Annotated in this window: 95 protein-coding genes and 5 pseudogenes (2 of these 100 only partly in view); 45 read left to right on the top strand and 55 right to left on the bottom strand. The window is 71.4% G+C overall.

Annotated elements, in window-relative coordinates; all coding sequences use genetic code 11:
- Positions 1-741, bottom strand: partial view of a FecCD family ABC transporter permease gene (locus tag L3078_RS13245; RefSeq protein WP_420864055.1) — the 5' portion only. It extends 423 nt beyond the left edge of the window; 741 of the gene's 1,164 nt are visible here — the first part of the coding sequence; the start codon lies at positions 739-741; its stop codon lies beyond the left edge, outside the window.
- Positions 742-840: 99 nt separating this feature from the next.
- Between L3078_RS13245 and L3078_RS13240 the strand changes: the two genes are divergently transcribed.
- Positions 841-1,485 carry a PhzF family phenazine biosynthesis protein gene (locus tag L3078_RS13240; protein WP_239753732.1) on the top strand — a complete coding sequence of 215 codons (645 nt, stop codon included), beginning with the start codon at positions 841-843 and terminating at the stop codon, positions 1,483-1,485.
- Between the two features lie 155 nt (positions 1,486-1,640).
- Here the strand turns inward: L3078_RS13240 and L3078_RS13235 are convergent, their stop codons facing one another.
- Positions 1,641-2,309 carry a biliverdin-producing heme oxygenase gene (locus L3078_RS13235; RefSeq protein WP_239753728.1) on the bottom strand — a complete coding sequence of 223 codons (669 nt, stop codon included), beginning with the start codon at positions 2,307-2,309 and terminating at the stop codon, positions 1,641-1,643.
- Positions 2,310-2,692: 383 nt separating this feature from the next.
- Here L3078_RS13235 and L3078_RS13230 point away from each other — a divergent pair.
- Positions 2,693-2,986, top strand: a pseudogene (locus L3078_RS13230) (helix-turn-helix domain-containing protein); the annotation flags it as partial.
- Between the two features lie 5 nt (positions 2,987-2,991).
- On the opposite strand, the gene L3078_RS13225 reads toward L3078_RS13230, so the two are convergent.
- Positions 2,992-3,810, bottom strand: a complete 819-nt coding sequence (locus L3078_RS13225) for an IS5 family transposase (RefSeq protein ID WP_239753724.1) — start codon at positions 3,808-3,810, stop codon at positions 2,992-2,994.
- A 72-nt stretch (positions 3,811-3,882) separates the two neighbouring features.
- On the opposite strand from L3078_RS13225, the pseudogene L3078_RS13220 reads away from it, so the two are divergent.
- A pseudogene (locus L3078_RS13220) lies at positions 3,883-4,827 on the top strand (RNA-guided endonuclease InsQ/TnpB family protein); the annotation flags it as partial.
- Between the two features lie 56 nt (positions 4,828-4,883).
- Here L3078_RS13220 and map read toward each other — a convergent pair.
- Positions 4,884-5,741 (bottom strand): type I methionyl aminopeptidase, encoded by an 858-nt coding sequence (map, locus tag L3078_RS13215; RefSeq protein ID WP_239753721.1) that lies wholly within the window; start codon positions 5,739-5,741, stop codon positions 4,884-4,886.
- Positions 5,742-5,808: 67 nt separating this feature from the next.
- Between map and L3078_RS13210 the strand changes: the two genes are divergently transcribed.
- Entirely contained in the window at positions 5,809-6,036 is a 228-nt protein-coding gene (locus L3078_RS13210) for a hypothetical protein (RefSeq protein ID WP_239753719.1), read from the top strand.
- A 189-nt stretch (positions 6,037-6,225) separates the two neighbouring features.
- Here L3078_RS13210 and L3078_RS13205 read toward each other — a convergent pair whose 3' ends face one another.
- Complete coding sequence (locus tag L3078_RS13205; RefSeq protein WP_239760297.1) at positions 6,226-7,494, bottom strand: MFS transporter; 1,269 nt, start codon at positions 7,492-7,494, stop codon at positions 6,226-6,228.
- A 130-nt stretch (positions 7,495-7,624) separates the two neighbouring features.
- Positions 7,625-8,230, bottom strand: coding sequence for a hypothetical protein (locus L3078_RS13200; protein WP_239753715.1), 606 nt, complete (start codon positions 8,228-8,230; stop codon positions 7,625-7,627).
- Positions 8,231-8,375: 145 nt separating this feature from the next.
- Here L3078_RS13200 and L3078_RS13195 point away from each other — a divergent pair, with 145 nt between their 5' ends.
- From L3078_RS13195 to L3078_RS13185, 3 genes are all read left to right on the top strand, one after another.
- Positions 8,376-9,458 (top strand): sialidase family protein, encoded by a 1,083-nt coding sequence (locus L3078_RS13195; RefSeq protein WP_239753713.1) that lies wholly within the window; start codon positions 8,376-8,378, stop codon positions 9,456-9,458.
- 37 nt (positions 9,459-9,495) lie between these two features.
- Complete coding sequence (gene npdG / locus L3078_RS13190) at positions 9,496-10,224, top strand: NADPH-dependent F420 reductase (RefSeq protein WP_239753712.1); 729 nt, start codon at positions 9,496-9,498, stop codon at positions 10,222-10,224.
- A gap of 91 nt (positions 10,225-10,315) precedes the next feature.
- Positions 10,316-10,495 (top strand): hypothetical protein, encoded by a 180-nt coding sequence (locus tag L3078_RS13185; protein WP_239753711.1) that lies wholly within the window; start codon positions 10,316-10,318, stop codon positions 10,493-10,495.
- 11 nt (positions 10,496-10,506) lie between these two features.
- Here L3078_RS13185 and L3078_RS13180 read toward each other — a convergent pair whose 3' ends face one another.
- Both L3078_RS13180 and L3078_RS13175 read right to left on the bottom strand, forming a co-directional pair.
- Positions 10,507-11,304, bottom strand: a complete 798-nt coding sequence (locus L3078_RS13180) for a site-2 protease family protein (RefSeq protein WP_239753710.1) — start codon at positions 11,302-11,304, stop codon at positions 10,507-10,509.
- A gap of 159 nt (positions 11,305-11,463) precedes the next feature.
- Positions 11,464-12,900, bottom strand: coding sequence for a recombinase family protein (locus tag L3078_RS13175; RefSeq protein ID WP_239753709.1), 1,437 nt, complete (start codon positions 12,898-12,900; stop codon positions 11,464-11,466).
- Between the two features lie 88 nt (positions 12,901-12,988).
- On the opposite strand from L3078_RS13175, the gene L3078_RS13170 reads away from it, so the two are divergent.
- Positions 12,989-16,360: an AfsR/SARP family transcriptional regulator gene (locus L3078_RS13170; RefSeq protein ID WP_239753706.1), complete on the top strand. Its 3,372-nt coding sequence runs from the start codon at positions 12,989-12,991 to the stop codon at positions 16,358-16,360.
- A 2-nt stretch (positions 16,361-16,362) separates the two neighbouring features.
- Here L3078_RS13170 and L3078_RS13165 read toward each other — a convergent pair whose 3' ends face one another.
- The 3 genes from L3078_RS13165 to panB all read right to left on the bottom strand — a co-directional run bounded on the left by L3078_RS13165 (position 16,363) and on the right by panB (position 19,261).
- The gene (locus L3078_RS13165; protein ID WP_033527400.1) at positions 16,363-17,181 is read right to left on the bottom strand and encodes an ABC transporter permease; all 819 of its coding nucleotides are present in this window, start codon (positions 17,179-17,181) and stop codon (positions 16,363-16,365) included.
- Positions 17,178-18,203 carry an ATP-binding cassette domain-containing protein gene (locus tag L3078_RS13160; RefSeq protein WP_239753704.1) on the bottom strand — a complete coding sequence of 342 codons (1,026 nt, stop codon included), beginning with the start codon at positions 18,201-18,203 and terminating at the stop codon, positions 17,178-17,180. The genes L3078_RS13165 and L3078_RS13160 overlap by 4 nt, the downstream gene beginning before the upstream one ends.
- Before the next feature lie 191 nt (positions 18,204-18,394).
- Positions 18,395-19,261, bottom strand: coding sequence for a 3-methyl-2-oxobutanoate hydroxymethyltransferase (gene panB / locus L3078_RS13155; protein ID WP_045562832.1), 867 nt, complete (start codon positions 19,259-19,261; stop codon positions 18,395-18,397).
- A gap of 191 nt (positions 19,262-19,452) precedes the next feature.
- Here panB and L3078_RS13150 point away from each other — a divergent pair, with 191 nt between their 5' ends.
- The 5 genes from L3078_RS13150 to L3078_RS13130 all read left to right on the top strand — a co-directional run bounded on the left by L3078_RS13150 (position 19,453) and on the right by L3078_RS13130 (position 25,016).
- Complete coding sequence (locus L3078_RS13150; RefSeq protein WP_239753700.1) at positions 19,453-21,030, top strand: MFS transporter; 1,578 nt, start codon at positions 19,453-19,455, stop codon at positions 21,028-21,030.
- A gap of 79 nt (positions 21,031-21,109) precedes the next feature.
- Positions 21,110-21,742, top strand: coding sequence for a TetR/AcrR family transcriptional regulator (locus L3078_RS13145; RefSeq protein WP_239753698.1), 633 nt, complete (start codon positions 21,110-21,112; stop codon positions 21,740-21,742).
- A 208-nt stretch (positions 21,743-21,950) separates the two neighbouring features.
- Complete coding sequence (locus L3078_RS13140; protein ID WP_239753697.1) at positions 21,951-23,000, top strand: endonuclease/exonuclease/phosphatase family protein; 1,050 nt, start codon at positions 21,951-21,953, stop codon at positions 22,998-23,000.
- Positions 23,001-23,144: 144 nt separating this feature from the next.
- A complete protein-coding gene (locus tag L3078_RS13135) occupies positions 23,145-24,374 on the top strand; it encodes an MFS transporter (protein WP_239753688.1) in 1,230 nt (409 codons plus the stop codon).
- Positions 24,375-24,416: 42 nt separating this feature from the next.
- Positions 24,417-25,016 carry a GNAT family N-acetyltransferase gene (locus L3078_RS13130; protein ID WP_420864054.1) on the top strand — a complete coding sequence of 200 codons (600 nt, stop codon included), beginning with the start codon at positions 24,417-24,419 and terminating at the stop codon, positions 25,014-25,016.
- A 77-nt stretch (positions 25,017-25,093) separates the two neighbouring features.
- Here the strand turns inward: L3078_RS13130 and L3078_RS13125 are convergent, their stop codons facing one another.
- The 3 genes from L3078_RS13125 to L3078_RS13115 form a co-directional block, all read right to left on the bottom strand.
- Positions 25,094-26,848, bottom strand: a complete 1,755-nt coding sequence (locus L3078_RS13125; protein ID WP_239753681.1) for an NAD+ synthase — start codon at positions 26,846-26,848, stop codon at positions 25,094-25,096.
- Between the two features lie 88 nt (positions 26,849-26,936).
- Entirely contained in the window at positions 26,937-27,560 is a 624-nt protein-coding gene (locus tag L3078_RS13120; protein WP_239753666.1) for a DUF305 domain-containing protein, read from the bottom strand.
- Between the two features lie 60 nt (positions 27,561-27,620).
- Positions 27,621-28,283, bottom strand: coding sequence for a DUF3105 domain-containing protein (locus tag L3078_RS13115; RefSeq protein WP_239753665.1), 663 nt, complete (start codon positions 28,281-28,283; stop codon positions 27,621-27,623).
- Positions 28,284-28,470: 187 nt separating this feature from the next.
- Between L3078_RS13115 and L3078_RS13110 the strand changes: the two genes are divergently transcribed.
- Both L3078_RS13110 and glnA (L3078_RS13105) read left to right on the top strand, forming a co-directional pair.
- Positions 28,471-28,662: a hypothetical protein gene (locus L3078_RS13110; RefSeq protein ID WP_239753663.1), complete on the top strand. Its 192-nt coding sequence runs from the start codon at positions 28,471-28,473 to the stop codon at positions 28,660-28,662.
- 27 nt (positions 28,663-28,689) lie between these two features.
- Entirely contained in the window at positions 28,690-30,051 is a 1,362-nt protein-coding gene (glnA, locus tag L3078_RS13105) for a type I glutamate--ammonia ligase (protein WP_239753628.1), read from the top strand.
- A gap of 84 nt (positions 30,052-30,135) precedes the next feature.
- Here glnA (L3078_RS13105) and L3078_RS13100 read toward each other — a convergent pair whose 3' ends face one another.
- The 4 genes from L3078_RS13100 to L3078_RS13085 all read right to left on the bottom strand — a co-directional run bounded on the left by L3078_RS13100 (position 30,136) and on the right by L3078_RS13085 (position 35,087).
- Positions 30,136-30,699, bottom strand: coding sequence for a dihydrofolate reductase family protein (locus L3078_RS13100; protein ID WP_239753625.1), 564 nt, complete (start codon positions 30,697-30,699; stop codon positions 30,136-30,138).
- 124 nt (positions 30,700-30,823) lie between these two features.
- Positions 30,824-31,387 (bottom strand): DUF4291 domain-containing protein, encoded by a 564-nt coding sequence (locus tag L3078_RS13095; protein WP_239753619.1) that lies wholly within the window; start codon positions 31,385-31,387, stop codon positions 30,824-30,826.
- Positions 31,388-31,456: 69 nt separating this feature from the next.
- A complete protein-coding gene (locus tag L3078_RS13090; protein ID WP_239753618.1) occupies positions 31,457-31,903 on the bottom strand; it encodes a VOC family protein in 447 nt (148 codons plus the stop codon).
- A 172-nt stretch (positions 31,904-32,075) separates the two neighbouring features.
- Entirely contained in the window at positions 32,076-35,087 is a 3,012-nt protein-coding gene (locus L3078_RS13085) for a bifunctional [glutamine synthetase] adenylyltransferase/[glutamine synthetase]-adenylyl-L-tyrosine phosphorylase (protein WP_239753616.1), read from the bottom strand.
- A gap of 269 nt (positions 35,088-35,356) precedes the next feature.
- Here L3078_RS13085 and L3078_RS13080 point away from each other — a divergent pair, with 269 nt between their 5' ends.
- Positions 35,357-35,797: a hypothetical protein gene (locus tag L3078_RS13080; protein WP_239753615.1), complete on the top strand. Its 441-nt coding sequence runs from the start codon at positions 35,357-35,359 to the stop codon at positions 35,795-35,797.
- Between the two features lie 127 nt (positions 35,798-35,924).
- Here L3078_RS13080 and L3078_RS13075 read toward each other — a convergent pair whose 3' ends face one another.
- Positions 35,925-36,893 (bottom strand): DMT family transporter, encoded by a 969-nt coding sequence (locus L3078_RS13075; RefSeq protein WP_239753614.1) that lies wholly within the window; start codon positions 36,891-36,893, stop codon positions 35,925-35,927.
- 72 nt (positions 36,894-36,965) lie between these two features.
- Here L3078_RS13075 and L3078_RS13070 point away from each other — a divergent pair, with 72 nt between their 5' ends.
- Positions 36,966-37,901, top strand: coding sequence for a LysR family transcriptional regulator (locus L3078_RS13070; RefSeq protein WP_239753613.1), 936 nt, complete (start codon positions 36,966-36,968; stop codon positions 37,899-37,901).
- Between the two features lie 222 nt (positions 37,902-38,123).
- Here the strand turns inward: L3078_RS13070 and L3078_RS13065 are convergent, their stop codons facing one another.
- Positions 38,124-38,990 carry a phosphatase PAP2 family protein gene (locus L3078_RS13065; RefSeq protein WP_239753612.1) on the bottom strand — a complete coding sequence of 289 codons (867 nt, stop codon included), beginning with the start codon at positions 38,988-38,990 and terminating at the stop codon, positions 38,124-38,126.
- A 132-nt stretch (positions 38,991-39,122) separates the two neighbouring features.
- The gene (locus L3078_RS13060) at positions 39,123-40,157 is read right to left on the bottom strand and encodes a LacI family DNA-binding transcriptional regulator (RefSeq protein ID WP_275593138.1); all 1,035 of its coding nucleotides are present in this window, start codon (positions 40,155-40,157) and stop codon (positions 39,123-39,125) included.
- A 466-nt stretch (positions 40,158-40,623) separates the two neighbouring features.
- Between L3078_RS13060 and L3078_RS13055 the strand changes: the two genes are divergently transcribed.
- The 13 genes from L3078_RS13055 (at position 40,624) to L3078_RS12995 (ending at position 57,986) form a co-directional block, all read left to right on the top strand.
- On the top strand, positions 40,624-41,895 hold the full coding sequence (locus L3078_RS13055) for an extracellular solute-binding protein (RefSeq protein WP_239753610.1): 1,272 nt from the start codon (positions 40,624-40,626) through the stop codon (positions 41,893-41,895).
- An 87-nt stretch (positions 41,896-41,982) separates the two neighbouring features.
- Positions 41,983-42,987: a carbohydrate ABC transporter permease gene (locus L3078_RS13050; protein ID WP_239753609.1), complete on the top strand. Its 1,005-nt coding sequence runs from the start codon at positions 41,983-41,985 to the stop codon at positions 42,985-42,987.
- Between the two features lie 13 nt (positions 42,988-43,000).
- Positions 43,001-43,909 (top strand): sugar ABC transporter permease, encoded by a 909-nt coding sequence (locus L3078_RS13045; protein WP_239753608.1) that lies wholly within the window; start codon positions 43,001-43,003, stop codon positions 43,907-43,909.
- Between the two features lie 204 nt (positions 43,910-44,113).
- Entirely contained in the window at positions 44,114-45,796 is a 1,683-nt protein-coding gene (locus L3078_RS13040; protein WP_239753607.1) for a glycoside hydrolase family 13 protein, read from the top strand.
- A 202-nt stretch (positions 45,797-45,998) separates the two neighbouring features.
- Positions 45,999-46,217 (top strand): hypothetical protein, encoded by a 219-nt coding sequence (locus tag L3078_RS13035; RefSeq protein ID WP_239753606.1) that lies wholly within the window; start codon positions 45,999-46,001, stop codon positions 46,215-46,217.
- A 94-nt stretch (positions 46,218-46,311) separates the two neighbouring features.
- Positions 46,312-47,292 (top strand): cyanobactin maturation protease PatG family protein, encoded by a 981-nt coding sequence (locus L3078_RS13030; RefSeq protein ID WP_239753605.1) that lies wholly within the window; start codon positions 46,312-46,314, stop codon positions 47,290-47,292.
- 48 nt (positions 47,293-47,340) lie between these two features.
- Positions 47,341-47,535: a hypothetical protein gene (locus tag L3078_RS13025; protein WP_239753604.1), complete on the top strand. Its 195-nt coding sequence runs from the start codon at positions 47,341-47,343 to the stop codon at positions 47,533-47,535.
- 6 nt (positions 47,536-47,541) lie between these two features.
- A complete protein-coding gene (locus tag L3078_RS13020; RefSeq protein WP_239753603.1) occupies positions 47,542-47,733 on the top strand; it encodes a hypothetical protein in 192 nt (63 codons plus the stop codon).
- Between the two features lie 181 nt (positions 47,734-47,914).
- Entirely contained in the window at positions 47,915-48,790 is an 876-nt protein-coding gene (locus L3078_RS13015; protein WP_239753602.1) for a S8 family peptidase, read from the top strand.
- Positions 48,791-49,013: 223 nt separating this feature from the next.
- Entirely contained in the window at positions 49,014-50,396 is a 1,383-nt protein-coding gene (locus L3078_RS13010; RefSeq protein ID WP_239753601.1) for an alpha-amylase, read from the top strand.
- A 114-nt stretch (positions 50,397-50,510) separates the two neighbouring features.
- Positions 50,511-55,931 (top strand): pullulanase-type alpha-1,6-glucosidase, encoded by a 5,421-nt coding sequence (pulA, locus tag L3078_RS13005; protein WP_239753600.1) that lies wholly within the window; start codon positions 50,511-50,513, stop codon positions 55,929-55,931.
- Positions 55,932-56,017: 86 nt separating this feature from the next.
- On the top strand, positions 56,018-57,625 hold the full coding sequence (locus L3078_RS13000; RefSeq protein ID WP_239760295.1) for a fused response regulator/phosphatase: 1,608 nt from the start codon (positions 56,018-56,020) through the stop codon (positions 57,623-57,625).
- A 4-nt stretch (positions 57,626-57,629) separates the two neighbouring features.
- Positions 57,630-57,986, top strand: a complete 357-nt coding sequence (locus L3078_RS12995; RefSeq protein ID WP_239753599.1) for a 5-carboxymethyl-2-hydroxymuconate Delta-isomerase — start codon at positions 57,630-57,632, stop codon at positions 57,984-57,986.
- Positions 57,987-57,993: 7 nt separating this feature from the next.
- Here L3078_RS12995 and L3078_RS12990 read toward each other — a convergent pair whose 3' ends face one another.
- The 3 genes from L3078_RS12990 to L3078_RS12980 form a co-directional block, all read right to left on the bottom strand.
- Positions 57,994-58,686 (bottom strand): TetR/AcrR family transcriptional regulator, encoded by a 693-nt coding sequence (locus L3078_RS12990; RefSeq protein ID WP_239753598.1) that lies wholly within the window; start codon positions 58,684-58,686, stop codon positions 57,994-57,996.
- 142 nt (positions 58,687-58,828) lie between these two features.
- The gene (locus tag L3078_RS12985) at positions 58,829-60,781 is read right to left on the bottom strand and encodes a hypothetical protein (RefSeq protein ID WP_239753597.1); all 1,953 of its coding nucleotides are present in this window, start codon (positions 60,779-60,781) and stop codon (positions 58,829-58,831) included.
- A 306-nt stretch (positions 60,782-61,087) separates the two neighbouring features.
- The gene (locus L3078_RS12980) at positions 61,088-64,216 is read right to left on the bottom strand and encodes an alpha-N-acetylglucosaminidase (RefSeq protein WP_239753596.1); all 3,129 of its coding nucleotides are present in this window, start codon (positions 64,214-64,216) and stop codon (positions 61,088-61,090) included.
- A 115-nt stretch (positions 64,217-64,331) separates the two neighbouring features.
- Between L3078_RS12980 and L3078_RS12975 the strand changes: the two genes are divergently transcribed.
- Positions 64,332-64,784 (top strand): hypothetical protein, encoded by a 453-nt coding sequence (locus L3078_RS12975; RefSeq protein WP_239753595.1) that lies wholly within the window; start codon positions 64,332-64,334, stop codon positions 64,782-64,784.
- 109 nt (positions 64,785-64,893) lie between these two features.
- Here the strand turns inward: L3078_RS12975 and L3078_RS12970 are convergent, their stop codons facing one another.
- The 7 genes from L3078_RS12970 to L3078_RS12940 form a co-directional block, all read right to left on the bottom strand.
- On the bottom strand, positions 64,894-66,480 hold the full coding sequence (locus L3078_RS12970; protein ID WP_239753594.1) for a DUF1996 domain-containing protein: 1,587 nt from the start codon (positions 66,478-66,480) through the stop codon (positions 64,894-64,896).
- A gap of 303 nt (positions 66,481-66,783) precedes the next feature.
- Entirely contained in the window at positions 66,784-67,806 is a 1,023-nt protein-coding gene (locus L3078_RS12965) for an SDR family oxidoreductase (protein WP_239753593.1), read from the bottom strand.
- 63 nt (positions 67,807-67,869) lie between these two features.
- Entirely contained in the window at positions 67,870-68,508 is a 639-nt protein-coding gene (locus L3078_RS12960; protein ID WP_239753592.1) for a winged helix-turn-helix domain-containing protein, read from the bottom strand.
- A gap of 334 nt (positions 68,509-68,842) precedes the next feature.
- Positions 68,843-69,823 (bottom strand): DUF6891 domain-containing protein, encoded by a 981-nt coding sequence (locus L3078_RS12955; protein WP_239753591.1) that lies wholly within the window; start codon positions 69,821-69,823, stop codon positions 68,843-68,845.
- Positions 69,824-69,916: 93 nt separating this feature from the next.
- Entirely contained in the window at positions 69,917-70,948 is a 1,032-nt protein-coding gene (glnII, locus tag L3078_RS12950; RefSeq protein ID WP_239753590.1) for a glutamine synthetase, read from the bottom strand.
- Positions 70,949-71,247: 299 nt separating this feature from the next.
- A complete protein-coding gene (locus L3078_RS12945) occupies positions 71,248-71,964 on the bottom strand; it encodes a septal ring lytic transglycosylase RlpA family protein (protein WP_239753589.1) in 717 nt (238 codons plus the stop codon).
- A gap of 132 nt (positions 71,965-72,096) precedes the next feature.
- On the bottom strand, positions 72,097-72,456 hold the full coding sequence (locus L3078_RS12940; protein ID WP_239753588.1) for an arsenate reductase family protein: 360 nt from the start codon (positions 72,454-72,456) through the stop codon (positions 72,097-72,099).
- A 176-nt stretch (positions 72,457-72,632) separates the two neighbouring features.
- Here L3078_RS12940 and L3078_RS12935 point away from each other — a divergent pair, with 176 nt between their 5' ends.
- Together L3078_RS12935 and L3078_RS12930 are read left to right on the top strand one after the other, a co-directional pair.
- A complete protein-coding gene (locus L3078_RS12935) occupies positions 72,633-72,947 on the top strand; it encodes a hypothetical protein (RefSeq protein WP_239753587.1) in 315 nt (104 codons plus the stop codon).
- Between the two features lie 281 nt (positions 72,948-73,228).
- Positions 73,229-73,876 carry a DUF4360 domain-containing protein gene (locus tag L3078_RS12930; protein ID WP_239753586.1) on the top strand — a complete coding sequence of 216 codons (648 nt, stop codon included), beginning with the start codon at positions 73,229-73,231 and terminating at the stop codon, positions 73,874-73,876.
- Between the two features lie 584 nt (positions 73,877-74,460).
- Here the strand turns inward: L3078_RS12930 and L3078_RS12925 are convergent.
- Both L3078_RS12925 and L3078_RS44555 read right to left on the bottom strand, forming a co-directional pair.
- The gene (locus L3078_RS12925; protein WP_239753585.1) at positions 74,461-75,651 is read right to left on the bottom strand and encodes a winged helix DNA-binding domain-containing protein; all 1,191 of its coding nucleotides are present in this window, start codon (positions 75,649-75,651) and stop codon (positions 74,461-74,463) included.
- 147 nt (positions 75,652-75,798) lie between these two features.
- Positions 75,799-76,734 (bottom strand): phosphotransferase family protein, encoded by a 936-nt coding sequence (locus L3078_RS44555; protein ID WP_275593137.1) that lies wholly within the window; start codon positions 76,732-76,734, stop codon positions 75,799-75,801.
- Between the two features lie 215 nt (positions 76,735-76,949).
- Between L3078_RS44555 and L3078_RS12915 the strand changes: the two genes are divergently transcribed.
- Entirely contained in the window at positions 76,950-77,243 is a 294-nt protein-coding gene (locus tag L3078_RS12915) for a hypothetical protein (RefSeq protein WP_239753584.1), read from the top strand.
- A gap of 49 nt (positions 77,244-77,292) precedes the next feature.
- Here L3078_RS12915 and pspAB (L3078_RS12910) read toward each other — a convergent pair.
- The 7 genes and pseudogenes from pspAB (L3078_RS12910) to glnA (L3078_RS12880) form a co-directional block, all read right to left on the bottom strand.
- A pseudogene (gene pspAB, locus L3078_RS12910) lies at positions 77,293-77,733 on the bottom strand (PspA-associated protein PspAB); the annotation flags it as partial.
- A gap of 11 nt (positions 77,734-77,744) precedes the next feature.
- Entirely contained in the window at positions 77,745-78,968 is a 1,224-nt protein-coding gene (locus tag L3078_RS12905) for an RNA-guided endonuclease InsQ/TnpB family protein (RefSeq protein ID WP_239753583.1), read from the bottom strand.
- 212 nt (positions 78,969-79,180) lie between these two features.
- Positions 79,181-79,411: pseudogene (gene pspAB / locus L3078_RS12900) on the bottom strand (PspA-associated protein PspAB); the annotation flags it as partial.
- A gap of 118 nt (positions 79,412-79,529) precedes the next feature.
- A pseudogene (gene htpX, locus L3078_RS12895) lies at positions 79,530-80,435 on the bottom strand (zinc metalloprotease HtpX); the annotation flags it as partial.
- A gap of 169 nt (positions 80,436-80,604) precedes the next feature.
- Positions 80,605-82,035 (bottom strand): hypothetical protein, encoded by a 1,431-nt coding sequence (locus tag L3078_RS12890; RefSeq protein ID WP_239753582.1) that lies wholly within the window; start codon positions 82,033-82,035, stop codon positions 80,605-80,607.
- An 8-nt stretch (positions 82,036-82,043) separates the two neighbouring features.
- A complete protein-coding gene (locus L3078_RS12885) occupies positions 82,044-82,301 on the bottom strand; it encodes an SCO2583/SCO2584 N-terminal domain-containing protein (RefSeq protein WP_239753581.1) in 258 nt (85 codons plus the stop codon).
- A 117-nt stretch (positions 82,302-82,418) separates the two neighbouring features.
- Positions 82,419-83,828, bottom strand: coding sequence for a type I glutamate--ammonia ligase (gene glnA / locus L3078_RS12880; protein WP_239753580.1), 1,410 nt, complete (start codon positions 83,826-83,828; stop codon positions 82,419-82,421).
- A gap of 198 nt (positions 83,829-84,026) precedes the next feature.
- Between glnA (L3078_RS12880) and L3078_RS12875 the strand changes: the two genes are divergently transcribed.
- Positions 84,027-84,494, top strand: coding sequence for an RDD family protein (locus L3078_RS12875; protein WP_239753579.1), 468 nt, complete (start codon positions 84,027-84,029; stop codon positions 84,492-84,494).
- Positions 84,495-84,567: 73 nt separating this feature from the next.
- On the opposite strand, the gene L3078_RS12870 is transcribed toward L3078_RS12875, so the two are convergent.
- The 4 genes from L3078_RS12870 to lipB all read right to left on the bottom strand — a co-directional run bounded on the left by L3078_RS12870 (position 84,568) and on the right by lipB (position 87,945).
- Complete coding sequence (locus tag L3078_RS12870) at positions 84,568-85,269, bottom strand: DUF4191 domain-containing protein (protein ID WP_239753578.1); 702 nt, start codon at positions 85,267-85,269, stop codon at positions 84,568-84,570.
- A 127-nt stretch (positions 85,270-85,396) separates the two neighbouring features.
- Positions 85,397-85,600 carry an SCO2195 family GlnR-regulated protein gene (locus tag L3078_RS12865; protein ID WP_239753577.1) on the bottom strand — a complete coding sequence of 68 codons (204 nt, stop codon included), beginning with the start codon at positions 85,598-85,600 and terminating at the stop codon, positions 85,397-85,399.
- A 291-nt stretch (positions 85,601-85,891) separates the two neighbouring features.
- Positions 85,892-86,857 (bottom strand): lipoyl synthase, encoded by a 966-nt coding sequence (lipA, locus tag L3078_RS12860; RefSeq protein ID WP_239753576.1) that lies wholly within the window; start codon positions 86,855-86,857, stop codon positions 85,892-85,894.
- 296 nt (positions 86,858-87,153) lie between these two features.
- Positions 87,154-87,945: a lipoyl(octanoyl) transferase LipB gene (gene lipB, locus L3078_RS12855; RefSeq protein ID WP_239753575.1), complete on the bottom strand. Its 792-nt coding sequence runs from the start codon at positions 87,943-87,945 to the stop codon at positions 87,154-87,156.
- A 398-nt stretch (positions 87,946-88,343) separates the two neighbouring features.
- Between lipB and L3078_RS12850 the strand changes: the two genes are divergently transcribed.
- Positions 88,344-89,783, top strand: coding sequence for an NsdA family TPR-like regulatory protein (locus L3078_RS12850; protein ID WP_239753574.1), 1,440 nt, complete (start codon positions 88,344-88,346; stop codon positions 89,781-89,783).
- Between the two features lie 143 nt (positions 89,784-89,926).
- On the opposite strand, the gene L3078_RS12845 is transcribed toward L3078_RS12850, so the two are convergent.
- The gene (locus L3078_RS12845) at positions 89,927-91,324 is read right to left on the bottom strand and encodes an NAD(P)/FAD-dependent oxidoreductase (protein WP_239753573.1); all 1,398 of its coding nucleotides are present in this window, start codon (positions 91,322-91,324) and stop codon (positions 89,927-89,929) included.
- Between the two features lie 301 nt (positions 91,325-91,625).
- A complete protein-coding gene (locus L3078_RS12840) occupies positions 91,626-92,546 on the bottom strand; it encodes a TIGR01777 family oxidoreductase (protein ID WP_239753572.1) in 921 nt (306 codons plus the stop codon).
- 193 nt (positions 92,547-92,739) lie between these two features.
- On the opposite strand from L3078_RS12840, the gene L3078_RS12835 reads away from it, so the two are divergent.
- Complete coding sequence (locus tag L3078_RS12835) at positions 92,740-93,228, top strand: GNAT family N-acetyltransferase (RefSeq protein ID WP_239753571.1); 489 nt, start codon at positions 92,740-92,742, stop codon at positions 93,226-93,228.
- A gap of 47 nt (positions 93,229-93,275) precedes the next feature.
- Here L3078_RS12835 and L3078_RS12830 read toward each other — a convergent pair whose 3' ends face one another.
- Complete coding sequence (locus tag L3078_RS12830; RefSeq protein WP_239753570.1) at positions 93,276-94,460, bottom strand: MarP family serine protease; 1,185 nt, start codon at positions 94,458-94,460, stop codon at positions 93,276-93,278.
- Positions 94,461-94,895: 435 nt separating this feature from the next.
- Here L3078_RS12830 and L3078_RS12825 point away from each other — a divergent pair, with 435 nt between their 5' ends.
- Both L3078_RS12825 and L3078_RS12820 read left to right on the top strand, forming a co-directional pair.
- Positions 94,896-95,630, top strand: coding sequence for a peptidoglycan recognition protein family protein (locus L3078_RS12825; RefSeq protein ID WP_239760294.1), 735 nt, complete (start codon positions 94,896-94,898; stop codon positions 95,628-95,630).
- 110 nt (positions 95,631-95,740) lie between these two features.
- Positions 95,741-96,025, top strand: a complete 285-nt coding sequence (locus tag L3078_RS12820; RefSeq protein WP_239753569.1) for a hypothetical protein — start codon at positions 95,741-95,743, stop codon at positions 96,023-96,025.
- 65 nt (positions 96,026-96,090) lie between these two features.
- Here L3078_RS12820 and L3078_RS12815 read toward each other — a convergent pair whose 3' ends face one another.
- The 7 genes from L3078_RS12815 to L3078_RS12785 form a co-directional block, all read right to left on the bottom strand.
- Complete coding sequence (locus L3078_RS12815; RefSeq protein ID WP_239760293.1) at positions 96,091-96,609, bottom strand: DUF4240 domain-containing protein; 519 nt, start codon at positions 96,607-96,609, stop codon at positions 96,091-96,093.
- A 62-nt stretch (positions 96,610-96,671) separates the two neighbouring features.
- Positions 96,672-97,694, bottom strand: a complete 1,023-nt coding sequence (locus L3078_RS12810; protein WP_239753568.1) for a helix-turn-helix transcriptional regulator — start codon at positions 97,692-97,694, stop codon at positions 96,672-96,674.
- Between the two features lie 251 nt (positions 97,695-97,945).
- Positions 97,946-100,648, bottom strand: a complete 2,703-nt coding sequence (gene aceE, locus L3078_RS12805; protein WP_239753567.1) for a pyruvate dehydrogenase (acetyl-transferring), homodimeric type — start codon at positions 100,646-100,648, stop codon at positions 97,946-97,948.
- A 489-nt stretch (positions 100,649-101,137) separates the two neighbouring features.
- Entirely contained in the window at positions 101,138-101,788 is a 651-nt protein-coding gene (locus L3078_RS12800; RefSeq protein ID WP_239753566.1) for a GntR family transcriptional regulator, read from the bottom strand.
- 257 nt (positions 101,789-102,045) lie between these two features.
- Positions 102,046-103,839 (bottom strand): 2-oxoglutarate dehydrogenase, E2 component, dihydrolipoamide succinyltransferase, encoded by a 1,794-nt coding sequence (gene sucB, locus L3078_RS12795; protein ID WP_239753565.1) that lies wholly within the window; start codon positions 103,837-103,839, stop codon positions 102,046-102,048.
- Between the two features lie 61 nt (positions 103,840-103,900).
- Positions 103,901-105,289 (bottom strand): dihydrolipoyl dehydrogenase, encoded by a 1,389-nt coding sequence (gene lpdA, locus L3078_RS12790; RefSeq protein ID WP_239753564.1) that lies wholly within the window; start codon positions 105,287-105,289, stop codon positions 103,901-103,903.
- A gap of 281 nt (positions 105,290-105,570) precedes the next feature.
- A complete protein-coding gene (locus L3078_RS12785) occupies positions 105,571-107,109 on the bottom strand; it encodes a leucyl aminopeptidase (RefSeq protein ID WP_239753563.1) in 1,539 nt (512 codons plus the stop codon).
- Between the two features lie 486 nt (positions 107,110-107,595).
- Between L3078_RS12785 and L3078_RS12780 the strand changes: the two genes are divergently transcribed.
- The 5 genes from L3078_RS12780 to L3078_RS12760 all read left to right on the top strand — a co-directional run bounded on the left by L3078_RS12780 (position 107,596) and on the right by L3078_RS12760 (position 114,279).
- Positions 107,596-109,629, top strand: a complete 2,034-nt coding sequence (locus L3078_RS12780; protein WP_239753562.1) for a hypothetical protein — start codon at positions 107,596-107,598, stop codon at positions 109,627-109,629.
- A gap of 120 nt (positions 109,630-109,749) precedes the next feature.
- On the top strand, positions 109,750-111,273 hold the full coding sequence (gene pelF / locus L3078_RS12775) for a GT4 family glycosyltransferase PelF (protein ID WP_239753561.1): 1,524 nt from the start codon (positions 109,750-109,752) through the stop codon (positions 111,271-111,273).
- The gene (locus L3078_RS12770) at positions 111,270-112,775 is read left to right on the top strand and encodes a hypothetical protein (RefSeq protein ID WP_239753560.1); all 1,506 of its coding nucleotides are present in this window, start codon (positions 111,270-111,272) and stop codon (positions 112,773-112,775) included. The genes pelF and L3078_RS12770 overlap by 4 nt, the downstream gene beginning before the upstream one ends.
- On the top strand, positions 112,772-113,473 hold the full coding sequence (locus L3078_RS12765; protein ID WP_239753559.1) for a spherulation-specific family 4 protein: 702 nt from the start codon (positions 112,772-112,774) through the stop codon (positions 113,471-113,473). Before L3078_RS12770 ends, L3078_RS12765 begins: the two co-directional genes overlap by 4 nt.
- Positions 113,470-114,279 (top strand): endo alpha-1,4 polygalactosaminidase, encoded by an 810-nt coding sequence (locus tag L3078_RS12760; protein WP_239753558.1) that lies wholly within the window; start codon positions 113,470-113,472, stop codon positions 114,277-114,279. The genes L3078_RS12765 and L3078_RS12760 overlap by 4 nt, the downstream gene beginning before the upstream one ends.
- Positions 114,280-114,294: 15 nt before the next feature.
- Here the strand turns inward: L3078_RS12760 and L3078_RS12755 are convergent, their stop codons facing one another.
- Entirely contained in the window at positions 114,295-115,104 is an 810-nt protein-coding gene (locus L3078_RS12755; protein ID WP_239753557.1) for an adenosylcobinamide-GDP ribazoletransferase, read from the bottom strand.
- Between the two features lie 70 nt (positions 115,105-115,174).
- On the opposite strand from L3078_RS12755, the gene L3078_RS12750 reads away from it, so the two are divergent.
- Positions 115,175-115,343, top strand: partial view of a hypothetical protein gene (locus L3078_RS12750; RefSeq protein ID WP_239753556.1) — the 5' end (the start) only. It continues 599 nt past the right edge of the window; the window shows 169 of its 768 coding nt (coding positions 1-169); its start codon is at positions 115,175-115,177; its stop codon lies beyond the right edge, outside the window.

Genomic DNA, 115,343 nt, shown 5'->3' with positions numbered 1-115,343 from the left:
CGCCAGCACCTTCGGCCACGTCGACTGCGCGAGCGAGCCCAGCTGCCAGAACGCGATCTGGTTGACGGCCGCCGTGTCCTCCGCGAGGAAGATGAACAGCCCGATCGTGGCGCCCGCGAACGCGTTCACCGCGATGCCGGTGAGAATCAGCGTGACGACCTCGGTCCGGCCGCCCGACCGCGACATCGCGTACACCACGAACACGGTGATCAGCCCGGCGACGAACGCGAAGACGGACACCGTCCAGTTCCCGAGGAACGTGATCCCGAACGCGATCGTCGCGACGGCGCCCACCGCCGCGCCCAGCGAGACCCCGATGACACTCGGCTCCGCCAGCGGGTTCCCGAAGACGCCCTGCATCAGCGCCCCCGCACACCCGAGCGACGCGCCGATCAGCAACGCCAGCACGATCCTCGGGAACCGTACGTTCCACAGCACCGACTCGGGAACGCGTGCCAGCTCCGCCCCGCCCAGCCCGATCCGATGCGCGACCGAGGAGACCACGTCACCGGTGGGAATGGGATAGGCCCCGAGCCCCCCGGCGACCGGCACCAGCACGCACAGCGCGACGAGGAGACCGACGGTCAGCAGCAGCGGGGCACGCCGCCGCCCGGCACCGGAGGGCCGCGGGCCAGCCTTCCCCGGGCGCCCCGTCACACCCCCGCCCGCCTCGCCGGTCCCGTGCGCCCCGTCGGGCCCGTCGGCCCTCTCCGGCTCGACCGGCTTGTCCAGTACGGTCACTTGGTCCTCTCAAGGGTGGGGGGCGGCGCTGCCCGGTCGATCCCCGGCACTGCGGTGACCTGGTACGACCCGGGGCCTGGTTGATGTTTCAATGCGGGGGTGACCGACTTCGATGTGCTGCGGGTGTTCTGCGGACCCCGCGGCGGATACGGCAACGAACTGGGCGTCGTCCGCGAGGGCTCCGTCATGCCCGACCGCGCCGAGCGCCAGGAGTTCGCCGCCAAACTCGGCTTCAGCGAGACCGTGTTCGTGGACGACCCCGAGCGCGGTGTCATCGACATCTACACCCCCTCGGCCCGCCTGCCCTTCGCCGGACACCCCTGCGTCGGCGCGGCCTGGCTGCTCGACGTACCCGAACTGGTCACCCCGGCCGGACTGGTCGGGGCCCGGCTGGACGGTGAGTTCAGCTGGATCGAGGCCCTGCCGGAGTGGGCCCCGCCCCGCACGCTGCGCCAGTACGCCTCCGCCGCCGAGGTCGACGACCTGCGCGTCCCTCCGCCAGGCGACTGGCTCTACGCCTGGGCCTGGGAGGACGAGGCCGCCGGCCGTGTCCGCGCCCGTGCCTTCCCCGGCCGCGACGACGGCCTCGACGAGGACGAGGCCACCGGCGCGGCCGCCCTGCAACTGACCGCCCAACTGGGCCGAGCCCTGAACATCACCCAGGGCACCGGCTCCCAACTCCTGACAGCCCCGCAGCCGCACGGCTGGGTGGAGGTCGGGGGACGGGTGTTCCTGGAGCGCTAGGGGGCTCTCAAGGCGGGGGGCACCCCATGCTTTCAAGGGGCGCGGGGCTGTACCGATATGCGGCTCCGCCGCGTGGGCGCGCCCAGCCCCCACCCACCCGCACCGAACCCACAACCCCAGCGCCCCCGAACCCCCCGGCCCAGCGAGCGCAGCGCCTACGCACTCAGGGGAAACTCGTCCCCCAGAGCAAGAAAGACCGCGGTGTTGAGCGAGAACGCCCGCTTGCACTCACTCACGATCCGCTGCTTCTCCAGATCATCGGCCCGCACCTGGTCCAACAGCTCCCGGTACCCCCGCTTGAACGCGGCCGGGTTGGTGATCTGCTCGAACACATAGAACCGGACCCCGTCGCCCTTCTTGGCGAAGCCCCACGTCTTCTCGGCGCGGTCCCGGATGATCTGCCCGCCGGACAGGTCCCCGAGGTACCGCGTGTAGTGGTGGGCCACATACCCGCCGGGCCAGGTGCGCGCGCACTCGGCGACCCGCGCCGCGTACTCCTCGGTCGCCAGCAGCGCCGTGAGCGTCGCCCGCCAGTCGGGGCCGCGCAGATGCTCGAGGTCCCGCTCCAGCGCGCCCAGCCGCATCAGCTCGGGCTGGACGAACGGCCCCGCGACCGGGTCGTCGGCCAGGGCCGGAGCGGCGCTCTCCAGCGCCTCGTACACGAACCACAGCTGCTCGGTGTACCGCGTGTACGCCTCGACGCCGAGTTTGCCGCCCAGCATGTCGCCCATGAACGTCGTGGTCTCCGCCTCCGTGTGCTGCTCGTGCGACGCGGTGCGGATGAGCGTGGAGAACGCCGTGTCCGAGGTGACCGACGCGTTCATGGAGGCCTCCGGTGCCGATGAGGGATGGACGAGAACCTGCCGTCATTTTCTATACTTAGGCTTACCTAAGTCAACAGGTTCCCGACTCCCTGTCGGTAAAAACGGTACCCCGAATCCGCACCGACCCCACATCGAATCCACGCAGCAAAGAGCCCGCCGCCGACCAGGGGCCGACGGCGGGCTGCGGCAGGGCTGAGGCGGAGCTGCCGAGTTTCATTCGCAGTGCATCGGGCTTCAGCCTGGTGGTGAAGCGAATCTCGTGGCTGTGGGGCGGAGCGCCGCAGTGTCGTTCCGGCGGAGCCGGACGGTGCGGTCCGTGGGGGTGAGGCGGGGAACGGGAGTTCCCGGCGACAGGGGGTGCCGTGTGTTCGTACGATCGGCGAATGCAGCTTCGGTACGCCTTCCGGTTGTACCCGGAGCCCGGTCAACGCGCCGCGTTGGCACGGGCGTTCGGATGCGCTCGCGTCGTGTTCAACGACGCGGTGCGCGCCCGCGAGAATGCTTGCGCAGCCAAGGAGTCCTACCCTGGTGCCGCCGTCCTGTCTCGGCAGTTGATCACCCGGGCCAAGAACACTCCCGAACGGGCCTGGCTGGCCGAGGTGTCCTCGGTCGTCCTTCAGCAGGCGCTGCGGGACGTAGAGGCCGCGTACAAGAACTTCTTCGCCTCACTTAAGGGGTGCTTTCAGAAAGCCGGGTGCTTGCGGGCGAGGGTCATGCAGTGGGCGAGTTGGAGGAAGGCGTCGTGCATGTCGTCTCTGGTTTCCCAGCGGGTCCGTAGGCGGCGGGGTCCGTGGAGCCAGGCGATGGCTGACTCGGCGACCCACCGGACTTTGCCCAGGCCCGAGCCGTGTGGCCGGCCGCGTCGGGCGATCTTCGGTGTGATGCCGCGCTCGCGCAGACGGCGGCGGTAGATGTCGTAGTCATAGCCGCGGTCGGCATACAAGACGCGGGGCTTGCGCCGGGGCCGGCCCCGCTTGCCCCGTACCGGCCCAAGGCTGTCGACCAGCGGCAGAAGCTGGGTGACATCGTGACGGTGACCGCCGGTCAGCGACACCCGCAGCGGAGTGCCGCGGGCATCGGTCAGCACGTGATGCTTCGAGCCCGGCCGTGCGCGGTCAACCGGGCTCGGACCGACTTTTGGGCTGCTTCGCCCCCGCTTGGCCTGCACATGCGAGGCATCGGCAGTGGCGCGGGAGAAGTCCAGACGGTCCGCCGCCCGTAACCGGTCCAGAAGCACACGCTGGAGCTCCTCCCACACCCCGGCCTCCTGCCACTCGGCCAGCCGACGCCAGCAAGTGGGACCCGAACCGAACCCCAACTCCTGCGGCAGAAACTCCCACTGGACACCTGTGTAGAGGACGAAGAGCACACCTTGCAGCGTCCTGCGGTCATCGATCCGCTTGCGCCCCGGATACCGGAACCGCCGCTCATGCTTCGGCAACAGCGGCTCGATCACCGCCCACAACTCGTCACTGACCTCCCACGGCTTCCGCCGCGCCATGGTCACACCCCACAAAAGACGGGATCACATACCTCTCCACCGTGCCACAACACGATCTTTCTGCAAGGACTCCTTAAGGGGGAGCGTAAGGGGAAGCGGGTGGGTGCGCCGCGTTTCAGGTCGCGCAAGGATGCCCGGCAGGCGATCCGGTTCACCGCGAACGCCCGCTGGAAGATCACCGAGGGTGGGCGGCTGGCCCTGCCGAAGATCGGCGAGGTGAGGGTGAAGTGGTCGCGGGTCCTGCCCGCTGTGCCGTCGAGTGTGACGGTGATCGTGGATGCGGCGGGGCGGTACTTCGCCTCCTTCGTCGTCGACACCGACGACGACACTGACCGTGCCCGCTGGACGGAGCCGGACCCCGGGGCCGCGATCGGCATCGACCTGGGCCTCACACACTTCGCGGTCCTCTCGGACGGTATGAAGATAGACAGCCCGAGGTTTCTGCGCCGGGCGGAGAAGAAGTTGAAGAAGGCGCAGCGGGACCTGTGCCGGAAGGAGAAGGGGTCGAGGAACCGGGCCAAGGCCCGGCTGAAGGTTGCCCGCGCTCACGCGGCTGTGACTGATGCGCGCAAGGAGTTCCACCACCAGCTCTCCACCCAGTTGATCCGCGATAACCAAGCCATCGCGGTGGAGGACCTGGCGGTATCCGGACTCGCACGCACCCGGCTGGCCAAAAGCGTGCATGACGCGGGCTGGTCGCAGTTTGTGACCATGCTCGAATACAAGGCGAAACGCTACGGGCGGACGTTCGTGAAGATCGTCCGGTTCGAGCCCACCAGTCAGGTGTGCTCCACCTGCGGACACCGGGACGGGCCCAAACCCCTGCACGTACGGGAGTGGACCTGCCCCATGTGCGGCACCGTCCACGACCGGGACCACAACGCCGCGATCAACGTAAAACAGGCCGCCGGACTGGCGGTATCGGCCTGCGGAGCGCCGGTAAGACCGGGACTTGTCCCGGCACAGCGCGAAGAAACAGGAAGCCACGGAATCCCTGCCGAAAGCTGTGCCGCGTAGCGGCACAGCAACAGGTGGGGACGGCCAGAATCCTCGGGCTTCGCCCGAGGAGCATGTCAAGGCAGCGTGAGGATCTCCGCGCCGGTCTCCGTGACCACCAGCGTGTGCTCGAACTGCGCGGTCCGCTTGCGGTCCTTCGTCACGACCGTCCAGCCGTCGTCCCACATGTCGTAGTCGTACGACCCGAGCGTGAGCATCGGCTCGATCGTGAAGGTCATCCCGGTCTGGATGGTGGTGGTGGCGTGCGGGGAGTCGTAGTGCGGGACGATCAGCCCGGAGTGGAACGACGAGTTGATCCCGTGCCCGGTGAAGTCGCGCACCACCCCGTACCCGAACCGCTTCGCGTACGACTCGATGACGCGCCCGATGATGTTGATCTGCCGCCCCGGCTTGACGGCCTTGATCGCGCGGGCGAGCGACTCCCGGGTCCGCTCGACGAGCAGCCGCGACTCCTCGTCGACCTCGCCGACCAGGTAGGTGGCGTTGTTGTCGCCGTGGACACCGCCGATGTACGCCGTCACGTCCAGGTTGACGATGTCGCCGTCGTTCAGCACGGTCGAGTCGGGGATGCCGTGGCAGATGACCTCGTTGACCGAGGTGCACAGCGACTTGGGGAAGCCGCGGTAGCCGAGCGTCGAGGGGTAGGCCCCGTGGTCGCACATGTACTCGTGCGCGACCCGGTCCAGCTCGTCCGTGGTGACCCCGGGCGCGATGTGCTTGGCCGCCTCGGCCATCGCGCGGGCCGCGATCCGGCCGGCGATCCGCATCGCCTCGATCGTCTCCGGGGTCTGCACCTCCGGGCCGGTGTACGGAGTCGGGGCGGGCTTGCCCACGTACTCGGGACGGCGGATGTTCCCCGGTACGGGGCGGGCGGGGGAGAGCTTCCCCGGTGCGAGCAGCGACTGGCCAGACATGCCAGCGAGTTTAACCAGCGGTGGTGGGGGACCATGTCGGTGACGACTGGCGAAGGGAACTCAGGTCATGCCCCTGTTCAAACGGCGTACGGCCGGCAAGCCCGGTGAGTGGTTCTACTGCCTGGAGCACAAGAAGGTCGAAGAGGGCCCCGACTGCCCCGGCAAGGACCGCATGGGCCCCTACGCCTCCCGCCAGGACGCCGAGCGGGCGATGGAGACGGCCCAGGAACGCAACGCGGAATGGGAAACAGACCCGCGCTGGCACGACACCCCCCCGACCAACACCCCCGACTGACCACTCCACCACGCCGGACCCCGCCCCGCCCCTACGGCAACCGCCACCCGGGCAGGGGCGGCCCCCCGCCCGGCGCCGGCACAGCCACCCCCCAACATGCCGCCCTGCCCCGCAGCCGCCGACGGTGCCCGGCCCCACGGGAGCCCCGTACGTGTCGCCCTGGGGTCATGGAGGGGGGCGGGCGGAAAATCAGCCATTCCGCCGTTCACGCGAGCGCACCGCATGCTCATTGGTTCGCACGTCGTACGCCATCAGCTGAGGCAGGCACAGCGCCAGCAACCCCACCGCCCCCACGCACAACACCCCGCCGGCCCACGCGGACGCCCGTACGGAGGTCCACGCGGCCATGGTCCCCGCCCGAACCTGTCCGAGCTGTGGCCCGACGGCGTACGACAGCAGCTCGATCCCCGCGAGCCGCCCCCGCAGCTCGTCCGGAATGGTCTGGTTCCACATCGCGGCCCGGAAGATCCCGCTGACCATGTCGAAGGCGCCGCCCAGCACCAGGAACCCCAACACCAGCCACACGTCCCGCACCAGCCCGGCCGCCATCACCGACAGGCCCCACAACGCCGCCGCCAGCACCACCATCCGACCGTGCCGATGCACCCGGGAGGTCCACCCACTCGTCAGCGTCACCAGCAACGACCCCGCCGGCAGCGCCGCGTACATCAGTCCCAGCGACCACGGAGCGTCCAACTCGTCCGCCAGGAACGGCAGCAGAGCCAGCGGCATCGCCAGGAACATCGCGGCGAGGTCGACGGCGTAGGTGCCGAGCAGTTCTTTACGACTCCACGCGTACCGCGCGCCCTCCGCGACCGACCGCAGCGACGGCTTCGCGGCCTCGTGCGCGGCGGGGGAGGAGGCGAGGCCCACGGTCAGCGCGACCGACACCACGAAGGTCGCGAGGTCCGCCGCGTACGCCCAACCGAGTCCGGCGTAGGCCACGACGACACCAGCCAGGGCGGGCGCGGCGACCCCGCCCACCGTCCAGCGCAGGGAGTTGAGCGACGCGGCGGCCGGCAGATGCTCATGCGGAACGATCCGAGGGACGATCGAGTCCAGGGCGGGCCGCTGGACCGCCACCAGCGCGGACGACAGGGCGGCCACCAGGTACAACGGCCAGACCAGCGGGTCCGGCAGCAGCGCGTTCACCAGCAGCCCCGCACACAGCAGCCCCTGCCCGGCCTCGCTCCACAGGATCAGCGTCCGCTTGTCCAAGGCGTCGGCCAGAGCCCCGCCGTACAGCCCGAACACGATCAGCGGCACGAGTTCGACGGCTCCGATCGCGCCGACGGCCACGACCGACCCCGTGAGCTCCTTCATCTGCACCGGCAGCGCCACGAACGTCAGAAAACTGCCGAAGTTCGTGATCAGCCCCGCCACCCACAACCGCCGAAAGTCCCGGGACACCCGCCACGGCGAGAGATCGGGCAACAGCCCGAGCCCCCACGCCCCCACCCCACGCGAAGAGGGCTCCCCGGAAGCCCCACCGGCATCATCGGAAACAGTCACAACGGCCCATGCTCAACGGCCCCTCTCCCCCCGGGCAACCGCTTTTCCCACGCCCGACCACCCTCGGCGGCGGGGGCTACCAGCGGGTCGGAGGCGGGGACGTCAGGTGGTCCGTCAGCCGTGACAGGCGGTCCCGGAAGCGGCGGCGTCCCCTCGGTGCCGGCAGTGCGTTCTCGCCGGCGGCCGCGCTGACCAGGTGCTGGACCATGTCGAGGTCGACCTCGGGTGCGGCGGGCGGTGCCGTCAACGAGTCGTGGGTCAATGCGTCGAGCTCGCGGTCGCCGGTGTCCAGCGCGAGCACCGTCGCCCCGGCCCGCCGCGCGTCGTGGACCCGCTCCAGCAGGGGGGCGCCCGGCGCGGACGGGGCCACCACGAGCAGGGTCTCGCCCCGCCGCGCCGCCGACACCCGGCCGAGCCCCACCGCGAGGTGCGCCGGATCCGAGTCCCGCGCGGAGTGCCGGACGAGCGTCGGGGAGAGTTCAGGCGTACCGGACCAGGCCGCCTCGTCCACCAGGTGCGCCGCGAGGTGCCACGGCTCGTACTCGGCCGTACCGACGAGCAGCAGCCCACCGCCGTACGACACCACGGAACCCCGCAACGCCCCCGCGAACCGGCGCGTGGCCCCCAGCCACTCCGTCCCGGCGAGCACCTCACGCAACAACGCGACCCGTACGGCATCCATGCGCCCGCATCCTGCCGCAACCGGACACTCGTGACCCGGTGTTCACCCCGAATTAGCCCGAGCCGGGCACGCAGGCCGAACAACGACCGCCACGGGCCCACCGCACCACCACCCCACGAGCCGCCCCCCACCCCAGGAGCCCCCCATGCCCCCCACACCCCAGTCCAGCGTCCCCTTCCGGGCCGGTCGCGAAGGCTATGCCAGCTTCCGGATCCCGGCAGTCGTCGTCACCCCCTCCGGCGCCCTGCTCGCCTTCTGCGAAGGGCGGGTCGGCGGGCGGGAGGACTTCGGGAACATCGACATCGTGGTGAAGCGGTCCACGGACGGAGGCCTGACCTGGGGGCCTCTCCAGGTCGCCGCCAAGAACGGCGACGCCCTCGCCGGCAACCCCGCCCCCGTCGTCCTCGACACCGGCCGGATCCTGCTGGTCCACGTCCGCAACGCCGCCCACGCCACGGAGGACGCCATCCGCCGCGGCGCGGTGAGCGCGGCGGACGGCCGTCGCGTCTGGGTGCAGCACAGCGACGACGAGGGGCGGACGTGGTCCGACCCCAGGGAGATCACCCAGCAGACCAAGAAGCCCGAGTGGCGGTGGTACGCCACCACCCCCGGCCACGCGCTCCAGCTCACCACCGGCCGTGTCGTCGTCCCCGCCAACCACTCCCTCCCGCCCGCCGGCGCGGACAACGGCACGGAGGGCAAGTACAACGGCGGACACTGCCTGCTGAGCGACGACGCGGGCGCCGGCTGGCGCATCGGATACGTCGACGACAACACCGACGGCTACATCAACGCCAACGAGACCACCGCCGCCGAACTCCCCGACGGCCGGGTCTACTTCAACACCCGCAACGACTCCCCGGCCCCCGGCACCCGCGCCGACGCCCACTCCACCGACGGCGGCGAGAGCCTCGTCAAGCCGTTCCGGCCGCAGGCGGGCCTCGTCGGCCCGGTCGTCGAGGGCAGCGTCCTCCAACTCCGCGACCCCGACCTGCTCCTCCACTCCGGCCCCGCCGACCCCGGCTTCCGCGCCCTGATGACCGTCCGCGCCAGCACCGACGACGGCGTCACCTGGCGCCCCGCGCACACCGTCGACGGGCTGCCCGCCGCGTACTCCGACCTCGTACGCGTCGACCGGGACACCGTCGGACTGCTCTACGAGACGGGCGACTTCAGCGCGTACGAGACGATCACGTTCCGCCGGGTCCCCGTGACCACGCTCACCTGACCGCCTCCCGCCCCGCACCCGCACGTAAAGTCGGCCCATGACCTCAACTGACAGCGCACAGCAGTCCGCCGCGAAGGCTCCCGCGAAGGCCCCCGCCAAGGACCCCTGGGACCTGCCGGACGTCTCGGGGCTCGTCGTCGGCGTGCTCGGCGGCACCGGCCCGCAGGGCAAGGGCCTCGCCTACCGCCTCGCCAAGGCCGGCCAGAAGGTGATCATCGGGTCGCGGGCCGCCGACCGCGCCCAGGGCGTCGCCCAGGACCTCGGCCACGGCGTCGAGGGCGCCGACAACGCCGAGACCGCCCGCCGCAGCGACATCGTGATCGTCGCGGTGCCGTGGGACGGGCACGGCAAGACCCTCGAATCGCTGCGCGCGGAACTGGCCGGCAAGCTCGTCGTCGACTGCGTCAACCCCCTCGGCTTCGACAAGAAGGGCGCCTACGCGCTGAAGCCGGCGGAGGGCAGCGCCGCCGAGCAGGCCGCCGCCCTGCTGCCGGACTCGCGGGTCACCGCCGCCTTCCACCACCTCTCCGCCGTCCTCCTGGAGGACCCGGAGATCGAGGAGATCGACACCGACGTGATGGTCCTCGGCGAGGAGCGTGCCGACGTCGAGATCGTGCAGGCGCTGGCCGGCCGCATCCCCGGGATGCGCGGCATCTTCGCCGGCCGGCTGCGCAACGCCCACCAGGTCGAGTCCCTGGTGGCCAACCTGATCTCCGTGAACCGCCGCTACAAGGCCCACGCGGGCATCCGCCTGACGGACGTGTGACCCGCCGAGGCGACGTACGCACCCGCACGGGCATGGGGGACACTGGACGACGCACCACCTCGTCCGACCGCCTTCCCAGGAGCCGACCCCCATGCCCCGCCTCGCCGTCTACGCGCTCGTCGTCTGTCTCCTCACGATCACCGCGGCCGTGGTCTCCTTCAGCCGGGGCAGCTGGCTGGGCGTCGTATGGGTGCTGATGGCCGGCCTGTCGTCCAACATGACCTGGTACTACGTGCGCAAGGCGAAGCTGGAGCGCTCCGCCGCCGGCTGATCAGGCGGCCGTCACATCCCCGTGAGGCAGATGTCGCTGTCCTCGCGCCAGAAGCGGTAGAGCCAGTAGCCGCAGTCGGACAGCTGGTCCTCGATCCCGAGGCCCCGCATGAACGCGTCGATCACGTCCCAGAACACGCCGTTCACCGCCGGGATCCACAGCACCGCGAACACGAGCAGCAGCCCGAAGGGCGCCAGCGGCTCCACCTGGCGACGGATCTTGTACGACAGCCAGGGCTCGATGACGCCGTAGCCGTCCAGGCCGGGCACCGGCAGGAAGTTCAGGATCGCCGCCGTGACCTGGAGCATCGCCAGGAAGGCGAGGGCGAAGAGGAAGGCCGCCGGGACGCCGTCGGTGACCCCCAGCCAGAAGGGCGCGGTGCAGACGGCCGCGAACAGCACGTTCGTCAGCGGACCCGCCGCCGAGATCAGACTGTGCTTCCAGCGCCCCTGGATCCGGCCCCGCTCGATGAAGACCGCACCACCGGGCAGCCCGATCCCACCCATGATCACGAACACGACGGGCAGCACGATGCTGAGCAGGGCATGGGTGTAGGCGAGAGGGTTGAGGCTCAAATAGCCTTTTGTGCCGACGGTGATGTCTCCGCTGTGGAGCGCGGTACGGGCGTGGGCGTACTCGTGCAGACAGAGTGAGACCACCCAGGCCGAGGTGACGAAAAGGAAGACGGCGAGCCCCGGCGCCGATGCGAAGCCTGTCCACACCGCCCAACCGGTGACCGCCATGACGGCGACGATCCCGAGGAAGACCGGGCTGATCCGGTGGTCGGTGGTGCGAGAGGTGATGGTCATGTACAGGGCTCCTGATATGTGGCCGTCGGTGCGCGAGGGGAAGCGACTGTGCAGGTGAACATGAGGACAACGTTCTGAGAGACGGTTGCTCTCCCGGGGACGATTCTCCGTTCAGCACCTGCCCAACTGCCCAACTGCCCAACTGCGGTGGGACCCCTCTCACACCAGGAACTTGGCAAGGCGTTCACGGAAGTCTGCGGGAATGTCCGGAACATGGCCGCCGCGCTCTCGCGGATGACATGTGATCGTGATGCCGGCGCGGATCAGGTCCTCGCCGATCTCCGCGACCCCCATGCTCAGCCACCGCTCGGCGAAGGTCGAACCCAGGGGCACGAACTGCCAACGATCCTCATCGATGTCGTGGGGCGGAAGGTCGGCCTCACTTCTGCCTCCGGTTCGCCGGACGTATTCACGGCGCACGACGGGTGTGTCACCAAACTCCTTGACCAGCATGCCCAGGATCGGGGTGACGATGTCGTCGTCCGGAACGAACACATAGCCGGGGCATGCCGGGGAGCCGACGCGCGAAAGGCAGCGGATCTTCTCGGTGATCCGGTACGTACCGTCTTTCCGCCGCTTCCTGGTCGTGTGCAGCTGAAGGTTCTTGCCGCATCCGCCGCACTTGATCACGTTGAGGAGCGGGGTCCTGGGTGTCGCGGGACGGCGGCCCGACGGGGCGGCTGAATCGGCCAGGACGCCCTGCAGACGGTCGAAGGTCTCCTGGTCCAGCACTTCTTCGGCCACACGGACCGGACAGCCCTCCTGATCGCGAACCAGTTCACGCTTCCTGTACTTCCTGCCGGGCACCTCCACGCTGCGTGTCTTCCAGCCGAGCAGTGTGGGCGAGGTGAGGATCCCCTTCAGCGTGCGCGGATACCAGACGAAGTCCTTCCCCGACTTGTTGCGCTGGTACGTGTCCGCGGGCGCAGGTACCCCTCGCGCCTCGAAGTCCCGGCAGATGGCGTTGACCGGTTCGCCGCCGATGACGCGCTGGGCCGCCTCCTTCACGACAGCCGCCGTCTCCGGATTGATCTCCAGGTAACGGGCTCCGTCTCGTGCGTACGTCCTGAAGCCGAACGGCGGAGAGCTCCCGCCCCACCGTGTGGAGGTGAGCAGGTGCGCCCGCGAGGAGGCGACCCGCTCGGCTGCGGCTCGGGCTTCCATCTGGGCGAACGTCGCGATCATGGTGGCGGTCGCCTTGCCCGTCGGGCTCGTGAGGTCGAACGGTTCGGTGGCGGATACGAGGCCCTTGCCGCCGTGCTTCTGTGCCCACTCGATCATCTTGTGAAGATCACTGACTCGACGAACGAACCGATCGAGTCGCCAGAAGACGACGACGTCGAATTCGGGAGCGCGTTCGTCGAGCCAGTGGGACAGCTCCGGACGTCGCCATGGTGGCACGGCGGTGGCGGAGACCGAGAGGTCACTGGCGACCCCTACGACCTCCCAGCCGCGCGACGCACAAAAGGAGCTGCACTCTTCGATTTGCCGCTCAGGGCTGGTGGTCGATTCGGTTCGGACCGTCAGCCGAACAGTGATGAGTGCTCGCAGAGATCTTCCCATGGCGGCGAAGGTAGCGTGAGTGTATCTCAGCAACTGAGAGTTCCATGAGTTAGCTGTCTGATCTCTGGTGGCGTGCTAAAAGGAAGTTCGTCAGGACTGCGGGGCGGGCGAGAATGACTCCGTGCGCTACCGCATCCTCGGCACCACCCAGGCCCTGCAGTCCGACGGCACCCCCGTCCCCGTCGGGGGCGCGCGGCTGCGCGCTCTGTTGACCGTGCTCGCGCTGCGACCGGGACGTACGGTGCCCGCGACCGTCCTCGTCGACGAGGTGTGGGCCGACGACCCGCCCGCCGACGCGCCGGGCGCGCTGCAGGCGCTGGTCGGACGGCTGCGCAGGGCGCTCGGCCCGGACGCGGTCGCCTCGGTGAACGGCGGCTACCGGCTCACGGCCACCCGGGACGACGTCGACCTGCACCGCTTCGAACGCCTCGCGGACGAGGGCGCCCGCGCGTTCGCCGACGGTGACCCGGCCAAGGCCGCCGACGTCCTCGACGACGCCCTCGCCCTCTGGCAGGGCCCGCCCCTCGCCGACCTCCCCGACCGCGCCGCCGAGGCCGCCCGCTGGGAGACCCGTCGCCTCGACGCCCACCGCACCCGCCTCGACGCCGCCCTCGCCCTGGGCCGCCCCGACACCGCCCTCCCGGACCTCACCGCCCTCTGCGACACCCACCCCTTCGACGAACCCCTCCAGGCCCTCCGCCTCCGCGCCCTCCGCGACACCGGCCGCACGGCGGAGGCCCTGGCCGCCTACGAGCAGATACGCCGCCTCCTGGCCGACCGCCTGGGCACGAGCCCGGGCCCGGTCCTCAGCAGACTGCACACAGAACTGCTGCGCGCGAACGAAACCGCGCCCCGTCAGGGGCGCGGGGAACTGCGCGACCAGCCCCCACCGGAGGGACGCTTGGGGGTCAAAGGGGCGCAGCCCCTTGAGGATGGGACGGGTAGGGGCGGCGGGGGCGCAAAACCGCACCGCCACCCCACCCGCCCCCCGGGCAACCTCCGCGCCCGCCTCACCTCCTTCGTCGGCCGGGACACCGACATAGACACCATCCGCGACGACCTCACCGCCACCCGCCTCGTGACCCTCCTCGGCCCCGGCGGCGCGGGAAAGACCCGCCTCTCCCAAGAGGCCGGCGACGCGGTGGCCGCAGCCATGCCGGACGGCGTCTGGCTGGCCGAACTCGCCCCCGTGGACGATCCCGCGAACGTCCCGGAGGCCGTCCTCACCGCCCTCGGCGCCCGCGAGACCGTCCTGCGGGGCGCCGGCGCCGAGGAGATGCGCGTCGCGGCGGACCGCCCCGACGACCCCCTGGTCCGCCTCGCCGAGCACTGCGCCGGCCGCCGCATGCTGCTGATCCTCGACAACTGCGAACACGTCGTGGACGCCGCCGCCCACCTCGTCGACCACCTCCTGCGACGGTGCCCGGGGCTGACCGTCCTGGCCACCAGCCGCGAACCCCTCGGCGTACCGGGGGAGTTGCTGCGTCCGGTGGAACCGCTGACGGAACCCCACGCGCTGCGCCTGCTCGCCGACCGGGGAGCGGCCGCCCGGCCCGGGTTCACCGTCGACGCCGACCCGGAGGCCGCCGCCGAGATCTGCCGCCGCCTCGACGGACTGCCGCTCGCGATCGAGCTGGCGGCGGCCCGGCTGCGGATGCTGACGCCCCGCCAGATCGCCGACCGTCTCGACGACCGCTTCCGGCTGCTCACCTCGGGCAGCCGTACCGTGCTGCCCCGGCAGCAGACCCTGCGCGCCGTCGTCGACTGGTCCTGGGAGCTCCTCGACGAGGACGAACGGGACGTCCTGCGACGGCTGTCGGTGTTCGCCGGCGGCTGCGACCTGGCCGCCGCCGAGGCCGTCTGCGGCCCCGCCGCGCTGGACGCGCTCGGCTCCCTCGTCGACAAGTCCCTCGTCGTGGCGGCCCCTTCGGCGGGCGCGGGCACCGAGATGCGCTACCGCCTCCTGGAGACCGTCGTCGAGTACGCCGGCGAACGGCTCGACGAGACGGGCACCCGCCCCGCCGCCGAACGCGCGCACCTCACGTACTACCGCGAACTCGCCCGCGCCACCGACCCGTTGCTGCGCGGCTCCGGCCAGCGCGCCGCGATCGAGCTGCTGGAGCTGGAGTACGAGAACTTCCGCACCGCGCTCAGACGCGCCGTCGCCGAGCGGGACGAGCAGGAGGCGCTCTGTCTGACCCTGGCGCTGTGCTGGTACTGGCAGATGCGCGACCTGAAGACCGAGGCCCGGCACTGGTCCACCCAGGTCAAGGACCTCGGCCCGGACCCCTTCACCGCCCCCGCGCGCCCCGTGCCGGACCTGCGCGGGCGGGCCGTCGACAGTCAGCCGCCGATGAGCCCGGACGTCCTCGACGAGGCCCGGCGCGGCGTGCATCTCGTCCATCTGGCCTGCATGGACATGGACCTGCCCGCCTGGGAGACGCCCGAGGGCCAGGAGCGGCTGCGGGTCATCAGCGGGACCTACCGGCCGGGCCAGCCGCAGACCTGCCGCTTCCCCGGGTTCATGTGGTTCTACGCCGTCCTGCTGACCGGCGACATGGACCGGCTGCGCGCCATCCTGGACGCCAACATCCGCACCTGCCGCGAACTCGGCTACACCTGGGAGCTGGCGCAGACCCTGCAGATGAGGGCCAACATCCTCGCCAACCGCAGCGACTGGGCCGGCGACGCCACCGTCGACGCCGACGAGTCGCTGGAGATCTTCGACCGGCTCGGGGACGCCTGGGGCGCCGCCGAGGCGCTCTCCGCGCGCGGTGAGGCCAGGGAGCGCCAGGGTGAGTTCGCGGCCGCCGCCGCGGATTTCCAGCGGGCCATCGGGTATGCCGAACGGCTCGGCACCAACGCCCAGTTGGGCGTCCTCGGCGTCCGGCTCGGCAGCGTGCTGGTGGAGGGCGGCGAGGGCGAGCGGGGCGAGAAGATGCTGTTCGACGTGCTGGACGCCGGGCGGCACGCCGCCCGGGAGGCGGTGCCCGCGGCCCGCCTCTTCCTCGCCGTGCGGCTCGGCCGCACCGGACGGCAGGCCGAGGCCCGCCGACAACTCGTCCTGCTGCGCGAGGACTTCGAGGCCGCCCACTTCGTGCTCTTCGCCGGGTACGTCCTCGGTGTCGAGGGCTGGCTGGAGGGCGCGGTCGGACGCCACGAGGAGGCGCTGCGGCTGATCCGTCAGGCCCTGGAGCGGAGCCTGGACAAGCTGTCCCTGGTGGTCACGCCCCATATGCCCTCCCTCCACTTCGTCACCGCCGCGCTGTCCGTCGCCGGGGTCGACGGCGGTGCCCGCGCCTTGGACGCGGCCCGCCTCCTCGGCGCCGCCGACGCGCATCTGCCGCCGCGCCACCTCTCCAGCCCGTGGGAGGTCGAGGCCCGCGCGCAGGCCGAGCGAGAGGTCCGGGCGCTGCTGGACGACGCGGCATACGAGCGGGCGTACGCCGAGGGCGGCGCCCTCTCCCGTGAGGAGGCCGCCGCCCTCGTCTGAGGTCAGTTCTTGGTCTTGAACTTGTGGATCGCGATGGGTGCCATGACCGCCGTCAGAGCCACCGACCAGCCGACGGTGACCAGCAGGTCATGGGCGACGGGGCCGCCCGTCATCAGCCCGCGCGCCGCGTCCGCGAGGGACGACAGCGGGTTGTAGTCGGTGAACGCCTGCAGCCAGCCCGGCATGGACTGCGTCGGCGCGAAGATCGACGAGCCGAACTGTAGCGGGAACAGGACCAGGAAGCCGACGCCCTGCACGGACTGCGCGCTGTTCAGCGTCACGCCGAGCACCAGGAAGATCCACATCAGGGACGAGCCGAAGACGACGGACAGACCCACCGCGGCGAACAGCCCCGGCCAGCTGGTGACGTCGAAGCCGACGAGGACACCGACGGTCAGCAGGATCGTCGTGGCGACCAGATTGCGCAGCAGCTCGACGGAGATCTTCGCGAGCAGCACCGAGGAACGGCCGATCGGCAGGGACCGGAAACGGTCCATGATGCCTTTCTGGAAATCCTCGTTGAACCCGGTGCCGACCCCCATGGCCATGTTCATGCCCGTCATCGCCATCAGGCCGGGCACCACGTACTGCACGTACTGCTCCTGGCCGCCGCCCAGCGCCTGCCCGATGGAGCCGCCGAAGACGTACACGAAGAGCAGGGTGAAGACGATCGGCATCAGGACCGCGTCGAACATCGACTCGGGGTTCTGCCGGATCCACAGCAGATTGCGCCGAATGAGCGCGCCGGTGTGCCGGGCATGGGCCCGCGGCCCGATCCGGCCGTCGGCCTCACCGGTGGTGGGCAGGGTGGCGGCACTCATACGGATACCTCTTCGTACGCGGGGGACGGGACGGCGTCCTGCGCCGCACTGGCCTTGTGACCGGTGAGCGACAGGAACACCTCGTCCAGGCTGGGCAGTTCGGTGCTGATCGAGGCGATGGTGACGCCGCGCGCGGTGATCGCGCCGACGACGGCGGTCAGCTGCTCGTCGCTGAGGATCGGCACGGAGAGGGTGCCGGTCTCGGCGTCCACGGTGGTGGTGGCGAGCCCGGTGATGCCCAGGCCGTCCAGCTCCGCGGCCAGCGGGCGCAGGTGCACCGGGTCGGCCGTCCGGACCCGGAGCGTACGCCCGCCGACCTGCGCCTTCAGCTCCTCGATCCGGCCGCCCGCGATGACCTTCCCCCGGTCGATCACGGTCAGCTCGGAGGCCAGCTGCTCGGCCTCCTCCATGTACTGGGTGGTCAGCAGCACGGTCACGCCGTCGCCGACCATCCGCTTCACCTCGGCCCACACCTCGTTGCGGGTGTGCGGGTCCAGACCGGTCGTCGGCTCGTCCAGGTACAGCACGGCCGGGCTGCCGATCATGGAAGCGGCCAGGTCGAGCCGCCGCCGCATCCCGCCGGAGTACGTCCCCGCCGGGCGCCCGGCGGCGTCGGTCAGCGAGAACCGCTCCAGCAGACCGGCCGCGCGGCTCTTCGCCTCCTTGCGGGGCAGGTCGAGCAGCCGGCCGATCATGTACAGGTTCTCGAAGCCGGACAGCTTCTCGTCCACGGAGGCGTACTGGCCGGTCAGGCCGATCACCCGGCGCAGCTGGCGCGGCTGCCGTACGACGTCGTACCCGGCCACGGTCGCCTGCCCCGCGTCCGGTGTGATCAGCGTGGACAGGCACCGCACGAGCGTGGTCTTGCCCGCCCCGTTGGGGCCGAGCACGCCCATCACCGTGCCCTCCCGCACGTCGAGGTCGACACCGTCCAGCGCCCTGGTCTCCCCGTAGTGCTTGACCAGCCCCCGCACGGCGACAGCGCCCTTCGCGCCGCTGGCGTTCTTGTCGATTCGTGTCATGAGGACGACGGTCCCAGAGCCGACCGACAGACCACCGACAGACCGCCTACACGCGGGAGAAGGTGACCAGGTTCTGCGGGCCTGAAAAGCATGGGGCGCAGCCCCTGCTTCTCAGGGGCGCGGGGAACTGCGCGACCAGCCCCCACGCACCCGCACCCGACAACGCACCCGGCCCAGCCGACCCGGAGGGCCTAGTGGACGGAGTGCTCCTCCAGCGGGAACGTCCCGCCCACGACGTCCTCCGCGAACGCCTTCGCCGCGTCCCCCATGACCGTACGGAGATCCGCGTACTTCTTGACGAACTTCGGCACCCGCCCACCCGTCAGCCCGAGCATGTCGGTCCACACGAGCACCTGCGCGTCCGTCTCGGCCCCGGCACCGATGCCGACCGTCGGAATGTGCAGCACCCGCGTGACCTCGGCCGCCAGCTCCGCGGGAACCAGCTCCAGGACGACCGCGAACGCGCCCGCGTCCTGGACGGCCTTGGCGTCGCGCAGCAACTGCTGCGCGGCCTCCTCGCCGCGCCCCTGCACGCGGTAGCCCATCGCGTTGACGGACTGCGGCGTGAGGCCGATGTGGGCCATCACGGGGATGCCGGACTCGACGAGCAGCTCGATCTGGCGGTGCGACCGCTCGCCGCCCTCCAGCTTGACCGCGCCGACCCCGGCCTCCTTGACCAGCCGGGTCGCCGAGCGCAGCGCCTGCACCGGGCCTTCCTGGTAGGAGCCGAAGGGCAGGTCGCCGACGATCAGGGCGCGGCTGGTGCCCCGTACGACGGCCGCGGAGAGCATGGTCATCTCGTCGAGGGTGACGGGCACGGTCGACTCGTACCCGAGGTGGCAGTTGCCCGCGGAGTCGCCGACGAGCATCACCGGGATGCCGGCCTCGTCGAAGACGGACGCGGTCATCGCGTCGTAGGCGGTGAGCATGGGCCACTTCTCGCCGCGTTCCTTGGCGAGGGCGATGTCCCGGACGGTGATACGGCGTGTGCCCTTGCCCCCGTACAGCGCCTTGCTCCCGTCGGAGGGCTTCGTCTGGGCAGCCGAAAGCTGCGTCATCGCTCCAGCTCCTTCATGTCATCTCGAGGCACCCTGACGGTGTCCCCGGACCACTTCCCATGGTGGCACCTAGGGCGGGGGAGGGCCAGAGCGGGTACGTGTGACCGTTCAGGCATACGGCGCGTAAGAGCCGGGTAAAAGATTTACGATACGAGACGGTCCCGTATCGAAATAGGTCTAGGGTCGACGACATGACTACCGCAGTCCCTGACTCCCGCATACCGGCGGCAGTGCACCGGCGCCGCTGGGCGATCCTCGGTGTGCTGATGCTGAGCCTGCTGATCGTGGTGCTCGACAACTCGATCCTCAACGTCGCCATCAAGACGATCTCCACCCCGGCGCCCACCGGGCTCGGCGCCACCCAGAGCGAGCTGGAGTGGGCGATCAACGCCTACACCCTGGTCTTCGCGGGGCTGCTGTTCTCCGCCGGTCTCCTCGGCGACCGCCTCGGCCGCAAGAAGGTGCTGCTCGGCGGACTCGTCGTCTTCGGCATCGGCTCCGCGCTGGCCGCCATCTCGGGCTCCCCGGGCGAGCTGATCGCCTTCCGCGCGGTCATGGGCCTCGGCGCCGCCTTCGTCATGCCCGCCACCCTCGCCGTCCTGATGAACGTCTTCGAACGCGACGAGCAGCCCAAGGCCATCGGCATCTGGGCGGGCGGAGTCGGCCTCGCCATCGCCATCGGCCCGATCACCGGCGGCCTCCTGCTCGACCACTTCTGGTGGGGCTCGGTCTTCCTGATCAACGTGCCGATCGTCGTCCTCGCCCTCGGCCTGATGCTCTGGCTGGTCCCCGACTCGCGCGACCCGAACCCCGGCCGCATCGACCCCGTCGGCGTCCTGCTCTCCGTGGTCGGCCTCGTCCTCCTCGTCTACGGCATCATCCGCGGCGGCCAGCTCGCCGACTTCACCGACGCCACGGTCCTCGCGCCCAGCCTGGGCGGCCTCGCCGTCCTCGCCGCCTTCGTCGTCTTCGAGAAGCGCAGCGACCACCCGTCCATCGACATGGACTTCTTCAAGAACAAGGTGTTCTCCGCCGCCATCGGCGTGATCGGCCTGGTCTTCTTCGCGCTGATGGGCGTGACCTTCTTCTCCGTCTTCTACACCCAGACCGTCCGCGGCTACTCCCCGCTCCAGACCGGCCTGTTGATGCTCCCGCTGGCCGTCGCCCAGCTCGTCTTCGCGCCCCGCGCCCGCCTCGTCGTCGACCGGTTCGGCAACAACGCGGTGTGCACGGCCGGCATGATCCTGATCGCCGCCATGCTGGCCGCGTTCGCCGTGCTGGACGCGGACACCCCGATCTGGATCCTCGAAGTCGTCTTCTTCTTCATGGGCGTCGGCATGGCGCACGTCATGACCCCGCTGAGCGTCGTCGTCATGCAGGCCCTGCCCCGCGAGAAGGCCGGCTCCGCGTCCGCGCTCAGCAACACCTTCCGGCAGGTCGGCGGCGCCCTCGGTATCGCCGTCCTCGGTTCGGTGCTCTCCACCGCCTACCGCGGGGACATCGAGGACAAGCTGCCGGACGGCGCCCCGCACGCCGCCGCCGAGTCCATCGAGGCCACTCTCGGGCTCGCCGCCCGCCTCGGCGAGCGGGGCGAGGCCCTGGTCACCCCCGCCCACGACGCCTTCCTGCACGCCATGCACGTGACCGCCCTGTGCGGGGCCGGTGTCGCCCTCCTCGGCGCGGTGGCCATGGCGGTGTTCCTGCCGGGACGGCCGAAGAGCGGCCAAGAGGGCGAGGAGGAGACGGAGTTGGTGGCCGCCGACCACTGACGGAGAATCGGACCGACGCGCGAGTGGGCCGAACGGAGCCACGAGCGAGCCGGCCAGCACACGAGAGACGGAGTCGACCTTGAGCCTCGCCGAGAGCCACGCCGAAGACGGGCGGGTCCGGGACGGCAGCCCCGTACGCGGACGGCCCCGCAGCGAGGCCGTGGAGCGGTCCATCATCGAGGGCGTCATGAGGCTCCTCGAAGAGGGCGTGCCGCTCGCGGAGTTGTCGATCGAGCGGGTGGCCCGCACCGCCGGTGTCGGCAAGGCGACCATCTACCGCCGCTGGAGCGGCAAGGAGGCCCTCTTCGTCGACGTACTGCGCGCCGCCGAACCCCCGGACCCGGTGCTGCCCGGCACCTCGATGCGCGACGACCTGGTCGTCTTCCTGGAGGCGGCACGCCGGCGCGGGCTGCTCAACCGGCCCTCGGCGATCCTGCACAACGTCATCGCCCAGATGAAGAGCAGCCCCAAGATCTGGGACGCCTACCACGCGGACGTCGTCGCCCCCCGCCGCCGGGCCCTCGCCGACGTCCTGCGCCGGGGCCGGGACAACGGCGAGCTCCGCCCGGACGTGGACATCGACCTCGTCGGCGACCTGGTCTTCGGCCCCATGCTGGTCCGCACCGTCATGCGCCCGGACGCCCCGCTCCCCGAGGACCTCGCGGAGAGGATCGTCGACACGGTCCTCGAAGGGCTCCGCCCTTCTGACTGACCGTCGGCAGTCTGCGAAGTGAGTCACAGTGATGTGCGCGTTTCGTTACAGACGTCGGGGCCTGTCCGGCGGTTCGGAACTCCGAACAGCGGGTTGTGCGTCCTTGCGCCCGTACGACCGCCCGGTGACGGCGGGAACGACGGCGATCATCCCCTAGGGTTTTTAGAGCGCGGGGGAAGAAGTGCACGGCAGGCAGTGAGGCGACGGTATGGCGCAGGCGTACATGACGGAGACGGGCGGCGGCGGCACCGGGCAGGGCCGCGAACAATCCCGGTTCCGGCGCCTGTTCGGCCGCCTCTTCGGCGGATGGAGAGGAGACCGGCGGATCTGGCGGCGCGGCATCGTCGTCGCGGTCCTCGCGGTTCTCGTCGCCCTGGTGATGGTGTTGCACGCCCAGGTCCCCAACGCCGTGGGCAATCTGGGCAGTCTGACCGAGACGTTCCTGCCCTGGTTCGGTCTCGCGATCCCGCTGCTGCTGATCCTCGCCCTGGTCCGCAAGTCGGCGACGGCGCTCATCGCGCTCCTGGTGCCCACGATCGTCTGGCTGAACATCTTCGGCGGACTCGTCACCAGCAAGACCGGCAGCGGCGGCGACCTCGCCGTCGTCACCCACAACGTCAACGCGGACAACGCCGACCCGTCCGGCACGGCCCGCGAGGTCGCCGCCTCCGGCGCGGACGTGGTGGCGCTGGAGGAACTCACCGAGAACGCGGTGCCGGTGTACGAGAAGGCGCTCGCGGCGACGTACCCGTACCACGAGGTCGTCGGCACGGTCGGGCTCTGGAGCAAGTACCGGATGAGCGACACCAAGCCCGTCGACATCAAGCTCGGCTGGGAGCGCGCGATGCGTTCGACGGTGGCGGCACCCGACGGGCCCGTCGCCGTCTACGTCGCCCATCTCCCCTCGGTACGGGTGAAGCTGGAGGCCGGGTTCACCGCCCGCCAGCGCGACAAGAGCGCCGACGCCCTCGGCGAGGCCATCGCCGACGAGCCGATCCAGCAGGTCGTCCTCCTCGGCGACCTCAACGGCACCATGAACGACCGCGCCCTGAACGCCGTCACCGCCCAGATGCGCTCCACCCAGGGCGCCGCGGGCAGCGGCTTCGGGTTCAGCTGGCCGGCGTCGTTCCCGATGGCCCGGATCGACCAGATCATGGTGCGCGGCATGGAACCCAGGGCGTCCTGGACCCTGCCGGAGACCGGCAGCGACCATCTGCCGGTGGCGGCGCGGGTGACGATCGACACGTCTGGAGGCTGACGGCGCAGGTGGGGCGGGGGAGCGGAACAGGGGAATAGGCCACCGGTTCGAGTTTGTTCCGTCAATGAACATACGATGGAACGGAACCGATTCCTTCCTTTCCCTCCCCCTGTCCTACCGCACCCTTCGAAAGGTCTCCCCGTCATGCCTTTGGCCCTGCTCGCTCTCGCCGTAGGCGCCTTCGGAATCGGCACGACCGAGTTCGTCATCATGGGTCTCCTCCCCGAGGTCGCCGCCGACCTCGGCATCACGATCCCCGCAGCCGGCCACCTCGTCTCCGCGTACGCGCTCGGCGTCGTCATCGGCGCCCCGCTGCTCGCCGCGGCCACCGCCCGGATGCCCCGCCGCAAGGTCCTGATCGGGCTGATGCTCCTCTTCGTCGCCGGCAACGCGCTCTCCGCACTCGCCCCCGACGAGCACTGGCTGCTCGCCGCCCGCTTCCTCAGCGGCCTGCCGCACGGCGCCTTCTTCGGCGTCGGCGCGGTCGTCGCGACCGGCCTCGTGGCGCCGGAGCGCAAGGCCCGCTCGGTCTCGCTGATGTTCCTGGGCCTGACGATCGCCAACGTCGCCGGAGTCCCGGCCGCGACCCTCGTGGGCCAGCACTTCGGCTGGCGGATCACCTTCCTCGGCGTCAGCGCGATCGGCCTCGCCGCCATCGCCTCCCTCGCCCTCCTGCTGCCGGACGACAGGACGGACGCCCCCTCCACCGGCCTGCGCGGCGAACTGGGCGCCCTGCGCTCCCTGCCCGTCTGGCTCGCCCTCGGCACGACCGTCGCCGGCTTCGGCGCCCTCTTCTCCGCCTACAGCTACATCACGCCGATGCTCACGGACTCCGCCGGGTACGCCGAGACCAGCGTGACCCTGCTGCTCGCGCTGTTCGGCGTCGGCGCGACCATCGGCAACCTGGCCGGCGGGCGCCTCGCCGACCACTCCCTGCGCGGCACCCTCTTCGGCGGCCTGGCGTCCCTGATCCTCGTCCTGGCCCTCTTCCCGGTCCTCATGACCGCGCAGTGGAGCGCCGCCCTGGCCGTCCTCCTCCTCGGCGTCGCGGCCTTCGCCACCGGCTCGCCCCTGCAGCTGATGGTCATGGAGAAGGCCGCCGCCGCTCCCTCCCTCGCCTCCTCCGCCAACCAGGCCGCCTTCAACCTCGCCAACGCGGGCGGCGCCTGGATCGGCGGCCTCGCCCTGACCGCCGGCCTCGGCACGACGGCCCCGGCCACCGCGGGCGCGGCCCTCGCCCTGATCGGCCTCGCGGTCGCGGCGGTGTCCTACGCCGTCGACACCCGCCGGACACCGACCCCCGTCCCGCACCGCGGCCGCGTGGTGGCGTCCCATGTGCCGGGGGAGTCGGAGACGGTGCGGGTGGGGGCGTAATCGCCTCGCCCGTCTGCCGCTCCCGGATCTACGCTCGCGGCCATGACCGCACACGACACGTCCGACCGGCCGCCGTTCGCTCCGAGTGGTGCGGGGCCGGTGATCAGGCAGGAGAGCGCCGACGATCACCGAGGGGTGCGCGAGGTTCATGCGCGCGCCTTCGGTGACGACGAGCGGATCCCCAGGCTCGTGGAGGCGCTGCGCGCCACGCCCGCCGCGACGGCACCGCTCTCCTTCGTCGCCACCGTGGACGACCGGATCGTCGGACACGTCCTGCTGAGCGCGGGGCGCCTGGACGCCCCGCGTCGGATCGTGGACGTGCTGACCCTGTCGCCGCTGGGCGTGCTCCCGGAGTTCCAGCGTCAGGGCATCGGCACCCGGCTCGTCGCGCACGCCCTCGCGGCGGCGGACGGCCAGGGCGTGCCGCTGGTCTTCCTGGAAGGGGCGCCGCACTACTACGGCGAGCGCGGCTTCGAGGGCGCCGCGGCGGCGGGCTTCCGCTCGCCGTCACTGCGCATCCCCGAGGCCGCGTTCCAGGTCGCCCGTCTCTCCGCCCACGAGCCGTGGATGACGGGCACCTTCGTCTACACGGACGTCTTCTGGGCCCTCGACTGCGTCGGCCTGCGCGAACCGGAGGCCTGAGAGCCCGAGTTCTACGATCCGGGGTCTGCGCGGGCCGGGGGCCTGAGGGACCAGCCCCCAGGCCCCCGGCCCGGCGCCTACGCCTGCTCGCGCCAGCGGTTCGTGATCGGGAGTCGGCGGTCCTTGCCGAAGCCCTTCGGGGAGATCTTCGTGCCCGGCGGGTACTGGCGCCGCTTGTACTCGGCGGTGTCGACCATGCGCAGGGTCTTGACGACCAGGTCCCGGTCGAAACCGGCGGCGACGATCGCGTCGGCGCCCTGGTCGCGGTCGACGTAGAGCTCCAGGATCGCGTCCAGGACGGGGTAGTCCGGGAGGGAGTCCGTGTCGACCTGGCCGGGGCGGAGTTCCGCGCTCGGGGGCTTGGAGATGGAGTTCTCCGGGATCGGCGGGGTCTGGCCCCGCTCGACCGCCGCCCGGTTGCGCCACTCCGCGAGGCGGAAGATCGACGTCTTGTACACGTCCTTGATGGGGCCGTACGCGCCCACCGAGTCGCCGTACAGCGTCGAGTACCCCACCGCCAGCTCCGACTTGTTGCCGGGCGCGAGCACGATGTGGCCCTCCTGGTTGGAGATCGCCATCAGCAGCGTGCCGCGCAGCCGCGACTGGAGGTTCTCCTCGGCCAGCCCCGTCAGCTCGGTCGAGGACATGTACGCGTCGAACATCGGCTCGATCGGGATCGTGCGGAAGTTCAGCCCCGTCCGCCGCGCCAGCTCCGCCGCGTCGCCCTTGGAGTGGTCCGACGAGTACTTCGACGGCATGGACACGCCGTACACGTTCTGCGCGCCCAGCGCGTCGCACGCGATCGCCGCGACGAGCGCCGAGTCGATACCGCCGGAGAGCCCGATCAGCACGGACGAGAAGCCGTTCTTCGCGGCGTACGCCCGCAGGCCCACCACCAGCGCCGAGTACACCTCCTCGTCGTCGTCGAGGCGCTCCGCGTACCCGCCGGTCAGCTCCGGCTCGTACGCGGGCAGAGGCTCCTCGGAGATCACGAGCCGGTCGATGCGCAGCCCGTCGTCCACGACGCCCGTGACCGGTTCGGCGGCGGCCGCCGGGAGGTCCAGGTCCAGGACCACGCATCCCTCCGCGAACTGCGGCGCCCGCGCGACCACTTCGCCGTGCTTGTCGACGACGATCGAGTCACCGTCGAAGACCAGCTCGTCCTGGCCGCCGATCATCGCCAGGTACGCGGTCGTGCAGCCGGCCTCCTGGGCCCGCTTGCGCACCAGTTCGAGCCGGGTGTCGTCCTTGTCGCGCTCGTACGGCGAGGCGTTGATGGAGAGCAGCAGCCCGGCCCCGGCGGACCGGGCGGCCGGGACGCGGCCGCCGTCCTGCCAGAGGTCCTCGCAGATGGCGAGAGCGATGTCGACGCCGTGGAGTCGCAGCACCGGCATGGTGTCGCCGGGCACGAAGTAGCGGAACTCGTCGAACACGCCGTAGTTGGGGAGGTGGTGCTTGGCGTAGGTGAGCGCCACCTCGCCCCGGTGCAGCACCGCGCCCGCGTTCCGGGGCGCCCCGGCCGGCTGGCCGTACTTCGGCGCGGCGGACTCGGAACGGTCGAGGTAGCCGACGATCACCGGGAGCTCCCCGAAGCCCTCGTCGGCGAGCCGCGCGGCGAGCGCCCTCAGCGCGGCGCGCGACGCCTCCACGAAGGAGCCGCGCAGCGCCAGGTCCTCGACGGGGTATCCGGTCAGCACCATCTCGGGGAACGCCACGAGATGCGCTCCCTGCTCGGCGGAGTGCCGGGTCCAGCGGACCACCGCCTCGGCGTTCCCGGCGATGTCGCCGACCGTCGAGTCGATCTGATTCAAAGCGAGACGAAGTTGAGGCACGCGGCCCAGTGTAATCGTCAGAGCGACGCAATGGGGTGTGGGGCACCCCACGTTCGAAGCGCCGCACCCCAACCGCGGTCCACCGGCGTCAGGATCGCGGCGCGGCGCCCCGGTCCTTCAGCATGCGGGTCATCAAGGAGATCTCGGACTCCTGGCCGTTCACCATGCCCTGGGCGAGCTTCTTCTCCACGCCGACCGTGCACTTGGTGACACAGCCCTCCGCCATGTGGATGCCGCCCTTGTGGTGGTCGGTCATCAGCTGGAGGAAGAAGATCTCGGCCTGCTTGCCGTTCAGCTTGCCGAGCTTGTCCATCTCGGTGTCGGTCGCCATCCCCGGCATCAGCGCGCCGTCCTCGCCGGAGGCCATGTCGCCCATGCCCATCCAGGCCATCGGCTTGTCGGACGACACCTTCGGCAGACCCCAGAGGTCGAGCCAGCCGATCATCATGCCGCGCTGGTTGGCCTGCGTCTGCGCGATGTCGTACGCGAGCCGCCGGACCTCCTCGTCGTCCGTCCGGTCGCGCACGAGGTACGACATCTCGACGGCCTGCTGGTGGTGGACGGCCATGTCCCGGGCGAACCCCGCGTCGGCGGAGTCGGCGGCGGGGGCCTTCAGCCCCGAGTCGTCCCCGTCGGCGACCGCGTACGTGATCGCCCCGGCCGCGACGAGCACCGCCGCGGCCCCGGAGGCGATCCAACCGATGTGCTTCATGCTTCCCACTGTGCCAGGCCCGCTGTCGTCACTCACTCGTCGCTCGTCGGTCGCTGGCTGTCAGGAGACGCCGTTGGTGCAGGCGGCACCCGGCTCGGGCGTCTGCTCGCCCTGGACGTAGGTCTCGAGGAACTTGTCGACGTTCGGGTCCTTCGCGCCGGTCACCGTGCGCTGGTGGCCCCAGGCGCTCAGCATGATCGGGTCCTTCTGGTCCTCGACCGGGCTCATCAGCGTGTACGGGGTCTTCTTGACCTTCTCCGCGAGCGCCTTGACGTCGGCCTCGGAGGCCTTGCCGTTGTACGTCACCCAGACCGCGCCGTGCTCCAGCGAGTGCACGGCGTTCTCGTTCTTGATCGCCTTGTCGTAGACGTCGCCGTTGCAGTTCTGCCAGACAGGGTTGTGGTCGCCGCCCACCGGGGGCTCCATCGGATACGTCACGGACTTGGTGACGTGGTTCTGGCTGAGCTTGGTGCTCCAGGTCTTCACACCGTCCGAGCCGGTCTCCCACTTGCCGCCCGACTTGGAGTCACTGGCCACGCTGCCGCCGTTGTCGTCGGACTGCGAGCGGATCAGGACCGTCCCGCCCACGACGAGGCCGGCGACTATCAGCACGCTGGCGCCGATCGTGAGGATGCGGTTCCGGCGCTCACGGGAGCGCTCGGCACGGCGCATCGCCTCGATGCGCGCCTTGCGGTCCCCGCTGCTGTTGGTCTTGGCGGCCATGGGTTGTGTCCTTAGTGGGGGATGGGTCGGATGGGGCGGTCGGATCCACTGATCGTAATTTGATCCGCTCCCTCGCGTAAACGAGGGATCCCGTCTCCCATGCTGCCCCCCGGCCACGGATGCCGCCCGGCTTTCGGGGCAGGCGTGACGGGCGCCCGGCGGATGTCCGCCCCTGTGGGCGTTACGTATGTCGGCGCGAGCAGGCAAGATGGGCGGCAGAGCGGTTGGGCGGCACGGCGGGCGCTACACCTGCCGTACGCCGGGCGTTCTCCTGGAGGTCGCTCTGTCGATCAAGGTGCGCAACGCGCGCGAAATGGTGTTGTGGTGGGATGCTCAGGTGCCCGACCGCCTCCCGTGGCTCGGGAGCAAGGCGGCCTGACCAGCAAGGAATGGGTGGAAGCGGAAGATGGACAAGCAGCAGGAGTTCGTGCTCCGTACGTTGGAGGAGCGCGACATCCGTTTCGTACGCCTGTGGTTCACGGACGTGCTGGGCTTCCTGAAGTCCGTGGCCGTGGCCCCCGCCGAGCTGGAACAGGCGTTTGACGAGGGCATCGGCTTCGACGGCTCGGCCATCGAGGGCTTCGCCCGGGTGTACGAGTCCGACATGATCGCCAAGCCGGACCCGTCGACCTTCCAGGTCCTGCCGTGGCGCGCGGAGGCCCCCGGCACCGCCCGGATGTTCTGCGACATCCTCATGCCGGACGGCTCCCCGTCCTTCGCGGACCCCCGCTACGTGCTGAAGCGGTCCCTGGCCAAGGCCTCCGACCTGGGCTTCACCTTCTACACCCACCCCGAGATCGAGTTCTTCCTGCTGAAGGACAAGCCGGTCGACGGCTCCCGTCCGACCCCGGCCGACAACTCGGGCTACTTCGACCACACCCCGCAGAACGTCGGCATGGACTTCCGCCGCCAGGCGATCACCATGCTGGAGTCCATGGGCATCTCGGTCGAGTTCTCCCACCACGAGGGCGCCCCCGGCCAGCAGGAGATCGACCTCCGCTACGCCGACGCGCTCTCCACGGCCGACAACATCATGACGTTCCGCCTGGTCATGAAGCAGGTGGCGCTGGAGCAGGGCGTCCAGGCGACGTTCATGCCGAAGCCGTTCTCCGAGCACCCGGGCTCGGGCATGCACACCCACCTCTCCCTCTTCGAGGGCGACCGGAACGCGTTCTACGAGTCCGGCGCGGAGTACCAGCTCTCCAAGGTCGGCCGCTCCTTCATCGCGGGCCTGCTGAAGCACGCCGCCGAGATCGCCGCCGTGACCAACCAGTGGGTCAACTCCTACAAGCGCATCTGGGGCGGCTCCGAGCGCACGGCGGGCGCCGGCGGCGAGGCCCCCTCGTACATCTGCTGGGGCCACAACAACCGCTCCGCCCTGGTCCGCGTCCCCATGTACAAGCCCGGCAAGACGGGCTCGGCCCGGGTCGAGGTCCGCTCCCTGGACTCCGGCGCGAACCCCTACCTCGCCTACGCCATGCTGCTGGCCGCCGGCCTCAAGGGCATCGAGGAGGGCTACGAGCTGCCGCCGGGCGCCGAGGACGACGTCTGGGCCCTCTCGGACGCCGAGCGCCGCGCCATGGGCATCGAGCCGCTCCCGCAGAACCTCGGCGAGGCGCTCTCCCTCATGGAACGCAGCGACCTCGTCGCCGAGACCCTCGGCGAACACGTCTTCGACTTCTTCCTGCGCAACAAGCGCCAGGAGTGGGAGGAGTACCGCTCCGAGGTGACCGCGTTCGAGCTGCGGAAGAACCTGCCGGTGCTGTAGCCGCAGGCCGGAGAGGTACTCGTTCTCGCTGTGGCTGGGGCCGACGGTCGTGGACCGTCGGCCCCAGCCGGTGCGGCGGGCCCCCTAGCGGGTCACTCGGTGGCGGAGGTAGACGACCTTCGAGGCGAAGGTGCGGGTCTCGACGAGTTCGAGGTCGAGCCGGTGCTCGTTGCGGGGGAAGAAGGGGGTGCCGCCGCCGACCAGCACCGGGTAGACCATGGCCCGGTACTCGTCGATCAGACCCGCGTCGGACGCCTGGGCGGCGAGCGTCGCGCCGCCGATCGCGATCTCGCCCTCTCCCGGCTCGGCGCGCAACCGCTCGATCTCCTCCGCCACATTGCCGGAGGCCAGGCGGGCCCGGCCCTCCACCGCCGACAGCGTCCTGGAGAACACCACCTTCGGCAGCGGGTTCCAGAGCGCGACCCACTCCCGTTCCGCCTCGCCGAGCGAGGGGTCCTGGGCGGCGGTCTCCCAGTACAGCATCGTCTCGTACAGCCGCCGTCCCATCAGGTGGACGCCGACGTCCCGGATCTCGTCGATCCAGAAGCGGAAGATCTCCTCGTCGAACCCCGGCCAGTCGAAACTGCCGTCCGGCCCGACGATGTAGCCGTCCAGGGAGACGCTCATCGAATAGGTCACGCTGCGCATCAGGAGCCTCCTCGGTGACGGATCCGACAGTACGGCCACCGGACGCCCACCGTGACGCACACAGCGAAGGCCGAACCCAGGAAAGCCGTCGACCGCGAAGGCCGCCGTCACGCCGCGCGAGGGCTCAGCGCGGCGTGCGCAGGCGCTCCAGCGCCGGGGGCAGCGGATAGACGCGCTCGGCGGGGAACAGGCGCTGGGCCTTGGCGGTCTGCCCGGACCGCACCAGGGCCGCGGCCTTGTGGACCTTGGGGGTGAGGTCCGTGAGGCCGACGACCCACTCGTCGGTGAAGGTCCGGATCAGATGGCGGCCGATGCCGACCTGGATGCTGTAGTGGTTCAGCGCGGCCCCGCGCGCCGTGCGCTCCGGGTCCCATTGGACATGGACGGCGGCCCGGGCCACCGCCGCCGGGTCCGCCGTCGTCAGCACCGCCCGGGACAGCGCCTCCTCCCAGCCCTCGCGGGTGATCCGCACCGCGAGCACCCGCTCCTGGCCGGACTTGCCGGCCCAGTTGCTGCGGTGCATCAGCCACAGGAACGACGGCTTGATCCACGTCATCCGACCGAACGAGAACGGCTCGACGAACCGGCCCGCCCGCAGCGCCGCGTCGGCGATCGCGGGTGCGTACGCCTGGTACACCACGATCGTGCGGGCGTCGTAGTCGGCACGGATCTCGTACGGGGAAGCCATGCCCGGCACCCTGCCAGCGGCCGGGCGGCGGCCGCGAGCGAATTTCCCCGCCCGGCGGCCGCGGCCGGACTACTGCCGTTCCGCCAGCTCCGCCAGCACCTGGTGCAGCGGCTCCGTGGCCCTGCGCCGGTACTCCTGGACCGACCAGCCGTTGCCGTCCGGGTCCTTGAAGTACATGAAGGTGGCGCCGTCGTCGGGGGCATACTGGACGGGTTCGGAGACGTCGAGGCCGCGTTCGCGGAGTTCGGCGTGGGCGGCCTTGATGTCGGTGACGCAGAGCTGGAGGCCCTGGTAGGAGCCGGGGGTCGGCTTGGTCTCGCCCTGGGCCATGTCCCAGATGGCGTCACCGAGGGCGATCGAACAGCCGGAGCCGGGCGGAGTCAGCTGGACGATCCGCATGCCCGGCATGACCTCCTGGTCGATGTCGACGTGGAAACCGACCTTGTCCCGGTAGAAGTCCCGGGCCCGGTCGATGTCGCTCACGGGCAGCGGAATCACTTCGAGCGTGTACTGCATCCCTCGTCCTCCAAGTCGCCTTCGACTTCTCGCCTCGGCCGTACCGCCACCGCGTCCGGAGGTACGGCTCCCCCTACCGAAGCCGAAAACCGCGCCGGGCGCCACCGAGAACCCGAAGCCCGCCCGCACCGCCCCGCCCACGGCCGCGGATCTCGTGCTCCTCCGGCGGGGCTCACCCCCCGTAGAAGAGCTCGTCCACCACCGCCCGAGCCCGTCGGGTGATCCGGCGGTAGTCGTCGAGCATGTCGCCCACATGGCCGGGGCCGTACCCCAGATACCGGCCCACGGCGGCGAGTTCGCGGCCGTGGGAGGGGAACGTGTCGCCCGCGCGGCCCCGTACGAGCATCACGGCGTTGCGGACGCGGGTGGCCAGCACCCAGGCCTCGTCCAGTATGGCCGCGTCCTCGGCGCCCACCAGGCCGGCCTCGCGGGCGGCGGCCAGGGCCTCGCGGGTGCGGGTCGTGCGCAGGCCCGACTCACGGTGGCCGTGCTGGAGTTGGAGCAACTGGACGGTCCACTCGACGTCGGAGAGACCGCCGCGGCCGAGCTTGGTGTGCAGGGTCGGATCGGCGCCGCGCGGCAACCGCTCCGACTCCATACGGGCCTTGATGCGCCGGATCTCGCGCACGGCGTCGTCGCCGAGCCCGTCCGCCGGGTACCGCAGCGGATCGACGAGGTCGATGAAGCGGCGGCCCAACTCCGCGTCCCCGGCGACCGGTTCGGCGCGCAGCAGCGCCTGCGACTCCCACACCAGCGACCACCGGCGGTAGTAGGCCTCGTACGACTTCAGCGTCCGTACGAGCGGGCCGGTCTTGCCCTCGGGGCGCAGGTCCGCGTCGATGAGGAGGGGCGGGTCGGCGCTCGGGAGCTGGAGCAGGCGGCGCATCTCGGAGACGACCGCGTTCGCGGCTCGGGCCGCCTCCTGTTCGTCGGCGCCCTCCTGCGGCTCGTGGACGAACAGCACGTCGGCGTCGGAGCCGTAGCCCAGTTCGTGGCCGCCGAAGCGGCCCATGCCGATCACCGCGAAGCGGGTGGGGAGGGTGTCGCCCCAGCCCTCGCGGACCACGGCGCGCAGGGTGCCCGCGAGCGTCGCGGCCGTGAGGTCGGAGACCGCGCCGCCGACGAGGTCCACCAGGGCGCCCTGGTCGGCGGTGGCCGGGGTGGACTCGGTGCCGTAGGAGCCGACGATGTCCATGGCGGCCGTACGGAACAGTTCCCGGCGGCGGACGCCGCGCGCGGCCGTCACACCCTGCTGGGCGCCGTCGGCCCGGCCCACGGCGGCGAGGATCTCCTGTTCCAGGTGGGCGCGTTCCCGGGGTTCGAGACCACCGGCGCCACCGGCGACCCCGTCCCCGTCGCCGAGCAGGGAGACCGCCTCGGGGGCGCGCATGAGCAGGTCGGGGGCCAGGCGCCCCGCGGAGAGCACGCGCGCCAGGTTCTCCGCCGCCGCGCCCTCGTCACGCAACAGCCGCAGGTACCACGGGGTCCGGCCGAGCGCGTCGGAGACCTTGCGGAAGTTGAGCAGGCCCGCGTCGGGGTCGGCGGAGTCGGCGAACCAGCCCAACAGCACGGGCAGCAGCGTGCGTTGGATGGCCGCCTTGCGGGAGACGCCGGAGGCCAGGGCCTCCAGGTGGCGCAGCGCCGAGGCCGGGTCGGCGTAGCCGAGGGCGACGAGCCGTTCGCGGGCCGCGTCGGCGCTCAACCTGGTCTCGCCGGGCGCCAGTTGGGCGACGGCGTCGAGGAGCGGCCGGTAGAAGAGCTTCTCGTGCAGCCGTCGTACGACGGCCGCGTGGCGCCGCCACTCGCGGTTCAGGTCGGCGATCGGATCGGTGCGCAGACCGAGCGAGCGGCCGATGCGCCGCAGGTCGTCGTCGCCCTCGGGGACGAGGTGGGTGCGGCGCAGCCGGTAGAGCTGGATGCGGTGCTCCATGGACCGCAGGAAGCGGTAGGCCGCGTCGAGCTGGGCCGCGTCGGTCCGGCCCACGTACCCGCCGGCGGCCAGCGCGCCCAGCGCGTCGAGGGTGGTCCCGCTGCGCAGGGACGTGTCCGCGCGTCCGTGCACGAGCTGCAGCATCTGCACGGCGAACTCGACGTCCCGCAACCCGCCCGGCCCGAGCTTGAGTTGCCGGTCCACCTCGGCCGCCGGGATGTTCTCGACCACGCGGCGCCGCATGCTCTGCACGTCGGTGACGAAGTTGTCCCGCTCGGCCGCCTTCCAGACGAGCGGTTCGAGCGCGGCGACGTACGCCTCGCCCAGTTCCAGGTCCCCGGCGACCGGCCGGGCCTTCAGCAGTGCCTGGAACTCCCAGGTCTTCGCCCACCGTTGGTAGTACGCCAGATGGCTGCTGAGGGTCCGCACGAGCGGGCCGTTGCGCCCCTCCGGCCGCAGATTGGCGTCGACCGGCCAGATGCTGCCCTCGACGGTCGTCTCGGAGCAGATCCGCATCATGTGCGAGGCGAGCCGGGTGGCGGCCCGGATCGCCTTCTGCTCGTCGGCCCCGTCCGCCGTCTCCCCGACGAAGATGACGTCGACGTCGGAGACGTAGTTGAGTTCGTGGCCGCCGCACTTACCCATCGCGATCACCGCGAGCCGGCACAGCGCCGCGTCCTCCGGCGCGGCGGCGCGGGCGATCGCGAGGGCGGCGCGCAGCGTGGCGGTGGCGAGGTCGGCGAGCTCGGCGGCGGCCTGGGCGACGTCCGTCGTGCCGCAGACGTCACGGGCGGCGATGGAGAGCAGGCAGCGGCGGTAGGCGACCCGGAGGGAGACGGGGTCGGTGGCCTCCGCGAGCCCCCGCTCGAACTCCTCGACGCCCGGGTGCAGATCGCGCGGCTCGTACGTCACGAGCGCCTGCCAGTCCTGCGCGTGCCGGGCCAGATGGTCACCGAGCGCGGCGGACGCGCCGAGCACCCCCAGCAGCCGGTCCCGCAGCGGCTTGGCCGCTATCAACGTGTCCAGCACCGCCCGCCGGGCCGTACGGTCCGGTTGCGCCTCCAGCAGCCGTACGAGGCCCAGCAGCGCGAGGTTGGGGTCGGCGGTCGCCCCGAGCGCGTCCAGCAGGACCGGGTCGTTCCGTACGGCCGACAGTTCCTCGCTCTCCAGCAGCCGCTCGGCGGCGCCGGCGTCGGTGAAACCGTGCCGCAGCAGTCGCGAGAACGTGCTGCTCCTGCGCCCCGGCGCCGTCATCCCAGGCCTCCCGTCGGATCAAGCCCGCTCGTCCACTCGTCCGCCCACCCGATCGCCCGACTCCGCCGATCAAGGTCGTACGGGCACGAGCCTAGCCGCAGTGCCTGCGAGAAGCGCCGGTCGGCCGGGGGCGGGCCCCGGGCGTCGGCGCCTCCGGGGAGGCCGACGGGTTCGAGGTGCCGCGGCGCAGGAGGGGCGGGGCGGGGCGGTGGATCGGTGCCCTCGTCCGGACCGGCCGCACCCGCCCCGACCACGGTTAGTCTGCGCATGTGGGTGAAGAAGAGGGCGCGGAGGGCGACAGAGGCGGTGCCGTACGGCGCTCCTCGTGGGGGACCGTGCTGGTCTCGGAGCCCGTGGTCACGACGGTGTGGCTGGAGCTCGTCGGTCTCGCCGTCGCCGGGATCGCCGCGCTGGTGGGGTCGCTCTTCGGCTGGCTGCCCGAACCCGCTCTCGTCGCGACGCTGGTCGGTATGGCCTCGTTCGGGCCCGCGGTCGAGCGGTACCGGGCGGGGCGTCCACCCCGTGGACGTGCGGTCGCCGCCGCGTTCCTGACGCTGGCGACGGTGGCCCTGTCGGTGGCCGCGGCGACGAACTGGGCCCTCCCCCCGACGGCCGACCAGGGCATCGGACTCGTGGTCGGCTATGTCGTCGGGATGCCCGCGGGTGTGGCCGTGCTGGTCCGGTCGCTCGACCCGCCGGACGCCGGGTGACGCGCGGCGGGCCGGGCGGGGTGCGTGGTCGGGTGCGGGTGGGTGGGGGTTCTCGCGCAGTTCCCCGCGCCCCTCAAGGGCCTACGGCCCCTCCGGGCCGAAAAAGCAGGGACGCAGCCCCGGTTTTTCAGGGGCGCGGGGAACTGCGCGACCAGGCCCCACCCACCCGCACCCGACCACGCACCCCCGTACGGCCCGGGGCCCGTCGCGGCCTGGTCAGTGCCACCCCCGCCAGGACCACCACCATGCCCGCGAGCACCCGGGGCCCCACCCGCTCGTCCAGGAACAGCGCCCCCAGGGCGACCGACACCACCGGCAGCAGATAGCCGACCGTCGCCGCGCTCGTCGCTCCCTCGTCCGCGATCAGGCGGTAGTTGAGGTAGAAGGTGATCCCGGTCCCGAAGATCCCGAGGACGACCACCGCGAGCACGGCCGTCGCGTCGACCCCGGCCGGGCCGGCGCTCCCGGCGGGCCCGGTGTCCGCGGCCCACCCCGTCGTCGCCCACCCGGCCGCCGCCCACCCCGTCGCCGTCAGCAGCTGCGCGGCGGAGACGGCGAGCGGGGCGTCGCGGCCCGTCAGGTGGCGGCCCATGTACGCGAAGGCCACCGCGTAGCTGACGGCCGCCCCGAGCAGCGCGAGCGCGCCCCCGGTCATCAGCCCCGCCCGTTGCCAGGGCGCGAAGATCAGCAGGACCCCGGCGAAGCCGAGGAGGAGTCCGGTGAGGCGGGCGGGGGAGAGGGGGCGGTCCGTGCCGAGGACGAGGCCGAGGAGCAGGGCCCACAGCGGGGTCGTCGCGTTGAGGACGCCCGCCGTGCCCGAGTCGACGGTCTGCTCGCCGATGCCGAAGAGCGCGAACGGCAGGGCGTTGCAGAAGAAGGCGGCGACCAGGAGATGGGCCCAGGTCCGCCCGTCGCGCGGCAGGCGCTGGCGGGCGGCCAGGGCGAGGGCCAGCAGGACCGCCGCGCCCAGCGCGCAGCGCGCGACCGTGATCTGGAGCGGGGACAGGCCGTGGTTGAGGGCGAGTTTGATCCAGAGGAAGCCCGAGCCCCACAGGAGGGCGAGGAGGGCCATGCGGAGCGTGGACGCGAGAGGCATGCGCACCACGCTCGGGCACCGGATGCGTAAGGACAAGCACAGAATCCTGCATGGACCTTTAAGCTGGGCTGCATGATGGATGTGCGGCGGATGCAGGTGCTCAGGACCGTGGTGACCAGCGGCTCGGTGACGGCCGCCGCGACCGCCCTCGGCTACACCCCGTCCGCGATCAGCCAGCAGGTCGCGGCGCTGGAGAAGGAGGCCGGGATCGCGCTGCTGGAGCGGGTCGGACGCGGGGTGCGGCCCACGGAGGCCGGGCTGCTGCTCACCGAGTACGCCGGTGCGATCGGACGGCAGGTCGCCGAGGCGGAGGCCGCGCTGGCCGATCTGCGGGCCGGGCGCACGGGGCGGCTGGCCGTGCGGTACTTCGCCACGGCCGGCGCCTCCCTGGTGGCCCCCGCCGTCGCCCGGCTCCGCGCCGAGCACCCCGGTGTGCGCGTCGAGCTGAAGCTCATCGACCCCGACGATCCGCTTCCGGCGGTCAGGGAGGGGCGGGCCGACCTCGCGCTCGTCGTCCGGCCGCGCGGCGCCGACCCCGACGGCGTACGGCTGCTGCACCTGCTCGACGACACCTACCTCGCCGTACTGCCCGCCGCGCACCCCCTCGCCGAGCGGCCCGACCTCACGCTGGCCGACCTCGCCGACGAGCCGTGGGTCGGCAGCGAATGGCCGGGGCCCTGTCTGGACGCCCAGCTGGAGGCGTGCGCCGAGGCGGGCTTCCGCCCCCGGTTCGTGGTGGAGAGCGAGGACTACGCGACCGCGCAGGGCTTCGTCGCCGCGGGTCTCGGCGTCGGTCTCATCCCCCGCCTCGGCCTCGGCAGCAGCCACCCCGACGTCGTCGTACGCCGCTTCACGGGCGCGGAACCCCGCCGCTCCATCCACGCGGCCGTACGCGGGACGGCTCCGCCCCAGCCCGCCCTGCGGACGTTCGTCAGAGCGCTGAGGCAAGCGGCCGACGCCTCGCGGTCCCGGCGACCGGCACCCGCCGTCGACACCCACGGCACGTGAGTTGTCGGGTGCGGGTGGATGGTGGCTGGTCGCGCAGTTCCCCGCGCCCCTTGAGGGCCTGCGGCCACTCAGGGGCGAAAAGCACGGGGCGCAGCCCCTGCTTTTCAGGGGCGCGGGGAACTGCGCGAGTAGCCCCACCGGGCCCGCGGCCGACAACGCACGGCCCGCCCCGCGCACCCTTCGTCAGGGCCCTGAGGGAACCAGCCGGCGCCCCGGCCGGGGCTACACCTTGACCGGTTCCAGTTCCGGTTCCCGGATGTCGCCCGTCACCTGGCGCGGGAGTGCGTACGGCAGGGCGCCGTACCAGACGCGGGCCACCGCGTAGCCGAAGGCCAGGCAGATCATGCCGCCGACCGCGTCCAGCCAGAAGTGGTTGGCGGTGGCCACGATGACGACGAGTGTGAGCGTCGGGTAAAGCAGGCCCAGCACCCGCACCCACGGCACCGACGCCAGCGCGAAGATCGTGAGCCCGCACCACAGCGACCACCCGATGTGCATGGACGGCATCGCCGCGTACTGGTTCGACATGTTCTTCAGGTCGCCCGAGGCCATGGAGCCCCACGTCTGGTGGACGACGACCGTGTCGATGAAGTTCTCGCCGGTCATCAGGCGGGGCGGGGCCAGCGGGTAGAAGTAGTAGCCGACGAGGGCCACGGCGGTGGTGGCGAAGAGGACCAGACGCGTCGCCGCGTAACGCCCCGGATGACTACGGTAGATCCACACGAGGACACCGAGCGTGACGACGAAGTGCAGGGTCGCGTAGTAGTAGTTCATGCCGACGATCAGCCATGTCACCGAGTTCACGGAGTGGTTGATCGTCTCCTCGACCGCGATCCCGAGGTGGTGCTCCATCCTCCAGATCCAGTCGGCGTTCTCCAGCGCCTGCGTCTTCTGCTCGGGGACCGCGTTGCGGATCAGGGAGTACGTCCAGTAACTCACCGCGATCAGCAGGATCTCGAACCAGATACGCGGCCTGCGCGGAACCCGCAGCCGGTGCAGGAACCTCTGCTGCTCCGGCGCGTCCGTGACGGACCGCGGAGCGGCCTGCTCCCGGCCTTCCTCCAGTGTCGTCACGGTCGTTTCACCCATGGGCACAGAGTCTGCCAGAAATCCGGTACCCCACCGATCATCCTCTGGTCGGGTTCGTCACGCACGTTCGTCGGGGTAGTACCGAGAGCCCTCTCCTCCGTACGTACCGCATCGTCCCCCCATCTCTCCGTCTCAGGTACGAGAACGGTCCCCAGGCGCCGAGGCGGTCGACCCCCGCACCACCAGTTCCGGCATGAACACGAACTCACTGTGCGGCGCCGGAGTCCCGCCGATCTCCTCCAGCAGGGTACGCACCGCCGCCTGCCCCATCGCCGGGACCGGCTTGCGGACGGTCGTCAGCGGCGGGTCGGTGAAGGCGATCAGCGGGGAGTCGTCGAAGCCGACGACCGAGACGTCGTCCGGGACCTCCAGCCCCCGCTGCCGGGCCGCCCGGATCGCGCCGAGCGCCATCATGTCGCTCGCGCACACCACCGCCGTGCACTCCCGGTCGATGAGCGCCATGGCCGCCGCCTGGCCGCCCTCCAGCGTGTAGAGGGAGTGCTGGACGAGCTCGGACTCCACGGTCGCGGCCGCCAGCCCCAACTGGTCCTGCATCGTGCGGACGAAGCCCTCGATCTTGCGCTGCACCGGAACGAAGCGCTTGGGGCCGAGCGCCAGACCTATCCGGGTGTGCCCCAGCGACACCAGATGCGTCACCGCCAGGGACATCGCCGCCCGGTCGTCCGGCGAGATGAAGGGGGCCTGCACCTTGGGCGAGAAACCGTCGACGAGGACGAACGGCACGCCCTGGGCGCGCAGTTGCTCGTAGCGCTGCATGTCGGCCGAGGTGTCGGCGTGCAGACCGGAGACGAAGATGATGCCGGCGACCCCCCGGTCGACCAGCATCTCCGTCAGCTCGTCCTCCGTGGACCCGCCGGGGGTCTGGGTGGCGAGCACCGGCGTGTACCCCTGCCGGGTCAGCGCCTGCCCGATGACCTGCGCCAGGGCCGGGAATATGGGGTTCTCCAGCTCCGGGGTTATGAGGCCCACCAGGCCCGCGCTGCGCTGCCGCAGCCGGACCGGCCGCTCGTAGCCCAGCACGTCGAGAGCGGCCAGGACGGACTGGCGAGTGGTCGCGGCGACGCCCGGCTTCCCGTTCAGGACGCGGCTGACAGTCGCCTCGCTGACCCCCGCCTGGGCTGCGATGTCGGCAAGCCGTGTGGTCACAGCACTGGACTGTACCGGCCGGACCTGCGCTTGCCCACCGGCCCGGCGTCGGGTGCGGGCGGGGGTGCGGCCCACTGCGGGCTGCTGCGTCATCGCGGTCCCTCGTGATTCTGGTCGGTGTCCGTGGGGGCGCCCGCGTGCGGAAGGAGGTGACCTTCGCAAGGCGCTGACAGGGTGATGATGGCCGCCCCCGCCCGTGGTGGCAAGAGCTTGCAGAGTCTTGCACGGCCCCGGGAACCCCCGCTGAGCGGCCCTGATGGCAGGTTTCGGCCATGTCGAGCGCAGGTCACGGGCCGGTAACCATCGCCCGTTGTTGCAATTTTTTGCAGCAAGGTCTTTCGTCGCGCTTACAACGCTGTTACGTTCGGCCACGCCCGGCGGCGGCGATGGCGCGGCCGGAACTCGGCAGGAGCGGCGGACGGGGCCCTCCGCCCAGCACACGGGCTTTCACCCTCAAGGAGATCTCATGCGGCGTGGCATAGCGGCCACCGCGCTGGTGGCGTCGATCGCTCTCACGGCGACGGCCTGCGGCGGAAGCGACAGCGGCGACTCGGCCGACGGTCCGGTCACCATCACCTGGTGGGACACCTCCAACGCCACCAATGAGGCACCGACGTACAAGGCCTTGGTCAAGGAGTTCGAGGCCGCGAACAAGGACATCAAGGTCAAGTACGTCAACGTGCCCTTCGACCAGGCGCAGAACAAGTTCGACACCGCCGCCGGAGCCACGGGCGCGCCGGACATCCTGCGCTCCGAGGTCGGCTGGACGCCCGCCTTCGCCAAGAAGGGCTTCTTCCTGCCGCTCGACGGCACCGAGGCCCTCAAGGACCAGGACAAGTTCCAGCCCAGCCTGATCAAGCAGGCCCAGTACGACGGCAAGACCTACGGCGTCCCGTTCGTCACCGACACCCTCGCGCTGGTCTACAACAAGGAACTCTTCGAGAAGGCCGGCATCGCCGAGGCCCCCAAGAGCTGGGACGACCTGAAGAAGGCCGCCGCCACCATCAAGGACAAGACCGGCGTCGACGGCTACTGGGGCTCCACCCAGGCCTACTACGCCCAGTCCTTCCTCTACGGCGAGGGCACCGACACCGTCGACGTCGCGCAGAAGAAGATCACCGTGAACTCCGCCGAGGCGAAGAAGGCCTACGGCACCTGGCTGGACCTCTTCGACGGCAAGGGCCTGCACAAGGCGGACACCACCGCCGACGCCTACGCCCACATCCAGGACGCCTTCGTCAACGGCAAGGTCGCCTCGATCGTCCAGGGCCCGTGGGAGATCACCAACTTCTACAAGGGCTCCGCGTTCAAGGACAAGGCCAACCTGGGCATCGCCACCGTCCCGGCCGGCGGAGCCGGCAAGGCGGGCGCCCCGACCGGCGGCCACAACCTCTCCGTGTACGCCGGCTCGGACAAGGCGCACCAGGAGGCGTCGCTGAAGTTCATCAACTTCATGACCTCGGCGAAGTCCCAGGAGACCATCGCCCTGAAGAACTCCACGCTGCCCACGCGCGACGACGCCTACACCGCCGAGGTGAAGGCCGACCCGGGCATCGCCGGCTACCAGACCGTCCTCGCCGCCGCCCAGCCGCGCCCCGAGCTGCCCGAGTACAGCTCCCTGTGGGGCCCGCTCGACACCGAGCTGCTCGCGATCGCCGGCGGCAAGGAGTCCCTGGACAAGGGCCTCGGCAACGCGGAGACCGCGATCGCCAAGCTGGTCCCGGACTACAGCAAGTGATCCCCGGGGGCCGGGCCGCCGAGCGGCCCGGCCCTCCGGCAGGCCCGGCCCCCGATCTTCCCGTGATCTTCCAGAAGGTGTCGAACGATGACAGTCGCCATCGACCGAGCGACCGGCAAGCGCCGAGGTGAACCGGGCGGGCGCCCGGGCCCGCTGTCGCGTCTGAAGCAGTCGTACCAGCGGTTCTGGTACGCGTACGCGATGATCGCCCCGGTGGTCGTCGTGCTCGGCGTCCTGGTGCTGTATCCGCTGGCGCGCGGCTTCTACCTCACCCTCACCAACGCCAACAGCCTCAACTCGGCGCGCACCATCGGCGCCAACCGCATCGAGGCCACCTACGAGTTCATCGGCCTCGACAACTACGCCGACATCCTGTGGGGCCCGACGTCGTACGACCGCTTCTGGTCGCACTTCATCTGGACGATCGTCTGGACGGCGCTCTGCGTCGCCCTGCACTACGTCATCGGGCTCGGCCTCGCGCTGCTGCTCAACCAGAAGCTGCGCGGCCGCACCTTCTACCGGCTGATCCTGGTCCTGCCGTGGGCCGTGCCGACCTTCGTCACCGTGTTCGGCTGGCGGTTCATGCTCGCCGACGGCGGTGTGATCAACGCCGGCCTCGAAGCACTGCACCTGCCGGCCCCGCTGTGGCTGGAGGACACCTTCTGGCAGCGGTTCGCCGCGATCATGGTCAACACCTGGTGCGGTGTGCCGTTCATGATGGTCTCGCTGCTCGGCGGTCTGCAGTCCATCGACTCCTCGCTGTACGAGGCGGCGGAGATGGACGGCGCGAGCGCCTGGCAGCGCTTCCGCTACGTCACCCTGCCGGGCCTGCGCTCGGTCAGCTCCACCGTCGTACTCCTCGGCGTCATCTGGACGTTCAACCAGTTCGCCGTCATCTTCCTGCTGTTCGGCGACACCGCGCCCGAGGCGCAGATCCTCGTGACCTGGGCCTACTACCTCGGCTTCGGACAGCAGCCGCGTGACTTCGCGCAGTCGGCGGCCTACGGCATCCTGCTGCTGGCCATCCTGATCGTCTTCACCTCCGTCTACCGCCGCTGGCTGAACCGCGATGAGCAGCAGCTCGCGATCTGAGGCAGGAGCCACCATGAGCACGACCACCGTTGAGACCAAGGCTCCGGCGGACGCGACGCCGACCAGCGCCGCCCCGCGCAGGACCCGCAGGCGCGGCGAGAACAGCCTCGCCGGCTCCCTCGCCTCGCACGCGATCCTCGTCGTGGCGAGCCTGGCCGCGCTCTTCCCCATCGCCTGGCTGGTCTTCCTGTCCCTCGGGCCGGACAAGGACGATTACCTGCATCCCGGGCGCATCTTCGGCAAAATGACCTTTGCCAACTACTCGCACGTGCTCCAGGAGACACCGTTCTTCGACTGGCTGGTCAGCACCCTTGTCGTCTCCCTCGGCACCACCGTCATCGGGGTGCTGATCGCGGCGACCACCGGTTACGCCGTCTCCCGCATGCGCTTCCCGGGCTACCGGAAGTTCATGTGGGTGCTCCTGGTCACGCAGATGTTCCCGGTGGCCGTCCTGATGGTGCCGATGTACGAGATCCTGTCGGAACTCAAACTCGTCGACAGCTATCTCGGCCTCATCCTCGTCTACTGCTCGACGGCCGTGCCGTACTGCGCCTGGCTGCTCAAGGGCTACTTCGACACGATCCCCTTCGAGATCGACGAGGCGGGACGCGTCGACGGGCTGAGCCCCTTCGGCACGTTCGCCCGGCTGATCCTGCCGCTCGCCAAGCCGGGGCTCGCGGTCGCCGCGTTCTACAGCTTCATCACCGCGTTCGGGGAGGTCGCCTTCGCCTCGACGTTCATGCTGTCCGACACGAAGTACACCTTCGCCGTCGGTCTGCAGAGCTTCGTCAGCGAACACGACGCCCAGCGCAACCTGATGGCGGCCACCGCCGTGCTGGTCGCGATCCCCGTCTCCGCGTTCTTCTACCTCGTGCAGAAGAACCTGGTGACCGGGCTGACGGCGGGCGGCACGAAGGGCTGACCGCCGGGGCTGAGCCGCGAGGGCCGTCGGTTGTCTGCGGCTTCGTCGTGGCTGGTCGCGCAGTTCCCCGCGCCCCTTTGGGGCGCGGGTGGCGGTCACGGTGTCCATCCGACCCCGCCGGCACCGTGGCCGCCTCTGTCCCTGCCCTCCGCACCCGCTTCTGATACTTCCGAACCGATGACCCCGTTACGCACCAAGGACGCCATGAGCCAGCAGCACTCCGCAGCCGACCCGGCCACGACCTCTGCCCTCGCCACCACCCCGCGCAGCGACTGGTGGCGCGACGCGGTGATCTATCAGGTCTATCCGCGCAGCTTCGCCGACAGCAACGGTGACGGCATGGGCGACCTGGAGGGTGTACGTTCCCGACTTCCGTACCTGCGCGACCTCGGCATCGACGCCGTGTGGCTCAGCCCCTTCTACGCCTCCCCGCAGGCCGACGCCGGGTACGACGTCGCCGACTACCGCGCGGTGGACCCGATGTTCGGGTCGCTCCTGGACGCCGACGCCCTGATCCGGGACGCCCACGAGCTGGGCCTGCGCATCATCGTCGACCTGGTCCCGAACCACTCCTCCGACCAGCACGAGTGGTTCAAGCGGGCGGTGGCGGAGGGCCCCGGCTCGCCGCTGCGGGACCGCTACCACTTCCGCACCGGCAAGGGCGCGCACGGCGAGCTCCCGCCCAACGACTGGGAGTCCATCTTCGGCGGCCCGGCATGGACGCGGGTCACGGAACCCGACGGCACCCCGGGCGAGTGGTACCTCCACCTCTTCGCCCCGGAGCAGCCCGACTTCAACTGGGAGCACCCGGCGGTCGGCGACGAGTTCCGCTCCATCCTGCGCTTCTGGCTGGACATCGGCGTCGACGGCTTCCGTATCGACGTCGCCCACGGCCTGGTCAAGGCGGACGGCCTGCCCGATCTCGGCGCCCACGACCAGCTGAAACTGCTGGGCAACGATGTCATGCCCTTCTTCGACCAGGACGGCGTCCACGCGATCTACCGCGAATGGCGCCTGGTGCTCGACGAGTACGCGGGGGAGCGCATCTTCGTGGCCGAGGCGTGGACGCCGACGGTCGAACGCACCGCGAACTACGTCCGCCCCGACGAGCTGCACCAGGCGTTCAACTTCCAGTACCTGAGCACGAGTTGGGACGCGGCCGAGCTGAAGGACGTCATCGACCGCACGCTCGACGCGATGCGCCCGGTGAACGCCCCCGCGACCTGGGTGCTGTCGAACCACGACGTGACCCGGCACGCGACGCGCTTCGCCAACGAACCTGGCCTCGGCACGCAGATCCGCCTCGCGGGCGACCGCGCACTGGGCCTGCGCCGCGCCCGCGCCGCCTCCCTGCTGATGCTGGCGCTGCCCGGCTCGGCCTACGTCTACCAGGGCGAGGAGCTCGGCCTCCCCGACGTCGTCGACCTCCCGGACGAGGTCCGCCAGGACCCCGCGTACTTCCGGGGCGCCGGCCAGGACGGCTTCCGTGACGGCTGCCGGGTGCCGATCCCGTGGACCCGCGCCGGTTCGTCGTACGGCTTCGGCGCGGGTGGCTCCTGGCTGCCGCAGCCCGCCGAGTGGGCCGACCTGAGCGTGGAGGCCCAGACGGGCGTCGCGGACTCGACCCTGGAGCTGTACCGCACGGCCCTGTCCGTCCGCCGCGACCAGCGCGACCTCGGCGCGGGCGACTCGGTGGAGTGGCTCAAGGCCCCCGCCGGTGTCCTGGCCTTCCGCCGGGGCGACTTCGTGTGCGTCGCCAACACCACGAGCGAGGCCGTCCGGATCCCCGCGTACGGCCGTGTCCTGATCGCCAGCGGCGAACTGACCGTGACCGACGACGAGGCGAAGCTGCCGGGGGACACGACTGTGTGGTGGACGACGGGCTGACCTTCCGCGAGCGGCGGCGGCTAGGCCGCCGCGGTCGACCTTCAGGGCCCGCCACCCCAGCCCGGGGTGGCGGGTCCTGCCGCGTCCACCGGGTGGAGGGTCGGTCGAGGTGCGTCCCGGGGACCGCGGGAGGAGAGTGGAAAGGGGTGGGGACGCGTCGGGGGCGCCGAGTGAGATCGGTCAACACCGGGATGTGAGCTACATGGTTGACGGTGCAACGAGCGACCGGGAGCCCCGTCACGGCAAGTCCCGCCACCGCGTCCGTATCCCCGGCTTCGCCCACGACGACGCGGAGATCGGACTGGGCGACGCCGTCGCCCGGATGACCACCGCGATGGGGATCCGGCCCTGCGGCGGCTGCGGACGCCGGGCCGAGGCGTTGAACCAGTGGATGACGATCGGTGGCGGGCGCGAACGCTGAGCACCGTGCACGGCGCGAGCACGACCAGGCGGTCCGGTGCGTGTCCGCACCGGACCGGGATTCCTCCAGAGCCCGCGTGAGGAGTGACCGACCCATGGACCCCGAGATCACAGACGGCGCCACAGACGCGAGCCCCTCGCCGGAGACCCGGACCGGGACCGTGCCCGCCGCGCCCCCCGCGTCGTTCGATCCGGACGACGCCCACCCGCTGCCCGTCGAGTCCGGTGTCACGCAGGCCTGTTGCGGGTGCGCCGAGTCCGGCTCCCACGGCGGCGGAGGAGCGGGGCACGGCGCCGACACGACCCCCGGTTATGTGTACGTCCTCGGCCAGGTGCGCGCCGTCTTTCCCGATCTCTCCGTCCAGCACGAGTTCTTGCAGGCGGCCGGCGCCGGAGGAGCCCGTGACGCCAGTGACGCCGACGCCGTCCACCGCGTCCTGTCCGCCCCCGAGAACCGCTACCTGGCCCGGCAGATGTGCTACGTCCTGTCCGTGCAGGGCGTCGACACCTACATCCTGGAACCCGTGGACCCCACCGACCTGGACGACCTCGTGGAGGCCCTGCGCCCGGTCCGGGACTACCGTGACCTCGCCGTCGTCGTCGGGACCCTCGGCCCCCTCGTGCCGCCGGGCGCGTGTCAGGGACTCTCCGTGCCGGTCGTCCATGTCGAGAAGATCTGGGCCTTCGACAGCAGGGAGCTGATCGAGGCGATCGACCGCCCCGCGGACACCTCCCGCAAGGGGTTCGAGAAGACCGCCAGGGAAGTCCTCGACCGGGTGCTCCAGCTCAACAACAACGCGGGCCTCGACCCGGCCCATCGGGCCCTCAACTACCTGACGGTGCGGGAGCAGGAGATCTACCGCAAGACCAGTGAGATGCGCTCCGAAGGCTTCGTCCTGTCCGCGGTGGAGGCCGACTTCTCCCGGCTCAGCGTGGGGGCGCAGACCGTCATCACGGTCGTGTTCTCGTACACCCACCGCCAGACCAACGTCACCGAGAAGTGGTTCGTCCGCGTGGGTCTCGCGGGGCTCTTCCCCTTCCGGGTGACCCCCATCCAGCGCTACTACACCCGGTGAGCGACACATGGACACGAGAGCGACGAGAGAGGAAAGAGGCGAAGGGACATGCGTATCCCCGGATTCGCCGTCGGACCGACGGCAACCGGAGCGCGCGCCGGTGACCTGATGGTTCCCCAGCAGTTCACCTGCGAGGAGGAACTGGGGCCGGTCTGCCGCCACCGCTGCCGCCGTGCGCACGATCCCGGCGCGTGTGTGCGGAAGTGCCTGGCGAAGCTCTGCGAGGAGAAGTGGGAGAGGTGACCCGACATGAGCCTGCCAGGATTCACCACGACGGAACCGCCCGCCCCGGCCGGTGACCGGGTCGTGCCCCAGTTCATCACCTGTGAGGAGGAGCTAGGGCCGGTGTGCCGGATGCAGTGCAGGCGCGCCTGGAACCCCGCCGCCTGCGTGCGGGAGTGCATCGCGGAGAACTGCTACGGCCCGTATGAGCCCACATGACCCTCCCCGGATGTGTCCCGGCGGCTTCCGTCCCGCTCGCCCGCCGGGACGTGCCCCCCTACGAGGCGGTTGACGGTCTGGACCGTTGCGCTGCTGAGTGCCTCGGCGCCTGCGGTCCGCCCGAGCCCGTGCGCGAGTGAGTCCGGTCGTCCCGTCGGACGGCTGCGGAGAGGGGCGTGCCATGGACCCGTTGGAACTGGTGCGCCTTCCGCCACTCATGGCCCGCACCTCGGGCCGGCCCGAGATCGTCATCGGTGTGATCGACGGCCGCGTCGCCCCGAACCACCCCGCCTTCGCGGCCCGCGCGGTGCGGGAACTGGGGCCGGCCACCGACACGGGAAACTGCCGCCGCACCGACGTCTGCTGCGCGCACGGCACCGCCGTGGCCGGGATCCTCGTCGCCGATGGGGGCGTCGCCCCCCGCTGCACCCTGCTGTCACGGCCCCTCTTCACGGACCGTCCCGCCGACGGCGGCCCCGCGACCTGCCTGTCCGGCGTACGGACCGGGGAACTGGCCCGGGCGCTCACGGAGATCGTCGACGCGGGCGCCCATGTCGTGAACCTGAGCATGGCCCAGCCGGCGCCCTCCGGGATCCGAGACCACGCGCTGGAGGAGGCCCTCGACCACGCCGCCGCCCGGGGGGTGATCCTGGTGGTCGCCGCCGGTAACCAGGGCAGGTTGGGCTCCTCCGTCCTCACCGACCACCCGTGGGTCGTCCCCGTGACCGCGTACGACCGCGCCGGGCACCCCATGCCCCAGTCCAACCTCGGGAGGTCCGTCGGCCGCAACGGCGTCGGCGCCCCCGGCGACCGCGTCCCGGGCCCGGTCACCGACGGCCGCCCCCTCGTCCTGAGCGGCACGAGCGCCGCGGCGCCCTTCGTCACGGGCACGGTCGCCCTGCTGCGCTCGGCGTTCCCCCGGGCTACCCCGGCGGCCGTACGCTACGCGCTCACCCATGGCCCCGGCCGACGAGGCTCGGTGACCCCTCCGCTGCTGGACGCGTGGTCCGCGTACACGGCACTCCGCGACGGGGGCGGCATCCGAAGCCGGGCCTAGGCGCCCGTGGCGCCCAACACCCCTGTCTGTGAAGAGATTTCGCGCGCGTGAAGAAGGTGTGTCCGGAGGGTTGACCGTTTGACAAGTGGACTCGTACCTTCCTTCCGGCTGAAAGTTTTCAGCCATCTTGCAGCAAGAAACCGCAACGCTCTTGCCGCGCGGGCCCGTCCACGGCCCACGCACCTCCCCTTCGGACCCCTTCAACGGAGAAGGACCCCACAACATGGCCAGCAGAACCCTCTCCGGCGCGCTCGCCCTCGCGGCCGGCGCGTCGATCGCGCTCGCGGTGCCCACCACGACCGCGTACGCCTCACCCCCCGGCACCAAGGACGTGACCGCCGTCCTGTTCGAGTGGAACTTCGCCTCCGTCGCCAAGGAGTGCACCAACACACTCGGCCCGAACGGGTACGGCTACGTCCAGGTCTCACCGCCCGCCGAGCACATACAGGGCGCGCAGTGGTGGACCTCGTACCAGCCCGTCAGCTACAAGATCGCCGGGCGGCTCGGGGACGCCACCGCCTTCAAGAACATGATCGACACGTGTCACGCGGCCGGCGTCAAGGTCGTCGTCGACACGGTCGTCAACCACATGTCGGCGGGCAGCGGCACGGGAACCGGCGGCTCGTCGTACACGAAGTACGCCTACCCCGGCCTGTACTCCTCCTTCGACTTCGACAACTGCACCGCCACCATCAGCGACTACACCAACCGCGCCAACGTCCAGAACTGCGAGCTCGTCGGCCTCGCCGACCTGGACACCGGTGAGGAGTACGTCCGTTCGGCCATCGCCGGGTACATGAACAGCCTGCTCGGGTACGGCGTCGACGGCTTCCGGATCGACGCCGCCAAGCACATCCCCGCCGCCGACCTCGCCAACATCAAGTCGCGGCTGAGCAACCCGAACGCGTACTGGAAGCAGGAGGCCATCCACGGCTCCGGCGAGGCCGTCCAGCCGAGCGAGTACACCGGCAATGGGGACGTGCAGGAGTTCCGCTACGCCTTCGACCTCAAGCGGGTCTTCAACAACGAGAACCTCGCCTACCTGAAGAACTACGGCGAGGGCTGGGGCTACATGAACAGCTCGGTCGCCGGCGTCTTCGTCGACAACCACGACACCGAGCGCAACGGCTCCACCCTCAGCTACAAGGACAACGCGAACTACACCCTCGCCAACGTCTTCATGCTGGCCTACCCGTACGGCGCGCCCGACATCAACTCCGGCTACGAGTTCACCGACCACGACGCCGGCCCGCCCAACGGCGGTGCGGTCGGCGCCTGTTGGCAGAACGGCTGGAAGTGCCAGCACGCCTGGCCGGAGATCATGCGCATGGTCCCCTTCCGCAACGCCACCCGCGGCGAGGCCGTCACCAACTGGTGGGACAACGGGGGCGACGCGATCGCCTTCGGCCGCGGCAGCAAGGGTTTCGTGGCCATCAACCACGAGTCGAGCAGCCTCAGCCGCACGTACCAGACCTCCCTCGCGGCCGGCACCTACTGCAACGTGCAGAACAACACGACGGTCACCGTGAACGGCTCCGGCCAGCTCACCGCGACCCTCGGCTCCAACATCGCCCTCGCGATCTACGCGGGCAAGACCAGCTGCTGACGGTCCTGTAAGCCCTTGCCATTACTTTCAAGCCTCTTGCTGAAACGCTTTCGGCGGCGATACGGTCACGCGGGGTCGGACCCATCCAGAGCCGTCATCGCAAGGAGTCCATCCGTGATACCGAGATGGCCGACGCCGTCGAGGCGCCGCACCGCCCACGCCGGACGGACCGCCGTGGTCGGCGCGGTCACCGTGACCGCGCTGACCGCGGCACTCGTCCAGCCCCTCGCCGCCGGGGCCGCCACCCCGCCCGCACCGCCGTCGGACGCGAAGCTGGCGAAGAGCGCCGCTCGTCACGACCTCACCCGCGAGCAGTTCTACTTCGTCCTGCCGGATCGTTTCGCCAATGGGGACAGGGCGAACGACAAGGGCGGACTCACCGGTTCGCGCCTCACTACCGGCTACGACCCCGCAGACAAGGGCTTCTACCAGGGCGGCGATCTCAAGGGCCTGACCAAGAAGCTCGACTACATCAAGGGCCTCGGCACCACCGCCATCTGGATGGCCCCGATCTTCAAGAACCAGCCCGTGCAGGGGACGGGGGCCAACGCCTCCGCCGGCTACCACGGCTACTGGATCACCGACTTCACCCAGGTCGACCCGCACTTCGGCACCAACAAGGACTTGGAGACCCTCATCTCCAAGGCCCACGCCAAGGGCATGAAGGTCTTCTTCGACGTCATCACCAACCACACCGCCGACGTCGTCGACTACGAGGAGAAGTCCTACGACTACCTCTCCAAGGGCGCCTTCCCCTACCTGACCAAGGACGGGAAGCCCTTCGACGACACCGACTACGCGGACGGGCGGAAGAACTTCCCGTCCGTCGACCGGGACTCATTCCCCAGGACCCCCGTCGTCCCGGCCGCGAAGCAGAAGACCAAGGTCCCCTCCTGGCTCAACGACCCGACGATGTACCACAACCGGGGCGACTCCACCTGGGCCGGCGAGTCCGCCACCTACGGCGACTTCGTCGGGCTGGACGACCTGTGGACCGAGCGTCCCGAGGTCGTCTCCGGCATGGAGAAGATCTATGAGAAGTGGGTCAGGGACTTCCGGATCGACGGCTTCCGGATCGACACCGTGAAGCACGTCAACATGGAGTTCTGGACCCAGTGGGCCACCGCCCTCGACGCGTACGCCGCGAAGAAGGGCCGCGACGACTTCTTCATGTTCGGCGAGGTCTACTCCGCCGACACCTCCGTGACCTCCCCGTACGTCACCCAGGGCCGCCTCGACTCCACGCTCGACTTCCCCTTCCAGGACGCGGCACGGTCGTACGCCTCCCAGGGCGGCAGCGCGAAGAAGCTGGCACAGGTCTTCGGGGACGACTACAAGTACACGACCGGCCGCGCCAACGCGTACGAGCAGGTCACCTTCCTCGGCAACCACGACATGGGCCGCATCGGGACCTTCCTCAAGCAGGACGACCCGAAGGCCACCGACGCCGAACTGCTCGCCAAGGACCGGCTCGCCAACGAGCTGATGTTCCTCAGCCGGGGCAACCCGGTCGTCTACTACGGCGACGAGCAGGGCTTCACCGGCGCGGGCGGCGACAAGGACGCCCGCCAGACGATGTTCGCCTCGAAGACCGCCGACTACCTGGACGACGACCTGCTCGGCACGGACCGTACGCACGCCACGGACGCGTACGACACGAAGGCGCCGCTCTACCGGCAGATCCGCGCGCTCGCCGACCTCCGCAAGGCGCACCCGGCCCTCGCCGACGGCGTCCAGACCGAGCGTCACGCGGACGACGGCACGGGCGTCTACGCCTTCTCGCGGACCGACGCCCGCACCGGCACCGAGTACGTCGTCGCCTTCAACAACGCGGACGACGCCAGGACCGCGACCTTCGCCACCGGCTCCGCCCGTATGACCTTCAAGGGCCTCTACGGCACCGACGCCAAGGTGCGCAGCGGCGCCGACAAGCAGGTCACCGTCACCGTTCCCGCCGGTTCCTCGATCGTCCTCAAGGCCGCCGGCTCCCTCGCCGAGCCCGCCACCGAGCCCACCCTCACGCTCAAGGCCCCGGCCACCGGCGCCACCGGCACCGTCGAGATCGGTGCCGACGTGGACGGCGGACAGCTCAACCGGGTCGTCTTCGCCGCCCAGGTCGGCAACGGCAGGTGGAAGACCCTCGGCTCCGCCGACCACGCCCCGTACAAGGTCACCCAGACCCTCGGCGAGGACGTACCCGCCGGAACCGCCCTGCGGTACAAAGCAGTGGTGATCGACCGAACCGGACGTACGGCGAGCGCCACCGCGATCTCCACCACGGGCACCCCGCCCGCCCCCGAGGTCCCCACCGCCTCCTCCCGCGACTACGCGATCGTCCACTACCAGCGCGCCGACGGCGACTACACCGACTGGCGGCTCTACGCCTGGGGCGACATCGCCGAGGGTGAGGGGACGACCTGGCCGGACGGCCATGACTTCATCGGGCGGGACGCGTACGGCGCCTTCGCCTACGTCAAGCTCAAGCCCGGTGCCTCGAACGTCAGTTACCTCGTCATCGACAAGGACGGCACCAAGGACGTCTCCACCGACCGTTCGATCGACGTCACGAAGACGGGTGAGATCTGGGTCGAGCAGGGCAAGGAGGCCGTGCTGACGGAAAAGCCCGACCTTCCGGCCCCGGACCCGTCCAAGGCCGTCCTGCACTACCACCGCGCCGACGGGAACTACGACGGCTGGGGCCTGCACGTCTGGTCCGGCGCCGCGAACCCCACCGACTGGGCAAAGCCCCTGGAGCCGGCGCGGACCGACGCCTACGGCGCCGTCTTCGAGGTGCCCCTCACCGACGGGGCCACCAGCCTCAGCTACATCATCCACAAGGGCGACGAGAAGGACCTCTCCGCCGACCAGGCCCTCGACCTCAAGACCCATGGGCCCGAGGTGTGGCTGCTGAACGGGCAGGAGAAGTATCTGCTCCCGCAGCCGGCCGGTTCCGCCGCCGCCCTCGACCTCACCACCTCCAAGGCGGTCTGGATCGACCGGAACACCGTGGCCTGGAACGGGAACGACACCGCCGCCTCCACGCAGCTGCTGTACTCGCGCACCGGCTCCATCAAGGTGAAGGGCGGTGCGCTGACCAGCACCGACGAGCGGTGGCTGCGGCTGACCAAGTCGACCCTCACCGACGCCCAGAAGGCGAGGTTCCCGCACCTGAAGTCGTCCACCGCGTGGACCGTCGACCCCCGCGACCGCGACCGGGTCCGTGAGGCCCTGCGCGGCCAGCTCGTCGCCTCTCAGCGCGCGGCGAACGGCGCCGTCCTCGCGGCGACGGGCGTGCAGATCGCCGGTGTCCTCGACGACCTGTACGACGGATCGGCCGCCGACCTGGGCCCCACGTTCAGCAAGGGCCGCCCGACACTCGCCGTCTGGGCGCCCACGGCCCAGTCGGTGAAGCTCGAACTCGACGGGAAGACCCTCCCCATGAAGCGGGACGACGCCACCGGCGTCTGGTCCGTCACCGGGGAGAAGGCCTGGAAGAACAAGCCCTACCGGTACGTCGTGAAGGTGTGGGCGCCCAGCGTCCGCGAGGTCGTCACCAACAGGGTCACCGACCCGTACTCCGTCGCCCTGACCGCCGACTCCGAGCGCAGCCTCGTCGTCGACCTGACGGACAAGGCGCTGGCGCCGAAGGGCTGGTCGTCCTACACCAAACCCAAGGCCGTACCGCTGAAGGACGCGCAGATCCAGGAACTGCACGTCCGGGACTTCTCGATCGGTGACGGCACCGTGCCGGCGAAGGACAAGGGCACCTACCTCGCCTTCACCGACAAGGGCAGCGACGGCTCGAAGCACCTGCGGGAACTGGCGAAGGCCGGAACCTCGTACGTCCATCTCCTTCCCGTCGCCGACATCGCCACCATCCCCGAGAAGAAGGCCGACCAGGCGACCGTCGACTGCGACCTCGGCTCCTACGCCGCCGACTCCGAGCAGCAGCAGGAGTGCGTGGCGAAGGTCGCGGCGAAGGACGCGTTCAACTGGGGCTACGACCCGTACCACTACACCGTCCCGGAGGGCTCGTACGCCACCGACCCGGACGGGACGCGGCGCACGGTCGAGTTCCGGAAGATGGTGAAGGCCCTCAACGACGACGGACTCGGCGTCGTGCTGGACGTGGTCTACAACCACACCCCGGCCAGCGGCCAGGCCGACAAGAGCGTCCTCGACAAGGTGGTCCCCGGCTACTACCACCGGCTCCTCGCCGACGGTTCGGTCGCCACGTCCACCTGCTGCGCCAACACCGCGCCCGAGAACACCATGATGGGCAAGCTGGTCGTCGACTCCATGGTCACCTGGGCCAGGCAGTACAAGGTCGACGGGTTCCGCTTCGACCTGATGGGCCACCACCCGAAGGCCAACATCCTCGCCGTCCGCGAGGCCCTCGACGCGCTGACGCCCGAGAAGGACGGCGTCGACGGGAAGCGGATCATCCTCTACGGGGAGGGCTGGAACTTCGGCGAGGTGGCCGACGACGCGCGCTTCGTCCAGGCCACCCAGAAGAACATGGCGGGGACGGGCATCGCGACGTTCTCCGACCGGGCCCGTGACGCCGTGCGCGGCGGCGGCCCCTTCGACGAGGACCCGGGTGTCCAGGGCTTCGCGTCGGGTCTGCACACCGAGCCCAACTCCTCCGAGGACAACGGCACCCCGGCCGAGCAGAAGGCCCGGCTGCTGCACTACCAGGACCTCATCAAGGTCGGCCTGAGCGGCAACCTCGCGAACTACCGGTTCACCGACACCGACGGCAAGGAGGTCAAGGGCTCCGACGTCGACTACAACGGGGCCCCCGCCGGATACGCGGACGCCCCCGGCGACGCGCTCGCCTACGTCGACGCGCACGACAACGAGTCGCTGTTCGACGCGCTCGCCTTCAAACTGCCGGCCGCGACGAACGCCGCCGACCGGGCCCGTATGCAGGTCCTCGCCATGGCGACGGCCGTCCTCTCGCAGGGCCCCGCGCTCTCCCAGGCGGGCACCGACCTGCTGCGGTCCAAGTCCCTCGACCGCAACTCCTACGACAGCGGCGACTGGTTCAACGCGATCCACTGGGACTGCCGGGACGGCAACGGCTTCGGTCGCGGCCTGCCCCTCGCGGCCGACAACCGGTCCAAGTGGCCCTACGCCAAGCCCCTGTTGACCTCGGTGAAGGTCGGCTGCGAGCAGATCGAGGGCGCCTCGGCCGCGTACCGGGACCTGCTGCGGATCCGTACGACGGAGGACGTCTTCTCCCTCGACACGGCCGGACAGGTCCAGTCGAAGCTGTCGTTCCCGCTGTCGGGGAAGGACGAGACCCCGGGCGTGATCACCATGGAACTCGGTGACCTCGTCGTCGTCTTCAACGCCACCCCCGAGGAGCGGAAGCAGACCGTGGACGACCTGGCCGGGACGGCGTACGCCCTGCACCCAGTCCAGGCGTCGGGCGCGGACTCTACCGTCCGGAAGGCGTCGTACGAAGCGGAATCGGGGACCTTCGTCGTTCCGGGGCGGACCGTGGCGGTATTCGCACGCTCCGACCGGTAGGGCGCTAGCTTGGGTGGTGCGGACGGAGCAGGGGGCCCGGTCCGCACCATCCGAGTGCCGGCGACGACGAGAGCCTCATGAGCCTGATGGCCGACGAAGCAAGCACCACGGTCCTGGTGGTCGACGACGCGGCCGCCAGCCGTTACGCGATGGGCGCGGTGCTGCGCAGGGCCGGGCACAGCGTCGTCCCCGTCGCCAGCGCCGGTGAGGCCCTCGCCGAACTCGACGTGCGGTTCCGCTCGGGAGTCCTGCCGGACGTGGCCCTCGTCGACGTCGGCCTGCCCGACATGAGCGGGTTCGAACTCTGCCGCCGCCTCAAATCGCGGCCCCCGACGGCCGCCCTGCCCGTCGTCCACTTCTCCGCCGCCTCCGTCGCCCCCATCGACCGCTGCCGGGGCCTCGACGCGGGCGGCGAGGCCTATCTGACGGTCCCCGCCGAACCGGAGGAGATCCAGGCGGTCGTCCGCGCGGCCGTCCGCAGCGCCCGGATGCGCAACGGCGCCGAGGCCCTCGTACGACGGCTCACCCTGCTCTCCGAGACCATCGTCGACGTCCAGGCCGCCCGCACCCTGGACGAACTGGCCGGCGCCGCCGCCGAGGGGGCCGCCCGGCTCACCCGGTCGCCGGCCGCCGTGTTCGTGCTCGGCGAGGACGGCCACCTCTACAGCGGCACCTCCCGGGCCAGGGCCCGCACCACCCTCCCCGACGCCGGCGCGCACGAGGCCGTGGCCCGGCTCATCCGCCGCGTCACCGACGGCGACCCCGGCCCGCACGACACGGTCGTCCCCGCGCCGCTGTGGCCCGCGGGCTTCTTCCGGCCCGGCGTCACCGAGGACGCCCGCCTGGTCCTCGCCCGCACCGAGAGCGGCACGCCCGTCTGCGTCGCCACACCCGTGCACGGCGCCCGGGGCACGGCCTCCGACACGACGGGGCTGGTCGCCCGCCTCGCGCAGGCCACCGCGCTGGCCGCGCAACCCCTGCTGATGTACCAGGTCGAGCGCCATGTCGCGCTGACCCTCCAGCACAGCTTCCTGCCCAAGCGGGTGCCCGAGTTCCCCGGCCTCGAAGTCGTCGTACGGTATGTGCCCGCATCCCGGCAGACCGAGATCGGCGGTGACTTCTACGCGGCCCTGTCCACCCCCGGCGGTGTCCTCACCGCCGTCGGCGACGTCGTCGGGCACTCCCTGGAAGCGGCCACCGTGATGGTGGAGATCCGGCACGCCCTGCGCGCCTACTGCGTGGAGCAGTCCGACCCGGCGGCGCTCGCCCGGCGGCTCGACCGGATGCTCCAGCACTACCACCCCGACGTCACCGCCACCGTCTGTCTGGCCCTCGTCGAACCGGACAGCGGGCGGGTGCGGGTCGCCAACGCGGGTCACATCCCGCCGTTGATCGTCCGCGACTCCGGCGACGCCGAGTACATGAAGGCCGCCGGGCCGCTCCTCGGGCTCGGGCTCGAACGGCCCGAGCCCACGGAGACGGTGCTGTGGCCGACGGACCGGCTGCTCATGGTCACCGACGGGCTCGTCGAGACCCGCGGCATCGATCTGTCGCTCTCCCTGGAGCAACTGCGGGCCGCCGCGGCGGACGCCCCGACCGGGGCGGTCGCGTTGTGCGACACCTTGCTGCACTGCTTCGGCCGGGACCGGGAGGACGACATCGCGATGCTGGCGTTGCGGCTGCGGTTAGGGTGACCGCATGCCGCAGATCACTGTTGACTACTCCGCCGTCCTCTCCGACGGCTTCGACCGGCCCGCGTTCGCCAAGGCCCTGCACGAGGAGGTCGTACGGACGGCCGCCGCGAAGCCGGAGGCCTGCAAGACGCAGTTCCGGGCCACCGAGGACACGGTCGTCGGGCCCGACACGGACGGCCACGCGATCGTGCACGTCACGCTGGGGCTGCTCGCCGGACGGACCGACGAGACGAAGGTGACGCTGACGGAGAACGTGCTCGGGCTGCTCCGGGAGCACGTGAAGGTGCGGGAGGGGCTCGCGTTCCACGCGTCGGCGGAGGTGCGGGACCTGGATCCGTCGTACCGGAAGTTCGAGGTCTAGCCGACGATCAGCCGCGGGCCAGAGCCACCAGGCGGCCCGCCAGTTCGCTGAACGGGCCGTCCGAAGGCTCGTCGGCGAGGACGCGGCGGAGCAGGGCCGCCATGTCCTCGTCCTGGGCGGCGCTGACAGCCGCCAGGGCCGCGAAGTCATGGACGAGTTGGAGCTCCAGCTCCTGTCTCGGGATACGGCGGCCGTCCAGCCAGATGAGGGCCGTGGACTCGGCGAGCGAGATCCAGGAGCGGACGACGAGTTCGAGGCGGGCCGGCGGGGCGTCGACGTCCAGGTGCGAAAGGATCTGGACATAGGCGGCCTGCCGTACGCCGTCGACGAGGGCGTTGGTACGGGACGAGCCGACGGCCGGGCCGCCCCGCATCAGGGCCGAGAACCCGGGGCCGTGTGCGTCGACGAAGTCGAAGAACCGGTGGGTGACCCGGAGCAGCCGGGCGCCGAGCGGGCCCTCCCGGGGCTCCACGAAACGGTTCGCCAGATCATCGGAGGCACGCTGCAACGCGGCCTCGTACAGGCTGAGTTTGCCGGGGAAGTAGTGGTAGACGAGCGGGCGGGAGATGCCCGCCGCCGACGCTATCTCGTCGATGGAGACCTCGTCGGGCGAGCGCCGGCTGAACAGTTCGAGGGCCACCCCGATCAACTGCTGCCGCCGCTCCTCCACACCCATCCTGCGGCGCACACCGGTTCGCATACGAACACCTTACCGATTCATTCCGGCCGGTCATCGGCTGGATAGCGTATAGGTGTTCGAGCCTTTGGTCACCGACTTCTCGGTCACCGACTTCTCGGTCACGGGCCTCTCGGTCACGGGCCTCTCGGTCACCGGTCTCTCGTCACCGGGCGGGCTGAAGCCCGTTGATCTCCCGGCCGTTCGCCAGCGTCCCCTTCAACTCCGCCCGCGCGCCGTCCTCGGCCGGTACGGCGAGCAGGTTGCCCTGCGCCGATCCGTTCACCCCGCCGCTCAGTTCGACGGAGACGGTGTCCTTGCCGCCGGCGGCCAGCAGATAGGAGGTGCCTGCCGCGGACTTCCAGGGCCCCACGGCGAGGACATGGGGGTCGGCCGGGCCGCAGGCGGGGACCTCGTCGGCGGCGGCCGTGACGTACGCGCCGGCCGGGGTGTTGAACTGGGTCATCGCCCGGGTGCCCGCGCCCCGCCAGGTCTCGGTGCGGGTGCACACCCAGTCGGCCGTGCCGCTGCCGTCGGGCAGCGGCTGGCGGGCGAACTGCCAGGCGTTGACGGTCCGCACACCCTGCGACCGCACGGCGGCGAGGGAGCAGGCGAAGGGAGCCCAGGCGGCGGGGGCGGCGGACGCGTCACGGGCGGGCGCGGTCGACGGGCGGCCCACGGTGAGGTGCGCGGGAACCACCTCCGCCAGATCGCTCAACAGCCGGGTACGGCCCGTGGCGTCGGTCAGCTGAAGGACGTCCCACGACTCGCACGTCCCGGTCCGCACCGCCGGACTGGCGAACGGGGCCGTCGTCCCGTCCTTCGCCAGTGCCAGCCTCCGCACCTCGCCGTCGGTCTTCGTCAGATCCCGTACGGCCGCCGCGCGCACCCAAGGAGCCGTCAGATAGCGGACGTTGCCGTCGACCCGGCCCAGCACCAGGGCGCTCGCGCCGGCGCCGGTCGCCCCGTCCACCCGGGTCAGGTCGAGGGCCGCCATGCCCGGGTCGTCGAGCGGCTCGGCGTACCGGGCGATCCGCAGGCCGTCGTGGAGCAGGACGACCCTGAGGTTGTCGACCTTGCCCGCGTACAGCAACCGCGGCGGGCCGGGCGGGGGACCGGCCTGGGTGCCGAGGGTGACCGCGACCTGCACGGACTCGCCGGGGCGGGCCCAGACCGCGAGGGCCCGCCGCAACAGCGCCTTGTCCTCGACGAGATCGCCGCGCGCGGGCCAGGTGGTGAAGTCGGTCCGCCCCGTCGCCTGCCACGCCGTGGCCGACGCCTTCGCCAATCGGCCCGGATCGAGCGCCTCCTGGGCCGCCGGGTTGAGCGCGTACGGGGGCGCCGCCGCGCCGTCCGGGCCCCATCCCTCCCCGGGCAGGCCGAGGAGCGCCCCGCACACCACCACGGCGGCCGTGGCGGCCAGCGCGGCCTTGGTGTGCTGGCGGCGGCGCATGAGATCGGTGGGGCGGGCGTGCAGTGAGCAGGGGTCGTACTCGGGGGAGAGGAGCAGCGCGTGCAGCCGCGCCGGCACCGAGTCGGCCTCCCGCAGCGCGGCGGCCGGATCATCGGCCCCGGCCTCTTCGAGGAGCGTCCGGATCACCGGGTCGGGGAGCTTCTCCAGTCCCCGCAGGACATAGGCGGCGCGGGCCGGCGAAGAGAGCGCCGACAGCCGCTGGTCCAGGGCCAGTTCGTCGGCGCCGCCCGAGCGGGGGAAGAGCCGCAGCCCCCACACCCTCGGGAGCAGCGGCGGCAGTTGGGACCGCTTCGGCCACGCCCTGCGCCGCAGCGGCAGTCCGGCCTCCAGGGCGGTGCGGACCACTTGGAGCCGGACGTAGGCGTACCCGGGGTTGCGCTCGCGCCCCGCCACGGTTCCCGTGCCCGTCGCCTGGGCCGGGATCAGCGGGGCCGACTTGCGTCCCCTCGGCAGCGCCCGCTGCGTCAGCGCGTGCGCCGTCAGGACACGGCGGTTGCGGCCCAGGCTCGGCGGCAACGTCAGATAGGCGAGCCGCACCAGACGCGGGTAGTGCTCGACGAGCGCGGCCTCCGCCTGCTCGACATCCACGACCGACTCCTGAACGCGGGAAGCTGCGGGGCGCGGGGCGACATCCTGTGACTGCACGTTCAACAAAACGAGCGATAGGTCAGATGGTCACCACGCCGCCGTTCCACTGGGGTGGGCCGGGGCGCCCAGTGGGATGGGTGTACGGGTTTCGTCGGCGGCTGCGGGTGAGTGGGGCTTCTCGCGCAGTTCCCCGCGCCCCTGAAAGACCAGGCCCTGCGGGCCTGAAAAGCGCGGGGCGCAGCCCCGGCTTTTCAGGGGCGCGGGGAACTGCGCGACCAGCCCCCACCGGACGGACGCATGGGGGTCAAAGGGGCGCAGCCCCTTGAGGATGGGACGGGTAGGGGCGGCGGGGGCGAGAAAAGGTCAGTCCAACGACCACCCACTGAACTCGACCAACCCCCGAGCCCCGCTCCCCCCATTCGTCGCACTCATGAAGAGCCCCACATCCTGCCCCCCGGCCAAGCCCCCCGGCACCCCCACCGACGCCACCACCCGCCACGTCGCCCCCTCATCCGTAGAACACTCCCCCGTGTACGCCCCCACCCCCGTCCGCCGCAACCGCAACACCACCGGCGCCTTCACCCCCGTGATCCGCCGATACGTGTCGAGCGTCCCGTCCCCCGTGCTGTCGTACGACAACACCACCCCGTTCCCCGGAGTGACCGCCAGATTCAGGAACCCCGCCGACCCGGCCGTCCCGAGACTGTTCCGCACCACGATCCCCGCCCGCGCCCAGTTCCCGGTCGCCGCCTGGGAGTCGACCCGCAGCGTCACGGCCGTCCCGTCCCGCAGCGCCCCCGCCCGATAGACCGTGCCGAACTCCGACGTCCCCCGCCACAGGTCAGCCCCGCCCCCGTCGATCCCGAACCGATCCCCCAACTGTCCGAAGACGGCGCCATTGTTGGTGTAGGTACGCCACCCGGAAGCCAACGTCCCGGCCTCGAAGAGCGTGCCGTCGAACCGCCCCTCGACCCGGCCCTCACCACGCGGCCCGTACTTCACCGTCACCGTGTACGGCAGCGGCCGCAACGGCCGGTCGAGCGGCGCGTCCGGCGGGTCCGCGCGCCACCGCACCGTCCCGGAGCCCGCCGCGGGGACGCTCGGCAACGATGTCGACCCCTCCGGCTCGGCCGTCCCGGCGAAGCCGCCGAGCGCGAAGTCCACCCGCCCGGTGGCCCGCAGCCCGTTGACGTTGCGGAACACCGCCGACAGCCGAGCCCGCCCGCCCGGCGGCAGCACCGGCGGGTCGGCGGTGACGGTCAGCGACCCCTGGTACGGCGCCCGCGCCAGCACGTCCCGCACCCGCACCGCCGCCCGGTGCGCGTCCCCCACCGGCCGCGCCGGATAGTCCTTCCGCTCCCGCGTCCACGGCTCCTCGAACGCGAACCAGTCCACGGCCGCCGGAGCGGTCCCCGTGGCGAGCGCGTCCTCCAGCGTGTCCAGCCACTTCTGCCAGCGCGGCACATAGAAGTCGGCCATGAGACCGTTCCACTCCCGGTTGCCGTACTCGTGCAGATTCCCCGTGTCGGACGTGGCCCGCCCGCCCCACACCGTGATCAGCACCTTCGCCGTCCGCTCGAACTCCGCCCGCTCGGCGTCGTTCGTGGCCATCGCCCGCGCGTCGTTCACCCACGGCCCGAGCAGGAACGCCGAGTTCGTCCCCGTCACCTCGTCCGACAAGCGCATCAGCCGCAGCCAGAGCGTGGACAGGGCACGGAACGTCGCGAGATCGCCCCGCCGGTAGGCCGCCCGCAGCTGCGGCAGGTACTGCCGGCTCCGGTGCGCGAGCGCCTGCCGGGCCACGTCCACCACGTCGTACCGGTACGCCGGGCTGCGGCGCAGCCCGCTCGCCACGCCCAGCAGGCCCGCGAGCGCCGCGTCGAAGCGGCCCGGGTCGTACGTCAGGGTCCTCGGCGCGTACTCGGCGGCCCGGTCCGCCGCCAGGTCGGGGCGGGCGCAGAAGAGCGAGTCGTGCGGGTCGCTGCGCTCCACGGCCCGCTGCTGGTAGGCGGTGTCGTGCAGCGCCCGCCACGCCTTGCGGGCACCCTCGTCGCGGCCGCCGTAGCGGAAGTCGGCGTACGAGGAGAACCAGGCGGCCCGGTCGATCTTCTTCGGTGTCCAGGCCAGTTCGGAGAAGAGCTCGAAGGCCGCCGGGTCGCGGTCGGTGGCCTCCGGCATGAACGCCGTACCGACGAGCGCGCTGTCGGCCTTGTCCCGCCAGGCGAAGAACTTGTCGTTCCACAGGTGCGCGCGGGCCCCGATGGTCGTCCGGCCGCCGAAGTTGGGGATTGTGCCGAAGCAGTACGGGGTGCCGCCCCAGTCGCGCTCGCGGTTCGTGACGCTGCTGTAGCGGTCGGACACCCCGTCCACGATCAGCATCTTCGACCGGTCGATGGCGTCCAGGAGTTCGGGCAGCGGGTTCTCCTGCCAGCCAAGGATCACCCAGGTGGCGCCCGGACGGGCCTTCTGGAGGGCGCGCTCCACGCCCTGCGCGGCGTCCGGCACCGGCACGTCGCCCGCGGTGCCGCCCTCGTGCAGCAGGTCCATCTTGAAGAGGGACGCCTCGCCGTACACGTCCTGGAGGTGGCCGTAGAAGGAGGCGGCGACCCGGGCGAAGGTGTCGGTGCGCGGGTCGAGCCAGTCGGGGCGTTCGAAGCCGTGCCAGATGCCCTGCGGGACGACGTGCGCGTCACCGCCGTTGCGCTGGACGAACTCCTTGGGCACATGCCCGTAGTAGCCGGGCAGCACCGGCGACATGCCCAGTTCGCGCAGCCGGTCGGCGATCCGCCGGCCCAGGGCGGCCCGGCGGGCGATCAGCTCGGGGGAGAGGGGGCCGCCGTAGCCGGAGAGGTTCTGCAGCAGCCACCAGGGCTGGTGCGAGGGCGCGGGCAGCCAGGCCCGGGACTCCTCGTCGGAGTAGCCGAAGTCCTTCAGCAGCCGGTGGTAGACGGCCTCCATCCCCGCGATGACCAGCACCTCGTTGCAGCCGTGCGCCGCCAGCAGGTCGATCTGGTGCTCCCAGTACGGCCAGTCCGCGTACGGGGCGGTGTAGCCGTCGTTGGTGTCGTTGAGCGCGAAGCGGTGGGGGAGGGCGGTGGATCTCTCCAGGGGGCGGGCCGGCGCGGGCAGGCGCTTCGGCAGGTCGAGCTGGCTGCCGTTCCAGGCGAGGTGCGCCCCGCAGACGTACTTGAGGTACCAGTGGACGCCCATGAGCAGGGTGGCGGGAGTCGTGGCCTGGACCCGGATGCTCCCGGTGGTGCCCGTGACCCGGAAACGGTCGACGGTGCCGCTGCGGTCGAGCAGACTGAGCCGGAACTGTCCGGCGTGGCCGGGCAGCAGCCGATTGAGCGCGGAGCGCGCGGGAGCCGTATCGAAGACGGGGCCCTCGCCGGGGCTCTCTGCGGCGTGGGCCGGGGCCGACCACTGCAGGTAGGTTCCGAGGCCGATGACACCGGCCGAGCCCAGCACCGTGCGTCGCGACGGACTGTTCATGTCTGTGTGCCCCCTGTGTCGACAGTGGCGGCACGCTAACTGGGCGACCGTCCGTGAACAACGGTGCGCACGGAGCTGGCGAGTTCACGTCGCCGGAATGGACGCGGAGGTACGGATGAGTTTGACGAGGAAGAGCCTTGCGGGGAGCGCGGCCGGCACGGTCGCCGCCCTGCTGCTGCTGACCGGCTGCGGCTCGGGCGACGACGCCGAGGCCGCCGTTCCGAAGACGGCGACCGGGACGCTGGAGCACATCGCGGGCGAGGTCGGCTGCAAGCCGGACATGCAGACGGACGCGGACACCATCCGGCAGGCCCTGTGCACCAACAAGGACGGCGACTTCGACGGCAAGTTCGTCCTCGCGACCTTCGCCACCGACCGGGGCCAGGCGGAGTGGCTCGCCGGCGCCAAGGACTACGGCGGGTACTACCTCGTCGGCCGCAAGTGGGTCGCCGTAGGGGAGAAGAAGACCGTGGGCGGGCTGCAGGGCACGCTCGGCGGAGAGGTGCAGGAGGGGTCCGCGCACATGAACCCCGGCGGCAGCCACAACAACGGCAACCACAGCGGCTGACGGCGGCCCCGGCGGCCGACCGACCGCGAGGGAAACGGAAAGCCGGCGGTGGGATTCCCACCGCCGGCTTCCTCGTCACCGCTTCAGGATGACTGTGGCTGCTTCAGGACTACTGGCAGTCCTGGCCACTGTTGATGCAGTCGACCACCTGGTTCATCGTGTTCTCGTCGAAGAAGTTGATGAAGTCGTTGTGGTCGGTGATGGCCTTGTGCAGCTGGTCCGGGAAGGAGTCGATCGCGTACGCGTTCTGCAGCTGCCCGTTCTGGATGGACGGGGCCGGGATGTCGTAGACCAGGCGGACCTGGAGCTGCGGGATGGCCTGGAAGCCGTTGGAGCAGCTGCCGTCCTGCTCGACGAAGTCGACGTGCGTGCGGTGGTTGGCGCTGTCGATGTTCTGGCCGTCCCAGCAGCTCTGGAAGAAGGACGTCCGGACCACGGAGCTGCCCTGCGGGCAGATCGGGTACTTGTCCGTCACCACACGGTCCTCGAAGCCCGTGCAGCTCCAGTTCGTGTTGGCGTTGTTCAGACCGTTCACGAAGGACTTAGCGTCACCGGTGATGATGCGCAGCGCGGTCGGCATCGCGACGACGTCGCCCTGCTTGTTGCCGACGAACTTCAGCTCGGCCTGGCTCGGCTCGACGATCTTGCCGACGTTGCCGTCCTGGCCACCGCCGGGCGCGTTGGCGTCGATGTCGTTGGTGCCGTCCTGCAGACGGATGACCGGCCAGAAGTAGGAGGACTTGTCGCCCTGGTTCTGGCAGGTGGTCTGCGCGTTGGCCAGGTCCTGGTCGCTCGCGAAGGCGTTGTTGCTCTGGTTGCCGACGTAGTCGTGCTGGTGCTGGGCGCCGTTGCTGACACCGGGGGCGACGATCACGTTGTCCGAGTTGCGGAGCTCGTTCTCGTTGGTGCCGCAGTTCGTGGTGAAGGTACCCGTCGAACCGCTGTCGCCGTTGGCCGCGAGGCCGTTGCCGCCGACACCCTTCGGGCCGCCGTTCGGCTGGACCTGGTTGATGTCGATGAAGTCGCCCGCGACCGGACCGTTGCCGCCCTGGCCGCCGCCACCCTGGTTCTGACCGTCGCCGCCCTGGTTCTGACCGTCACCCTGGTTCTGGCCGTCGCCGCCCTGGTTCTGGCCGTCACCCTGGTTCTGACCGTCACCGTCCTGGTTCTGGTCCTGACCGTCGTTGTTGCCGCCCTGGTCCTGGCCGCCACCCGCGTTGGTCTGGTTCGGGTCAGCGACGCCCTTGCAGCCGGCGAGCTGGTCCATGCCCTGCGGAGTCTGTCCGCCCGCGTTCCGGATGTTGATGCCGATCCGGTCGAGGGTGGCCACTCGCTTGGACTTGAGCGGGCCGATGATGGCGTTGTTGACGAAGCCGGCGTCTCCCGCCTGGGCCTGGCGCGTGTCAGCGAGGCGCTTGTAGGCCTCGGTGATCTGCTGGTCCAGCAGCGCCAGCTCCTTGGCGACACCCTTGCGTGCCCTCTCGGGCACGTTCGTCAGCTGCTGACCGACGTCCGGGCAGTCGATCGTGGCCACCTGCGCGGAGGCCAGCGTGCTGTTCTGCCCGGACTCCGACTCGCCCGCTGAGGCGTAGAAGTTCGCCCAGACCAGGCCGCCGCCCGCGACCGCGAGCGCCGCGGATGCGGCGATGGCCCGGACGGCCAGCGGCGAACGTCGTTTGCGTGTGTTGCGTCCCATGGAACTCCTCTGACTTCCTTGCGGGGCATCGAGGCGCCCGACAGGAGTGAAGCGGCTCCATCAGATACGCGGTGAGTCCCAGGAGTGTTCAGGCGACTCAGAAATTGCTGAGAGATTCGTGGGACAAACTGGTTTCAACACCCCACGGAACACCGGGAGTTGCCGCCCGTCTACGGCGTGTGCGCGGTGAGGGTCCCGGGCGGGGTCCGTGAAGGGAACGTTTCGGCGGCCCTGGTCAAGATACGCGAGAACCGCCGCCCGCGTGCCGATTGCCCGTTCTGCCGCCGAACCGCCCCCCCGGCGCTACCGGCCGAGCACCTTCGCCTCCAGCGCCGGGTCCAGACCCACCGGCGGCCGGTCGGGCCGGTGCGGTGCGATGCCGCCGAGTCCCGTCAGCCACTCCCAGGTGTCCCGCACGGTCTCCGTGACGTCCCGGCAGCGCAGTCCGTCCCGCACCGCCCGTGACACGTCCGCCCGGTGCAGCGCGTCGTGCAGGTCGCTGCCCTCCGGCACCCACACCGGCAGGCCCGTCCACGGCTCGATCCCTGCGTCGAGGATCAACTCCGGTGCGGTCCAGCGGAGTTCGGCCCGTCCGCCGGTCACCCGCACGCAGGCGTCGAGCAGTTCCCCCATGCTGGTCGTGCCCGGGGGACCGGCCAGGTTGTAGGCGCCGCCCAGCCCTCGTTCCGCCGCGCCGAGCAACCAGTCGGCGAGATCGCGGACGTCGACGTACTGGAGGGGGAGGTCCCGGGGGCCGGGCGCCAGGACCGGTCCGCCCCGGGCGACACGGTTGAGCCACCAGGGCAGTCGGCCGATGTTCTCGTACGGGCCGAGGATCAGCCCGGAGCGCACGAGGAGCGAGCGGTCGGCGCCGAACGCCTCGACCGCGGCGAGCTCACCACCCCGCTTGTCACGGGCGTAGTCGGTCTGCTCCGCGTCGGCCGACGCGCCCTCCACCAAGGGCGCCCCCTCGTCGTACCCGGCGGCCGGGGGCCAGGCGTACACCGAGCAACTCGACACGTACACATACCGTTCGACCTTGTCGGCCAGCAGCCGCGCGGTGTCCCGAACGGCTCGCGGCGCCGCCGACCACGTGTCGACGACGACATCCCACCCGCCCCCGCCGGAACCGGAACCGGCGGTGGAGGCCTCGACGAGCGCCGCGAGCCCGTCCGGTGCGGTGCGGTCGCCCAGCAACGACCGCACCCCGGCCGGAGGTGCGTGCCGTCCCCGGTGGAAGACGGTCACCTCCCAGCCGCGGGCGCGCGCCGACTCCACGACGGCGCGGCCCACGAACTCCGTACCACCCAGCATCAGAAGTCTCATACCGACGACTCTGCCCGCCGGGCGGCGGCTACGGACGGGAATCTGCTCTCAGGCGATCCGCAGTCAACGGGCCAGCGGCGGTGTGTACTTGTACCCGACCCGCCGCACCGTCTGGATCGCCTGACGGAACTCCGCGCCGAGCTTGCGCCGCAGCCGGGCGATGTGGACGTCGACGGTCCGCCCGTCGCCCACATGCCCGTAGCCCCACACCGTGGTGACCAACTGGTCGCGGGTGTGCACCCGGCCCGGGTGCGCGACCAGATGGGCGAGGAGTTCGAACTCCAGGTAGGTGAGGTCGAGCGGCCGCCCGTCGACCCGCGCGGTGCGCTGCGCCGTGTCCACGCGGACCAGCTCGTCCCCGACCTCGACGGAAGCGGAAGCGGAAGCGGAAGCGGAAGCGGAAGTGGGAGTGGCGTCGTCCGCGATCGCGAACGGCGGCACCGGCGGCTGCTGGTCGGCCGGCACGAGCACCAGGTAGCCGATCATCGGCGGCCGGCCCGGCAGCGTGGGCAGGGTGTGCTGGGGGGCGGGCAGCCAGGTGGCCCCCGGCGGCAGGAAGTCGGTGATGTCCACGACCTCGTCCCGGCCCACGGCACGCAGCCGGTGGCGGGGCGCGGGCCCGGGGGAGGGGACGGCGACGGGGGAGGAGCCCGACGCGGCGGTCAGCGGGGCGGCGGTCGACAGAGAACGGGTGTTCGCCATGAGGGGTCAGCTCTTTCGCGCGAGAGGTTCGTCCGGGAGACCTCGGCGGCCGAGTTCGTGGTCGGGGACCCGCCGAGGGACGTACGTCGTTCCGCGCCGACCGAAGGCCGGGGTGTACGGCTTTAGAGGGCCGGCGCGTTCATCGCGCGGCAACACACCCGGTCGAAGTCGTGGTGCTGACGGGAAGGCCAGAAGGGCTCGAGGTCATGGCGACCCGTCGCACGTCGGTTCTGGAAGCTGGCCATGGCCCCATTGAAGCAGACACACGCCCGTCGCAGGAGCCTCCTCTCACTGCTTGGACGCTTCTTGAACATGACGGGAGTCTGTCGTGCCCTCAGCCGACCAGGCGTTTCCGCCAATCCAGCGGGGTGACGGTGATGGCCGTGCCGGGATCGCCGTCCCACTCCGTGGACAAGCCCTCGGCCGCGAGGGCCGCGACGACCTCCCGGCCCACCGCCGTCGTGGTCCCGGCGGAGCCGTCGAAGCCGCCGTAGAGCAGCATCAGCCCGTGTCCGGCGGCGGCGCCCTCGGTGCACTGGGAGTGGAAGAACACGAACCCACGGGCGTCCGGGGGCCCTTCGGCGCCTATCTCGCTCGTACCGCAGGTGCGGCAGCACGTGAAGTTCTCCCGGGCGGTGATGCCGTGCGCCCTCTGGAGGGCCTCGAAGGCACGGGTGAGCCGCTCGGGGTCGGTGACCCCGTCCCACGTGTCCTGCTCGGCGAGCCGGTCCACCCAGAGCCGGTCGACGAGCTGCCGGGCCTGCGCGGGGGAGACGGGCCGGTGGTCGCCCTCGACCAGGTACTCCTCGGCGGCCTCGCTGAGCCGCGCCCGGTCGTCGTATCCGCAGCGCAGCAACTCCCGTACCCGCTCCTCGGTCTGCTCCCGTACGTCGTCGTCGAGCTCCGGCACCTCCTCGGGGGCGTCGTGCTCGACGGGGGTCCACTCGATGCCGGTGTCCCAGCCCTCCGCCCGCCGCGCCCAGCCGGTCATGGCCTCGGCGACCCGCTCCGGGTCGGTGAGGACGGCCCCGAAGAACCGGTCGCGGCCCTCACGGTGCTCCAGCTGGTACTCGCCGTCGGTGCCGTCGTCGGCCCGCTGGTGCCAGACCTGGACGAAGACGTCCGGCACGTCCGGTATCCGCTGCACGACCAGGAAGCGGTCGCCGTGGTCCCCGATCCGGCACACCAACTCACGCAGCCGCCCCGCCGTGATCCGGGCGTGCTTCTCCCCGTACTCCGTCTCGACCTTGACGGCCAGTCCGGCCGGGTCGGTGCGGTCGGCCATGTCGTTCGGGTCGCCCCCGTCGATCTTCATGCCCCCACCCTGACACGTCCCACTGACAACGCCGGAGGGCGCCCACCGAACCGGTGGACGCCCTCACGGGAAACGCTGTGCGGCTGCCGAGGATCAGACCTGGCCGGCCTTGTCGAGCGCGGTGCAGCAGGTGTCGACGATCAGGCGCGTGACGACGTACGGGTCGACGTTGGCGTTGGGTCGACGGTCCTCGATGTAGCCCTTGCCGTCCTTCTCGACCTGCCACGGGATACGGACCGAGGCGCCACGGTTGGAGACACCGTAGGAGTACTCGTTCCACGGGGCGGTCTCGTGCAGACCGGTCAGACGGTCGTCGATGCCGGCGCCGTAGTTCTTGACGTGGTCGAGCGGCTTCGAGCCCTCGCCCAGCGACTCGCACGCGGTGATGATCGCGTCGTAGCCCTCGCGCATCGCCTTGGTGGAGAAGTTGGTGTGCGCACCGGCGCCGTTCCAGTCACCCTTGGCCGGCTTGGGGTCCAGGGTGGCGGCGACGTCGAAGTCCTCGGCGGTGCGGTAGAGCAGCCAGCGGGCCACCCACAGCTGGTCCGAGACGTCCAGCGGGGCCAGCGGGCCGACCTGGAACTCCCACTGGCCGGGCATGACCTCGGCGTTGATGCCGGAGATGCCGAGACCGGCGGCCAGGCAGTTCTCCAGGTGGGCCTCGACGATGTCACGACCGAAGATCTCGTCGGCGCCGACACCGCAGTAGTAGCCGCCCTGGGGGGCCGGGAAGCCGCCCTTGGGGAAGCCGAGCGGGGTGCCGTCCTGGAAGAACGTGTACTCCTGCTCGATGCCGAAGATCGGCTCCTGCGCGGCGAACTTCTCGGCGACCTCACGCAGCGCGGCACGGGTGTTGGACTCGTGCGGCGTCATGTCGATGTTGAGGACCTCGCAGAGCACGAGGACGTCGTCGCCGCCGCGGATCGGGTCCGGGCAGGTGAAGACCGGCTGGAGCACACGGTCCGAGGAGTGCCCCTCGGCCTGGTTGGTGGAGGACCCGTCGAAGCCCCAGATCGGCAGCGCGTCCAGACCGGCGGGCTCACCCGCGATGATCTTGGTCTTGGAGCGGAGCTTGGCCGTCGGCTCGGTGCCGTCGATCCAGATGTACTCAGCCTTGAAGGTCACGGGACACATCCTTCGGGGTGGGTCACTAGGCGCATGTGCGGGTGCTGCGGCGCTGCGGCACTGAAACGCCGCTGATGCCGGGCAGCCTGTCAACCTGCGATTTCCCGGTCATTGCTCGAATGTGAACCCCGTGTTACCTGGTACCTCTGTGGCGTGACTCACGTCCCGGTGGACCCGCTGGTCGTAAGCGCGGGGGAGGCCGGCCACCGCTGTGCGCGGCGGCCGGCCTCCGTGGGCGGCGATCGCCTGCCCTTCACCTCACCGTAACGAGCGGGTCCGGCCCGCCGGTCCGGCCGGGCTCACCCCACCTTCTCGATCAGCGCGCGGCGGATCAGGAACTTGCCGGGTTCCCGGACCTGTTCGAAGGCCGAGTTGTTCAACAGGACACAGCTGCCGGAGACGGAGGTGACCTCCACGGTGGTGGACTTGTTGTTGTCCAGGTTGGTCACCCGCAGCTTGGTCCCCGCCGGGAACTCGTTGCTGGACGCGGCCGGGGCGCCGCCCTCGCCGGAGAGGGTGACGGTGGAGCCGTTGCAGACCTGCTCGCCCGCACCGGCGTTCCCCGCGTTCCCGCCGGCCGCCTCTCCGGCGCCGCCCGCGTCCCCCGTGCCGCCCGCGTTCCCCGCGGCCTCGTCGCCCTGGGGGTCCTGAGCCGACCCCCCGGTCTCCGCGGCCGGCGCGGACGGCTGTGCGGGCTGTGCCGCCTGGGAGCCCTGAGCCGACTCCCCGACGACGCAGTCCGACGCCTCCTGCTGGACCTTGATCTGGGCGATGACCGCCTCACGGTTGGCGATCCGGGCCGCCGACTGGGCGTCGGGTTTCGCCTTCTGGTCCGCGATGAACCGCTCGTTGTTGCCGAGAGCGGTGGCCAGACCCTGGCAGACACTGGAATCCGCCGCGGACTGCGCCGCGTTCGACGTGGCCGCCATGGCGAAGGCCCCGCCTCCCGCCACCGCCGCCGCGGTCACGAACAGCGCGACCTTCTTCTTCGTGCCGAGCGTTCTCCTACGCGACATGCGCGCCTCCTGTTCCTGGTGGACCCTCGCCGGGGCCATCGGATCGGACGAGTACGCCGCTATGTACGAGATCCCGAACGAGGTTACTCAACGGTCACAGGAAACTCTCAAGTAACGGACGTCACACTGCAGTTACCTGGACAGGGCGTCCCGTACCGCCTCGTCCGTGCGCCCCACCACCGCTGTGCCGTCGTCCGCGGTGATGATCGGCCGCTGGATGAGCTTCGGGTGCTCGGCGAGTGCCTTGACCCACCGGTCGCGCGTCCCGGCGTCCCGGGCCCACTCCTTGAGGCCGAGCTCCTTGGCGGCGGCCTCCTGGGTGCGGGTGATGTCCCACGGTTCGAGCCCGAGCCGCTCCAGTACGGCACGGATCTCGTCCTCGCTCGGGACGTCCTCCAGATAGCGGCGGACGGTGTAGTCGGCGCCCTCGGCGTCGAGCAGGCTGAGGGCGCTGCGGCACTTGGAACAGGCCGGATTGATCCAGATCTCCATGCCGCCCACCGTAGCCAACCGGGCCGGAAAAACCCGTGTTCCACCTCTGTCACAGGACCCTCAGAACCCTTCTGGCCAGGGGCGATTGTCAGTGGTGGGTAGTAAAATAGAAGCAGTGTTCGAGGGTTGCCGACGGGGGATTTCCGGCGGCGCCCAGACCGCGACAGGAGGATGTCTTGCCCGCTGCCGCACTGAAGTCGAAGCCGCTGCCCACCCAGTCCACCGTCCAGCACCCCGTACTGCTCGACCTGCCCTACGCCCCGGTGGTGAAGCACACGCTGCCGCCGGGCCGCCCGCGCGAGTGGTACATCACCCACAACCGGCGCCTGAAGGCCATGCGCCTCGCGATCGCCCTGCTCGACTCCGGTGTCCACACGCCGAACCAGGCGCGCAACGAGACGATCCGGAGCACGGCGGAGGTCATCGGGGTGCACCCGCCGTCGGACACCACGTGCCACATGGTGCGGGCGCTGATGCGCTACAGCCGCTGACGCGGTGGGGCGGCTGACGCGGTACGACCGCTGACGCCGCCCGGGTGCTCGGGTGCTCGGGTGCTCGGTGCTCGGGTGCTTGAAAAATGGGCGATCTCCGGCCGCCAGGGTTGGCCGGAGATCGCCCTAGCCCTGCCCGCCCGGGGTCCATACGATGCGGTCGCCCCTCGGTCTTCACAGGTGTTTCACAGACTGTGCCCGCATGGCTGTGTTTCTCGCGGACCGTGGGGTCCTCGCGCATGTTTGTTGACATGTGCATGACCCTGATAGGAGAACCCCCCATGGTTCGAGGTCTCCTCCTGGGCGGCGCGGTCGCCGCCCTCTTCGCCTCCGCGCTTCCCGCGCAGGCCGATTCCCCCTTCGAGGACCCGCCCCCGGACAAGATCGTCATCAAGGTCGCCACGGTGAACGGCTCCGGCTGTCCGGCGGGCACGGCCGCGGTCGCCGTCTCGCCGGACAACACCGCGTTCACGGTGACCTACAGCGACTACCTCGCCCAGGTCGGCGGTGGCGCCCCGTCCACCGCGTTCCGCAAGAACTGCCAGCTCAACCTGATCGTCCATGTGCCTGGCGGCTTCACGTACGCCATCGCCAGCGTGGACTACCGAGGCTTCGCCTCGCTCCAGCGCGGTGCGAGCGGCGTGGAGAAGGCCTCGTACTACTTCCAGGGGTCGCCCGACACGGCCGCGCGGACCCACACGTTCAACGGCCCCCTCGAGGACAACTGGCAGGCCACGGACGAGACCGACTGGGCCCAACTGGTGTGGGCGCCCTGTGGGGTCGAGCGGAACTTCAACATCAACACCGAGCTGCGGGTCAACCGGGGGTCGTCGCCGGCGGGCAGCACGAGCTTCATGACCATGGACTCGACGGACGGTGACATCAGCACGATCTACCACTTGGCCTGGAAGGAGTGCCCGGAGAAGTGAGCCGCGACGCCGGGTGCGCCGTCGCTGCGCGGCCACCCGGCGCTCGTGTCGGCCTTTCGCTGCGCGGGCACCGGGTGCTCGGGCCGGCCTTTTGCTGCGCGGCACCCGGTGCTTGTGTCGGCCTTTCGCTGCGCGGGCACCTGGCGCTCGCCGGGCTTTTGCTGCGCGGGCACCCGGCGGATGTGTCGGCACTTCGTCCACGGGCCGGCATCTCGTCCGCGGGCCGGTGGGGCTTCTCGCGCAGTTCCCCGCGCCCCTAAAAGCCCAGGCCCTGCGGGCCTGAAAAGCACGGGGCGCAGCCCCTGCTTTTCAGGGGCGCGGGGAACTGCGCGAGCAACCACAACCCACCCGCACCCGCCGACGAACCCCACCCCCGAGCTATCAGGCGCCCCATCCCGCACCCGCCAACGCACCGAACCCCCGAGCTGATAGGCGTCCCACCCCGCACCCGCCAACGCACCCGTACCCCCGAGCTGATAGGCGCCCCATCCCGCACCCGCCAACGCACCCGTACCCCCGAGCTGATAGGCGCCCCATCCCGCACCCGCCGACGCGCCCGTACCCCCGAGCTATCAGGCGCCCCCTCACCCGCCCGACACCAACTCCTTCTCCAGCGGGGTCCGGAAGCGCGGTGTGACGCGCGTGCCCCCGACCCACCCCTGAAGCCGTGCGGTCTCCTCGTGGATCGCCTCCTCGGCCTCCCGTCCCACCCCGTCCGTGTCCAGCAACCGCCACACGACCTCCCCGTCCGCCCGCTGGGCCCACCCGCCCACCACCCGGCCGTTCCACCACACCGTCGGGCCGATGTTGCCGCTGTAGTCGAAGAGCGCGGCCCGTACCCCGGGGGCGAGGTACCAGTCGCGGTCGCGCCACCCCATGGCCGTCGGGTCGAGCGCCGGGAGCAGGGCGGCCCAGGGCTCGCCGGGGTCGGGGACCGGTTCCTCGTCCTCGGCGGTCACGAACCCCGTGCCCTCGTCCAGCGTCACGGCCCGCGCCCCGATCGCCGCCAGCGCCCGCCGCACCTCGGTGACCTTCCACCCCGTCCACCACTTGAGGTCCGCCTCGGTCGCCGGACCGCAGGCCGCCAACCACCGGCCCAGCAGCGACGCCTGGGCCTCGGCCGCGTCCAACTCGGGATGGGCGGGTGCCACGGCCCAACGGAACTGGCTCGACGTCCAGGAGCCGAGCGGCCGTCCCCGTACGACCCTGCCCTCCACCCCCAGCACCCTGAGCAGCCGGGTCGAGACGCTGTGCGTCCCCTCGTAGCTCTTGCCGGCCGCGTACACGAACCGCTCCCTCAACCTCGGTTCGTCCTCGGCGAGTTCGGACGCCGTGGCCTGGCCCCGGCGGGCCAGCGCGGCCAGCGCCGCCTCCTCGACGTCCTTCAGCCAGGCCGCGTCCGGGGCGCCGGCCGTCGCCATCTCCTTCAGCAGCGCGGCCCGCTCCCGCGCGGCGACCGTGAGGCCGGTCGAGGCGTGCACCACGGCGGCGAGCTCCGTGGGGAACACGAACACCGTGTGCCGCATGCCGTGCATCCGGACGAGCGTCCGGTCCGCGTAGAGCGCCCGCTCGGTCTCGGTCACCGTCCGCGCGGCGTCGGCGAGCCGTGCGCCCACGGCCAGGAACACCGTCGCGGGATCCGAGCCGTGCAGGGCGACGAGCGCGCCGGCCACCTCCTCGGGACCCGCCGACCGCGCCGATCCGGCCAACCGGTGCCGCAGCCCCAACCGCACGCGCCGCTCGCCCACCCCGACATACCGCCGCCCGTCACCCACACCGACCGCCTCCACCCACACGCCGCGTCCCGCCCGCCGAGCCGCGAAGCTCTCCGCCCCCGCGAGCCCATCACATCCACCGAGGGCCCCGCACACCACCGAACAACAGCCCCCTGACCACATCCTCCCGGTCCCCACTGACAGTCCCTACGCGTACCGCTCCACCACCCCGCCCACGTACGCCTCCAGCCGTGCCCCCAGCACCTCCGGCGTCAGATCCGTGCGCCCCAGCTCACGCCAGGGACCCGCCAGCTTCTCCGCGTCCGGCGCGTACGCGAGCGCGTCCAGCAGCAGCCAGTACGCGTGGTCCCGGTTCCGCGCCAGCGGGCGCCCGCCCCGCGCCTCGTACCGCGCCCGGAACCCCGCCCCGTACGCGGCCCCGTACAGCAGCGCCACCGCCGTCGAACAGTGCGCCACGTCCAGATCGGCGGGCCCCCACGAGGTCTCGACCCAGTCCACGACCCCGCCGATCCGCAGATCACCCCGCGCGCCCGCGCCCGTGAACAGCACGTTCCCCGGATGGAAGTCCCGGTGCAGAAAGCACCCCTCGTACGCGGGCGCCTCCCGCCGGATCACGTCCACGGCCCGTTCCCACAGGGGACCGCCGGGCGTGGTGACCCGTTCGGGCGAGGTCCAGGCCTGGTAGGCGCGAGGCCGTTCCTCCGGTACGACCGCGTGGATCCGGGCGAGCTGCCCGGCGAGCAGGTCCAGCCGGCTCTCCAGGTCCGCGTCCTCCGCGACCCGCACGGACCCCGGCAACAGGGACATCAACAGCGAGGGGTGGTCGGCGAGTTCGGCCGTCGGGTCGACGGCGTGCAGAAGGGGCGCGGGAATGTCGTCATGGTCGGCGAGCAGGGTGAGCATGTCGGCCTCGCGGCGCAACAGCCCCGGCGCGTGCAGCCGGAAGAACGGTTTCACGAACGACCGCAGGACCAGATCCGTACCGTCGTCGAGTTCCAGCCGACGCATCCGCGACGTCCAACCGCCGCGCAGATCGGTCGAGTTCCGCACGGAGCGGCCCGCGGGGAGCTGCTCGGCCACCCACGCGCGGGTCGCTGCCCACTCCTGATCGTCGAATGTCATGCGGTCAGCATCCCCGACGAGGAGCGGAGGTCTCCGACAAGGAGCCGGCTCCCGATAAATGGGATGCCCCCGCACCCGTCACACGAGCATCCTGGAAACGCGGAGCGAAGGCCCCCGGAAGACCGGGCCCGTGCACGACGGGCACCACTTTCCGGCCCCGGGGCTACTCTTCCCCGCACAGTCATCACCCACGCCACGCCCCGAGGAGTCCCGTCATGGGCACCTTGATCCTTTCGGCGACCGCCGTTCTGGTCGTCATGGGTTTCTCGAACCAGATCCTCTGGCTGGCCGCAGTCGCCCTGCTCTACCTGTACGTCCGCTACGGCCGCACGGGGGGAGGCTCGGCGGCGTCCTCGTCGGGTTCCCCGGCGAGCGGCGGCTCGGCCCAGCCCGCCTCCTACCGCGCGTACCGCGATCGCCGTGACCAGCAGGCGAAGTGGGAGCGCCGCTACCGCCGCGAACGGCCTTTCGAGACCCGTCGGCAGGAGCGCGACAAGAGCAAGAAGTAGCGACGAACAGCGACAAGGAGCAACGTCCGGCGGTGTCCCGGGGCCGAGGTCACAGCCCCGGGGCACCCCAGACCGGGAACCACCGGCTCAGCTCGGGTTCGACCCGCAGCTCGTCCCCGAGCACCGCCCGGACCCGTAGCTCGAGCGCGTTGTCGCGCCGCTGCCCGGCACCCGGCAGCGGCGCGAACGGATAGAACGTCCCGCGCTTGTAGAGATAGACGATCCCGAGCCGGGTCCCGTCACGGTCACCCTCACCGACGTGCCCGACTCCGTCCTCACTCCCGCCCGCACGGCGGAAACCGACGACCGAGCACAGCAGTTGAGGCCCGAACCCGCCGCCCTCCAGAGCGCTGTTGACCGCGTGCAGATCGCTCACCAGCGCGGGCAGGTCCCGCAGATCCCACTGCCCCCCGGGTCCCCCGGGGGAGACCAGCCACGATTGACTTGCATCCTCGGGCTGATGCCCGAGGATTCTGGCCTTCTCGACTGGTTGCTGTGCCGCTACGCGGCACGGTTTCCGGTCGGGAATCCGTGGCTTCCTGTTTCTTCGCGCTGTGCCGGAATTGCTCCCGGTCTTACCGGCGCTCCGCAGGCCGATACCGCCAGTCCGGCGGCCGTCTTCACGTTGATCGCGGCGTTGATGTCCCGGTCGTGGACCGCGCCGCAGGCAGTACACGTCCATTCCCGCACGTGCAGGGGTTTGGGCCCGTCCACCGCGCCGCAGGTCGAGCAGGTCTGCGAGGTCGGGGTGAACCGGCCGATCGTGATCAGGGTGCGTCCGTACCTGGCCGCTTTGTACTTCAGCATGCTGGTGAACGAGGACCATCCGGCATCGTGCACGGACTTGGCCAGCCTGGTGCGGGCCAGTCCCGCCACCGACAGGTCCTCCACGGCGATTCCTTGGTTCTCGGAGATCAGCCTGGTGGAGAGCTGGTGGTGGAACTCACGGCGTGCGTCGGCGACCTTGGCGTGCGCGCGGGCGACCTTCAGGCGGGCCTTGGCCCGGTTCTTGGACCCCTTCTGCTTGCGGGACAGCTCGCGCTGGGCCCTCTTCAGCTTCTTCTCCGCGCGCCGTAGGAAGCGCGGGGATTCGATCTTCTCTCCGGTGGACAGGACGGCGAAGTGGGTCAGGCCGAGGTCGATGCCGATGGTGGTGCCGGTGTCGGGCATCCGGGCGGCGTCGGTGGCGGGGTCGGTGTTGATGACGAAGGACGCGAAATACCGGCCGGCCGCGTCCTTGATAACGGTGACGGAGGTGGGCGTGACAGGCAGCGTGCGGGACCATTTCACCTTCACCGTGCCGATCTTCGGCAGGCTCAGCCGTCCGCTGCCGGTGATGCTCCAGCGGGCGTTGGCGGTGAACCGGATCGACTGCCGGTTGTCCTTGCGGGACTTGAAGCGGGGCGTGCCGACCTTCGGTCCCTTGCGGGCGCCCTTGAAGGAGGCGAAGAAGTTGCGGTACGCGCTCTCGGCATCCCGCAGGGACTGCTGCAGGACAACTGCGGAGACCTCGCCCAGCCAGGACCGCTCCGGCGTTCGCTTCGCCTCGGTGACCAGCCTCCTCGACAGCTCTCCCGCCGTCGGGAACGGCTGCCCGGCCCGGCGGGCGTCCTCCCGGGCACGCACCGCGTCGTTGAACACGACACGGGCGCACCCGAAGGCCCTGGCCAGCGCGGTGCGCTGACCGGCATCCGGGTACAGACGGAAGCTGTACCGGAGCTGCATGACGATCACACTAGGGAGATCGCACACGCGTCACCATAGGGAACAGGTGAACGAATCATCACCCTGACCCTCTCGCCCTCCCGTCCCCACCGCAGTGTCCGGCACGCCGGAGCAACGCCGCGACGCTCCGCGTCGCCGTCATCAGATTCGCTTCACCCCGGCCTGAAGGCCGGAGCACTGCGAATGAATCCCGGTAGCCGTCCCTCGACCCCGACCGGCGGCCCGGTCCGCCCCGCGTCCGCGTCGAGCAGGGCCCGCACCTCGCGCCGTACGCCGTCGAAGGCCGCGCCCTCGACCGTCGCGAAGCACACCGCGCCCGTGCCGGTGGGGGTGAGGGAGCCGGCCGCCTCCAGGGCGACGGCGGCCGAGGGGAGGGCGAAGAGCCGGTCGAGGTCGGGTGCGACCGGCTTCGTACGGCCGAGGAGGATGTCCAGCAGTCCCATGCCGTCAGCCCGCCTTCCCGGACCCGGGCTCCACGGACCCGCCGACCCCCTCCGACCCGCCGACGCCCTCCGACCCACCGGCCCCCTCCGACCCGCCGACGCCCTCCGACCCACCGGACCCCGGCGCGGCGGCCGCGTCCAACTCGCCCGAGATACGGGCCAGTTGGTCGAGCCGCTGCTCCAGTGGCGGGTGGGTGGCGAAGAAGTGGGCCAGATGGGGGTGGTCGCCGAGCGCGGGGGTGAAGTAGAACGCGTTGAAGGCCTGTGAGGTGCGCAGGTCCCGGGTGGGGATGCGCGCGATGTCGCCGGTGACCTTGGTGAGGGCGGAGGCGAGCGCCGAGGGCCGCCCGGTGAGCAGGGCGCCCGCCCGGTCGGCGGCCAGCTCGCGGTACCGGGACAGCACCCGGATCAGCAGGAAGCTCAGGACGTACACGGCGGCGGAGACGCCCATGATCACGCTGAACACGACGGCGGTGTTCTGGTCCCGCCGCCCGCCGAACATGTGCGAGTAGAACGCGGTCCGGACGACGAGCCCGGCGAGCACCCCGAGGAACGAGGCGACCGTCATGACGGCGACATCGCGGTGCGCCACATGGGACAGCTCGTGCGCGAGCACACCCTCCAGCTCGTCCGGCTCCAGCCGCCGCAGCAGCCCGGTCGTCACGCACACCACGGCGTGGTCGGCGTTCCGCCCGGTCGCGAACGCGTTCGGCATCTCCATGTCGGCCACGGCGACCCGCGGCTTCGGCACGTCCGCGACCGCGCACAGCCGGTCCACGACCCCGTGCAGCAGCGGATACTCCTCCGGCTCCACGATCCGCCCGCGCATCGCGTACAGCGCGACCCGGTCCGAGTACCAGTACTGCGCCCCCAGCAGTCCCGCCGCGATCACCACGACCAGCACCCAGGACCTCAGCAGCGCGATCAGCACGGCCACGAACACGACATAGAGCAACCCGAGCAGAAACAACGTGACCGTCATCCGCAGGGCCAGCCGAGGATCACTCCGGAACCGCTCAGACATCCGTACCACCCCGCACTCAGGCAGCAGCTCGTCCCGCTTCCATTGTGCGCCCGGGCAGCCCCATGAACCGGTCGCGATCGGCCCCCACCAGGGCAAAGGACTCTCCGCGTTTCCGTAAACCCGGGCCCGGTCGCTCGCTCGGTCGAACCCGGTGTCGCCGCCGGCCCGGTCAGGCGCCGAGCCCGGCCTCCCGCTTCCGCAGCCGCAGGACGTGGTCGCTGAAGAGGTGACGGCCACGATCGAGCAACGCGCCCACCTCCGGGTCCCCGAGCCGCACGTCCGCCGACGGACCCCACCCCTGCACGGACTGCCCGGCCCAGGTCCGCAGCCTGTCGTCCTCGTCGTCCAGCAGCGCGACGGCCGCCCGCAGCCGTGCGACGCCACCGCGCGCGTCCAGCAACCGGAAGGCGGCCACCCGTGCGTGCCGTGGCCGCTCGGCCCCGAGCCGTTCCGCCAGCCACTCCTCGGGCAGCCGTTCCGCCGACGGCAACAGCGCGGCGGTCGCCTCGCGCACGACCCCGGGTTCGGGATCGTCGAGCAGGGGCCGCAGCAGCCGTACGTCGGACACGTCCAGCAGCCGCAGGGCCGCCACGGCACGGGCCCGTACGCCGGCCGCCGGATGGGCCAGCAGCGGCCACAGCAGCCCCGCGTCCGCCCGCTCCCCGCACTCGGCGAGCCCGATGACGTTCCCCGGCCGCAACGCCGGGTCGTCCGCCGCCGCGCACCAGGCCCGGTACAGCGGCGCCGGATCGGTCCCGTACCGCCGTACGACATACCGCGCGCAGGCCCGTACCAGGGCGGACCGGTCGCCCAGGAACGCCACCGCACCCTCCGGCCGCCCGGCCCGCCGCAGCGCGGTGACCCCGGTGGAGCGGGCGCGGGGGTTGCGGGCGCCGAGGAGCGGTCCGAGCACGTCGTCGTACGACTCCTCCGCTACGGCGGCCAGCGCGGCGTCCGCGCACAGGTCCTGGACGACGACGTCGCCGTCCCGGGCGGCGGCACGGGCGAGCCCGGCGGGGGAGAGGAGCCGTTCCTCGATCGCCAGCCGGTAGGCGAAGCGGCGGACGGCGGGGTCCGGCGCCGTGAACAGGGGCGCGAACCGGTCCAGCGGGGCCCGGCGGAGCACCTCGGCGAGCAGCCCGACGGCGAAGGCGCCCCGGTCGCGGCGGCCGACGAGCAGGACCAGAGGGGCGAGGGTGACCGCCGCGTCCGCGTCGAGCGCCGCACGCAGCAGGGAGCGGGCCCGCTCCCGCACCGGCCCGGCCCAGTCGGCGGCCCGGACGACGACCAGCGGCAGCAGATCCGGGTAGGCCGTGGCAGGCCGCAGCGCCGCCTCACGCACCCTGCCGTCGTGGTGGCACAGGGCGAGTGCGAGGCGCGCCTCGGTCGGTTCCGCCCGGCGGGCGAGGACGCCGGGCCAGGTGCGCCGGCCCTCCACCTCGTCCCGCGTCGGCAACAGGTCCCGGGCGACCCAGCAGCGCGTGCCCGCGTCCAGGTCGAGCCAGGCGCCCGGGGCGGTGAAGTCGACCGAGTCCCGCAGCTCCCCGCCCCGCACGAGCCGCAGCGCGGCCTCGCCCCCGCCCCGGAGGTCCTCGCGCATGTACGGCCTCAGTACGAAGACCGGTAGTTGACGTATCCGATCAGCGCGATCAGTCCCGCCACGCACCCGAACACGATCACCGTCGACACCCAGGACGACCGGCGCGGCTCCCTCGGCCCCGGATCGGCGCGGAAGGGCTGCGGTGCGGGCGGGTTCTCCTTCCAGCGGGCCGCGAGCATCCGGGCCCGCGCGGAGGGCTCCTTGTGCTCGGCGCCGTCCGCCCACTTGATGTCGAACTCCCGCTCGTCGTCGTCCTGTTCGGGCATCCCCATGTCTCCCCGTCATCTCTCTCGAACAGCCGTGCCAGAACCATACGACGACGCCCCCGTCCCGAGAAACGGGAACGGGGGCGCCGCCGTGAAGGCGTACGGACTACGCGTCGATCACACGTCGAAGTACAGCTCGAACTCGTGCGGGTGCGGGCGCAGCTGGAGCGGGGCGATCTCGTTGGTGCGCTTGTAGTCGATCCACGTCTCGATCAGGTCCGGCGTGAAGACGTCGCCCTGGAGGAGGAACTCGTGGTCGCGCTCCAGCGAGTCGAGGACGGCCGGGAGGGAGGTCGGGACCTGCGGGACGCCCGCGTGCTCCTCGGGGGCCAGCTCGTAGAGGTCCTTGTCGATCGGCTCGGCCGGCTCGATCTTGTTCTTGATGCCGTCGAGGCCCGCGAGCAGCAGGGCCGAGAAGGCGAGGTACGGGTTGCCGGAGGAGTCGGGCGCGCGGAACTCCACACGCTTGGCCTTCGGGTTCGAACCCGTGATCGGGATACGCATGGCCGCGGAGCGGTTGCGCTGCGAGTAGACCAGGTTCACCGGGGCCTCGAAGCCCGGCACCAGGCGGTGGTACGAGTTCACCGTCGGGTTGGTGAACGCCAGCAGCGACGGGGCGTGCTTGAGGATGCCGCCGATGTAGTAGCGGGCGGTGTCCGACAGGCCCGCGTAACCGGCCTCGTCGTAGAAGAGGGGCGAGCCGCCCGACCACAGCGACTGGTGGACGTGCATGCCCGAGCCGTTGTCACCGAAGATCGGCTTCGGCATGAACGTCGCGGTCTTGCCGTTGCGCCAGGCCACGTTCTTCACGATGTACTTGAAGAGCTGCAGGTCGTCGGCCGCGGCGAGCAGCGTGTTGAACTTGTAGTTGATCTCGGCCTGGCCGGCGGTGCCCACCTCGTGGTGCTGACGCTCGACCTGGAGGCCGGACTTGGCCAGCTCCAGGGAGATCTCCGCACGCAGGTCGGCGAAGTGGTCGACCGGCGGGGTCGGGAAGTAACCGCCCTTGTAGCGGACCTTGTAACCGCGGTTGTCCTCCAGCGCACCGGTGTTCCAGGCGCCCGCCTCGGAGTCGATGTGGTAGAAGGACTCGTTCTCCGAGGTCTTGAAGCGCACGCTGTCGAAGACGTAGAACTCGGCCTCGGGACCGAAGTACGCGGTGTCCGCGATACCGGTCGACGCGAGGTAGGCCTCGGCCTTCTTCGCCACGTTCCGCGGGTCACGGGAGTACTGCTCGCCGGTGATCGGGTCGTGGATGAAGAAGTTGATGTTGACCGTCTTGTCGCGGCGGAACGGGTCGACGCGCGCGGTCGTCAGGTCGGCGCGCAGCGCCATGTCGGACTCGTGGATGGCCTGGAAGCCGCGGATCGAGGAGCCGTCGAACGCGAGCTCCTCGGCCGGGTCGAAGGCCTCGGCCGGGATCGTGAAGTGCTGCATCACACCCGGCAGGTCGCAGAAGCGGACGTCGACGAACTTGACGTCCTCGTCCGCGATGAACTTCTTGGCCTCGTCGGCGTTCTGGAACATCCAGCTCCTCCTACTCCCGACGTCTCCTGCCGGGGTGGTAGTTCGTTCGTGCGGCCAGTGCGGTGGCACACGCTGCTCTCGACACTAGGGACGGGTGATTTCTCGTACGTGACCCATTTGTTTCGCACAAGTTAACCGGACATCCCGCCCGGCACCCCACCTGTCCGTATGGCAGAACGGTCGCAGTACCGTGTTCGAGTGGACAAGAGGCAAGCAATCGGATCGTGGCTCTCCGGCCCCCGTGACGCCGCGGAGGCGGCCGGAGTCGACTTCGGATACAGGGGAGAGCAGCTCGGTCTGCCGGAGGAGGGGCCCGGCTCCATCGCCCGCCCCGGCCGCCGTCTCGGCGCACTCGCCGTCGACTGGGGCCTCTGCCTCTTGATCGCATACGGCCTGATCACCGACGGCTACGACCAGGCCACCAGCAACTGGGCCCTGCTCATCTTCTTCCTGCTCCACGCCCTGACGCTGGGCACGGTCGGCTTCACTCCCGGTAAGCGCCTCTTCGGCCTGCGCGTCGTCGCCCAGGACACCGGCACGGTCGTCCCGTGGCGCGCCCTGGCCCGCTCCGCCCTCCTCTGCCTCGCCATCCCGGCCCTGGTCTGGGACCGCGACGGCCGCGGCCTCCACGACCGCCTGGCCCGCACGGTGGAGGTGCGGATCTAGCGCCTCGACGAGGCCGTACGACGATGGGGGCGCCCGGAGTGATCCGGGCGCCCCCATCGTCGTACTCATGTCGTCAGCGGGCCTTCGGGCCGCCCTTCGGCATGCGCATGCCCTTGGGCATCGGGCCCTTGGGGAGCGGCATGTTGCTCATCAGGTCGCCCATGGCGCGCAGCCGGTCGTTGGTGGCGGTCACCTGGGGGCCGGAGAGGACGCGCGGCAGCTTGAGCATGGTCGTGCGGAGCTTCTTCAGCTCGATCTGGCCCTCGCCCGTGCCCACGACCAGGTCGTGCACGGGGACGTCCGCCACGATGCGGGCCATCTTCCGCTTCTCGGCGGCCAGCAGGCTCTTGACCCGGTTCGGGTTGCCCTCGGCGACCAGGACGATGCCGGCCTTGCCGACGGCCCGGTGCACCACGTCCTGGCTGCGGTTCATCGCCACCGCGGGCGTCGTGGTCCAGCCACGGCCCACGTTGTCCAGGACCGCCGCGGCGGCACCCGGCTGGCCTTCCATCTGCCCGAACGCGGCCCGCTCGGCCCGCCGTCCGAACACGATCGCCGTCGCGAGGAAGGCGAGCAGGAAGCCCAGGATGCCGAGATAGATGGGGTGACCGATCAAGAAACCGATCGCGAGGAAGACACCGAAGGTGATGATTCCGACAGCCGCGAGTACAAGACCGATCTTCTTGTCGGCCCTGCGGGTCATCTTGTACGTCAGAGCGATCTGCTTGAGTCGCCCGGGGTTCGCAGCGTCCGCTGCGGGTTCCTTCCTCGCCATGGCACGAAGTCTACGTGTCCGCGAAAGCGAGGACGACGGCGGTGCCGGTGGGGACCGGGGACCGGCGGCTGCGCTGGGGGAAGCGACGCCGGGCGGCGGCGGTGCCGGCGTGGTGCGGCGGTCTGCGTCAGGAGGTGCGCGAGGCGACGACCGCCTCGAGGACGCGCTCGGTCTCGACGCGGTCCTTGGCACGGCGGCGGTCCTCCAGGACGGAGGTCCAGGCGTTGCGACGGGCGGTGCGCTGGCCGCTGCTCATGAGCAGCGACTCGACGGCACGGAGTGCATCGGTGAACGACGGGATCGCTGTGGCGCGAACGGGCGCGGCCTGCATGAGAGGTCCCCCTCGGGATGGCTGCTCTGGCTAGGACCCTGTACCGGGCGTGAAACCAGGGTCACTGATTGGTGTTACCAGGGCGTGACCGGCCGGTCAAACGCCAGTGAAGCCTTGATACGCGGCTTTTAAACCTCGACGCGGCCCTGACGCTGCCCTCATCTGCGAGGACGGTCAGGACCGCGGTCAATCGGCCATTACCGGCGAGTAGCCTCTTGTGCTCAGATTCACACGAATCGGGTGGCACTCCGTGCCATTCGGCGTAAGGGTCGGAGAGGGGGTCGCGCGGGGTCAGACGGCCTGCGACGCGACGTACGCGCCCCGCTTCTCGACGGCCATCTGGTACAGGCGGCCGGCGCGGTACGAGGAACGGACCAGCGGGCCGGACATCACGCCGGAGAAGCCGATCTCGTCGGCCTCCTGCTTCAGCTCGACGAACTCCTGCGGCTTGACCCAGCGCTCCACGGGGTGGTGCCGGACGCTCGGGCGCAGGTACTGCGTGATGGTCACCAGCTCGCAGCCCGCGTCGTGCAGCTGCTTGAGCGCCTCGCTGACCTCCTCGCGGGTCTCGCCCATGCCCAGGATGAGGTTCGACTTCGTGACCAGACCGTAGTCACGGGCCTCGGTGATGACCTTCAGGGAGCGCTCGTAGCGGAAGCCGGGGCGGATGCGCTTGAAGATCCTCGGGACCGTCTCGACGTTGTGCGCGAAGACCTCGGGGCGGGAGGCGAAGACCTCCTCCAGCAGCTCCGGGACGGCGTTGAAGTCGGGCGCCAGCAGCTCGACCTTGGTCTGGCCGTCCGCGCGCTGCGCGGTCTGCTGGTGGATCTGGCGCACGGTCTCCGCGTACAGCCAGGCGCCGCCGTCCTCCAGGTCGTCGCGGGCGACGCCGGTGATGGTGGCGTAGTTCAGGTCCATGGTGACGACGGACTCGCCGACGCGGCGGGGCTCGTCGCGGTCCAGCGCCTCCGGCTTGCCGGTGTCGATCTGGCAGAAGTCGCAGCGGCGGGTGCACTGGTCGCCGCCGATGAGGAACGTGGCCTCGCGGTCCTCCCAGCACTCATAGATGTTGGGGCATCCGGCTTCCTGACAGACGGTGTGGAGCCCCTCGCTCTTCACGAGGCCCTGCATCTTCGTGTACTCGGGGCCCATTTTCGCCCGGGTCTTGATCCACTCGGGCTTGCGCTCGATGGGGGTCTGGCTGTTGCGGACCTCCAGGCGCAGCATCTTGCGTCCGTCGGGTGCGACTGCGGACACATTGGCTCCCTGTGCTTCGATTCTTCGGCGTCCACCAGGGTACGCCCGTACGGTTCTCGGTCCCCGGGGTGGGCAACCTTCGGCTTCGAGGCGGCATTCCCCGCCCCGCCGCCCCTACCCGTCCCATCCCAGGGGCTGCGCCCCTTCGACCCCCGGGCGTCCGTCCGGTGGGGCTTCTCGCGCAGTTCCCCGCGCCCCTTACCGGCATGGGGCGCGCCCGGGGTTTTCAAGGGGCGCGGGGAACTGCGCGACCAGCTCCCACCGGACCCGCACCCGCCGACGCGCCCCGCCCCCGGCTACGCCGACGCCCGTTCCACCACCCGCGGCTGCAGGTCCGCGTTCTCCAGAACGTCCCGCAGGTGGCGCTCGACCACCGGCAACACCTCGGTGATCGTCACGTCCCGACCCAGCTCGCCCGCGAGCGACGCCACCCCTGCGTCACGGATGCCGCACGGGATGATCCGGTCGAACCACTTGTTGTCGGGGTTCACGTTGAGCGCGAAGCCGTGCATCGTGACCCCCTTCGCCACCCGGATCCCGATCGCCGCGATCTTGCGGTCCTCGCGCCGCTGCCCGGCGTTGGAGGGCGCGTACTCCGGCCCGTTCATCCGGGGGTCGAACTCGTCGTCGGTCATCCGGGGGTCGAGGTCCAGCGACAGCCCGCCGAGCCGCTGCTCGACCGGATCGCCGAGCACCCAGACACCGCTGCGGCCCTCGACCCGGGTCGTCTCGACGCCGAACTCCGCGCACGTACGGATCAGGGCCTCCTCGAGCCGCCGTACGTGGGCCACCACGTCCACCGGGCGGGGCAGCTTCTGGATCGGGTAGCCCACCAGCTGGCCGGGGCCGTGCCAGGTGATCTTGCCGCCGCGGTCGACGTCGATCACGGGCGTGCCGTCGAGGGGGCGCTCGTTGTCGGCCGTGCGCCGCCCGGCCGTGTAGACCGGCGGGTGCTCCAGGAGCAGCACGGTGTCGGGGACCTCGTCGGCGAAGCGCGCCGCGTGCACCCGGCGCTGCTCGTCCCACGCCTCCTGGTACTCGACCATCTCCGCGCCGAACCCCATGCGGACGAACCGCAACCCACTCACGGCAAGCGCCTCCCTCGGCGGTACCGCCGGGCGGCGGACCGCGATAGCCCTGTGGCTCTGTCAGGCGCGTGCAGCGCCCAAGCCACTGTACGACCGTACGACCGCGACCTGTTCGAGCGGCCTCCGCCCGCCGCCGTACGCGGCGCGGGGGTGCGGGCCGACGCTCGTCGTACGCCGCGGCCGCCGGGCGTACGAGGGGCTCAGCCGGCGCGTGTCGGAGGCCGTCCACGTCAGCCGTGCGGCAAATCCTCACACGATCGGATGAATGGACGCGGAAGTGTGCGATCGGACGCTTACTCTCCGCTACATTCGCGCCGTTCACAAGGCCGCAAAAGGCTTCTCACCAGGCAATCCGGGAAACCCCGCCGACACCCGGAAGGCAGGAGACCGCACCGCAGATGACGGAACGACCCGCGCAGCGCACCCCCAACCGCCAGCTCGCCGCCCTCATCGCAGAAGCGGGGTTCTCGAACGCGGGACTAGCGCGCCGTGTGGACCAGCTCGGTCTCGAACACGGCCTCGACCTCAGATACGACAAGACGTCGGTCACCCGCTGGCTGCGCGGTCAGCAGCCCCGGGGGACGACACCCGCACTCATCGCCGAGGTGTTCACCCGCCGCCTCGGCCGCCGCCTCACCGCCCAGGACCTCGGCCTGGACGCCTGCGCCCCCGTCTACGCGGGCCTGGAGTTCGCCGCGACCCCCGAGGAGGCCATCGACATCGTCGGCGGCCTGTGGCGCAAGGACTCCGGCAGCCACGCCGAGCTCCGCAAGATCGCGTTCACGCCCGCCGGGCTGGTCGTCCCCAGCCGCGACTGGCTGATCGGCCGGGCCGACGACCGGGTGGGGCGCGGTGATCCGGCGGCCACCCGGGTCCCCCCGCAGGGCCGCCCGGTCGTCCCCCGGCAGCGCAGCCAGACCGAGCGCGGCCCCGGCCAGAAGGTCACCGGCGGGGACATCGCCGCCCTCCGCTCGGTGGGCGAGCTGTTCCGCGCCCTCGACGACGCCTACGGCGGCGGCCACGCCCGCCAGGCCCTCGTGCGCTACCTGGAGCACGAGGCCGAGCCCATGCTGCGCGGCGCCTACGGCGAACAGATCGGCCGACGGCTGTTCGCGGCCGCCGCCGACCTGACCCGGCTGGCCGGCTGGACCTCGTACGACATCGGGGCGCACGGCCTCGCCCAGCGGTACTTCGTGCAGGCGCTCAGGCTGGCGCAGGCGGCGGGGGACCGGGCGTACGGGGCGTACGTGCTCGTCACGATGAGCCGTCAGGCGGTCTATCTGGGGCACGGCCGGGAGGCCGTGCAGCTCGCGCGCGTCGCCCAGCAGGGTGTCGGGTCGGCCGTGCCGCCGGTGGTGCAGTCGCTGCTGCACTCCGTCGAGGCGCGCGGCCACGCGGTGCTGGGCGAGGTCCGGGCCTCCACGGCCGCGCTGGTCCGCGCCGAACGCGCCCTGGAGACGGCCCGCCCCGGGGACGAAGTCCCGTACTGGGCGCGGTTCTTCGACGAGGCGCAGCTCGCCGACGAGTTCGGCCACAGCCACCGCGACCTCCAGCAGTACCGCGCGGCCGCCCAACACGCGGAACGCTCGCTGCAGTTGAGGGCACCCGCCTACGCCCGCAGCCGCCTCTTCTGCCGTGTCGTCCTCGCCTCCGCCCGCCTCGGCCTCGGCGAACTCGACCAGGCCTGCCAGCTCGGCGCGGAGGCCGCGGGCCAGGCCGCCGAGATGCGGTCGGTCAGGGCCGTGGAGTACGTCCGCGACTTCGAACGCCGACTGGAGCCGTACCGGGACGCGGCCCCCGTACGGGGCTACCGGGACAAGGTGGCGGCGCTGCTGTAGGCGCGCGGCACACGACAGGGGCGCCCGGAGGAAACTCCGGGCGCCCCTGTGCCGTTCAGGCCGTCCACGCCGCTCCACGAGGCCCCTGGGGCCGTGGACGGGTCTCCACGGGCCCCCACGGGTCCCGGTGGCCCCGCGCGGTCTCACGCGGCCGTTTCCAGCGGTTCCTCCAGGAACGTGGGGTGGGCGTCCAGGTCGGTCAGGACGGCGTGGGCGGCCCGGCGGGCGGAGTGGAGCGCGCCCTGCACGGTGCTGGTGTCGCGGTGGTCGCCGCAGACGTAGAGGCCGGCGAGGAGCCGCACCGGGCGGCGCAGATCGTGCGGCGCGGGCATCGCGGGGACCGCCTCGGGAACGTGGTACGCGGCCAGCAGCTCCCAACGGGTCGTCGACGTGCGGTAGAGGCGGGCCAGTTGGGCGCGGACCGTGGCGTCGAGGTGCGCGGCGTCCGGGGGAGTACCGAGCACCGTGGAGGTGATCAGGGCGCGGCCCGCCGGCGCCCGGCTCGGGTCGACCTGGCTGATCACCGCCGTGTGCGAGACGGGCCCGCCGCGGTCGGCGTCGAGGAGCAACGCCGGTTCCGTCAACGGGGGTTCGTCCGTGGCGTGGTGCAGGACCGTCACCGGGTGGAACCCCGGCACGCGCAAACCGGGGAGCAGTTCGGCGGCGGACCGGGCGTCCGTGGCCAGCACCACGGCCCGGCAGGCGAGTTCACCGTGGTCCGCCGTGGTCACCGAGGTCGTGCTGATGGCGGTCACCCGCACCCCCGTACGGACCGACCCCGGCGGCAGCGCGGCCGCGAGGAGTTCGGGAAGGGTGTCGGCGCCGCCCTCCGGGACGCAGAGCCGGCCTGTCGCGTAGGTGTGCAGGGCCAGGTCGGCGCAGCGGCTGGAGGTCGCCAGCGCCGGGTCGGCGAGCAGCGCGGTCAGCAGGGGACGGACGAAACCGTCGATCGTCCGGGGTGGGAAGCCCCGGGTCGCCAGGGCCTGGGAGGCCGGGACCTCGGCCCGGGTGAGGAGCCGTTCGGGCGCGGTCGCGGCGAGCCGGGCCAGGGCCATGGCCAGTCGGGACTGGTCGGCGGGGGCACCCAGCCGACCCGGTCGGGTGCCCGTGGCCCTGGCCTGGGCGCGACCCTGGTTCCGAGGGAGCCTGGGGGCGCTTGCGAGGGCGCGTGCGGCCGTGAGTGCGCCCCTCGCGCTCCGCAGCACCGGGGTGGCGCCGGCCCGCTGATGACGGCCGTCGGAGTGCAGCAGGACGCCGGGGGCGAACGGGCGCAGGGGCAGGGTTTCCATACCCGGGGTGCGGCGCAGTTCCGGGTACGACGTGGACAGCAGATGCGTCGTCCGGTCGAGGCGGAAGCCGTCGATCTTCTCGGTGGACATACGGCCGCCGACGGCGGGGGCGGCCTCCAGGACGAGGGCCCGCAGACCCGCCCTGGTCAGATGTCCGGCCGCAGCGAGGCCGGCCACGCCGGCTCCTACGACGATGACGTCCACGTCCCGCGTGTCCGCCTGGTACGCCGACTGGTGCACCGACTCAAGCACGTGCCCCTCCCGAGGTCGCGCGGCTGCGGGGACGTTATGCCCCCAACACCCATCTGAAATACCTGAGTTCGGCACGAGAGTGAAGGTGGGGGCCGGGTCCGGGGAAGGAGCGTGTGACCTCGCACGGGGGCATGGGCGGGGTGCGTGTGCGCCGGGCGTTCGGGGGGCGCCAGTTCATCGGCGACCGCGGGCCGAAAAGCACGGGGCGCAGCCCCTGCTTTTCAGGGGCGCGGGGAACTGCGCGAGCAACCACGAACCACCCGCACCCGACAACGCCCCGCCCCCACAACGAACCCCCCGGTCAGCCGAGCGCAGCTCGAATCGCTTCGTCGATCTCCGGATGTCTGAACGTGAAGCCCGACTCCAGCAACCGCGAAGGAACCGCCCGCGTGCTCCCCAGCACATCACCGGCGACACCCCCGAGGACCAGCCGCAGCGCGGGTGCCGGCACCGTGAACACCGTGGGCCGGTGCAGCACGCGCCCCATCGCCGCCGTGATCTCCCGGTTGGTGCGCGGCGTCGGCGCCGTCAGGTTGAACGGCCCGGACAGCGACGGCGTGAAGAGCAGATGCCGCAGCGCCGCGACCTCGTCGTGCAGGGAGATGAAGCTCCAGTACTGGCGGCCGTCCCCCATCCGCCCGCCCAACCCCGCCTTGAACAGCGGAAACAGCGGCCCCCAGGCACCCCCGCCCCGGGCCACCACCAGCCCCGTGCGGGCGAACGCCGTACGGATCCCGGCCTCCCGCGCGACCCCGGCCGCCCCCTCCCACTCCACGCACAGCGCGGACAGGAACTCCGACCCCGGCTCCGCCGACTCGTCGACCACGCGGTCACCCGTGTAGCCGTAGAACCCGATCGCGCTGCCGTTGACGAACACGCTCGGCGGAGTGTCGAGGGCGGCGGCGGCCTCGGCGAGGGTCCGGGTGCCGCGCACCCGGCTCTCGCGGATCGCCGCCTTGTACGCGTCGGTCCAGCGGCGGGACGCGACCCCCGCGCCGGCGAGGTTGACGACGGCCGCGCACCCCGCGAGCCCCGCGAGGTCGACCCGTCCCGCGCCCGGGTCCCAGCGCACCTCGCCCCGTGCCCGGGGCTCCCGTCGCACGAGCCGGAGCACCTCGTAGCCGTCCTCGGTGAGGGAGCGGGCCAGCGCCGAACCGATCAGGCCGGACGCACCGGCGATCGCGATACGAGAACCGGGCGGAACGGGCGATTCATCGGTCATGCCCACCATCCTGCCCGGCGACCGGCGCGAACGCGGGCCCGGGGCACGTCGACCGGCGGGAACCGGCCGCCGGCCGAGGGAGCTGCCGCCACAGATGACCAGCGGACCCGGCCGCCCGATCACCGTGCCGCCGCCCGCACCGTGGCCGCCCGTACAGGGACCGCCGTGCAGGGACCGCCGTACAGTGGCCGCCATGCCCGTTCCGCACATACGCCTCGCGACCTCGGACGACGAGGACGCGCTCGGCCGCCTCGACCGCGAGACCTGGTCCACCCTGCACTCCGTCCAGGAGCGGCCCACGCAGCCGCACGAGCCCTTCTTCAACGAGCGGTACGGCCCCCACGACCACCTGGTGGCCGAGCTCGGCGGCAGTGTCGTCGGATACATCCGCCTCGCCCTGCCCTCGAACCTCGCCTGCCACGCCCACGTCCGCCAGATCCAGGGTCTCGCCGTCGCGGACGAGGCACGCGGCTCGGGCGTCGCCCGGGCCCTGCTGCGCGCCGCGCAGGACGAGTGCCGGCGGCGCGGCGCCCGCCGGCTCACCCTGCGGGTCCTCGGCCACAACACCCCGGCCAGGAAGCTCTACGAGTCCGAGGGCTTCGTCGTGGAGGGCGTCCTGCCGGAGGAGTTCCTGATCGACGGGGCCTACGTGGACGACGTGCTGATGGGCCGTCGCCTCTGAGGCGGCTCTGAACGGCCCCGATCAGACGCCCGGCAAGCGATCACCGCTCACGAGGTCACGAGGTCGCCCGTGTCCACCGGCGCCGTCGCGTTCGCGGCGCGCTCCGCGTCGGGGGCGACCTCGTCCACGGTGAGCACGTACCCCGTCTCCGCGTCCGAGGTGGAGCGGGCGAAGACGACCCCGAACACCTTGCCGTCGGTGGTGAGGAGGGGTCCGCCGGAGTTGCCGGGGCGCACGGTGGAGCGGATGGAGTAGATGTCGCGGGTGACCGCGTCGGTGTTGTAGATGTTCCGCCCGGTCGCGTCGATACGGCTGGCGACCGTGGCCGCCTGGAGGTCCAGGCCGCCGTCCTCCGGATAGCCGGCCACCACCGCCGCGTCACCGCGCCCGGCGCTGTCGTCGAAGCTCAGCAGCGGAGCCCGCAGTCCCGGGACGTACAGGACCGCCACGTCCTTGTTCGGATCGAACAGCACCACCTTCGCCTCGTACGCCTTGCCCACACCGCCCACCCGCACGGTCGGCTCGTCGATGCCGGCCACCACGTGGGCGTTGGTCATCACATGCTCGGTGGCGTACGCGAAGCCGCTGCCCTCGCGGCCCTGGGTGCCCGCGACGCCCTCGATCTTCACCGTGCTGCGCTTGGCGGCGGCGGTCGCGGCCGCGGTGACGCTGTCGCCGGACGGCTTGGCGACCTCGGCCGTCGCCTCGTTCTCGAAGGGGTTGAAGACCTGCGGGAAGCCCGCCTCGGTGAGCGCCGAGGTGGCGTTGGAGAACCAGGCCGGGGTGGTCTCCGGCATGGTGTTCTGCACGGCGCCGAGCAGCGCGGAGTTACGGATCGAGTTGGTCACCACCGCCGACGAGGAGGCCCCGAGGACGCTCGCGGCCACCCACGCCACGATCAGCACGGCCACCGTGTTGGCCGCGGCGCCGCCGACGCCGTCGGCCACCCGCAGCGGACTGCGGTCGATCTCCCGGCGCAGCCGCAGCGCCAGCCGGCCCGCCAGCTCGTGCCCGATCACGCCCGGCACCAGGACCGTCAGCACCGCCGTGACCGTCGCCGCCGGGGTGCCCGCCTCCACCAGCTCCATCATCCAGGGCAGCACCCAGACGCCTATCGCCGCGCCGCCCACGAAACCGGCGAGGGACACACATCCCGCGACCAGGCCGCGACGGTAACCGGACGCCGCGTAGGCCAGGATCACCAGCATCAGCAGGATGTCGAGCACGTCCACTCCGACCGCCTTTCTCCAGGGACCCTGTAGTACGCGCGGCACGGGTGCAGTGATCAGCTGTGGCCGCACGGCACCCCGGTGACCCGAGCCGACCGGCCGGTACCGCGTCGTGTCCGCCCCGAAAAGTAAAAACGTCCCGGACCACGGCGTTGGTTCCTTCCGCTTCCCCCGGGTGGCCCACTCCACATCGCGGCCGACGGGCATCCGGGTGACGGTGGGGCCATGCGTGTGTTCCGGATGTCGCGGGGGGCGCGAATACGGCGGCTGCCGCGCGTGTGGCGGCGCCGCGCGCGGACCCCGCGCGCCCCGGACCCGTCCGGACAGCGGCCACGCCGGTCCCACGACCGCACGCGACCCGCCCGGGAGCGGGTGCGCCGGATCCGCGAGCGTACGCGCCTGGCCCGGGCCCGTGTGGACCTGCCCCGGCCCGTCCTCCTGCTGCCGGCCTGTCTGGCCGGACTGGCGGCCGTGCTCGCCCTGGTGCTGGGCGCGATCGGCGGAGACGGTACGGCCGAGCGCGCCGACGGGCCCGCCACCACCCGCCCCGCGCCGCCGCACCAGGCGCCCCGGCCCCCCATCGTGCCCAGGTCGCGCTGGCTGGAGAAGGACGCGCCCAGCCAGCCGCCCGCCCGCTACGACGACGAGGTCGCCGCCGTCTTCATCCACCACACGGACTCCCCGAACGGCTACGACTGCGCCGACGCGCCCCGCATCATCCGCGGCCTCTACACCGGCCAGACCGACGCCAAGCACTGGGACGACATCGGCTACAACTTCCTCGTCGACCGCTGCGGCACCATCTACGAGGGCCGCGCGGGCGGCGTCGACCGCGCCGTCGTCGGCGCCCACACCCAGGGCTTCAACCACCGCACCTCCGGTATCGCGGCCCTCGGCACCTTCACCGCGGGCGTCCCCGTCCCGCGGGCCATGACCGACGCGATCGCCGCGCTGGCCGCCTGGAAGCTGGGGCTCTCCGACATCGACCCCCGGGGCAGCGTCCGGCTCACCTCCAGCAACAGCCTCAGCCGCTACGCCGCCGGCACCACCGTCCTGCTGCCCACCCTCGCGGGCCACAGCGACGGCTACATGACCAGCTGCCCCGGCGCGGCCCTCGCCGAACGCCTGCCCGCGATCCGCGAACGGGCGGCCCGCCTCCAGGGCCGGACCTAGCGGGGCGGCACATCTCATGAGGTTCACAGACAGCGCGCCGTCGGCTCACAGAGTCCTCCCAGATCCGCGCCCTACCTTCGTGGTCGTCACGCCGACCGGAGGTGGGGAAAATGATCAGCAGCCGTACGAAGCGCGCGTCCCGCGACCCGAAGAAGTCCTGGTTCTCGGCGCTGCGGAGCCCGTGGACGGTGGCCTGCGCGACCGCCGTCGTCGTGCTCGGCCCGTCCGCCGTCACCGCGTCCGCGCTGGAGCGCGCCAACTCGGCGCCCCCGCACGGCGCCTCGGCCCCCGAACACCCGGCCCCGGGCAAGGAACGACGCCACCACGGCGGGCCGTACACCACCGAGCCGTACGCCTACCTGCCCCGCACGACGAACCGCCAACTCCGCGGCTGACCCCGACGGCCCCCGGCCGGCCAGGGCCGGAACCGCTGGGCCCGGAACCGCTGGGCCCGGAACCGCTAGGCCCGGAACCGCTCCCAGAGCTTCGGGCAGCGTTCCGCGAGCGCGGACTCGTCCTCGAAGTCGAGCGGGGTGCCCTCGGGTTCGCCGGGCGGGGGCGGGATGCCGAGGTCCGGGGCGACCACACCGGTGAGCTGCTCGTACGCCTCGTCCGCGGCGTATCCCAGCTCCTCGGCGTCCCCGTCGATCTCCTCGTCGAAGTCGTCCAGCAGATCGGCGAGCGCGTCGGGGTCGTGCACCGCGCCCTCGAAGACCTCCCGGCCCTGGCCGATCAGCCAGCACCGGAAGTAGTCGAACGCGTCGTCGCTGGCACCGCCCAGCAGCACCGTGGCGGCGCCCCAGAGGTCCCAGGTGTACGCGCGGTTGTAACGGGACTCGAAGTGCCGGGCGAAGTCCAGCACCGCCTCCGGGTCCAGTCGGCCGAGCCGTTCCACGAGCAGGTCGGCCTGGTCCTCCGGATCGCCCTCGGCGTCCTCGCGGGCCGTGTCCACCAGCTCCCAGAACTCCGTCTCGTCCATCACTGGTCCAGCATCGGGCCTGAGCGGGTGGGACGCACGTTAAGAACGACCCATTTCTTGCCTCATGGGGACTCGTACAGCCGGGCCAGCCGGCGCGCGTCGTCCGCGAAGCGCTCCCGCAGCCCGGCGGGAGCCAGCACCTCGGCCTCCGCTCCCAAGGCGATGAGCTGGGTGTACGCCACGTCCTCCGACTCCACGCGGAGGGCGAGGGTCACCCGGCCGTGCTCGTCGGGGGTGTCGGCCACGGCGCTCAACGCGTCCCGGGCCGACACGGGGTCCACCACGTGCGGCAGCCTCCGCACCCCCTCCGCCGACAGCCGCACGACGACCTCGGCGCGCAGGATCGACCGGGCGAATCGTTCCGCCTGCTCGTCCCAGTAGGCCGGCAGATCGAACTCCTCGTCCCGCGTGAAGCGGTCGTCGCCGGTGTCGACGGTGGTGAAGCGATCGATGCGGTAGGTACGGAAGACCCCCGAACCCGAGCGCGCGCCGGAGCCGGCGCCGGAAGGGGCGTCCGCGTCGGGGACCCGGGCGCACAGGTACCAGACGCCGGCCTTGAGCACGAGACCGTACGGCTCCAGGGCGCGCTCGACCTCGGTGGATCCCTTGCGGTACCGCGCGACGATCCGACGGTCGTCCCAGACCGCGTCCGCCACGGTGGGCAGCAGCTCGGGCGTCTTCGGCTCCTTGAACCAGCTCGGCGCGTCGAGGTGGAACCGCTGGGAGGCCGTACGGGAGGCGTCGCGAAGGGAGGGGAGGAGGGCGGCCGAGACCTTCAGCCGGGCGGCGGAGGCCGCGTCCTCCAACCCCATCTCCCGCAGCGCGCCCGGCACACCGCTGAGGAACAACGCCTCGGCCTCGGTGCGGGCGAGCCCCGTCAGCCGCGTCCGGTACCCGCCGATCAGCCGGTACCCCCCGGCCCGGCCCCGGTCCGCGTAGACCGGCACGCCCGCCTCCGACAGCGCCTGGGCGTCCCTCGTCACGGTCCGCTCCGACACCTCCAGCTCCCGCGCGAGTTCGGCGGCGGTCATGGAGGGCCGGGACTGAAGCAACAACACCATCTTGATCAGCCGGGCAGCACGCATGGGGCCATGATGCCGGGCCGGGATTACAAAAGGGGGTGCGTTGTCGGGTGCGTTCTTCGAGTGCGTTTCTTCGGGTGCGGGTCCGGTGGGGCTTCTCGCGCAGTTCCCCGCGCCCCTGAAGGAGCCTTCGGCCCTTCATGAAAAGCACGGGGCGCAGCCCCTGCTTTTCAGGGGCGCGGGGAACTGCGCGAGAAGCCCCCACGGACCCGCACCCGCCGACGAAACCCGCGCCCCCGAGCTATGAGGCGCCCCTACAGCCCGTACCGCTCCCGGGCCTCCTTGACGGCCGTCGCCTTGACCTCGCCCCGACGCGCGAGCTGCGCCAGCACCGCCACCACGATCGACTGCGCGTCGACCCCGAAGTGACGCCGCGCGGCCTCACGGGTGTCGGAGAGCCCGAACCCGTCCGCCCCGAGCGACGAGTAGTCCTGCTCCACCCACTGCGCGATCTGGTCGGGAACCTGCCGCATGTAGTCGGAGACGGCCAGCACCGGCCCCTCCGCCCCCTGCAGCGCCTGCCGCACGAACGGCACCCGCTCCTCCCCGCGCAGCAGCGCCGCGTCCGCCTCCAGCGCGTCCCGCCGCAGCTCGCTCCAGGACGTCGCGGACCAGACGTCGGCCGCCACCCCCCACTCCTCCGCGAGGAGTTTCTGCGCCTCCAGGGCCCAGTGGATCGCCGTACCGGAGCCGAGCAGCTGCACGCGCGGCGCGTTCGCGACCGGGGACAGCCCCGCCGTCTCGGCCGTGTTGAAGCGGTACAGCCCCTTGACGATGCCCTCGTCCACGCCCGCCACGGCCGGCTTCGCGGGCTGCGGCAGCGGCTCGTTGTAGACGGTCAGGTAGTAGAAGACGTTCGGGTCCTCGTCCGGCGCGGCCTCGCCGTACATCCGCCGCAGACCGTCCTTGACGATCGTCGCGACCTCGTACGCGAACGCCGGGTCGTACGTCAGCGCCGCCGGGTTCGTCGCCGCGATCACCGGGGAGTGGCCGTCGGCGTGCTGGAGGCCCTCGCCCGTCAGGGTCGTACGGCCGGCCGTCGCGCCGACGAGGAAGCCGCGGCCGAGCTGGTCGCCGAGCTGCCACATCTGGTCGGCGGTCCGCTGCCAGCCGAACATCGAGTAGAAGATGTAGAACGGGATCATCGCCTCGCCGTGCGTCGCGTACGACGTCGAGGCGGCGATGAAGTCGGCCATGGAACCGGCCTCGGTGATCCCCTCGTTGAGGATCTGCCCGTCCTTGGCCTCCTTGTAGTACATCAGCTGGTCACGGTCGACCGGCTCGTACGTCTGGCCCTTGGGGGAGTAGATCCCGAGCGACGGGAAGAGCGACTCCATACCGAAGGTGCGCGCCTCGTCGGGGACGATCGGCACCCAGCGGCGGCCGGTCTGCTTGTCGCGGACCAGGTCCTTGACCAGGCGGACGAAGGCCATGGTCGTCGCCACGTTCTGCGAGCCGGAGCCCTTGTCGAAAGAGGCGAAGGTCTTGTCGGCGGCGGCCGGCAGCGGAGCCAGCGCGTGCGTACGGCGGGCCGGGGCGGGACCGCCGAGCGCGGCACGGCGCTCCTGGAGGTAGCGGACCTCGGGGGAGTCGGCGCCCGGGTGGCCGTAGGGCACCACCCCGTCGACGAAGTCGCTGTCCTTGATGGGGAGTTCGAGCAGATCACGCATCTGCTTGAACTCGTCCGTCGACAGCTTCTTCATCTGGTGGTTGGCGTTCTTCGACGCGAAGCCCTCACCGAGGGTGAAGCCCTTGACGGTCTGGGCCAGGATGACGGTCGGCGCGCCCTTGAACTCGACGGCGGCCTTGTAGGCGGCGTACACCTTGCGCGCCTCGTGACCGCCGCGCGAGAGGTGGAAGCACTCCAGGATCTTGTCGTCGCTCAGCAGCTTCGCCATCTCGACGAGCGCCGGGTCCTTGCCGAAGAAGTCCTGGCGGATGTAGGCGGCGTCGCGGGTCTGGTACGTCTGCACCTGCGCGTCGGGCACCTCGCGCAGCCGGCGCAGGAGCGCACCGGTGGTGTCCAGCTGGAACAGCTCGTCCCAGGCGGAACCCCAGAGCGTCTTGACGACGTTCCAGCCGGCGCCCCGGAACTGGGCCTCCAGCTCCTGCACGATCTTGAAGTTGGCGCGGACCGGGCCGTCGAGGCGCTGCAGGTTGCAGTTGATGACGAAGGTCAGGTTGTCCAGACCCTCGCGGCTCGCCAGCGCGAGTGCGGCCGTCGACTCCGGCTCGTCCATCTCGCCGTCGCCGAGGAACGCCCAGACGTGGGAGTTCGAGACGTCCTTGATGCCGCGGCTGGTGAGATAGCGGTTGAAGCGCGCCTGGTAGATGGCGGAGAGGGGGCCGAGGCCCATGCTCACCGTCGGGAACTCCCACAGCCAGGGCAGACGGCGCGGGTGCGGGTACGACGGGAGGCCGTCGCCGCCCGACTCGCGGCGGAAGTTGTCCAGGTGGGACTCGTTCAGCCGGCCGTCGAGGAAGGCGCGGGCGTAGATGCCGGGGGAGGCGTGGCCCTGGATGTAGAGCTGGTCGCCCGAGCCGTCGGCCTCCTTGCCCTTGAAGAAGTGGTTGAAGCCCGTCTCGTAGAGCCAGGCGGCGGAGGCGAAGGTGGCGATGTGGCCGCCGACGCCGTACTTGGAGCCACGGCTGACCATCGCGGCCGCGTTCCAGCGGTTCCACGCGGTGATACGGCGCTCCATCGCCTCGTCACCGGGGATGCCCGGCTCGGCGGCGGTGGGGATGGTGTTGACGTAGTCCGTCTCGAGCAGCTTGGGCAGCGCGATGCCGTTGCCCTCCGCACGCTCCAGGGTGCGGCGCATCAGGTACGCCGCGCGGTGCGGCCCGGCCGCCTTGGTGACGGCGTCCAGCGAGGCCTGCCATTCGGCGGTCTCCTCCGGGTCGCGGTCGGGGAGCTGGTCGAGCGCGCTCGGCTGGATGGCGTTGGGGTCGGTCATTGCGCCGCCTTCCTCAGTCGAAGGGGGTTCCCTCATCGGTAAGGGTTCGGGGGTTGCCCTTGGTCTTTGGCAGGACAGGGCGAGGGCTTCGGTGGAAGCCCGTCGGCGACTGTAACCCGCTGATCGATGATCGATCAAAGGGTTGCGGGCAAAATATCTTGATCACGAGAAAGTCGGCACGGGGTGCCTCCGGCGGAGACACCGGGTGCCTTGGTGGTCCCGGGTTTCTGCAGGTGGGGCGGCGTTTGAGCGGGGGTTCGCTCAACAGCTCGGGGGTTCGGGCGCGTTGGCGGGTGCGGGTGAGTGGGGGTTGCTCGCGCAGTTCCCCGCGCCCCTAAAAGACAAAGACCAGGCCCTGCGGGCCTGAAAGACGACGGGGCCGCAGGGTGAAAAGCACGGGGCGCAGCCCCTGCTTTTCAGGGGCGCGGGGAACTGCGCGAACGGCCCCCACGCACCCGCAGTCGCCGACGCACCCGCACCCCCGAGTCGCTAGGCGCCCTGAACCGGCTCGTCGTCCGTGTGCGGCGCGCAGCCCAACACATGCGCCTTCACCAGGTCCGCGATCCGAGGGTCACGCCGACGGAACGCCGCCACCAACTCCTCGTGCTCCTCGGCGTAGGACTGCTGAACCGTCCCCAGCCACCGGATCGACAGCGCCGTGAACACCTCGATCCCCAGCCCCTCCCACGTGTGCAGCAGCACCGAGTTCCCGGCGGCCCGCACCAGCTCGCGGTGGAAGGCCACCGTGTGCCGCACCTGGGACGTCCCGTCCGCGTTCCGGTCCGCCTCGTACAGCGCGGCCACATGCGGCTCCAGCGCCGAGCAGTCCTCCGCCAACCGCTCCGCCGCCAGCTCCGCCGCGATCGCCTCCAGACCCGCCCGGACCGGGTAGCTCTCCTCCAGATCGGCCGCCGTCAGATTCCGCACCCGTACGCCCTTGTTCGGCGCGGATTCGATCAACCGCAGCGACTCCAGCTCGCGCAGCGCCTCCCGCACGGGCGTCTGGCTGACCTCCAGCTCCGTCGCGATCCGCCGCTCCACGATCCGCTCGCCCGGCTTCCACCGTCCGCTCACGATCCCCTCCACGATGTGCTCGCGGATCTGTTCGCGCAGCGAGTGGACGACGGGCGCGGTGGTCATGCGGGCTCCTTCGGCGGGGGACAGAGCCCCAAGGGCGTTGACCTCTAGACAATAAAGCCGTGGCCGTCCGGTGGAGAGGCGCACGGGGGTGCTTTCGCGCAGGTGAGACGAGACTTACACGCTCCCACGGAGGGCCGGTTTGTAAAGACCCGTACCGGCCAGGCTCCGCGGTCTCCACGCGGACCCGGCGCGAACACAGCGGTGCCCCGCCCGGAGAACTCCGGACGGGGCACCGCCGTCGTGCGGGTGTCCAGGGGCTACAGCCCGAGCTCGACCTCGAACTCGCCCGCCTCCAGGATCGCCTTGACGGCCGTCAGGTAACGGGCCGCGTCGGCGCCGTCCACCAGACGGTGGTCGTAGGAGAGGGTCAGGTACGTCATGTCGCGGACGCCGATGACCGTGCCCTCCTCGGTCTCGATGACCGCCGGGCGCTTGACCGTGGCACCGATGCCGAGGATCGCGACCTGGCCCGGCGGCACGATGATCGTGTCGAAGAGCGCGCCGCGCGAACCGGTGTTGGAGATCGTGAAGGTCGCGCCGGACAGCTCGTCGGGCGTGATCTTGTTGGCGCGGACCTTGCCGGCCAGCTCCGCCGTGGCCTTCGCGATACCGGCGATGTTGAGGTCACCGGCGTGCTTGATGACCGGGGTCATCAGGCCCTTCTCCGAGTCCACCGCGATACCGATGTTCTCGGTGTCGAAGTAGGTGATCGTGCCTTCGCCCTCGTTGATCTTGGCGTTGATCGGCGCGTGCGCCTTCAGCGCCTGGGCCGCGGCCTTGACGAAGAACGGCATCGGGGAGAGCTTGACGCCCTCGCGCGCGGCGAAGGAGTCCTTGGCCCGGGCACGCAGCTTCATCAGACGCGTGACGTCGACCTCGACGACCGACGACAGCTGCGCCTGCTCGTGCAGCGCCTTGACCATGTTGTCGCCGATGACCTTGCGGATGCGCGGCATCTTGACGGTCTGGCCACGGAGGGGGGAGGCCTCCAGGCTCGGCGCCTTCTTGGCGGCGGCAGCCGGGGCGGCGGCGGCCGGGGCCGGCGCGGCGGCGGCGGCCTTCGCGGCCTCGGCGGCCGCGACGACGTCCTGCTTGCGGATACGACCGCCGACGCCGGTGCCCTTGACGGAGCCCAGGTCGACACCGTTCTCGGCGGCGAGCTTGCGCACCAGCGGGGTGACGTAGGCGCCCTCGTCGGTGGCCTTGGTGGCGGCGGACGCGGCCGGGGCGGCGGCCGGAGCCGGGGCGGCCGGAGCGGGCGCGGGAGCCGGGGCGGCCGGAGCAGCGGCGGCGGGCGCCGGAGCAGGCGCGGCGGGGGCGGCCGGCGCGGGGGCCGGAGCCGCAGCCGGGGCCGGGGCAGCGGCGGCGGGCGCCGGAGCCGGAGCGGCCGGAGCTGCCGCCGGGGCCGGGGCGGCCGCCGGAGCGGCACCCGGGGCGCCGATGACGGCCAGCTTGGCGCCGACCTCGGCCGTCTCGTCCTCGGCGACCGTGATCTCCAGCAGCACACCGGAGGTGGGCGCGGGGATCTCGGTGTCGACCTTGTCCGTGGAGACCTCGAGCAGCGGCTCGTCGGCCTCGACGGAGTCGCCGACCTCCTTCAGCCAGCGGGTGACGGTGCCCTCGGTGACGGACTCGCCGAGCGCCGGGAGGACCACGTCGGTGCCCTCGGCGGAGCCGCCGCCGGTGGCCGCCTCGGCGGTCGGGGCCGGCGCGGGGGTCTCCTGCTCGGTGGAGGGCGCGGCAGCGGCGGGCTCGGGGGCCGGGGCCGGAGCCTCCTCTGCGGCGGGGGCCGGGGCGGCGGCGGGCGCGCCCGTGCCGTCGTCGATCAGCGCCAGCTCGGCGCCGACCTCGACGGTCTCGTCCTCGGCGACCTTGATGGACGCCAGGATGCCCGCGGCGGGGGAGGGGATCTCGGTGTCGACCTTGTCGGTCGAGACCTCGAGCAGCGGCTCGTCGGCCTCTACGCGCTCACCCTCGGCCTTCAGCCAGCGGGTGACAGTGCCCTCGGTGACGCTCTCGCCGAGCGCCGGAAGGGTTACGGAAACCGCCATGGTTTCTGTTGCTCCTTAACGATTGCGGAAGTCTGGATCGTCGCTTCGTCGACCGAGGGGGTCAGTCGTGCGAGTGCAGCGGCTTGCCCGCGAGGGCCAGGTGGGCCTCGCCGAGCGCCTCGTTCTGCGTCGGGTGGGCGTGGATCAGCTGGGCGACCTCGGCGGGGAGGGCTTCCCAGTTGTAGATCAGCTGGGCCTCGCCCACCTGCTCGCCCATGCGGTCGCCGACCATGTGGACGCCGACCACGGCACCGTCCTTGACCTGGACGAGCTTGATCTCGCCCGAGGTGTTCAGGATCTTGCTCTTGCCGTTGCCCGCGAGGTTGTACTTCAGAGCGACGACCTTGTCCGCGCCGTAGATCTCCTTGGCCTTGGCCTCGGTGATGCCCACGGAGGCGACCTCGGGGTGGCAGTACGTCACCCGCGGGACACCGTCGTAGTCGATCGGAACGGTCTTCAGGCCGGCCAGACGCTCCGCCACCAGGATGCCCTCGGCGAAGCCGACGTGCGCGAGCTGGAGCGTCGGGACCAGGTCACCGACGGCGGAGATGGTCGGGACGTTCGTGCGCATGTACTCGTCGACCAGGACGTAGCCGCGGTCCATCGCGACGCCCTGCTCCTCGTAGCCGAGACCGGCGGAGACGGGGCCGCGGCCCACCGCGACGAGCAGGACCTCGGCCTCGAACTCCTTGCCGTCGGCGAGGGTGACCTTGACACCGTCCTGGGTGTACTCGGCCTTCGAGAAGAAGGTGCCCAGGTTGAACTTGATGCCGCGCTTGCGGAAGGCGCGCTCGAGAAGCTTGGAGGAGTTCTCGTCCTCGACGGGGACCAGGTGCTTCAGGCCCTCGATGACGGTGACGTCGGAGCCGAAGGACTTCCACGCGGAGGCGAACTCGACGCCGATGACGCCGCCGCCCAGGATGATCGCGGACTTGGGCACGCGGTCCAGGACGAGGGCGTGGTCCGAGGAGATGATGCGGTTGCCGTCGATCTCCAGGCCCGGCAGCGACTTCGGCACGGAGCCGGTCGCCAGCAGGACGTGGCGGCCCTGGACACGCTGGCCGTTCACATCGACGGAGGTCGGGGAGGACAGACGGCCCTCACCCTCGATGTAGGTGACCTTGCGGGAGGCGACGAGACCCTGCAGACCCTTGTAGAGGCCGGAGATCACGCCGTCCTTGTACTTGTGCACCCCGGCGATGTCGATGCCCTCGAAGGTGGCCTTCACACCGAACTGCTCGCTCTCGCGGGCCTGGTCGGCGATCTCGCCCGCGTGGAGCAGGGCCTTCGTGGGAATGCATCCCCGGTGCAGGCAGGTGCCGCCGACCTTGTCCTTCTCGATCAGGGCGACGTCCAGGCCCAGCTGAGCCCCGCGCAGGGCCGCGGCGTAACCACCGCTACCACCGCCGAGGATCACTAGGTCGAAAACGGTGCTGGCGTCGTTCGCCACGTCACGTCCTCCATGCATGTGCGCCGTACGCCGGTCGTCCGAGACCCGCGCGGCGGCTGGTGTCCGGCCGCTCTTCTTCGGCCCTGTGGTGGGGGCCCTGTCCTGCCGAGCCCCATCTTCGCACTTGTCGCGGGCGAACGAGACGCCGGGCCGGGGTGTGAGACACCACACGCTCAGATGTGACGAGGCCGGGCCCTGAAGGGGCGCGGGGAACTGCGCGAGCAGCCTCGGACGGCCCGCAGCCGCCCGCGCCCCTCAGGTGCCGAGCTCTCGGGCGATCGTCACACCAGGTCGCCGGAGGCGGCCCGCTCGGCCAGCCGCACCAGCGTCCGCACCGCCGTCCCCGTCCCACCCTTCGGCGTGTACCCGAAGGGCCCGCCCTCGTTGAACGCCGGCCCCGCGATGTCCAGGTGCGCCCAGGTGATCCCCTCGCCCACGAACTCCTTCAGGAACAGCCCGGCGACCAGGCCACCGCCGTACCGCTCGCCCATGTTCGCGATGTCGGCGGTCGGCGAGTCCATCCCCTTGCGCAGGTGGTCCGGCAGCGGCATCGGCCACGCCGGCTCGCCCGACTCCTCCGCCGCCTCGTGCACCGCGGAGCGGAACGCGTCGTCGTTGGCCATGATCCCGAACGTCCGGTTGCCCAGCGCCAGCATCATCGCCCCGGTCAGCGTCGCCACGTCGACGATCGCGTCCGGCTTGTCCTCGGAGGCCTTGGCGAGCGCGTCGGCCAGCACCAGGCGGCCCTCGGCGTCGGTGTTGAGGACCTCCACCGTCTTGCCGCTGTACATGCGCAGCACGTCACCCGGGCGGGTGGCGGAGCCGGACGGCATGTTCTCGGCGAGGGCGAGCCAGCCCGTGACGTTGACCTCCAGCTTGAGCCGGGCGGCGGCGACGACCGCGGCGAACACGGCGGCCGCGCCGCTCATGTCGCACTTCATCGTCTCGTTGTGCCCGGCGGGCTTGAGGGAGATACCGCCCGAGTCGTAGGTGATGCCCTTGCCGACGAACGCCAGGTGCTTCTTCGCCTTGGAGCTGGTGTACGACAGCTGCACCAGCCGGGGCGTGGCCGCCGAGCCCGCGCCGACGCCGAGGATGCCGCCGTAGCCGCCCTTGGCGAGCGCCTTCTCGTCGAGGACGGTCACCTTGATGCCGTGCTCCTTGGCCGCGGTCTGCGCGACGGCGGCGAAGGCCTCCGGGTCGAGGTCGTTCGGCGGGGTGTTGATGAGGTCGCGGGCGCGGTTCAGCTCCTCGGTCACCGCGATCGCGCGCTCGACGGCCGCCTTGTGGGCCTTGTCGCGGGGCTTCGCGCCGAGCAGGACGACCTCGGCGAGCGGCGCCTTGCCGTTCTTCGCCTTGCTGTCCTTGCCCTGCTCCTTGTAGGCGTCGAAGGAGTACGCGCCGAGCAGCGCGCCCTCGGCGACGGCGGCCACGGCGGCCGCGTCGACGACGGGCAGCGTGAACGCGGCCTTCTTCGTGCCGGTCAGGGCACGGGCCGCGGCACCGGTCGCGCGGCGCAGCGTCTCCGCGGTGAACGTGCCGTCCTTCTCGGGCACCGAGCCCAGGCCCACCGCCACCACGAGCGGCGCCTTGAAGCCGGCCGGCGCGGGCAGCTTCGTCACCTCGCCCTCGGCGCCCGCGGCGCCGAGGGTCTCCAGGAGGCCGGCCAGCTTGCCGTCGTACGCCTGGTCCACGGCCTCGGCACCCGGCGCTACGACCAGGTCCCCGGACCGGGATGCAGGGCCCTTCGCGACACCGACCACGATCGCGTCGGCCCGAAGGCCCGACACGGCGGCGGTGCTGAGAGTGAGAGCAGTCACGGTGGTGAAATCTCGCTTCCGATTGAGTTTCGTGGCCGAACGGGTGGGTCGACGTGCCGAGAACGAGCCTAGGCCCTTGTTCGGCCCATCGGACCTGGAGTATCGGCCGGTTGCGCCGCGCCGTCCGCATGGCGTCCGCTGCGACCAGCCTCCCCGACTTTCCGCCCCGGACGTGCAGGGAGATCCCCATGGCTGAGGCATAGGGGGATCCCTTATCGCGGCTCCGGGCTCACGGGTCCATCGTCTTCGCGCGTAGCGTCGGCGGTCTCCGCGCGTAGCGTCCCGCCGCCGATTTCGCTCACCCCTGCGGGCATTCACCCCTATGTGGCTTCATGGTCATTTTCCTGCCCACATGTGCCCTGACCTGGGTGACACTCGTCCGGCCCGGTGAGTGATCAGCTCATCGGCTTGCATCATTTCCACAGATTCCCCTCGGTGCGGCCGTTCAGTCGCCGCCGGGGGATCTTCTCGGGGGAAGGGGCGAACATGCCGTACAGCGTGCCCGGATGGAGGAGCGCCGCCGCAGTCGTGGCGACGACGAGTCTGCTGGTGGCGGGCCTGGGCATACCGGGAGCGTCGGCCGCCGTCGTACCGCGCGTCGACCTGCGGGTGCTGGTGGTGGACAACGGCGACAGCCCCGTCCAGGCCATCGTCGCGGAGCTGAAGAGCACCGGCGTCCCGTACACCCGCGTGAACCTCGGCGACGCGAACCGCCCGACCATCGACGCGGCCTTCCTGAGCGACACGGTCGGCGGCACCCCGCGCGCCAGGTTCCAGGGCGTGGTCCTGCCCAACGAGGCCCCGTTCGGCCCGGGTTCGGCCGAGCAGAGCGCGCTGGAGACCTACGAGCGGACGTACGGGATCCCGCAGGTCGACGCCTACACCTGGGCGCACCCCGGGGTCGGCCTCGACTACACCAGCGAGGGCGGCTGGGCCGGCTCCCTCGACGGCCGGGAGGCCACGGTGACCGACGCCGGCCGGGCGGGCCGCTTCGGCTATCTCGACGGGCAGTTCACCTTCGAGGACAACTCCGCCTCCACGCAGGAGAGTTACGGCTTCGTCGCCCGGCCCCGCCCCGGCTACACCAGTTATGTCGACCTCCCGGTGCCCGGCGGCAGCGGCCGGGGCAGCCTGGTCGGGGAGTACGCCCACGACGGGCGCCGCGAACTGGTCGTCACCTTCGCCCACAACCAGCACCAGCGGCAGTTCCGGGTGCTGGCCCGGGGCATCGTCGAGTGGCTGACGGACGGCGTGCACCTCGGCCGGAACCGGAACTACTTCGGCATCCACATCGACGACGTCTTCGCGCCCGACAGCCGCTGGGACACCGAGAACAACTGCACGCCCGGCAGCTTCAACTGCGGCGGCGGGCAGGGCACGGAGACCGAGCCGATCCGGATGACCGCCGCCGACGCCGAGTACGCCGAGCAGTGGCAGCGGTCCAGCGGCCTCACCCTCGACATGGTCTACAACGGCGGCAGCGGCGAGGAGTGGAAGGAGGCGAACGGCGGCACGGACGCCCTCGCCGACCGGCTGGTCGCCGACCGGAACGCGTTCCGCTGGATCAACCACACCTACACCCACCAGTACCTCGGCTGCCTCCAGGACACCTCGACCGTCCCGTGGAGCTGCGCGAAGAACGCCGACGGCACCACCCGCTATCTGAGCCGCGCCGACATCGCCGCGCAGATCCGCGACAACCACGCCTGGGCGGTCGCGCGCGGACTGCCCGTGCGGCGCGACGAACTGGTGACGGGCGAGCACTCGGGCCTGAAAACGCTGCCGCAGCAGCCGGACGACAACCCGAACCTCGCGGGCGCCCTCGCCGACAACGCTGTCAAATGGATCGCCTCCGACAACTCCCGCGAACCGGCCCAGCGTCCGGTGGGCGCCGCGCTGACCGTGCCGCGCCACCCGATGAACGTCTACTACAACGTGGGCACCGCCGCGGAGATGGTCGACGAGTACAACTGGGTCTACACCTCGGCGGCCGACGGCGGCAGCGGCGTCTGCGAGAACAACGCGACCTCCACCTGCCTGCCCGCCCCCCTCGACCCCGCCACCGGGTACACGACGCACATCGTCCCGCAGGAGGTCCGTACGGCCCTGCTGCACGCCGTCGGCAACGACCCGCGACCGCACTACGCGCACCAGTCCAACCTGGCCGAGGAGCGGCTGCTCTACCCGGTCCTGGACCAGGTGCTCGCCGAGTACCGGGCGCTCTTCGCCTCCGACACCCCGCTGGAGAACCCCCGGCACGGCGCGGTCGGCACCGAGCTGAAGCGCCGGGCCGCCTGGCAGACCGCCATCGCGAACGGCACGGTCACGGCGTACCGCATCGGCACGGCGGTGACGGTGAAGGCGCCGTCGGGGGTCGAGATCCCGGTGACGGCACCGAAGGGGACCGTCACGCAACTCCCGCTCGGGACCGCCACGTTCGGCACCCCGTACGCGGGAGCCCGCTCGGCCTGGACCACGCCGGCGGCACTCCAGTCAGCCGTAAAGCTCAAGTTGCCGTAGAGCCCCCCAAGGGGCGCGGGGAACTGTGCGATCAACCCCCACCGACCCGCGGTCGGCGTCCGGGCCCGCAGTTCCCCGCACATCATCCGCGTAACAGCAACAGGGGGGAGCGGCGCAGCCATGCGCACCGGCAGTCATGTCACCATGCTCACCGAAGGCACCTACCCGCATGTCCACGGCGGGGTCAGCACCTGGTGCGACCAGCTAGTCAACGGCATGCCCGACGTCGAGTTCCACCTCGTGTCGCTCACCGGAACCGGCCGCGAACCCGTGACCTGGGACCTGCCGCCGAACGTGTACCGGCACACCTCCGTACCGACCTGGGGCCCGCGCCCCGGCCGCGCCCGCGCCCCGTACGGCGCGGCCCGCCGCCGCTTCACCGACGCCTACGAGCGACTGCTGCTCTCCGTCCTCGACCCCGACGCGCCCCAGGGCTTCGAGGAGGCCCTGTACGAGTTGGCCCGACTCGCCCGCGACGGGCGCCTGTCGGCGGCCCTGCGCACCGAGTCCGCGCTCCGTTCGCTGATGTGGATCTGGACGATGCCGCACCTGCCGACGGCCGCCGCGCGCCCCACGGTCCACGACGCGCTCACCGCGACCGATCTGCTGGAACACTCCCTGCGGCCGCTCGGCGCCCGGATCCCCGAGGACTGTGTGGCCCACGCGGTCAGCGGCGGCCTCGCCACGCTGCCCGCGCTCGCCGCCCGCGAGTTGGACGGCGTACCGTTCCTCCTCACCGAGCACGGCATCTATCTGCGCGAGCGCTACCTCGGCCACCGCACCGCCGACCAGCGCTGGCCCGTGAAGGCCTTCATGCTCGGCTTCCACCGCGAGCTGACCAGGCTCGGCTACCGCGCCGCCGACCTCATCACCCCCTGCAACCGGTACAACCGCCGCTGGGAGGAGCGGGGCGGCGCCGACGCCGACAGGATCCGCACGGTCTACAACGGCGTCGACCCGGCCGCCTTCCCGCACGCCGGCCCCGAACCCGAGGTGCCCACCCTCACCTGGTGCGGACGCGTCGACCCCATCAAGGACCTGGAGACACTGCTCCACGCCTACGCCATGGTCCGCGCCGAGCTCCCCGGCACCAGGCTCCGGCTGTTCGGGCCCGTGCCACCGGGCGGCGAGGAGTACCGCACCGAGCTGGAGAAGCTCGCCGCCGAACTGGGCGTCACCGACGGGCTCACCTTCGAGGGCCGCATCAGCGAGGTGTGGCGGGCCTACGCCGCCGGGCACGTCGTGATGCTCTCCTCGATCTCGGAGGGCTTCCCGTACTCCCTCATCGAGGCCATGTCCTGCGGCCGTACGACCGTGTCGACCGATGTCGGAGGGGTCCGCGAGGCGGTCGGCGACACCGGGATCGTCGTGCCGCCCCGCGAGCCGGAGGCGATGGCCGACGCCGCGCTCGGCCTCCTGCGCGACGACGAACGCCGCCGCGGCCTCGGGGAGTCGGCACGGCGGCGGGTGATCGACCGGTTCACCCTGCGCCGGTCCGTGGACGCCTTCCGCATGATCTACCAGGAACTCGCGGGCCGGGTCGACATCGTGTACGAGCCCGCGCCGGCCACGGTCGCCGACTGGACCGCCGAACTGCGCGACCCTTGGTACCGGACCGGCACGACGGACGGAACCGACCGGTGAGCGGCCACCCGACCCCGCCCCCGGGCGCACGGCCGGCCCCGCTCCCCGCCGTGCCCCGCCCGCGCAGGCCCCGCCGGGCCGAACCCGATCCCATCGACCGACTCGCCGAACAACACCGGGAGTTCATCGCCGCCGCCGTCCACCCGGACGAGATCGCCGCCCTGCTGGAGTCCGACGGCATCTCCGACGACCGGACCCGCGCCCGCTACGGCTGCCGCAACTCCTTCGCCCTCGCCGAGGAGTTGTACGAACGCGTCGAGCGCGCCCACCCCGAACCGGCGGGGCCTGCGCCCGACCCCTGGCGGATCGGCCTGCTCGGCTGCCTCCTCAGAGGCGTCGTCTTCGCCCTCCCCGGCCTCGCCTACGTCCTCGGCGCACCCCTCCTGGCAGGCCCCCGCGACGGCTCCGGCCTGCCCGCCGGCACGGTCCCGCTGCTGGCCGGCGCCCTGTGCGGCTGGATGTGGAACCAGGGTCTCGCCCACCGGGCCTACTCCTGGCTCGCGTTGGGCGACCGCGACGCGTGCCGCCGCTCACTGGCCCGCGGAGCGCCGGCGGGCGCCCTGCTGTGCACCACGGTCGCCTGTCTGGCGGCCGGCGGCGGCGACCCGGGCGCGGTGGCCTTCGCCGCCGGCGAGGCCTGCTACCTGGGCGCCGCGACCGTCCTGCTCGTCCTCGGCCGCGAACGGGCCCTGCTGCACTGTCTGACGCCCATGACGGCGGGCGCGCTGTTCGCCCTGGCCCGGCCGGTGCCCGACTGGTCCGGGCTCACCCTGCTGACCGCCTCCCTGGTGGCGGTCGTGCTCCTCGCCGTCCACGAAGTGGCGCCCGCCCTGCGGGAGTCGGGCGCCCGGAGCCGCCGGCCCGGATCCGTCACCGTCCTCGGCGTGCCCGGCGGCGTCCCGGAGCGGGGCCCGGCCGCGCCCCGACTCGCCGCCTCCCTCCCGTACGCCGTCTTCGGCCTCGGCACCGGTGTGCTCGTGCTGTACGCGACGCTCGGGGAGGTCATCGCCCACGGGGGCGGCACGGCAGCGGCACCCGCCGCCGTGGCCCTCACCCTCAGCATGGGCCCCGCCGAATGGCTGCTGTACCGCTTCCGCAGCGGAGGCCTCGCCGGACTGCGCTCCACCAGCACACCGGCCGCCTTCTGGCGGGCCACCTCCGTGACCCTGGTCCAGTGCCTGGCCGGCTACCTCGCCACCCTGCTGATCCTGGCCCACGCCACCGCCGCGCTGTGGCCGCGGGCCCCGGAGCTCGACGGCGTCCATCTCGCCGGCCTGCTCCTGCTGGGCGCGGTGCTCTGGACCGGTCTGCTGCTCCAGTCCTTCGGCGCGGTCCTGGGCGCCGCCGTCGTCTGCTGCGTCACGGCCGCCGCCCAGACCCTGGCCCTGGTGACCCACCCGGGCGACCCGCACGGGATCGGCCTGCTCGTGTACGGCGTCGCCGCCGCCCTCCAGGCGGGCCTGGTCTGCGGCCTGTTGGGGAGGGCGACGGCACACCGATGACCGCATACGGAACAGCGCGCCGGGCGACCGAGCTCTCCTCGCCGTCCCTCCTGGTCCCCTATTACGAGCACCCCCGCGACCGCCCCGCCGCATGGGACGCCCTCGTCGAGGCCGCGCCCCGCCTCTACGGCGTCGTCCTCAACCCGGCGAACGGGCCGGGCGACGGCCCCGACCCGGCGTTCATCCGGGTCGCGGGCCGGCTGCGGGCGGCCGGCGTACGGCTCCTCGGGTACGCCGACACCGACTACGGCCGCAGACCCGTCACCGACGTCGTACGGGAGCTGACCCGCCACCACGCCTGGTACGGCACCGACGGCGTCTTCCTCGACCAAGCGGCCGCCGAATACGGCGCGTTCGACCACTACCGACGGCTCGCCGCGGCCGTCTGGGGCGCCGGCCCCGCCACCCTCGCCCTCAACCCCGGCACCCCGCCCCACCCCGCGTACGCCCGGATCGCCGACCTCGTCGTCACGTTCGAGGGCACCTGGGAGACGTACCGGGACCAGCCGCCCGAGCCCTGGCCCGGCGGCAGCGGGGGCCTCGGGGCGCGGGTGTGCCATCTGGTGCACGGAGTGCCGCCGGGCACCGACGTCGAGGGTGTCGCCCGCGCCCGGGGCGCCTCCGTGCACTGCGCGGTGCCCGGCGTGGGGGATCATCCCTGGGGTACGTTGCCGCACGCCTTGGAGCCCCGACGATGAACCGCGTCCGCGCCCGCAGCACCCTGCTGCCCCTCCTTCTGCTGATGGCCGGGTGCACGGGCGCCCCCGACGACGAGCCGGGCACCGGACGCGGGACGGCCGAGGCCGCCCGCTGGCGACCGGAACCGGGCACCGAGTGGCAGTGGCAGCTCAGCGGGCGCCTGGACACCTCCGTCGACGTCCCCGTCTACGACATCGACGGCTTCGACCAGTCGGCCGACACGGTCGCCGAGCTGCACGACGACGGCCGCAAGGTCATCTGCTACCTCTCCACCGGCGCCTGGGAGGACTGGCGCCCGGACGCCGACGACTTCCCGAAGGCGGTGATAGGCGAGAGCAACGGCTGGGAGGGCGAGTACTGGCTCGACATCCGCGCGACCGACGTCCTCGAACCCCTGATGGCCGCCCGCATCGACATGTGCGCGGAGAAGGGCTTCGACGCGGTCGAGCCCGACAACATGGACGGCTACCGCAACAAGACGGGCTTCCCCCTCACGGCCGCCGACCAGCTCCGCTACAACCGTCTCGTCGCCCGCCTCGCCCACGAACGAGGCCTGGCGGTCGGCCTGAAGAACGACCTCGACCAGATACCCGAACTCGTCGACGACTTCGACTTCGCGGTCAACGAACAGTGCGCCCAGTACGAGGAGTGCGAGGACCTCACGCCGTTCATCGAGGCCGGCAAGGCCGTCTTCCACGTCGAGTACGAGATGGAGACGGGCGACTTCTGCCCCGAGGCCCGCCGTCTGGAGCTCAGCTCCCTGCTGAAGAAGTGGGAGCTGGGGGTGTGGCGGAAGGCCTGCTGACCCTGGGGGAGACGCTCAGCCGAAGGTGAACGCCACCAGCGCCGCCGTCGCCGCCGTCTCCGCGAGTCCGCCGAACACATCCCCGGTGACGCCCCCGAACCGCCGTACGCAGTGACGCAGGAGCAGCTCGGCGGCCCCACAGGCGAGGACGACCGCGAGGACCGTACGACCGATGTCGAACGGCCCGAACAATGCCCCGACACCCGCCGCCGCGCACCCGGTCAGGGCGGCCACCAGCAGCGCGCCGCGCACCGGCACGACCCCGGCCACCGCCGCCCCCAACCCCTCCGGCCGGGCGGCGGGCACGCCGGCCCGCGCGGCCAGGGTCAGGGCCAGCCGGGCGGCGGTCGCGCCGACGGCCGCCGCGAGCGCGCCCACCGCCCAGGACTCGCCGTACGCCTCGGTGAGCGCGGCGACCTGGGCCAGCAGGACGAGGACGAGGGTGACGACCCCGAACGGCCCGATGTCCGACTGCTTCATGATCCGCAGGGCGTCCTCGGCGGGCCTGCCGCTGCCCAGGCCGTCGGCGGTGTCGGCGAGCCCGTCCAGGTGGAGGCCCCGGGTGAGGGCGGCCGGTACGGCGACGGAGGCCACGGCGGCGAGCAGCGGCCCGGCGCCCAGGAGCAGCAGGAGACCGCCGAGCAGGGCCGCGCCCAGGCCGACGACCAGCCCGGCGACGGGCGCGCAGAGCATCCCGACGCGCGCCGCCTCACGGTCCCAGCGGCGCACGGTCACCGGCAGCACGGTCAGGGTGCCGAAGGCGAAACGCAGGCCGTCGGCGAGCGTCGGGCTGGAGGAGGCGGGGGGCTCGGGGGTCGTGGACACCGGCGCAGGCTATCCGCCGGGGCGGACCGGCTCGGCGGCGGTCGGGAGCAGTCATGGATAAAGTTCGCATATGGGTCACTGGTGGGAGCGGAACATCATCGAGCCGGGCAAACTGCCGCTGCTGCTCGCACTCGCCGCGTTCGTCCTGACGTTCCTGATCACCCGGGTCGTCACCCGTCTCATCCGCGCGGGCAAGGGACCGTTCCGCAACATCAGCGGCAGCGGTGGCGTCCACATCC

It is taken from the genome of Streptomyces deccanensis, from assembly GCF_022385335.1.
Classification (GTDB): domain Bacteria; phylum Actinomycetota; class Actinomycetes; order Streptomycetales; family Streptomycetaceae; genus Streptomyces; species Streptomyces deccanensis.
This window is presented reverse-complemented; position numbering and strand designations above follow the sequence as displayed.

Excerpts from the sequence above, each read along its gene's own strand:
- pelF (WP_239753561.1), top strand. The coding sequence starts at position 109,750 with ATGCGCACCGGCAGTCATGTCACCATGCTCACCGAAGGCACCTACCCG.
- L3078_RS12820 (WP_239753569.1), top strand. The coding sequence starts at position 95,741 with ATGATCAGCAGCCGTACGAAGCGCGCGTCCCGCGACCCGAAGAAGTCC.
- L3078_RS13090 (WP_239753618.1), bottom strand. The coding sequence starts at position 31,903 with ATGCAGTACACGCTCGAAGTGATTCCGCTGCCCGTGAGCGACATCGAC.
- L3078_RS13025 (WP_239753604.1), top strand. The coding sequence starts at position 47,341 with ATGCGTATCCCCGGATTCGCCGTCGGACCGACGGCAACCGGAGCGCGC.
- L3078_RS12960 (WP_239753592.1), bottom strand. The coding sequence starts at position 68,508 with ATGGCGAACACCCGTTCTCTGTCGACCGCCGCCCCGCTGACCGCCGCG.
- L3078_RS13185 (WP_239753711.1), top strand. The coding sequence starts at position 10,316 with ATGCCCCGCCTCGCCGTCTACGCGCTCGTCGTCTGTCTCCTCACGATC.
- L3078_RS12970 (WP_239753594.1), bottom strand. The coding sequence starts at position 66,480 with ATGGGACGCAACACACGCAAACGACGTTCGCCGCTGGCCGTCCGGGCC.
- L3078_RS13100 (WP_239753625.1), bottom strand. The coding sequence starts at position 30,699 with ATGCGCAGCGTGACCTATTCGATGAGCGTCTCCCTGGACGGCTACATC.
- L3078_RS13000 (WP_239760295.1), top strand. The coding sequence starts at position 56,018 with ATGGCCGACGAAGCAAGCACCACGGTCCTGGTGGTCGACGACGCGGCC.
- L3078_RS12930 (WP_239753586.1), top strand. The coding sequence starts at position 73,229 with ATGGTTCGAGGTCTCCTCCTGGGCGGCGCGGTCGCCGCCCTCTTCGCC.
- L3078_RS12945 (WP_239753589.1), bottom strand. The coding sequence starts at position 71,964 with ATGTCGCGTAGGAGAACGCTCGGCACGAAGAAGAAGGTCGCGCTGTTC.
- L3078_RS12905 (WP_239753583.1), bottom strand. The coding sequence starts at position 78,968 with ATGCAGCTCCGGTACAGCTTCCGTCTGTACCCGGATGCCGGTCAGCGC.
- L3078_RS12780 (WP_239753562.1), top strand. The coding sequence starts at position 107,596 with ATGCCGTACAGCGTGCCCGGATGGAGGAGCGCCGCCGCAGTCGTGGCG.
- L3078_RS13015 (WP_239753602.1), top strand. The coding sequence starts at position 47,915 with ATGGACCCGTTGGAACTGGTGCGCCTTCCGCCACTCATGGCCCGCACC.
- L3078_RS13115 (WP_239753665.1), bottom strand. The coding sequence starts at position 28,283 with ATGGCCGCCAAGACCAACAGCAGCGGGGACCGCAAGGCGCGCATCGAG.
- L3078_RS13045 (WP_239753608.1), top strand. The coding sequence starts at position 43,001 with ATGAGCACGACCACCGTTGAGACCAAGGCTCCGGCGGACGCGACGCCG.
- L3078_RS12940 (WP_239753588.1), bottom strand. The coding sequence starts at position 72,456 with ATGGAGATCTGGATCAATCCGGCCTGTTCCAAGTGCCGCAGCGCCCTC.
- L3078_RS13020 (WP_239753603.1), top strand. The coding sequence starts at position 47,542 with ATGAGCCTGCCAGGATTCACCACGACGGAACCGCCCGCCCCGGCCGGT.
- L3078_RS13085 (WP_239753616.1), bottom strand. The coding sequence starts at position 35,087 with ATGACGGCGCCGGGGCGCAGGAGCAGCACGTTCTCGCGACTGCTGCGG.
- L3078_RS12865 (WP_239753577.1), bottom strand. The coding sequence starts at position 85,600 with ATGCAGGCCGCGCCCGTTCGCGCCACAGCGATCCCGTCGTTCACCGAT.
- L3078_RS13140 (WP_239753697.1), top strand. The coding sequence starts at position 21,951 with ATGGCGCAGGCGTACATGACGGAGACGGGCGGCGGCGGCACCGGGCAG.
- L3078_RS13180 (WP_239753710.1), bottom strand. The coding sequence starts at position 11,304 with ATGACCATCACCTCTCGCACCACCGACCACCGGATCAGCCCGGTCTTC.
- L3078_RS13210 (WP_239753719.1), top strand. The coding sequence starts at position 5,809 with ATGCCCCTGTTCAAACGGCGTACGGCCGGCAAGCCCGGTGAGTGGTTC.
- L3078_RS13200 (WP_239753715.1), bottom strand. The coding sequence starts at position 8,230 with ATGGATGCCGTACGGGTCGCGTTGTTGCGTGAGGTGCTCGCCGGGACG.
- L3078_RS12760 (WP_239753558.1), top strand. The coding sequence starts at position 113,470 with ATGAACCGCGTCCGCGCCCGCAGCACCCTGCTGCCCCTCCTTCTGCTG.
- L3078_RS13130 (WP_420864054.1), top strand. The coding sequence starts at position 24,417 with ATGACCGCACACGACACGTCCGACCGGCCGCCGTTCGCTCCGAGTGGT.
- L3078_RS12835 (WP_239753571.1), top strand. The coding sequence starts at position 92,740 with ATGCCCGTTCCGCACATACGCCTCGCGACCTCGGACGACGAGGACGCG.
- L3078_RS13035 (WP_239753606.1), top strand. The coding sequence starts at position 45,999 with ATGGTTGACGGTGCAACGAGCGACCGGGAGCCCCGTCACGGCAAGTCC.
- L3078_RS13110 (WP_239753663.1), top strand. The coding sequence starts at position 28,471 with ATGTCGGCGCGAGCAGGCAAGATGGGCGGCAGAGCGGTTGGGCGGCAC.
- L3078_RS12765 (WP_239753559.1), top strand. The coding sequence starts at position 112,772 with ATGACCGCATACGGAACAGCGCGCCGGGCGACCGAGCTCTCCTCGCCG.
- L3078_RS13165 (WP_033527400.1), bottom strand. The coding sequence starts at position 17,181 with ATGAGTGCCGCCACCCTGCCCACCACCGGTGAGGCCGACGGCCGGATC.
- L3078_RS13095 (WP_239753619.1), bottom strand. The coding sequence starts at position 31,387 with ATGGCTTCCCCGTACGAGATCCGTGCCGACTACGACGCCCGCACGATC.
- L3078_RS12815 (WP_239760293.1), bottom strand. The coding sequence starts at position 96,609 with ATGGACGAGACGGAGTTCTGGGAGCTGGTGGACACGGCCCGCGAGGAC.
- npdG (WP_239753712.1), top strand. The coding sequence starts at position 9,496 with ATGACCTCAACTGACAGCGCACAGCAGTCCGCCGCGAAGGCTCCCGCG.
- L3078_RS12800 (WP_239753566.1), bottom strand. The coding sequence starts at position 101,788 with ATGACCACCGCGCCCGTCGTCCACTCGCTGCGCGAACAGATCCGCGAG.
- L3078_RS13065 (WP_239753612.1), bottom strand. The coding sequence starts at position 38,990 with ATGGGTGAAACGACCGTGACGACACTGGAGGAAGGCCGGGAGCAGGCC.
- map (WP_239753721.1), bottom strand. The coding sequence starts at position 5,741 with ATGTCTGGCCAGTCGCTGCTCGCACCGGGGAAGCTCTCCCCCGCCCGC.
- L3078_RS12885 (WP_239753581.1), bottom strand. The coding sequence starts at position 82,301 with ATGCCCGAACAGGACGACGACGAGCGGGAGTTCGACATCAAGTGGGCG.
- L3078_RS13040 (WP_239753607.1), top strand. The coding sequence starts at position 44,114 with ATGAGCCAGCAGCACTCCGCAGCCGACCCGGCCACGACCTCTGCCCTC.
- L3078_RS12840 (WP_239753572.1), bottom strand. The coding sequence starts at position 92,546 with ATGACCGATGAATCGCCCGTTCCGCCCGGTTCTCGTATCGCGATCGCC.
- glnA (WP_239753628.1), top strand. The coding sequence starts at position 28,690 with ATGGACAAGCAGCAGGAGTTCGTGCTCCGTACGTTGGAGGAGCGCGAC.
- L3078_RS44555 (WP_275593137.1), bottom strand. The coding sequence starts at position 76,734 with ATGACATTCGACGATCAGGAGTGGGCAGCGACCCGCGCGTGGGTGGCC.
- L3078_RS13150 (WP_239753700.1), top strand. The coding sequence starts at position 19,453 with ATGACTACCGCAGTCCCTGACTCCCGCATACCGGCGGCAGTGCACCGG.
- L3078_RS13160 (WP_239753704.1), bottom strand. The coding sequence starts at position 18,203 with ATGACACGAATCGACAAGAACGCCAGCGGCGCGAAGGGCGCTGTCGCC.
- L3078_RS13135 (WP_239753688.1), top strand. The coding sequence starts at position 23,145 with ATGCCTTTGGCCCTGCTCGCTCTCGCCGTAGGCGCCTTCGGAATCGGC.
- aceE (WP_239753567.1), bottom strand. The coding sequence starts at position 100,648 with ATGACCGACCCCAACGCCATCCAGCCGAGCGCGCTCGACCAGCTCCCC.
- L3078_RS12955 (WP_239753591.1), bottom strand. The coding sequence starts at position 69,823 with ATGAAGATCGACGGGGGCGACCCGAACGACATGGCCGACCGCACCGAC.
- L3078_RS12890 (WP_239753582.1), bottom strand. The coding sequence starts at position 82,035 with ATGCGCGAGGACCTCCGGGGCGGGGGCGAGGCCGCGCTGCGGCTCGTG.
- L3078_RS13225 (WP_239753724.1), bottom strand. The coding sequence starts at position 3,810 with ATGGCGCGGCGGAAGCCGTGGGAGGTCAGTGACGAGTTGTGGGCGGTG.
- L3078_RS12870 (WP_239753578.1), bottom strand. The coding sequence starts at position 85,269 with ATGGCGAGGAAGGAACCCGCAGCGGACGCTGCGAACCCCGGGCGACTC.
- L3078_RS13235 (WP_239753728.1), bottom strand. The coding sequence starts at position 2,309 with ATGAACGCGTCGGTCACCTCGGACACGGCGTTCTCCACGCTCATCCGC.
- sucB (WP_239753565.1), bottom strand. The coding sequence starts at position 103,839 with ATGGCGGTTTCCGTAACCCTTCCGGCGCTCGGCGAGAGCGTCACCGAG.
- L3078_RS13070 (WP_239753613.1), top strand. The coding sequence starts at position 36,966 with ATGATGGATGTGCGGCGGATGCAGGTGCTCAGGACCGTGGTGACCAGC.
- L3078_RS13195 (WP_239753713.1), top strand. The coding sequence starts at position 8,376 with ATGCCCCCCACACCCCAGTCCAGCGTCCCCTTCCGGGCCGGTCGCGAA.
- L3078_RS12965 (WP_239753593.1), bottom strand. The coding sequence starts at position 67,806 with ATGAGACTTCTGATGCTGGGTGGTACGGAGTTCGTGGGCCGCGCCGTC.
- L3078_RS13010 (WP_239753601.1), top strand. The coding sequence starts at position 49,014 with ATGGCCAGCAGAACCCTCTCCGGCGCGCTCGCCCTCGCGGCCGGCGCG.
- L3078_RS12810 (WP_239753568.1), bottom strand. The coding sequence starts at position 97,694 with ATGCGTGCTGCCCGGCTGATCAAGATGGTGTTGTTGCTTCAGTCCCGG.
- L3078_RS12980 (WP_239753596.1), bottom strand. The coding sequence starts at position 64,216 with ATGAACAGTCCGTCGCGACGCACGGTGCTGGGCTCGGCCGGTGTCATC.
- L3078_RS12915 (WP_239753584.1), top strand. The coding sequence starts at position 76,950 with ATGGGCACCTTGATCCTTTCGGCGACCGCCGTTCTGGTCGTCATGGGT.
- L3078_RS12850 (WP_239753574.1), top strand. The coding sequence starts at position 88,344 with ATGACGGAACGACCCGCGCAGCGCACCCCCAACCGCCAGCTCGCCGCC.
- panB (WP_045562832.1), bottom strand. The coding sequence starts at position 19,261 with ATGACGCAGCTTTCGGCTGCCCAGACGAAGCCCTCCGACGGGAGCAAG.
- L3078_RS13030 (WP_239753605.1), top strand. The coding sequence starts at position 46,312 with ATGGACCCCGAGATCACAGACGGCGCCACAGACGCGAGCCCCTCGCCG.
- L3078_RS13055 (WP_239753610.1), top strand. The coding sequence starts at position 40,624 with ATGCGGCGTGGCATAGCGGCCACCGCGCTGGTGGCGTCGATCGCTCTC.
- L3078_RS12975 (WP_239753595.1), top strand. The coding sequence starts at position 64,332 with ATGAGTTTGACGAGGAAGAGCCTTGCGGGGAGCGCGGCCGGCACGGTC.
- L3078_RS13120 (WP_239753666.1), bottom strand. The coding sequence starts at position 27,560 with ATGAAGCACATCGGTTGGATCGCCTCCGGGGCCGCGGCGGTGCTCGTC.
- L3078_RS12990 (WP_239753598.1), bottom strand. The coding sequence starts at position 58,686 with ATGCGAACCGGTGTGCGCCGCAGGATGGGTGTGGAGGAGCGGCGGCAG.
- L3078_RS13050 (WP_239753609.1), top strand. The coding sequence starts at position 41,983 with ATGACAGTCGCCATCGACCGAGCGACCGGCAAGCGCCGAGGTGAACCG.
- L3078_RS13075 (WP_239753614.1), bottom strand. The coding sequence starts at position 36,893 with ATGCCTCTCGCGTCCACGCTCCGCATGGCCCTCCTCGCCCTCCTGTGG.
- glnA (WP_239753580.1), bottom strand. The coding sequence starts at position 83,828 with ATGTTCCAGAACGCCGACGAGGCCAAGAAGTTCATCGCGGACGAGGAC.
- L3078_RS12995 (WP_239753599.1), top strand. The coding sequence starts at position 57,630 with ATGCCGCAGATCACTGTTGACTACTCCGCCGTCCTCTCCGACGGCTTC.